The 115,343-nt window shown below is 63.8% G+C and carries 95 protein-coding genes and 1 riboswitch (2 of these 96 running past the window's edge); of the genes, 42 read left to right on the top strand and 53 right to left on the bottom strand.

The features are described from left to right. The 9 genes from HU752_RS03530 to HU752_RS03490 all read right to left on the bottom strand — a co-directional run. Positions 1 to 622, bottom strand: the 5' portion of a protein-coding gene (locus tag HU752_RS03530) for a PqiC family protein (protein WP_186683340.1). It extends 89 nt beyond the left edge of the window; the window shows 622 of its 711 coding nt (coding positions 1–622); its start codon is at positions 620 to 622; the stop codon falls past the left edge of the window. 176 nt (positions 623 to 798) lie between these two features. Beyond that, a complete protein-coding gene (gene parC / locus HU752_RS03525; protein ID WP_186683339.1) occupies positions 799 to 3,057 on the bottom strand; it encodes a DNA topoisomerase IV subunit A in 2,259 nt (752 codons plus the stop codon). Positions 3,058 to 3,067: 10 nt separating this feature from the next. Further along, on the bottom strand, positions 3,068 to 3,589 hold the full coding sequence (locus HU752_RS03520; protein ID WP_186683336.1) for a retropepsin-like aspartic protease family protein: 522 nt from the start codon (positions 3,587 to 3,589) through the stop codon (positions 3,068 to 3,070). Continuing rightward, positions 3,586 to 4,569 carry an esterase-like activity of phytase family protein gene (locus HU752_RS03515; protein WP_186683334.1) on the bottom strand — a complete coding sequence of 328 codons (984 nt, stop codon included), beginning with the start codon at positions 4,567 to 4,569 and terminating at the stop codon, positions 3,586 to 3,588. Before HU752_RS03515 ends, HU752_RS03520 begins: the two co-directional genes overlap by 4 nt. Beyond that, a complete protein-coding gene (gene parE / locus HU752_RS03510) occupies positions 4,569 to 6,473 on the bottom strand; it encodes a DNA topoisomerase IV subunit B (RefSeq protein ID WP_186683332.1) in 1,905 nt (634 codons plus the stop codon). The genes HU752_RS03515 and parE overlap by 1 nt, the downstream gene beginning before the upstream one ends. 39 nt (positions 6,474 to 6,512) lie before the next feature. Then, entirely contained in the window at positions 6,513 to 7,121 is a 609-nt protein-coding gene (locus HU752_RS03505; protein ID WP_186683331.1) for a YqiA/YcfP family alpha/beta fold hydrolase, read from the bottom strand. Positions 7,122 to 7,229: 108 nt separating this feature from the next. Further along, positions 7,230 to 8,048: a 3',5'-cyclic-AMP phosphodiesterase gene (gene cpdA, locus HU752_RS03500; RefSeq protein WP_186683330.1), complete on the bottom strand. Its 819-nt coding sequence runs from the start codon at positions 8,046 to 8,048 to the stop codon at positions 7,230 to 7,232. 141 nt (positions 8,049 to 8,189) lie between these two features. Beyond that, positions 8,190 to 8,642, bottom strand: coding sequence for a DUF1249 domain-containing protein (locus HU752_RS03495; protein WP_186683329.1), 453 nt, complete (start codon positions 8,640 to 8,642; stop codon positions 8,190 to 8,192). Beyond that, positions 8,633 to 9,250 carry an NUDIX domain-containing protein gene (locus HU752_RS03490; RefSeq protein WP_186683328.1) on the bottom strand — a complete coding sequence of 206 codons (618 nt, stop codon included), beginning with the start codon at positions 9,248 to 9,250 and terminating at the stop codon, positions 8,633 to 8,635. Before HU752_RS03490 ends, HU752_RS03495 begins: the two co-directional genes overlap by 10 nt. Positions 9,251 to 9,459: 209 nt before the next feature. On the opposite strand from HU752_RS03490, the gene HU752_RS03485 reads away from it, so the two are divergent. Then, positions 9,460 to 10,191 (top strand): RsiV family protein, encoded by a 732-nt coding sequence (locus tag HU752_RS03485; protein WP_186683327.1) that lies wholly within the window; start codon positions 9,460 to 9,462, stop codon positions 10,189 to 10,191. Here HU752_RS03485 and cytX read toward each other — a convergent pair. Together cytX and thiC are read right to left on the bottom strand one after the other, a co-directional pair. Continuing rightward, complete coding sequence (gene cytX / locus HU752_RS03480) at positions 10,160 to 11,458, bottom strand: putative hydroxymethylpyrimidine transporter CytX (RefSeq protein ID WP_186683326.1); 1,299 nt, start codon at positions 11,456 to 11,458, stop codon at positions 10,160 to 10,162. The two genes, HU752_RS03485 and cytX, sit on opposite strands and share 32 nt — an antisense overlap. A gap of 191 nt (positions 11,459 to 11,649) precedes the next feature. Then, positions 11,650 to 13,539, bottom strand: a complete 1,890-nt coding sequence (gene thiC / locus HU752_RS03475) for a phosphomethylpyrimidine synthase ThiC (RefSeq protein ID WP_186683324.1) — start codon at positions 13,537 to 13,539, stop codon at positions 11,650 to 11,652. Between the two features lie 150 nt (positions 13,540 to 13,689). Further along, a riboswitch (TPP riboswitch) is annotated at positions 13,690 to 13,795 on the bottom strand. Positions 13,796 to 13,983: 188 nt separating this feature from the next. Between thiC and HU752_RS03470 the strand changes: the two genes are divergently transcribed. Next, on the top strand, positions 13,984 to 15,423 hold the full coding sequence (locus tag HU752_RS03470; protein ID WP_186683323.1) for a TolC family outer membrane protein: 1,440 nt from the start codon (positions 13,984 to 13,986) through the stop codon (positions 15,421 to 15,423). Between the two features lie 124 nt (positions 15,424 to 15,547). On the opposite strand, the gene waaA is transcribed toward HU752_RS03470, so the two are convergent. Together waaA and HU752_RS03460 are read right to left on the bottom strand one after the other, a co-directional pair. Beyond that, entirely contained in the window at positions 15,548 to 16,825 is a 1,278-nt protein-coding gene (gene waaA, locus HU752_RS03465) for a lipid IV(A) 3-deoxy-D-manno-octulosonic acid transferase (protein WP_186683321.1), read from the bottom strand. Between the two features lie 22 nt (positions 16,826 to 16,847). After that, positions 16,848 to 17,732, bottom strand: coding sequence for a LysR family transcriptional regulator (locus tag HU752_RS03460; RefSeq protein ID WP_186683320.1), 885 nt, complete (start codon positions 17,730 to 17,732; stop codon positions 16,848 to 16,850). Positions 17,733 to 17,841: 109 nt separating this feature from the next. On the opposite strand from HU752_RS03460, the gene HU752_RS03455 reads away from it, so the two are divergent. From HU752_RS03455 to HU752_RS03440, 4 genes are all read left to right on the top strand, one after another. Next, the gene (locus HU752_RS03455; protein ID WP_186683318.1) at positions 17,842 to 18,174 is read left to right on the top strand and encodes a DMT family transporter; all 333 of its coding nucleotides are present in this window, start codon (positions 17,842 to 17,844) and stop codon (positions 18,172 to 18,174) included. A 68-nt stretch (positions 18,175 to 18,242) separates the two neighbouring features. Continuing rightward, positions 18,243 to 19,418, top strand: a complete 1,176-nt coding sequence (locus HU752_RS03450) for an NAD(P)/FAD-dependent oxidoreductase (protein ID WP_186683316.1) — start codon at positions 18,243 to 18,245, stop codon at positions 19,416 to 19,418. After that, positions 19,415 to 20,227: an aldo/keto reductase gene (locus tag HU752_RS03445; RefSeq protein ID WP_186683314.1), complete on the top strand. Its 813-nt coding sequence runs from the start codon at positions 19,415 to 19,417 to the stop codon at positions 20,225 to 20,227. Before HU752_RS03450 ends, HU752_RS03445 begins: the two co-directional genes overlap by 4 nt. A 41-nt stretch (positions 20,228 to 20,268) precedes the next feature. Then, on the top strand, positions 20,269 to 21,237 hold the full coding sequence (locus HU752_RS03440) for a metal ABC transporter ATPase (RefSeq protein ID WP_186683312.1): 969 nt from the start codon (positions 20,269 to 20,271) through the stop codon (positions 21,235 to 21,237). A gap of 6 nt (positions 21,238 to 21,243) precedes the next feature. Here HU752_RS03440 and hldE read toward each other — a convergent pair whose 3' ends face one another. From hldE to HU752_RS03415, 5 genes are all read right to left on the bottom strand, one after another. Further along, positions 21,244 to 22,665: a bifunctional D-glycero-beta-D-manno-heptose-7-phosphate kinase/D-glycero-beta-D-manno-heptose 1-phosphate adenylyltransferase HldE gene (gene hldE / locus HU752_RS03435; protein ID WP_186683310.1), complete on the bottom strand. Its 1,422-nt coding sequence runs from the start codon at positions 22,663 to 22,665 to the stop codon at positions 21,244 to 21,246. A 63-nt stretch (positions 22,666 to 22,728) separates the two neighbouring features. Continuing rightward, the gene (gene cysC, locus HU752_RS03430) at positions 22,729 to 23,379 is read right to left on the bottom strand and encodes an adenylyl-sulfate kinase (protein ID WP_186683308.1); all 651 of its coding nucleotides are present in this window, start codon (positions 23,377 to 23,379) and stop codon (positions 22,729 to 22,731) included. Beyond that, a complete protein-coding gene (locus HU752_RS03425) occupies positions 23,372 to 24,079 on the bottom strand; it encodes a sulfotransferase family 2 domain-containing protein (RefSeq protein ID WP_186683305.1) in 708 nt (235 codons plus the stop codon). Before HU752_RS03425 ends, cysC begins: the two co-directional genes overlap by 8 nt. Positions 24,080 to 24,265: 186 nt before the next feature. Continuing rightward, on the bottom strand, positions 24,266 to 26,074 hold the full coding sequence (gene msbA / locus HU752_RS03420; protein WP_186683303.1) for a lipid A export permease/ATP-binding protein MsbA: 1,809 nt from the start codon (positions 26,072 to 26,074) through the stop codon (positions 24,266 to 24,268). A 15-nt stretch (positions 26,075 to 26,089) separates the two neighbouring features. Beyond that, positions 26,090 to 27,262, bottom strand: a complete 1,173-nt coding sequence (locus tag HU752_RS03415) for an O-antigen ligase family protein (RefSeq protein ID WP_186683301.1) — start codon at positions 27,260 to 27,262, stop codon at positions 26,090 to 26,092. A gap of 104 nt (positions 27,263 to 27,366) precedes the next feature. Here HU752_RS03415 and HU752_RS03410 point away from each other — a divergent pair, with 104 nt between their 5' ends. Further along, positions 27,367 to 27,972 carry a serine/threonine-protein kinase gene (locus HU752_RS03410; protein WP_186683299.1) on the top strand — a complete coding sequence of 202 codons (606 nt, stop codon included), beginning with the start codon at positions 27,367 to 27,369 and terminating at the stop codon, positions 27,970 to 27,972. Here the strand turns inward: HU752_RS03410 and HU752_RS03405 are convergent. The 14 genes from HU752_RS03405 to glnE all read right to left on the bottom strand — a co-directional run bounded on the left by HU752_RS03405 (position 27,958) and on the right by glnE (position 45,559). Then, positions 27,958 to 29,061 (bottom strand): glycosyltransferase, encoded by a 1,104-nt coding sequence (locus HU752_RS03405; RefSeq protein WP_225920096.1) that lies wholly within the window; start codon positions 29,059 to 29,061, stop codon positions 27,958 to 27,960. The genes HU752_RS03410 and HU752_RS03405 overlap by 15 nt on opposite strands. A 171-nt stretch (positions 29,062 to 29,232) precedes the next feature. Then, the gene (locus HU752_RS03400) at positions 29,233 to 30,189 is read right to left on the bottom strand and encodes a glycosyltransferase family protein (RefSeq protein ID WP_186683297.1); all 957 of its coding nucleotides are present in this window, start codon (positions 30,187 to 30,189) and stop codon (positions 29,233 to 29,235) included. Positions 30,190 to 30,206: 17 nt separating this feature from the next. Further along, complete coding sequence (locus HU752_RS03395; protein WP_186683296.1) at positions 30,207 to 31,610, bottom strand: PIG-L deacetylase family protein; 1,404 nt, start codon at positions 31,608 to 31,610, stop codon at positions 30,207 to 30,209. Next, entirely contained in the window at positions 31,607 to 32,503 is an 897-nt protein-coding gene (locus HU752_RS03390) for an antimicrobial resistance protein Mig-14 (RefSeq protein WP_186683294.1), read from the bottom strand. Before HU752_RS03390 ends, HU752_RS03395 begins: the two co-directional genes overlap by 4 nt. Then, the gene (locus HU752_RS03385) at positions 32,503 to 33,633 is read right to left on the bottom strand and encodes a glycosyltransferase (protein ID WP_186683292.1); all 1,131 of its coding nucleotides are present in this window, start codon (positions 33,631 to 33,633) and stop codon (positions 32,503 to 32,505) included. The genes HU752_RS03390 and HU752_RS03385 overlap by 1 nt, the downstream gene beginning before the upstream one ends. Beyond that, positions 33,617 to 35,374: a carbamoyltransferase family protein gene (locus HU752_RS03380; RefSeq protein ID WP_186683290.1), complete on the bottom strand. Its 1,758-nt coding sequence runs from the start codon at positions 35,372 to 35,374 to the stop codon at positions 33,617 to 33,619. Before HU752_RS03380 ends, HU752_RS03385 begins: the two co-directional genes overlap by 17 nt. Before the next feature lie 181 nt (positions 35,375 to 35,555). Beyond that, positions 35,556 to 37,007, bottom strand: a complete 1,452-nt coding sequence (locus HU752_RS03375) for a lipopolysaccharide kinase InaA family protein (RefSeq protein ID WP_186683288.1) — start codon at positions 37,005 to 37,007, stop codon at positions 35,556 to 35,558. Continuing rightward, entirely contained in the window at positions 37,007 to 37,759 is a 753-nt protein-coding gene (locus HU752_RS03370; RefSeq protein WP_186683286.1) for a lipopolysaccharide kinase InaA family protein, read from the bottom strand. The genes HU752_RS03375 and HU752_RS03370 overlap by 1 nt, the downstream gene beginning before the upstream one ends. Beyond that, positions 37,756 to 38,490 carry a lipopolysaccharide kinase InaA family protein gene (locus tag HU752_RS03365; protein ID WP_186683284.1) on the bottom strand — a complete coding sequence of 245 codons (735 nt, stop codon included), beginning with the start codon at positions 38,488 to 38,490 and terminating at the stop codon, positions 37,756 to 37,758. The genes HU752_RS03370 and HU752_RS03365 overlap by 4 nt, the downstream gene beginning before the upstream one ends. Then, positions 38,490 to 39,296, bottom strand: a complete 807-nt coding sequence (gene rfaP, locus HU752_RS03360; RefSeq protein ID WP_186683282.1) for a lipopolysaccharide core heptose(I) kinase RfaP — start codon at positions 39,294 to 39,296, stop codon at positions 38,490 to 38,492. The genes HU752_RS03365 and rfaP overlap by 1 nt, the downstream gene beginning before the upstream one ends. After that, positions 39,293 to 40,417: a glycosyltransferase family 4 protein gene (locus tag HU752_RS03355; protein ID WP_186683280.1), complete on the bottom strand. Its 1,125-nt coding sequence runs from the start codon at positions 40,415 to 40,417 to the stop codon at positions 39,293 to 39,295. Before HU752_RS03355 ends, rfaP begins: the two co-directional genes overlap by 4 nt. Continuing rightward, positions 40,417 to 41,478, bottom strand: coding sequence for a lipopolysaccharide heptosyltransferase I (gene waaC, locus HU752_RS03350; RefSeq protein ID WP_186683278.1), 1,062 nt, complete (start codon positions 41,476 to 41,478; stop codon positions 40,417 to 40,419). The genes HU752_RS03355 and waaC overlap by 1 nt, the downstream gene beginning before the upstream one ends. Before the next feature lies 1 nt (position 41,479). After that, positions 41,480 to 42,514 carry a lipopolysaccharide heptosyltransferase II gene (gene waaF, locus HU752_RS03345; RefSeq protein WP_186683276.1) on the bottom strand — a complete coding sequence of 345 codons (1,035 nt, stop codon included), beginning with the start codon at positions 42,512 to 42,514 and terminating at the stop codon, positions 41,480 to 41,482. A gap of 105 nt (positions 42,515 to 42,619) precedes the next feature. Further along, complete coding sequence (gene glnE, locus HU752_RS03340) at positions 42,620 to 45,559, bottom strand: bifunctional [glutamate--ammonia ligase]-adenylyl-L-tyrosine phosphorylase/[glutamate--ammonia-ligase] adenylyltransferase (RefSeq protein WP_186683274.1); 2,940 nt, start codon at positions 45,557 to 45,559, stop codon at positions 42,620 to 42,622. 383 nt (positions 45,560 to 45,942) lie between these two features. On the opposite strand from glnE, the gene aceE reads away from it, so the two are divergent. The 4 genes from aceE (at position 45,943) to msrA (ending at position 54,287) form a co-directional block, all read left to right on the top strand. After that, the gene (aceE, locus tag HU752_RS03335) at positions 45,943 to 48,588 is read left to right on the top strand and encodes a pyruvate dehydrogenase (acetyl-transferring), homodimeric type (RefSeq protein WP_186683272.1); all 2,646 of its coding nucleotides are present in this window, start codon (positions 45,943 to 45,945) and stop codon (positions 48,586 to 48,588) included. A gap of 11 nt (positions 48,589 to 48,599) precedes the next feature. Further along, positions 48,600 to 50,546, top strand: coding sequence for a dihydrolipoyllysine-residue acetyltransferase (gene aceF / locus HU752_RS03330; RefSeq protein WP_186683270.1), 1,947 nt, complete (start codon positions 48,600 to 48,602; stop codon positions 50,544 to 50,546). Positions 50,547 to 50,865: 319 nt separating this feature from the next. Further along, entirely contained in the window at positions 50,866 to 53,559 is a 2,694-nt protein-coding gene (locus HU752_RS03325; RefSeq protein WP_186683268.1) for a putative bifunctional diguanylate cyclase/phosphodiesterase, read from the top strand. 80 nt (positions 53,560 to 53,639) lie between these two features. Then, entirely contained in the window at positions 53,640 to 54,287 is a 648-nt protein-coding gene (msrA, locus tag HU752_RS03320) for a peptide-methionine (S)-S-oxide reductase MsrA (RefSeq protein ID WP_186683266.1), read from the top strand. A 179-nt stretch (positions 54,288 to 54,466) separates the two neighbouring features. On the opposite strand, the gene HU752_RS03315 is transcribed toward msrA, so the two are convergent. Continuing rightward, positions 54,467 to 55,303 carry a 23S rRNA (adenine(2030)-N(6))-methyltransferase RlmJ gene (locus HU752_RS03315; protein WP_186683264.1) on the bottom strand — a complete coding sequence of 279 codons (837 nt, stop codon included), beginning with the start codon at positions 55,301 to 55,303 and terminating at the stop codon, positions 54,467 to 54,469. 145 nt (positions 55,304 to 55,448) lie between these two features. On the opposite strand from HU752_RS03315, the gene HU752_RS03310 reads away from it, so the two are divergent. Next, the gene (locus HU752_RS03310; RefSeq protein ID WP_186683262.1) at positions 55,449 to 55,943 is read left to right on the top strand and encodes a DUF2165 family protein; all 495 of its coding nucleotides are present in this window, start codon (positions 55,449 to 55,451) and stop codon (positions 55,941 to 55,943) included. A gap of 171 nt (positions 55,944 to 56,114) precedes the next feature. Then, positions 56,115 to 57,383, top strand: a complete 1,269-nt coding sequence (locus HU752_RS03305; RefSeq protein ID WP_186683260.1) for an O-acetylhomoserine aminocarboxypropyltransferase/cysteine synthase family protein — start codon at positions 56,115 to 56,117, stop codon at positions 57,381 to 57,383. Between the two features lie 70 nt (positions 57,384 to 57,453). On the opposite strand, the gene putP is transcribed toward HU752_RS03305, so the two are convergent. Further along, positions 57,454 to 58,938, bottom strand: coding sequence for a sodium/proline symporter PutP (gene putP, locus HU752_RS03300; RefSeq protein ID WP_186683258.1), 1,485 nt, complete (start codon positions 58,936 to 58,938; stop codon positions 57,454 to 57,456). Between the two features lie 459 nt (positions 58,939 to 59,397). Between putP and putA the strand changes: the two genes are divergently transcribed. From putA to selO, 5 genes are all read left to right on the top strand, one after another. Next, complete coding sequence (putA, locus tag HU752_RS03295) at positions 59,398 to 63,351, top strand: trifunctional transcriptional regulator/proline dehydrogenase/L-glutamate gamma-semialdehyde dehydrogenase (protein WP_186683256.1); 3,954 nt, start codon at positions 59,398 to 59,400, stop codon at positions 63,349 to 63,351. 145 nt (positions 63,352 to 63,496) lie between these two features. Then, positions 63,497 to 65,299, top strand: a complete 1,803-nt coding sequence (locus HU752_RS03290; RefSeq protein ID WP_186683255.1) for an acyl-CoA dehydrogenase — start codon at positions 63,497 to 63,499, stop codon at positions 65,297 to 65,299. 103 nt (positions 65,300 to 65,402) lie between these two features. Beyond that, positions 65,403 to 67,145, top strand: coding sequence for a potassium/proton antiporter (locus HU752_RS03285; protein ID WP_186683253.1), 1,743 nt, complete (start codon positions 65,403 to 65,405; stop codon positions 67,143 to 67,145). Positions 67,146 to 67,184: 39 nt separating this feature from the next. Then, a complete protein-coding gene (mscK, locus tag HU752_RS03280) occupies positions 67,185 to 70,538 on the top strand; it encodes a mechanosensitive channel MscK (RefSeq protein ID WP_186683251.1) in 3,354 nt (1,117 codons plus the stop codon). A 53-nt stretch (positions 70,539 to 70,591) separates the two neighbouring features. Continuing rightward, entirely contained in the window at positions 70,592 to 72,055 is a 1,464-nt protein-coding gene (selO, locus tag HU752_RS03275) for a protein adenylyltransferase SelO (protein ID WP_186683249.1), read from the top strand. 4 nt (positions 72,056 to 72,059) lie between these two features. On the opposite strand, the gene mazF is transcribed toward selO, so the two are convergent. Both mazF and mazE read right to left on the bottom strand, forming a co-directional pair. Then, positions 72,060 to 72,422: a type II toxin-antitoxin system toxin MazF gene (gene mazF / locus HU752_RS03270; RefSeq protein ID WP_186683247.1), complete on the bottom strand. Its 363-nt coding sequence runs from the start codon at positions 72,420 to 72,422 to the stop codon at positions 72,060 to 72,062. Continuing rightward, positions 72,422 to 72,691 carry a type II toxin-antitoxin system antitoxin MazE gene (gene mazE, locus HU752_RS03265; RefSeq protein ID WP_186683245.1) on the bottom strand — a complete coding sequence of 90 codons (270 nt, stop codon included), beginning with the start codon at positions 72,689 to 72,691 and terminating at the stop codon, positions 72,422 to 72,424. The genes mazF and mazE overlap by 1 nt, the downstream gene beginning before the upstream one ends. Before the next feature lie 553 nt (positions 72,692 to 73,244). On the opposite strand from mazE, the gene trxC reads away from it, so the two are divergent. Next, positions 73,245 to 73,685 carry a thioredoxin TrxC gene (trxC, locus tag HU752_RS03260; RefSeq protein WP_186683244.1) on the top strand — a complete coding sequence of 147 codons (441 nt, stop codon included), beginning with the start codon at positions 73,245 to 73,247 and terminating at the stop codon, positions 73,683 to 73,685. On the opposite strand, the gene HU752_RS03255 is transcribed toward trxC, so the two are convergent. Then, entirely contained in the window at positions 73,682 to 74,455 is a 774-nt protein-coding gene (locus tag HU752_RS03255) for a ParA family protein (protein WP_186683242.1), read from the bottom strand. The genes trxC and HU752_RS03255 overlap by 4 nt on opposite strands. 363 nt (positions 74,456 to 74,818) lie before the next feature. Here HU752_RS03255 and HU752_RS03250 point away from each other — a divergent pair, with 363 nt between their 5' ends. The 22 genes from HU752_RS03250 to HU752_RS03145 are packed head-to-tail and all read left to right on the top strand — an operon-like array spanning position 74,819 to position 93,826. Beyond that, positions 74,819 to 75,538, top strand: coding sequence for a beta-ketoacyl synthase chain length factor (locus tag HU752_RS03250; RefSeq protein WP_186683240.1), 720 nt, complete (start codon positions 74,819 to 74,821; stop codon positions 75,536 to 75,538). After that, complete coding sequence (locus HU752_RS03245; RefSeq protein WP_186683237.1) at positions 75,514 to 76,332, top strand: lysophospholipid acyltransferase family protein; 819 nt, start codon at positions 75,514 to 75,516, stop codon at positions 76,330 to 76,332. The genes HU752_RS03250 and HU752_RS03245 overlap by 25 nt, the downstream gene beginning before the upstream one ends. Continuing rightward, complete coding sequence (locus HU752_RS03240) at positions 76,301 to 76,573, top strand: phosphopantetheine-binding protein (RefSeq protein ID WP_186683235.1); 273 nt, start codon at positions 76,301 to 76,303, stop codon at positions 76,571 to 76,573. The genes HU752_RS03245 and HU752_RS03240 overlap by 32 nt, the downstream gene beginning before the upstream one ends. 9 nt (positions 76,574 to 76,582) lie before the next feature. Further along, positions 76,583 to 76,837 (top strand): acyl carrier protein, encoded by a 255-nt coding sequence (locus HU752_RS03235; RefSeq protein ID WP_054060673.1) that lies wholly within the window; start codon positions 76,583 to 76,585, stop codon positions 76,835 to 76,837. Beyond that, the gene (locus HU752_RS03230) at positions 76,834 to 77,379 is read left to right on the top strand and encodes a COG4648 family protein (protein WP_186683234.1); all 546 of its coding nucleotides are present in this window, start codon (positions 76,834 to 76,836) and stop codon (positions 77,377 to 77,379) included. Before HU752_RS03235 ends, HU752_RS03230 begins: the two co-directional genes overlap by 4 nt. Beyond that, positions 77,376 to 79,046 (top strand): ApeI family dehydratase, encoded by a 1,671-nt coding sequence (locus HU752_RS03225; protein WP_186683231.1) that lies wholly within the window; start codon positions 77,376 to 77,378, stop codon positions 79,044 to 79,046. Before HU752_RS03230 ends, HU752_RS03225 begins: the two co-directional genes overlap by 4 nt. Further along, positions 79,039 to 79,773, top strand: a complete 735-nt coding sequence (locus HU752_RS03220) for a glycosyltransferase family 2 protein (RefSeq protein ID WP_186683229.1) — start codon at positions 79,039 to 79,041, stop codon at positions 79,771 to 79,773. The genes HU752_RS03225 and HU752_RS03220 overlap by 8 nt, the downstream gene beginning before the upstream one ends. Beyond that, positions 79,770 to 80,708 carry a lysophospholipid acyltransferase family protein gene (locus HU752_RS03215; RefSeq protein ID WP_186683227.1) on the top strand — a complete coding sequence of 313 codons (939 nt, stop codon included), beginning with the start codon at positions 79,770 to 79,772 and terminating at the stop codon, positions 80,706 to 80,708. Before HU752_RS03220 ends, HU752_RS03215 begins: the two co-directional genes overlap by 4 nt. Further along, positions 80,689 to 82,233 carry an HAL/PAL/TAL family ammonia-lyase gene (locus HU752_RS03210; protein ID WP_186683225.1) on the top strand — a complete coding sequence of 515 codons (1,545 nt, stop codon included), beginning with the start codon at positions 80,689 to 80,691 and terminating at the stop codon, positions 82,231 to 82,233. Before HU752_RS03215 ends, HU752_RS03210 begins: the two co-directional genes overlap by 20 nt. Further along, the gene (locus HU752_RS03205) at positions 82,226 to 82,651 is read left to right on the top strand and encodes an acyl-CoA thioesterase (protein ID WP_186683223.1); all 426 of its coding nucleotides are present in this window, start codon (positions 82,226 to 82,228) and stop codon (positions 82,649 to 82,651) included. The genes HU752_RS03210 and HU752_RS03205 overlap by 8 nt, the downstream gene beginning before the upstream one ends. Next, positions 82,648 to 83,352 carry an outer membrane lipoprotein carrier protein LolA gene (locus HU752_RS03200; protein ID WP_186683220.1) on the top strand — a complete coding sequence of 235 codons (705 nt, stop codon included), beginning with the start codon at positions 82,648 to 82,650 and terminating at the stop codon, positions 83,350 to 83,352. Before HU752_RS03205 ends, HU752_RS03200 begins: the two co-directional genes overlap by 4 nt. Then, complete coding sequence (locus tag HU752_RS03195) at positions 83,336 to 85,675, top strand: MMPL family transporter (protein ID WP_186683218.1); 2,340 nt, start codon at positions 83,336 to 83,338, stop codon at positions 85,673 to 85,675. The genes HU752_RS03200 and HU752_RS03195 overlap by 17 nt, the downstream gene beginning before the upstream one ends. Further along, entirely contained in the window at positions 85,672 to 86,829 is a 1,158-nt protein-coding gene (locus tag HU752_RS03190; RefSeq protein WP_186683216.1) for a sodium:proton antiporter, read from the top strand. The genes HU752_RS03195 and HU752_RS03190 overlap by 4 nt, the downstream gene beginning before the upstream one ends. Next, positions 86,820 to 88,067 (top strand): NAD(P)/FAD-dependent oxidoreductase, encoded by a 1,248-nt coding sequence (locus HU752_RS03185; protein ID WP_186683214.1) that lies wholly within the window; start codon positions 86,820 to 86,822, stop codon positions 88,065 to 88,067. Before HU752_RS03190 ends, HU752_RS03185 begins: the two co-directional genes overlap by 10 nt. After that, positions 88,064 to 88,798 (top strand): class I SAM-dependent methyltransferase, encoded by a 735-nt coding sequence (locus tag HU752_RS03180; RefSeq protein ID WP_186683212.1) that lies wholly within the window; start codon positions 88,064 to 88,066, stop codon positions 88,796 to 88,798. Before HU752_RS03185 ends, HU752_RS03180 begins: the two co-directional genes overlap by 4 nt. Continuing rightward, on the top strand, positions 88,795 to 89,277 hold the full coding sequence (locus tag HU752_RS03175) for a DUF3261 domain-containing protein (protein ID WP_186683210.1): 483 nt from the start codon (positions 88,795 to 88,797) through the stop codon (positions 89,275 to 89,277). The genes HU752_RS03180 and HU752_RS03175 overlap by 4 nt, the downstream gene beginning before the upstream one ends. After that, positions 89,274 to 90,470 carry a beta-ketoacyl-[acyl-carrier-protein] synthase family protein gene (locus tag HU752_RS03170; RefSeq protein ID WP_186683208.1) on the top strand — a complete coding sequence of 399 codons (1,197 nt, stop codon included), beginning with the start codon at positions 89,274 to 89,276 and terminating at the stop codon, positions 90,468 to 90,470. Before HU752_RS03175 ends, HU752_RS03170 begins: the two co-directional genes overlap by 4 nt. Then, positions 90,467 to 90,931: a hotdog family protein gene (locus HU752_RS03165; protein WP_186683206.1), complete on the top strand. Its 465-nt coding sequence runs from the start codon at positions 90,467 to 90,469 to the stop codon at positions 90,929 to 90,931. The genes HU752_RS03170 and HU752_RS03165 overlap by 4 nt, the downstream gene beginning before the upstream one ends. Beyond that, positions 90,924 to 91,652: a 3-ketoacyl-ACP reductase FabG2 gene (locus HU752_RS03160; RefSeq protein WP_186683204.1), complete on the top strand. Its 729-nt coding sequence runs from the start codon at positions 90,924 to 90,926 to the stop codon at positions 91,650 to 91,652. The genes HU752_RS03165 and HU752_RS03160 overlap by 8 nt, the downstream gene beginning before the upstream one ends. Further along, entirely contained in the window at positions 91,652 to 92,878 is a 1,227-nt protein-coding gene (locus HU752_RS03155) for a beta-ketoacyl-ACP synthase (protein WP_186683202.1), read from the top strand. The genes HU752_RS03160 and HU752_RS03155 overlap by 1 nt, the downstream gene beginning before the upstream one ends. A gap of 21 nt (positions 92,879 to 92,899) precedes the next feature. Beyond that, a complete protein-coding gene (locus HU752_RS03150) occupies positions 92,900 to 93,340 on the top strand; it encodes a hypothetical protein (RefSeq protein WP_186683200.1) in 441 nt (146 codons plus the stop codon). A gap of 39 nt (positions 93,341 to 93,379) precedes the next feature. Further along, positions 93,380 to 93,826 (top strand): excinuclease, encoded by a 447-nt coding sequence (locus HU752_RS03145; RefSeq protein ID WP_186683198.1) that lies wholly within the window; start codon positions 93,380 to 93,382, stop codon positions 93,824 to 93,826. A 588-nt stretch (positions 93,827 to 94,414) separates the two neighbouring features. On the opposite strand, the gene HU752_RS03140 is transcribed toward HU752_RS03145, so the two are convergent. After that, entirely contained in the window at positions 94,415 to 95,302 is an 888-nt protein-coding gene (locus tag HU752_RS03140; RefSeq protein WP_186688917.1) for a LysR family transcriptional regulator, read from the bottom strand. A gap of 151 nt (positions 95,303 to 95,453) precedes the next feature. On the opposite strand from HU752_RS03140, the gene HU752_RS03135 reads away from it, so the two are divergent. Further along, a complete protein-coding gene (locus HU752_RS03135) occupies positions 95,454 to 96,698 on the top strand; it encodes an MFS transporter (RefSeq protein ID WP_437182351.1) in 1,245 nt (414 codons plus the stop codon). Between the two features lies 1 nt (position 96,699). On the opposite strand, the gene HU752_RS03130 is transcribed toward HU752_RS03135, so the two are convergent. The 15 genes from HU752_RS03130 to gltB form a co-directional block, all read right to left on the bottom strand. Next, the gene (locus tag HU752_RS03130) at positions 96,700 to 97,164 is read right to left on the bottom strand and encodes a type II secretion system protein M (RefSeq protein WP_186688911.1); all 465 of its coding nucleotides are present in this window, start codon (positions 97,162 to 97,164) and stop codon (positions 96,700 to 96,702) included. After that, positions 97,161 to 98,258, bottom strand: coding sequence for a type II secretion system protein GspL (gspL, locus tag HU752_RS03125; protein WP_186688895.1), 1,098 nt, complete (start codon positions 98,256 to 98,258; stop codon positions 97,161 to 97,163). The genes HU752_RS03130 and gspL overlap by 4 nt, the downstream gene beginning before the upstream one ends. Further along, positions 98,255 to 99,112: a type II secretion system minor pseudopilin gene (locus tag HU752_RS03120; RefSeq protein ID WP_186688892.1), complete on the bottom strand. Its 858-nt coding sequence runs from the start codon at positions 99,110 to 99,112 to the stop codon at positions 98,255 to 98,257. Before HU752_RS03120 ends, gspL begins: the two co-directional genes overlap by 4 nt. Beyond that, positions 99,109 to 99,654 (bottom strand): type II secretion system minor pseudopilin GspJ, encoded by a 546-nt coding sequence (gspJ, locus tag HU752_RS03115; protein ID WP_186688889.1) that lies wholly within the window; start codon positions 99,652 to 99,654, stop codon positions 99,109 to 99,111. Before gspJ ends, HU752_RS03120 begins: the two co-directional genes overlap by 4 nt. Next, entirely contained in the window at positions 99,651 to 100,028 is a 378-nt protein-coding gene (gene gspI / locus HU752_RS03110) for a type II secretion system minor pseudopilin GspI (protein ID WP_186688886.1), read from the bottom strand. The genes gspJ and gspI overlap by 4 nt, the downstream gene beginning before the upstream one ends. After that, positions 100,018 to 100,488: a type II secretion system minor pseudopilin GspH gene (gene gspH / locus HU752_RS03105; protein WP_186688883.1), complete on the bottom strand. Its 471-nt coding sequence runs from the start codon at positions 100,486 to 100,488 to the stop codon at positions 100,018 to 100,020. Before gspH ends, gspI begins: the two co-directional genes overlap by 11 nt. A 3-nt stretch (positions 100,489 to 100,491) precedes the next feature. Next, complete coding sequence (gene gspG, locus HU752_RS03100; protein WP_186688880.1) at positions 100,492 to 100,932, bottom strand: type II secretion system major pseudopilin GspG; 441 nt, start codon at positions 100,930 to 100,932, stop codon at positions 100,492 to 100,494. Between the two features lie 3 nt (positions 100,933 to 100,935). Next, positions 100,936 to 102,135, bottom strand: a complete 1,200-nt coding sequence (gene gspF / locus HU752_RS03095) for a type II secretion system inner membrane protein GspF (protein ID WP_186688877.1) — start codon at positions 102,133 to 102,135, stop codon at positions 100,936 to 100,938. A gap of 2 nt (positions 102,136 to 102,137) precedes the next feature. Beyond that, positions 102,138 to 103,601: a type II secretion system ATPase GspE gene (gspE, locus tag HU752_RS03090; protein ID WP_186688875.1), complete on the bottom strand. Its 1,464-nt coding sequence runs from the start codon at positions 103,599 to 103,601 to the stop codon at positions 102,138 to 102,140. Continuing rightward, positions 103,598 to 105,493, bottom strand: coding sequence for a type II secretion system secretin GspD (gene gspD / locus HU752_RS03085; protein WP_437182327.1), 1,896 nt, complete (start codon positions 105,491 to 105,493; stop codon positions 103,598 to 103,600). Before gspD ends, gspE begins: the two co-directional genes overlap by 4 nt. Continuing rightward, entirely contained in the window at positions 105,490 to 105,990 is a 501-nt protein-coding gene (locus tag HU752_RS03080) for a type II secretion system protein N (RefSeq protein ID WP_186688873.1), read from the bottom strand. Before HU752_RS03080 ends, gspD begins: the two co-directional genes overlap by 4 nt. Positions 105,991 to 106,302: 312 nt before the next feature. Continuing rightward, the gene (locus HU752_RS03075) at positions 106,303 to 107,748 is read right to left on the bottom strand and encodes a lytic polysaccharide monooxygenase (protein ID WP_225920163.1); all 1,446 of its coding nucleotides are present in this window, start codon (positions 107,746 to 107,748) and stop codon (positions 106,303 to 106,305) included. A 440-nt stretch (positions 107,749 to 108,188) separates the two neighbouring features. Then, positions 108,189 to 109,256 (bottom strand): uroporphyrinogen decarboxylase, encoded by a 1,068-nt coding sequence (hemE, locus tag HU752_RS03070; RefSeq protein WP_186688871.1) that lies wholly within the window; start codon positions 109,254 to 109,256, stop codon positions 108,189 to 108,191. A gap of 330 nt (positions 109,257 to 109,586) precedes the next feature. Then, positions 109,587 to 111,005: an FAD-dependent oxidoreductase gene (locus HU752_RS03065; protein WP_186688869.1), complete on the bottom strand. Its 1,419-nt coding sequence runs from the start codon at positions 111,003 to 111,005 to the stop codon at positions 109,587 to 109,589. A 31-nt stretch (positions 111,006 to 111,036) separates the two neighbouring features. Then, positions 111,037 to 115,343, bottom strand: the 3' portion of a protein-coding gene (gene gltB / locus HU752_RS03060) for a glutamate synthase large subunit (RefSeq protein WP_186688868.1). 142 nt of this gene lie beyond the right edge of the window; 4,307 of the gene's 4,449 nt are visible here — the last part of the coding sequence; its start codon lies off the right edge, out of view; the stop codon is at positions 111,037 to 111,039.

Raw genomic sequence — 115,343 nt, 5'->3', positions numbered from 1 at the left:
GCGCGGCAGGTTTGCTGCGCACCTCCGCAACCGGTGGCTGGTTGGCCAGCGGCTTGAGCGCCACGCTCAACTGTTCGGCCAGGCGCTGCAACAATTCGCCCTGGGCCTGGACCTGCGCGGCCGAAGTACCGGCATGCTGCTGCTCCAGGTGCACGATGCGGTTGTCCCGCACTTGGCCACGACGGTCCAGCAGGCGCCACTGCGCATCGAGGATCGCCGGTTGCTTGGTCCCGGAGTCCAGGCGGGTAATCGACAGCAGCACCTGCACGTCCGGCGTCGCACCCGCCGTCGCCGGCGACAGCACGACCCGCTGGCTGTCCAGGCGCCAGGCCAGTTGCCGTACCAGCAGCTGATTGACGTCCGAGGACAGGCTACCCGCCCAGCGACCATCGGTCGCTGCAGTCAGGCTGCCGTCTGGCTGGCGTTGCAGCAGGGTTTCGCGTTGCAGGTAATCGGCCAGGGTCACAGGACCCAGTACCACGAACATGCCCGTGCTTTGTTGAGGTTGGCCCGGCGTGCCACTGTCCAACTGATATAAAGAAACCGGCTTGTTAACGCTGCAGCCGGCCAAACCGAGCACGCCGGTAAGCAGCAACATTAAAGGAAGGCGCAGAACAGTCATCATCCCATCCAGGTGGCCACCGTGAGGCGTGCCACAGTCTGATCCAGAAAATTCGTCTGGGCGCTCCGCCATGCGGTCGCCCAAGAGGCGCATATCATCCGTGAATATGCGCCGTTACTCCAGTGTCAGGGCGTCGATCCTGCGCGAAAAAACCAGGACAGACACCCTGGACCGACCTAATTGCCAGTCTCTACCAACAATGCATCGACACGCTGGAAGCCGCGCGGCAACTTGTTGCCCCGACGACCACGCTCGCCCTTGTAATGCTCCAGGTCATCAGCCTTGAGCGACAAGGTCCGTTTGCCGGCCTGCAGCACCAGCGTTGCGCCTTCCGGCAGCACCGCCAGGTCGCTGACGTACTCTTCACGGCTGGCAACCCGCTCGCCGGGAACCCCGATGATCTTGTTGCCCTTGCCCTTGCCCAATTGTGGCAGATCGCTGATCTTGAAGATCAGCAGGCGACCTTCGGTGGTCACCGCCGCCAGCCAGTTCTGCTCGCGATCGGTCACCGGCCGCGGTGCCATCACCTTCGAACCATTGGGCAGGCTCAACAATGTCTTGCCCGCCTTGTTCTTGGCCTGCAGGTCTTCGCCCTTGACCACGAAGCCATAACCCGCGTCGGAAGCGATCACATACAGCGCTTCGTCCTCCGGCAACAGCACACACTCGAAGCTCGCGCCCGGTGGCGGCGTCAGACGACCGGTCAACGGTTCGCCCTGGCCACGCGCCGATGGCAGCGTGTGGGCCGCCACCGAATAGCTGCGACCGGTGGAGTCGATGAACACCGCAAACTGGTTGGAACGCCCGGCCGCCGCGGTCTTGAAGCCATCACCGGCCTTATAGGACAAGCCGGTGGCGTCAATATCATGACCTTTTGCACAGCGAACCCAACCTTTTTCCGACAGAACGACCGTTACCGGCTCAGTGGGCATCAGTTCGTTTTCCGACAAAGCCTTGGCTTCGGCACGGGCAACGATCGGCGAACGGCGGTCATCACCATAGGTTTGCGCATCGGCGAGCAGCTCGCTGCGTACCAGTTTCTTCAGCTTGGCTTCGCTGGCCAGCAGCGCCTGCAACTTGGCCTGTTCCTTGAGCAGTTCGTCCTGCTCACCGCGCAACTTCATCTCTTCCAGCCGCGCCAACTGCCGCAGGCGGGTATCGAGGATGTAGTCGGCCTGAATATCGCTGAGGGCGAAACGCTCGATGAGCTTGGCGCGAGGGTGATCCTCGGTGCGGATGATATGAATCACTTCATCCAGGTTCAGATAGGCGATCAGCAAACCATCCAACAGGTGCAGGCGCTTCTCGACCTTGTCCAGGCGGAACTTGAGGCGACGCCGGACGGTGTTGATCCGGAACTCCAACCACTCGACCAGCAGCGAACGCAGATTCTTCAACTGCGGCTTGCCGTTCAGGCCGATGATATTGACGTTGACCCGGTAGCTGGACTCCAGGTCGGTCGTGGCGAACAGGTGCTGCATCAGCTCTTCGGGGTCGACCCGGTTCGAGCGTGGGATGATCACGATCCGGCACGGATGCTCATGGTCGGATTCGTCGCGCAGGTCGGCGACCATCGGCAGCTTCTTGGCCTGCATCTGCGCGGCAATCTGCTCCAGCACCTTGGCCCCGGAGACCTGGTGCGGCAAGGCATGCACCACGATGTCGCCGTCCTCGACGCGGTAGACCGCGCGCATGCGGACCGAACCGCGTCCGGTTTCGTAGATTTTCAGCAGGTCGGCCTGCGGCGTGATGATCTCCGCCTCGGTCGGATAATCCGGGCCCGGGACGAACTTGCACAGCTCCTCGACGGTGGCCTTCGGGTCATCGAGCAGGTGCACGCAGGCGTTGGCGACTTCCCGCAGGTTGTGCGGCGGTACGTCGGTGGCCATGCCCACGGCAATACCGGTGGTGCCGTTGAGGAGGATATTCGGCAAACGTGCCGGCAACACTGCAGGTTCTTCAAGAGTACCGTCGAAGTTCGGCACCCAGTCCGCAGTGCCCTGCCCCAGTTCGCTGAGCAACACTTCGGAGTAACGTGATAGCCGCGACTCGGTATAACGCATGGCCGCGAAGGACTTCGGATCATCCGGCGCCCCCCAGTTACCCTGGCCGTCCACCAGCGTGTAGCGGTAGCTGAACGGCTGTGCCATCAGCACCATGGCTTCGTAGCAGGCCGAGTCGCCGTGGGGATGGAATTTACCAAGCACGTCACCCACGGTCCTGGCGGACTTCTTGTGCTTGGCGTCTGCATCCAGCCCCAGCTCACTCATGGCGTAGACGATCCGCCGTTGCACCGGCTTGAGGCCGTCGCCGATATGCGGCAGTGCACGGTCCATGATCACGTACATGGAGTAGTCGAGGTAGGCCTTTTCGGTGAATTCAGCCAATGACCGGCGTTCCACGCCGTCCAGGCTGAGATCAAGGGATTCGCTCATGCGGGCCTCATCAGTTCGTAGTCTGGCGCAGCAGCAAGGTGCCGCTACGCTGGGTGAATTCAAGTTTTTTCAAAGCGCTCATGCCCAACAATACCTGCTCGCCATCCAGGCCCGGCGCCACCAGGGCGCGCACATCCCGCAGGATGATATCGCCCAGTTGCACGCGGTCGAGCCGGGTACGGTAGCCCTCGGCACGCCCATTGGCCGTGCTGACAGTCACCGATGGGCCCCGCTCCAGGGCCAGCCGCTCGGCCACTTCGAGCGGAATCGCCACATCGGTGGCACCGGTATCGAGCATGAACTGCACCGGCGCGCCGTTGATCCGGCCACTGGCGACAAAATGCCCCTGGCTGTTGCCAGCCAGCTGGACTTCTATGTAACCCTCGCCCTGTTGCGAGGTGACGACACTGTTGGGGTTTTCCTGGCGTTCTTCCCACTGCCCGAAAAAGCGCGTGGCAAGAAACAGCCCGGCGCACCAGGCCATGATCATCAGCACGCGACCGGCGCGCTGGCCGGGCGGCGGCTGGCTCACGGCCGGGCGCTCCAACCGCCTTGCGGCGCGGCAAAGCGCCAGACAATCGGCCGGGCCTCGCCGTCGGCCCGGGCCCCGTCGTTATTGTCCAGGCCGATCCAGACCCCGTCGGCATCCACCACCAGCGCCTCGGCGAGGCCGTAGTTCTGCGGATAACGCCGCGGCTCGGTCAGCGCTTCGGCGGCGAACGACCAGCAACGTTCGACCTGGCCACTTTGCGCATCACGGCGACAGACGCGATAGGCGTTGCGCTCCAGGGTGAACAGCTTGCCCTCGAACAACGCCAGGTCGGCGAAGTCACGCGTCACCGTCTTGGCATTCGGGAACTGCGGCGGCTGCTGCTCGCTGCCATCCTCGCTCATCAGCACGCAGTTTCCCTCGCAATCCCATTGCGCCGATTGCCGCTTGAGCAGCAGCAGGCCACGTCGCTCGCGCTCGGCCGCCAGCCACAGGCGGTCGCCCACGGGGCTGACCGCCAGGCCCTCGAACACGGCATTGAAGTGCAGGAGCATGCCGTTGTCCCTGGCCTCGCTCACCAGTTTCGGAGTGATCGCCAGCCACTCTGGCGCGCCGCTTGGCGGCACCTTCAGCACCGCCGCGTGGGCTTCGCTGACGATATAGCGGTTGCCCGCGTCATCACAGCTCACCCCTTCGAAGTCCAGCTCGCCACCGCGAATGAACGAAGCGGCCCATACCTTCAGGCGCAGCCCCCAGGACAGGCCACTGTCGGGGACCGAAGGCACCTCAAGGTGCATGCCTTCGGCCTTCCAGACCCGGTTCGAGGTATCCAGCCGATAGAGCAGGTCGTCATCACGATCCGAGATCGTCCACAACTCGCTGCCGCACAGCGCCAGCCCGGACAGGTTGCCACCGCGCATGCCCTCGACCGGATGCTCGGACACCAGCTTGAGCTCCGGTACCGAATCGGCGAATGCCGGCCAGGCGGCCAGCAACCACAACGCCGCGAGGGCCTTGCGCATCAGACCAGCACCTCGGCCAGGTCGCCCTTGGACTCCAGCCAGGTCTTGCGGTCGCCGGCACGCTTCTTCGCCAGCAGCATGTCCATGATTTCCGCGGTCGCGGCAAAATCGTCCAGGGTCAATTGCACCAGGCGCCGGGTATTGGGGTCCATGGTGGTTTCGCGCAGTTGCGGCGGGTTCATCTCGCCAAGGCCCTTGAATCGGGTGACCTGCGGCTTGCCGCGCTTCTTCTCGGCCACCAGGCGGTCGAGAATGCCGTCGCGCTCGGCTTCATCCAGCGCGTAGAAGATCTCCTTGCCGAGGTCGATCCGGTACAGCGGCGGCATCGCCACGTAGACGTGACCGGCATCCACCAACGGGCGGAAATGCTGGACGAACAGCGCGCAGAGCAGGGTCGCGATGTGCAGGCCGTCGGAGTCGGCGTCGGCGAGGATGCAGATCTTGCCGTAGCGCAGCTGGCTCATGTCCGCCGCGCCCGGGTCGACGCCGATGGCCACGGCGATGTTGTGCACTTCCTGGCTGGCGAGTACTTCGCCGCCATCGACTTCCCAAGTGTTGAGGATCTTCCCGCGCAGCGGCAGGATCGCCTGGAACTCCTTGTCCCGCGCCTGCTTGGCCGAACCGCCGGCGGAGTCACCCTCGACCAGGAACAGCTCGGAACGCATCGGGTCCTGTCCGACGCAGTCGGCCAGCTTGCCCGGCAGTGCCGGCCCCTGGGTGATGCGCTTGCGCTCGACTTTCTTGCTCGCCTTCAGGCGCCGTCCGGCGTTGCTGATCGCCAGCTCGGCCAGCTGCATGCCCAGCTCGGGGTTGGCGTTGAGCCACAGGCTGAAGGCATCCTTGACCACCCCGGAAACGAACGCGGCGGCCTCGCGGGACGACAGGCGCTCCTTGGTCTGCCCGGAAAACTGCGGCTCCTGCATCTTCATCGACAGGACGAAGGCGATCCGCTCCCAGACGTCTTCCGGCGCCAGCTTCACGCCGCGTGGCAGCAGGCTGCGGAACTCGCAGAACTCGCGCATGGCATCGAGCAGGCCCTGGCGCAGGCCGTTGACATGGGTACCGCCCTGGGCGGTCGGGATCAGGTTGACGTAGCTCTCCTGGATGCTGTCGCCGCCCTCGGGCAACCACAGCAGGGCCCAGTCGACCGCCTCCTTGTTGCCGGCCAGGCTGCCGCAGAACGGCTCGTTCGGCAGGCGCTCGAATTCACTGACCGAGTCCACCAGGTAGGAGCGCAGGCCATCTTCGTAATGCCACTCGACCTTCTCGCCGGTGCCCTTGTCCTCGAAGCTGACCAGCAGCCCCGGGCACAGTACCGCCTTGGCCTTGAGCACGTGCTTGAGGCGGCTGACGGAGAACTTCGGCGAGTCGAAATACTTGGGGTCCGGCGAGAAGAATACGCTGGTACCGGTGTTGCGCTTGCCGACGCTACCGACCACTTCCAGTTCGGTGGCCTTGAAGCCGTCGGCGAAGGTCATCTGGTATTCGTTGCCATCGCGCTTGACCTTGACCCGGACCTCGGTCGACAAGGCGTTGACCACGGAGATCCCCACGCCGTGCAGGCCACCGGAGAACTGGTAGTTCTTGTTGGAGAACTTGCCGCCGGCATGCAGCTTGGTGAGGATCAGCTCGACGCCGGATACGCCCTCTTCCGGGTGGATATCCACCGGCATGCCGCGACCGTCGTCGCAGACTTCCAGGGAGTGGTCGGCATGCAGGATGACCTGCACCGACTTCGCATGCCCGGCCAGGGCTTCGTCGACACTGTTGTCGATGACTTCCTGGGCGAGGTGGTTCGGCCGACTGGTGTCGGTGTACATGCCCGGACGCTTACGCACCGGGTCGAGGCCCGAGAGGACTTCGATGGCGTCTGCGTTATAGGAGCTAGCGCTGGGAGTGGCCATGGGGTCTCTTCATCAGTCGTCTATGAATGGGGGTCATTCTCAAAGTGCAGAGAAATCGATCGATTGGTACTTATCGGCCGCGATACCGGCAAAACTGAGCAACGCCGGCAATTGTCGGGCAAAACCCTGGAAACCATGATCGCCGCCCGCCTGGATGCGCAAGGCGCATGCCCGGTAATACTGCTGCGCGGCGCGATAATCAAGGGTTTCATCGGCCGTTTGCAACCACACCTGAAAACGTTGCGGATCCTGGGGCGGCGGTACTTCCAGGGCGGCCAGGGCCGTCACATGGTCCAGGGTCAGCTCCCAGGTTTCGCCGCTGTAGAGGTTCTGCTGCGGGCCGAGAAAGCCGTCGAACATCCGGTGCGGGCTGACCGCCGGGTTGACCAGCAGGGCTTTCAGGCCATGGCGCTCGGCCAGGTGAGTCGCATAGTAGCCGCCGAGCGAGCTGCCGACCAGCAGCGGGCGACCGAGCTCGGCGATCGCGGCCTCCAACTGGGCCATTGCCTGGCGTGGATGATGGTGCAGGGCCGGCACCCGCAGTTGGTCGCCCAGCCCCAGATTCGCCATCACCGAAACCAGCTGGGTGGCCTTCTTCGACTCGGGCGAGCTGTTGAAACCGTGGATATACAGGATCGAACCGGACATGTCATCGCTCTCCAGGCGCCAGGCACCGCGCGGGCAAAGACGCGCAGTTTAGCCTGAGTCCGAGGCCATGACTCGTCCTGAGATATTTCCTACCGATATTGGGGAAGTTCAGTAACCCGTGCCGCCGAGATCGACGGTGGACTCGAAACCCTGGACCCGCGACACGCCCGTCTCCAGCCGACCATCCGGGTGCAGGCGCAACCAGCGATAGCCAGGGGCCTTGTCATCGAGCTTGAAGTCTTCGCTGCCCGGAGCGAACTGGATGCAGGTCGAAGGCGACGCCAGCAGGCGCAGCCCCTCGTGCTGCCGGTCGAACTCCTGGTGGATATGCCCCCAGAGCAGGGCCCGTGCCTGGGGAAAACGCTCCAGCACGGCGAACAGCGCCTGCGGGTTGCGCAGGCCGATCGGCTCCATCCAGGCGCACTGGATCGACACCGGATGATGGTGGAAGCAGACCAGGTGATGTCGCTCCGGCGCCTCGCCGAGGGCGCGTTCGAGCAATTGCAACTGCTCATCCTGCAGGAACCCCGGCACCGAGCCCGGCACGGCGGAGTCCAGCAGTATCACCCGCCAATTGCCGATATCCACCACCGGCTCCAGCAGGTCGCTGCCGGCGGCCGCCTCGGCCATTTCGCGCAATTCGTCATGGTTGCCGGGAAACCAGCGCGCTGGCGCCGAGATGCGCCCGCTCATCTGGCGAAAGCACTGGTAGGACTCCAGCGTACCGTCCTGGGACAGGTCGCCGCTGGCCAGCACCAGGTCGATCCGTGGCTGCTCGGCCAGGACACAGTCGATCACCCGTTGCAGGCTGTCACGGGTATTCATGCCCAGCAGGGTACCGTCCGTCTCGGCAAACAGGTGGCTGTCGGACAGTTGGACCAACAGCACCGAATCCGTGGTGGTCGATTGAGTGGCTACGCTCGACAAGGCGCTCTCCCGGAAATTGCTGGCTGGACAGTTTTTGACCGATTCGTTCAAAACCGTGTTGCGCGCAATTATGGTCAGGGAACTTGCAAAGAGGAAATGGCGGAAACGGGCACAGTTCACATTTAGCCGGATACAACTTGCTTAACGGACCGCCTCGAACTCATGGCCGCAGGCCAGGCAATGGCTCAACCATTCGCCAAGGAAGACATTGAGCTGGGCTTTCTCGTCCGGCTGGTGCATCGCCGCGTTCGGGTACGGGTAGATGCTGCGAAAGCGCCGCGCATGCTCGGCGCTGATCACCTCGGCCATGCGCGCATCGTGGTAGACCTGCACCTGCAACTCCGGCACCGGCAACCACGGCAGGCTGTGCTCCTGGCGGACCAGCAGGGTGGTGGTGTAGGGGCAGTCCTGCAACACCTCCAGGGCCAGCACCCCGAGCATCTGGTCGCCCTGGGTCACGGCAATCCGGCGCGAGCGCTGCTGGTTGCGCATCTCGGGCAACAAGCGCATGAGCCGGGCATAGTTCGCCTCGCAGGCTGCCTGCAGCCCGGCCAGGTCGACCCGATAACGCTCGCGCAACAGACTCACGACCATAAACCCCTCACTTCGGCACGATTCAATGCCAGCCACTGCAAGGCAATGATCGAGGCCGCATTGATGATCCGCCCGTCGCGCACCGCCTGCAGGGCATCATCGAAGGCCCAGACCGTCGCGCGGATGTCCTCGCTTTCCTCCACCAGCCCGTACAGGCCACCGGCGCCCTGGGTGTCGCAGCGTCCCAGGTACAGATGAACGAGTTCGTTGCTGCCGCCAGGCGACGGGAAGTAGCGGGTGATCGGCCAGAGCGCCTGCAGATCCAGGTCAGCCTCCTCCTGCGCCTCGCGCCGGGCAACCTCCTCCGGCTGCTCGGCCTTGTCGATCAGGCCGGCCACCAGTTCGACCATCCACGGATTGTCGGTCTTGTCCATGGCTCCGACCCGGAACTGCTCCAGCAGCACCACTTCGTCGCGCCGGGCATCGTAGGGCAGGACGCATACCGCGTCATGGCGCACGAACACCTCGCGATTGATTTCCTTGCCCATGCCACCGGCGAACAGCTCGTGGCGCAGGTGCAGGCGATCGAGCCGGTAGAACCCCTTGAAACAGTTCTCCCGCCGGATGATCTCGACCCGGGTCGGACTGGATTTGCTGATGTCGGTCATGCTGGTCCTCTTGGCTGTAGCGGCGAGGCTCCTCCTCGACTTCGCGCCATCCTAACGCGCCGACACCCGCTGATGCAGCCACTTTCCCATCGCCGGGATGGACGGCTGCCACCGAAACCTACTCTAATTAGCGTAGTGGCGAACCGAGTCCGCCGCTGACAGTCAAAGCACGATCTCCCTGGCCTATCTTTCGCTGACGAAGGACGTACATGTCGTTTTCAAAAATCGCCTCGCTGACCTGCATCGCCCTGACCCTGGGCGCCTGCCAGAGCCTGTTCCAACCCGCCACGCAGAAGCCGCTGGAGCTCAAGCGCGATGCCTGGGAACAGGTCAAGCCGGGCTGCAACGATCCGGATTGCCCGCTGGTGAACATCGATACGGTGCACTTCCCGGACGAACCGCAACTGGACAGCCTGATCGAACGCCGCCTGCTGCAGATGACCCACGTCACGCCATTGCCGACCTCGCTCAAGGCCTACCAGGACCAGTTCCTCGCCACTTCCGCCAGCCGCCAGGGCAGTTACCTGCAAGCCAAGGTACTCGAGCAGCATGACGGCTTGGTGATCATCGAGCTGGTCAGCTACCTGGACAATGGCACCCCCCAGGGCACGCCGGAGCGTGGCTTCATCAACTGGTCACGCACCGAGCACAAGGCCCTGACCCTGCAGGACATGCTGCTGCCGGGCCAGGAGGAGGCCTTCTGGAAGCTGGTCAAGGTCGCCCACAACAGCTGGCAGATCGGCAACCGCGCCGACCAGGACTTCGTTCGCACCTGGCCCTTCCAGACCACCCCGAACGTCGCCCTGACCAGCGACGGTGTGCTGCTCAAGTACAACGTGACGACCATCGCCCCCTACGCCATGGGCCTGATCGACCTGAAGGTCGACTACTCGCGCCTCAACGGCATCCTCAAGCCCGAGCGGTTTCCCGTCCGCAAGTGAAGATCTTGCCCAGCAGCAGTTGCAGCAACCCTGCCAGCAGCAGCGACGGCAGGGTCGCACCGAGCTCCGGATGGAAACTGGCCAGCAGGTGATAGGTGGCAACGCCGCCCAGCCAGGCCAGCAGTGCCGACCAGCGCAGGGCTGACTGCCCGCTCCGGGTACCGCGCCGGCTCAGGATGAAGTGATCGGCCAGCACCACGCCGAACAGTGGCGCGAACACCGAACCGATCAGCAGCAGGAAGTTCTGGTACTGCGCCAAGGGTGCGAAGCAGGCGATCAGGGTGCAGATCACGCCGATGCCCAGGGCCAGTTGCTCGACTTTCAGCGGCAACAGGATGCCACTGGAAACCGCTGCCGAATGGATGTCGGCGAAAGCATTCTCCGACTCGTCGAGCAGGATCAGCAGCAACGGGATACCCAGCCCCGCACCCGCCAGGGCCAGCAGCAGCGCATTGACCTCGCCACTCGGCGCGAAGGCCAGGGTGTAGGCCACGCCAAGGCTCATCAGCCATAGGTTGCCGATGAAGAAGCCCAGTGCGGTACCACCGAACACCCCCTGCGCGCGCTTGCCGAAGCGGGAGTAGTCGGCGATCAGCGGCAGCCAGGACAGCGGCATGGCGATCGCGATGTCGAAGCCCACGGCGAACGTCATCGAACCATCCCCCGCCTGGGCCCACAGCGCAGCCAGGTCAGCCTTGGCGAACAGGTTCCAGGTCAGCCACAGGCATGCCGCCAGCAGCAGCCAGATGCCCCACTTGCGCAGGATCCTGCGCACGAAGGTCAACGGGCCGCTGACCGCCAGCAGAGTCGCCAACGCCCCGAACAGCAGGGTCCAGAGCAGCGGATTGGCCAATGCACTGCCCTCGCCGAACGCCCGGCCGCCGAGCAGGCTGGCGGCATCACGCATGACGATGATTTCGAAGGCGCCCCAGCCCACCAGTTGCAGCAGGTTGAGGACCGCTGGAAGGCTCGCCCCATAGCGGCCGAGACTCAACTTCAGCGCGGCCATGGCGGCCAGGCCGGTGTCGCTGCCAATGACGCCGGCAGCGGCCAGCAGCAGCACGCCAACCGCCGTGCCAAGCAGGATCGCCAGCAGCGAGCCGGACAGCCCCAGGCCCGGAGCCAACAGGGCGCCGGTCTGCAGCACCATCAGGCCGACACCGAGGGAGAACCACAGGGAAAACAGATCGCGCGCGCCGAACACGCGCTTGTCGAGCGGCACGGCGAGGTCGGGAGAATAAGTGCTGGGAGTCTTCAAGGGTGTCATCTCAAGAGAAGCGCAAATGTAAACGGACCTGTGGCGAGCGGGCTTGCCCGCGCTGGGGCGTGAAACGCCCCTGAAACCAGGCAACCCGGCGCATCAGATACGCCGGGTTGTCCGTTTCACGACTGCTTCGCAGTCGAGAGCGGCGGTGCGGCGTCCCGACAAGCCCGCTCGCCACAGGCGTCAGGCTCAGGTCAGACCTTCTGGTACAACTGGCTGCCCTCGCGCTTGAAGCGCTCGGCCTGTTCCGCCATGCCCTGCACCGCCTCCGCGTCGACCGCCTCGATCCGCTGGTTGGCCGCGTAGTCGCGAACTTCCTGGGTGATCTTCATCGAGCAGAACTTCGGCCCGCACATGGAGCAGAAATGCGCGACCTTGGCCGAGTCCTTGGGCAGGGTCTCGTCGTGGAAGGCCCGCGCGGTATCCGGATCCAGGCCGAGGTTGAACTGGTCTTCCCAGCGGAACTCGAAGCGCGCCTTGCTCAGCGCGTTGTCGCGGATCTGCGCACCCGGGTGGCCCTTGGCGAGGTCGGCGGCGTGGGCGGCGATCTTGTAGGTGATGATCCCGGTCTTCACGTCATCCTTGTTCGGCAGGCCCAGGTGCTCCTTGGGCGTGACGTAGCAGAGCATGGCGCAACCGAACCAGCCGATCATCGCCGCACCGATACCGGAAGTGATGTGGTCGTAGCCCGGCGCAATGTCGGTGGTCAGCGGGCCGAGGGTGTAGAACGGCGCCTCGTCGCAGCACTCCAGCTGCTTGTCCATGTTCTCCTTGATCAACTGCATCGGCACGTGGCCCGGACCTTCGATCATGCACTGCACGTCATGCTTCCAGGCGATCTTGGTCAGCTCGCCCAGGGTCTCCAGCTCACCGAACTGCGCTTCGTCGTTGGCGTCGGCGATCGAGCCCGGACGCAGGCCATCGCCCAGCGAGAAGCTGACGTCGTAGGCCTTCATGATTTCGCAGATTTCCTCGAAGTGGGTATAGAGGAAGTTTTCCTTGTGGTGCGCCAGGCACCACTTGGCCATGATCGAGCCGCCGCGGGAGACGATCCCGGTGACCCGCTTGGCGGTCAGCGGCACATAGCGCAGCAGCACGCCGGCGTGGATGGTGAAGTAGTCGACGCCTTGCTCGGCCTGTTCGATCAGGGTGTCGCGGAACAGCTCCCAGGTCAGGTCCTCGGCCACGCCGTTGACCTTTTCCAGGGCCTGGTAGATCGGTACGGTACCGATCGGCACCGGCGAGTTGCGGATGATCCACTCGCGGGTTTCATGGATGTGCTTGCCGGTGGACAGGTCCATGACCGTATCCGAACCCCAGCGGATGCCCCAGGTCAGCTTGGCGACTTCTTCCTCGATGGAAGAACCCAGGGCACTGTTGCCGATGTTGCCGTTGATCTTCACCAGGAAGTTGCGGCCGATGATCATCGGCTCCAGTTCCACGTGGTTGATGTTCGCCGGGATGATCGCGCGGCCGCGGGCGATTTCCTCGCGGACGAACTCGGGGGTGATTTCCTTCGGAATGCTCGCGCCGAAGCTGTGCCCGGCGTGCTGTTGGTCAAGCAGGCCGGCGGCGCGGGCTTCCTGCAGCTTGAGGTTCTCGCGGATGGCGACGTATTCCATCTCGGCGGTGATGATGCCCTGGCGGGCATAGTGCATCTGGCTGACGTTGGCCCCGGCCTTGGCCCGGCGCGGATTGTTGACGTGGGCGAAGCGCAGCTTGGTCAGTTCCGGGTCGGCCAGGCGCTGCTGGCCGAAGTTCGAGCTCAGGCCGGCCAGGCGCTCGGTGTCGCCGCGGCTGTCGATCCACGACGAACGGACATCGGCCAGCCCCTTGCGCACGTCGATGGTCACGCTCGGATCGGTGTACGGGCCGGAAGTATCGTAGACCAGCACTGGCGCGTTGATCTCGCCGCCGAAGTCGGTCGGGGTCACGTCGAGGCTGATTTCGCGCATCGGCACGCGGATATCCGGGCGCGAGCCCTGGACGTAGATTTTTTGCGAGCGGGGGAAAGGCTGCACCGACTGCTCGTCGACCTTGGCCGAATCGCTGAGGTTCGCGGCGTCTTTTAATCTTGTACTCATCACGGGCTCTCCAGACTGCATCCAGGTGGATTGTCGGGATGAACCTGAATTGCACGGACGCACCAAGGCTGCTGATGCTGTGCCCTGCCCGGACGAACGTTGTTCGATTGTCGAACAACACCCCGGACGAAGCACAAGAGGACTCGCCGGGAGACGAGCAATCTTGTTCCCTACGCAGGCGCTAACCTGATCAGGTTCAACGGGATCCGGAATTATCCGATCTCAGCCTCATAGCAAGGCACCCCGACAAGAACACGCCGAGTGTAGACCAAGACTGCGACATAACGCCACCACCCTCGCATTCGTCTGGATAAATGGCCGATATGCAGGATTGTTGCGAATCCCGTCGACAACTACACTCGCCTACGGCTTGACGCTGAGCACCTGGCAAATTAGGCTCGGCGACCAAATTACCATCATCATATTTACTCCAAGGATTGCCTCATGCTGCGCAAATTATCACTGGCCCTGGCCGTGTCTTGTGCGACCAACGGACTGGTCTGGGCAGCTGAAGCCCCTCTGTCGACCAGGACCGACCTGGTCAGCGTCTACCAGGAAGCCCTGGACAACAACGCCGACCTGGCCGCCGCTCGCGCCGACTACGACGCACGCAAGGAAGTGGTGCCCCAGGCCCGTGCCGGGCTGCTACCGAACCTGTCGGCCGGTGCCAGCAGCAACAACGTGCGCACGTCGATCGACCGCCCCTCGGTCACCACCAACCGTAGCGCCAACGTCTACCAGGCCACCCTGAGCCAACCGATCTTCCGCGCCGACCGCTGGTTCCAGTTCCAGGCGGCCAAGGACGTCAACGAGCAGGCGGCACTGCAACTCTCGGCCACCGAGCAGAACCTGATTCTGCAGAGCGCCGAACGCTACTTCGCGGTACTGCGCGCCCAGGACACCCTGGCCTCGACCAAGGCCGAGGAAGCGGCCTTCAAGCGCCAGCTGGACCAGTCCAACGAACGCTTCGATGTCGGCCTGTCGGACAAGACCGACGTCCTGCAATCCCAGGCCAGCTACGACACCGCGCGGGCCAACCGCATCGCCGCGCAACGCCAGGTCGAGGATGCGTTCGAAGCGCTGATCACCCTGACCAATCGCCAGTACAACTCGATTCAGGGCATCGTCCATAGCCTGCCAGTGCTGGCCCCGACGCCGAATGACGCCAAGGCCTGGGTCGATACCGCCGCCAAACAGAACCTGAATCTGCTGGCGAGCAACTACGCGGTCAGCGCCGCCGAGGAAACTCTCAAGCAGCGCAAGGCCGGCCATGCTCCGACCCTCGATGCCGTGGCCCAGTACCAGGCCGGCGACAACGACGGTTTCGGCCTGACCAACCCCAACACCCTGGGCCAGAACTATGGCGGCCCGGTGAAGCAGACCACCGTCGGCCTGCAACTGAACATCCCGCTGTACAGCGGCGGCCTGACCAGCTCGCAGGTGCGTGAGTCCTATTCACGCCTGAGCCAGACCGAACAGCAGCGAGAAGGCCTGCGTCGCCAGGTGGTGGAAAACACCCGCAACCTGCACCGCGCGGTGAACACCGATGTGGAACAGGTACAGGCGCGCAAGCAGTCGATCATCTCCAACCAGAGTGCGCTGGAGGCGACCGAGATCGGCTATCAGGTGGGAACGCGCAATATCGTCGACGTGCTCGATGCCCAGCGCCAGCTGTACACCTCGGTGCGCGACTACAACAACACCCGCTACGACTACATCCTCGACAACCTGCGCCTGAAGCAGGCGGCGGGCACCTTGAGCCCGGACGACCTGAGCGCCCTGGCGCGCTACCTGAAGGCCGACTACAACCCGGACAAGGACTTCCTGCCGCCGGACCTGGCGAAAGCCGCGTCGGCCAACCTCAAGACGCCGTCGGAGCGCTAGCCCCCGATCGTTCCCACGGTCCCCGTGGGAATGCCTCCCAAGACGCTCCGCGTCAGCCCCTTTGACGCCGAGCGTCACCGGCTGCATTCCCACGCGGAGCGTGGGAACGATCAAGCGACAGGGCTCAGCGTGCCAGCAGACGCCCCAGCCCATCCAGCAGGCGCTGCAAGGCGCCCTGGTTGGCCTGCATCACCTTCAGCCCAGCCTCGCCCATCCGGCGAGCATCCTGGGGCAGTTCGAACAGGCTGCGCACCGCCACCGCCAGACCCTCGGCATCATCGACTTCCTGCAACGCACCCGCCTCACGCATCAATGCGGCGATCTCGAGGAAGTTGAACAGGTGCGGCCCGCTCAGGACCGGCTTGCACAGGGCCGCCGGCTCCAGCAGGTTGTGCCCGCCATTGGGCACCAGGCTGCCGCCGACGAAGGCACTGTCGGCCAGGGCGTAGAGAAACAGTAATTCACCCATGGTGTCGCCGAGCAAAACCGAATCCGTCGCACCGACCGGCTGCCCGGTCGAACGCCGGACCGTCGGGAAACCCTGCTGGCGGCAGAGCTCGAAAACACCGTTGAAACGCTCCGGATGACGCGGCACCAGAATCAGCAGGGCATCCGGGTAGTTGCCCAGCAGTTGCCGATGCGCCGCCAGAACCACTTCGTCCTCGCCCTCGTGGGTACTCGCGGCAATCCACACCGGACGCTGCCGGGCCTGCCACTGCTCACGCAACTCGGTCGCACGTACCTGTAGTTGCGGGTCGATGGTCAGGTCGAACTTGATCGAACCGGTGACCTGGACCGACTCGGCCCGTGCGCCCAACTGCCGGAAACGCTCGGCCTCGACCTCGGTCTGCACCGCGATCAGGCTCATTTCCTCGAGCATTGGCCGGGTCAGCCGGGCAAACCGCGCATAGCCCCTGGCCGAGCGGGCCGACAGCCGCGCATTGGCCAGCGCCACCGGAATCCCACGCAGGGCACACTGGTGGATATGGTTGGGCCACAGTTCGGTTTCCATGATCACCGCCAGCCGCGGGCGCACCGTGTCGAGGAAACGCGCGGCCGCCCAGGGCAGGTCGTAGGGCAGGTAGCAGTGCTGGATCCGCGGCTCGTTGGCGAACATGGCCTGGATCCGCTCCGAGCCGGTCGGGGTCATGCAGGTCAAAGTGATCGGCAAGCCGGGGTGCTGCGCCAGCAACGCCCGGATCATCGGCGCGGCGGCAATGCTCTCGCCCACCGAAACCGCATGCACCCAGATGCCGTCCGGGCGCATCGGCGGCAGGCCACGGGCAAACCGTTCGGCGACCCGTCGGGCATAGGCCGGCGCCTTGCGCGCCCGCAGCCATAGACGCACCGCCACCAGTGGCAGCCCCAGATGAAACAGCAAGGTGTAGAGAGTTCTATTCATGGCGGCGGAGTTTACTGTGTTTTCAACCGATCGCCTGCAAGTGTTCGGCAAAACGCTCCGCCAACCAGCGGGCAGCCGGCCCCAGGGGATCGTCACGGCGCCAGACCAGCTCGACCACCAACGCCGGCGGGGTCCACTCGCTGACCAGCTCGACCATCTGTCCCTGATAGGTCGGGTACTGCACCACATGACGCGGCAGCCAGGCCCAGCCCAGCCCACGGATCAGCCATTCGGCCATGACGTAGAAGCTATCGGCCCGCCAGACCAGGGGACTGGCCGCCTCGCTGCCAGGATAGACACTCGACTGCGTCGACATCAGCAGTTGCCGATGCTGCGCCAGTTGCTGGCAATTCACCCGAGCCAGATTCGCCATCGGATGGCCAACGCCACATACCGTGACCATCTCGATGCTGCCCAGCACGCGACGCTCCAAGGCCTCGGGAATCTGGTCGTGATAGAACAGCAAGCCCAGGTCGGCCCGTCGCTCCACCAGCTTGCGCGCCACATCCCCCTGGGCCGCGCTGGTCAGTTGTACTTCAAGATTGGGGAAGCGGTTGGCCAGGGCCTCCAGGCTGTCGACCACCGACTGGTAGGGCATCGCCTCATCCTGCGCCAGGCGCAGGCAGGCCTCCTGGCCACGCATCAGCGACAACGCCCGGCCGTTGAGACGCTCGCACTGGCGCAGCACCTCGCGCGCTTCCTCCAACAGGGACTCCCCCGCCTCCGTCAACCGCGGCTGGCGTCCGCTGCTGCGCTCGAAGAGCATTACGCCAAGATCTTCCTCGAGCAGGGCGATCGCCGAACTGACCGCCGATTGCGCCTTGCGCTGGTGACGGGCCACCGCGGAAAACGAACGCTGCTCGGCGACATCGACGAACAACCGCATCTGCTCCAGATTCCATTGCATGGGCGATCCAACCTATCTTCTACACAGATAGGTAATGACTTTACCCCATCTGGCCGACGGCTAAAATGCCGACCTCATCAGAAGGCCAAAAGACAGGGGAGATCACTTCATGAATGCCTACTACTACCTCGCCATCGCCATTTGCGCCGAAGTCATCGCCACCGTTTCCATGAAAGCGGTCAAGGGCTTGAGCACCCCGCTGCCCCTGGCCCTGATCATCGCTGGTTACGCCACGGCCTTCTGGATGCTCACGCTGGTGGTCCGCACGGTGCCGGTCGGCGTGGCCTACGCGGTCTGGGCCGGCATGGGCATCGTGATGGTCAGCGTCGCCGCGCTGTTCCTCTACGGGCAGAAGCTGGACGTACCGGCCATGCTCGGCATGGCCTTGATCGTCCTCGGGGTGGTGGTGATCCAGCTGTTCTCGAAAACCGCCGGACATTGACGGCAAGCCATCGACACTTCCCCGAACCTGTATACTGCGGCCTCAGTCTGAAGAACCGAGGTCGCTGCATGCCATCCGCTATTTCCACCGATGTCCTGATTGTCGGCGCCGGCGTCGCCGGCCTCTGGCTGAATGCGCGCCTGCGCCGCCAGGGCTTTTCGACGGTGTTGGTGGAAAGTGCCAGCCTCGGCGGCGGCCAGAGCGTAAAGTCCCAGGGCATCATCCATGGTGGCGCCAAATATGCGCTGCACGGCGCCCTGACCGGCGCCTCGGAAGCCATCGCCGACATGCCGCGGCGCTGGCGTGAGGCCCTGGCCGGCACTGGCGAACTCGACCTGTCCGGTGTACGCCTGCTGTCGGACGCCCATTACCTCTGGTCCCCAGGCACCCTGGCCGGCAACCTCACCAGCTTCTTCGCCAGCAAGGCCGTGCGCGGCCGGGTCGACCAGGTCAAGGGCGACCAACTGCCACCAGCCCTGCAGAACCCGCGCTTCAAGGGCAAGGTCTATCGCCTGGCCGAACTGGTGGTCGATGTTCCCAGCCTGATCGAGCGCCTGGCCGAACTGGCCGGCGACGGCCTGCTGGCCGGACAGAAGATCGAGCCGCTGCGGGAGCACGATCAACTGGTCGGCCTGCGTGTCGACGAGCGCGAGATCCGCGCCCAGCGCATCGTGCTCAGCGCCGGTGCCGGCAACGCCGAACTGCTGCAAGCCCTGGGCCTGAGCCAGCCGGCAATGCAGAAGCGCCCGCTGCACATGGTGCTGGTCAAGGGGCCGAGCCTCAAGCCGCTCTACGCCCACTGCCTGGGCGGCGGCCCGAAGCCACGGATCACCGTGACCACCCACCCTGCAGCTGATGGCCAGTGGGTCTGGTACCTCGGCGGCGACATCGCCGAGGCCGAGGGCGTCGCGCGCGACAGCGCCGAGCAGATTGCCGCCGCACGCAAGGAACTGGAGAACCTGCTGCCCTGGATCGACCAGAGCCAGAGCCGCTGGGCCACCCTGCGGGTCGATCGCGCCGAGCCCCAGCAAACGGGCCTGACCCGTCCGGACAATGCCTTTCTCGCCGACGACGGGCGCCTGCTGGTCGGCTGGCCGACCAAGCTGGCGCTGGCGCCAGACTTCGCCGACCGGGTCATCGCCAGCCTGCAGCGCGATGGCATCCAGCCCGGCCATGCGCCGGCATTGCCCGAGCTGCCTCGCCCCGCCATGACACAAACCGCCTGGGAACAACTGCTGCCATGAGCCTGCCAACCCTGCACGAACTGCACCGCCCCCTGGGCAGCACCGGCCTGAACGTCTCGCCGCTGGGCCTGGGCACCGTCAAGCTGGGCCGCGACCAGGGCGTCAAATACCCCAGCGGCTTCCAGATTCCCGACGACGACGAGGCCCGCCAGTTGCTCAAGCTGACCCGCGACCTGGGGATCAACCTGATCGACACCGCACCGGCCTATGGCCGCAGCGAAGAGCGCCTCGGCCCGCTGCTGCGCGGGCAGCGTCATGAATGGGTGATCGTCAGCAAGGTCGGCGAGGAATTCGAGGCCGGCCAGTCGCGCCACGACTTCAGCGCCGGGCACACCCGTCTTTCCGTGGAACGCAGCCTGCAGCGCCTGGAGACCGACTTCATCGACCTGGTGCTGGTGCACTCCGACGGCAACGACCTGGCGATCCTCGAAGGGAGCGATGTCTACCAGACCCTCGCCGAGCTCAAGCGCGAAGGCAAGATCCGCGCGTTCGGCTTTTCCGGAAAGACCGTCGACGGTGGCCTCAGAGCTCTGGAGCAGGGTGACTGCGCCATGATCACCTACAATCTGAACGAACAGGCCGAACGACCGGTCATTGACTATGCCGCTGCCCATGGCAAGGCGATTCTGGTAAAAAAGGCCCTGGCCAGTGGTCACGCCTGCCTGGGGCCGGGCGTCGACCCGGTACGGGCCAGCTTTGAGTTGCTGTTCGAGCACCCCGGCGTTGCCAGTGCTATCGTCGGTACCATCAATCCGCTGCACCTGGCCCACAATGTGGCAACCGTAGCCCGGGTCATTCGCCAGAACTGATGCCGCCCATGCGGCCGACCCCGACGCAAGAAGGAGCCGACATGCCGCGAACACTGATCCGCAAGAACCCCAGCAACTTCAAGACCCTGCCCCTGTTCGTCGAAGCGACTCCCGAAGGCCTGAGCTACCAGAGCGTCGGGATGCCGCTGAACTTTGCGCAGATCCTGCAAAAGCGCAAGCCGGTGAACGTCGCCGACGCCGGGCGCTTTGCGCTGGAGCTGGCCAACCTCGGGGTGTCGGTACGACTCACCCTGCATTGGCAGAATCGTGACTATTGGGTGCTGGTCCGCCAACGCCGGCAGGACCGCGGCGACGTGGTGCTCAAGCTGATTTCCGGCTACGTCCCGGCCCAGGAACTGAACCTGCCGCTGCACACGGCCATCCAGGAGATCGCCGAAGAGTGCCTGCTGGAAACCCCTGAGGGCTGGTTGACCGGCCGGTTCAACGACACCTGGCTGCCAGCCCCCTACTCCGCCGCCCTGCACTATCGCGAGGCACTGCCTTTTCGCCTGACACCGCTGTCCGGCTCGGCATTGCCGGTACGCTGCGGCGCCCAACAGCTGATGGAGCGGCCGCGAGCCTATGTGCACCTGCCGACCGCATCGCTGCAGTTGATCTACGACCTGCGCCTGGACGTGCCACGGGAAGCCAAGTCCCTGAGCCTGTTTCATGTCGACGAGCGACTGGAGAACGATGAACTGGTGGCGCGCCTGAACCGCTCACGCCCCGACCTCTACCTGATGCCGTTGAAAGACGGCCAGCCCTGTGCCGAGCTGTACACCCTGAAGAAGGACCAGTTGATTGCAGCCAGCACGCGCGGCCTGTACCTGGCGGAAAGCTTTGCCCGCCAGGACGGCTGGCTGGTGCGCGACGAGCGGGTACGCTGGAAGGACTGGCTCCGCCAGCAAGGGCTGGCGGAACCGGAGAAGGACTCCAAGCTCAGGCGCCTGACCGGCAAGGCCAGGCAGATCCTGCGCAAGATCGTGCCGGCCAAGGCCGGACAGCGATAGACGGGGTCAGTTGCTGCGGATCTTCTCGACAATGGCCGTGGTCGAGCTGTTTTCCACCAGCCCCAGCACCTTTACCGTACCACCGTAGGCCTTGACGATGTCGGCGCCGACCACCTGGTCGATACCATAGTCGCCGCCCTTGACCAGCACATCGGGTTTGACCTGGGCCAGCAGGTTTTCCGGAGTGCCTTCCGGGAAGCTGATCACCCAGTCCACCGCGCCGAGACCGGCCAGGACCGCCATGCGCCGATCAACACTGTTGATCGGTCGGCCTGGCCCTTTCAGGCGGCTGACCGAGGCATCGTCGTTGATCGCGACGATCAGTCGGTCGCCCTGGGCGCGAGCCTGCTCCAGGTAGGTCACATGACCGGCATGGAGGATGTCGAAGCAGCCATTGGTGAATACGATCTTCTCGTTGTGTGCCCGCGCGTCATCCACCGCCAGCAGCAATTGCTCCAACCCCAGGACACCGCGCTCGGACCCTTCCTCACGCTGGATCGCCCGGCGCAGTTCCGGCGCACTGATGGCCGCAGTGCCCAGCTTGCCGACCACGATACCCGCCGCCAGGTTGGCCAGGGCTACCGCATGGGGCAGTTCCTCGCCGGCGGCAATCGCCGCGGCCAGGGTGGAAATCACGGTGTCGCCGGCACCGGTCACATCGAACACTTCACGAGCCCGGGCCGGCAGGTGCAAGGCCGGGTGATCGGGACGCAGCAGGGTCATGCCATGCTCGCCACGGGTAACCAGCAGGGCCCCGAGGTCGAGATCCTGCATGAGCTGCGCGCCCTTGGAGACCAGCTCGTGCTCGTCGGCGCAACCGCCGACGATGGCTTCGAACTCACTGAGGTTCGGCGTGATCAGGCTGGCCCCGCGATAGATCGAGAAGTCCTTGCCCTTGGGGTCGGCCAGCACCGGGATTCCCCGCGTACGTGCTGCCTGGATCAGCGCCTGATGGTTCTTCAGCGCCCCCTTGCCGTAGTCGGACAGCACCAGCACCTTGATGCCTTCAAGCAGGCCATCCACCTCGGCACCCAGTGCCAGGGCGTCGGTGGAGAACGGTTCTTCGAAGTCGATACGCAGCAGTTGCTGGTGACGACTCATGACCCGCAACTTGACGATGGTCGGCTGGTGCGCAATGCGCTGGAACAGGGCCCGCACGCCCGCGCCCTTGAGGCTGTTGGCCAGGCTGTCGGCGGCCTCGTCGTCACCGGTGACACCCACCAGGGACGCCGGCGCGCCCAGCGCGGCAATGTTCAGGGCAACGTTGGCCGCCCCGCCCGGACGGTCCTCGATCTGCTCGACCTTGACGACCGGTACCGGCGCCTCAGGGGAAATCCGTGAGGTACCACCATGCCAGTAACGGTCGAGCATGACATCGCCGACCACCAAGACAGGGGCTTGATCGAATCGCGGCATGGACAACTTCATGGAGCAACCCACATACAAAATGAACAGGGGCGCGATATTAACACAGGGTTGCCGCCGGCTAGCCTATGGCTTCAATTGAGTGGTTTCACCGTTGGAAATTGAACGTTTATTGATCAGGAACTCCAGCAGGCTCTGGGTCGAAGCCTCCAATGTCATGGATGTCGTGTCGATTTCACAATCGGCATCCAAAGGTACCTCGTAGGGGCTGTCGAGCCCGGTGAAGTCCTTGATCTGTCCGGCCAGGGCGGCCTTGTACAACCCCTTTGGATCGCGCTGGGAACAGACATCGAAAGGCGTGCTGACATAGACGCAGGAAAACTCCTGCGGCGTGAAGAGCGAGCGTGCCTGATCACGGTCGGCACGAAACGGCGAGATCGCCGAGACGATCACGATCAAGCCGGCATCGACCATTAGCCGCGCCACCTCGGACACTCGCCGGATGTTTTCCTTGCGGGCCTTCGCAGACATGCCCAGGTCGCTGCACAGGCCATTGCGCACGTTGTCGCCATCGAGCAGGAAGGTATGCAGGCCGCGCTGGTTGAGCTGCAACTCAAGGGCATTGGCCAGGGTCGACTTGCCGGCTCCCGACAACCCGGTCAACCAGATACAGCAGGGTCGCTGATGCTTGATCGCAGCCCGCTCTGCCGTGGAGAGCGCCAGGGTGTAGGGTCGGATCTGCGGTTTTTCCAAGGGAATCGTTGCCAGTCTATTCATAGCCCAGTAGCTCATAGTCTCGTTGGTAGACACGACGAACCAGTCGACGAGTTCTTGCTGTGCAGAAATCCTTGGCCGGGGCGGGATTGCGCAGGGCCGAATGATTCAGATGCGGCAGCTGCTGATCGACCCCGATCTTTTCGCACACCGTCCGGAAATCACTCTCGATGCGCTCCTGGTAACCGATGAAATCCAGTGCCAGATGCCCCAGCGAAGAGGTAATGAAATCTGACTGTGGCGCGAAATGAAGTTGCCTGCGAACGTTATCCGGATCCAGCCAACGGTAAATCAGGTCATCGAAATCCCGATACGAGTCCATCAGTGCCTTGGCCGGCAGATCCCTTCGATAGGCGTCACCGCTGGCTTTAAGGTAGGTATAGGCCGAATAGGCCCTCTCCAATGGATCACGAACGAAGGCGAACTTGAAACTGCTGGCAAACTGTTCAGGAAACTGCTGCTCATACCAGTACAGAGGCAGATGCCCAGGTGTCCAGCCGTTGAACAGTGCAGAACTGATACTGCTCCCTGCACATTTAGGAACATGGATGAAGAGGCACGAATGAGCCTTGAACGGATCGGGAAATCTTACATTTGCCGACATCGCCTTGTTCACCACCTGTCGATCGACCACCGAAAGACGGTCCAACAGGAATGAACGCTGGGACTTGGGCAACAACTTCCACAAATAGCGTTGAAACATTCCCCAAACCTACGCGAAGAGGATGGCCTCTTCGAAGTTGTCATTGATTTATTTCATAACAATAACAAGGCTAGCAGCCGGGAATATTTAGGCTTGGTCAAGAATGTAAGCAGCCTGATACAAAACTGAAGCATCAGGCTAAGGAAAATGGCCAAGGCAAGTCTGAAAGCCTTGGCCTACGAGGCTTCAGGCCGTACCGAGGGAGCTTGGCTCTTCAAGACCGATAGAGTGTAGGCGCGCGTAGTAACCGTTCTTTTCCAATAATTGGGAATGAGTACCACGTTCAACAATACGCCCCTGATCCATGACTAGAATCAGGTCAGCCTTTTCAATAGTCGAAAGGCGATGGGCGATAACCAATGTAGTGCGCCCTTCCATGACATGGTCCAGGGCTCCCTGAATATGTCGTTCAGACTCGGTATCCAGGGCAGAAGTGGCCTCATCGAGAATCAGCAACGGCGCATTCTTCAGCAATGCACGAGCAATCGCCAGGCGCTGGCGCTGGCCACCTGAAAGCAGCACACCGTTTTCGCCCACCTGGGTATCCAGACCCTTTGGTAATTGATCGATGAAGTCCTTGGCATAAGCATCTGCGGCCGCCTTCTCGATATCCTCGCGCGGCGCCCCAGCCAGGTCACCATAGGCGATGTTGTTGGCTACCGTGTCACTGAACAACGTGACGTTCTGGGTCACCTGGGCAATATGGCGGCGCAGGTTCAACAGACGGTAGTCCTCGATATCTACGCCATCGAGCAGTATCTCGCCGACTTCATGGTGATAGAACCTTGGGATCAGATTGGCCAAGGTGGACTTACCGCTGCCGGAGCGCCCAACCAGGGCAACCATTTGTCCGGGTGCAGCCGAAAAAGATATATCGTCCAACACCAGGCGATCGGTTCCCGGATAGGTAAAGCTCAGTCCTCTCACCTCCAGATGCCCGGTAACGGTGTCTCTCTCGACAGTACCGTGATCGACTTCCGGCTCGACATCCAGCTGTTCGAAAATGCTCTCGGCCCCGGCCACGCCTTTCTGGATAGTCGAACTGACCTCTGAAAGCTGGCGGATGGGTTTGGGCAACAACCCTGCCGCCGTGATATAGGCCACCAGATCACCTGCTGTGGCATCACCGCGCAAGAACAGGACCAGGAACATCAGAACCGCCATGGCAACGTAGATCACCAACTGCAGCATTGGCGTATAGATGGCCCCGGTCTTGGTCATGTGCATCTGCTTGTCAGTGTTGCTCTGACTGGCCTTTACGAAGCGTTGCTTCTCGTAGCCCTCGCCACCGAAGCTGCGCACCACGCGATACCCCTGGATGGTCTCGGATGCCACATGCGTCACATCCCCCATGGCTACCTGGATCTTCTTGCTCTGCTTGCGGAACTTCTTGCTGGTGCTACCCACCATGACTGCAATCAACGGCAGGATGGCCAGCATTACCAGGGTCAACTTCCAGTTCATCCACAACAGGTAGACGAACAGAAACACAACTGTCAGCCCTTCACGAATCACCACCTTGATCGCATCGGTGGCAGCGCCGGTGACCATGGTCACGTTGAAGGTGATCCTTGAAATCAGGTGCCCGGAATTATGAGTATCGAAATAGCGATTGGGCAGGACCAACAGCTTGTTGAACAACTCGACACGCAGGTCATGAACCAGCCCCAGGGAAACCTTGGCCAGATAGTAGTTGCCCAGATAGGAGCCCAACCCCTGCCAGGCGGCAATGGCCACGATCAGCAGGGGTACCGCCTGCAGCAGTTGCAGATCGCGCAGGTAGGGGGTATGTGGAAACAGCACCGCTTCCGGGTTGGTCAGTCCATCGACGAAGTATTTGAGAATGCCCGCCAACATAGGCTGGGTCGAGGCAAATATCACAAAGCCAACAATGCTCAGCACAAAGATGCCGATATAGGGCGTCACATAACTCAGCAACCTGAAATAGATTTTCAGGCTTGAAGTCTGTCCCGTTTCGGACGGTGCATTACTCATCGTGAAGCTCACTGATCAGGTAGAACGAGGAATTTTATCACACACACCGCTGGAGCCTCTTGCGCATGCCGAAACCAGCGCCAGACCAACTGGCAGCCAAGTAATGAACCATTCGGCCCGCGGCGTTCCGGTCAGGCTGGCCGCATCGAATTGCATGGCTACAGTTGAGAAGACCCATATTCCCAGAAGGCCCTGTCCAAAAAGGGTGTGGCGGGAGCGCCAAGCCTCGCTCAGGGTTGCAAGCCAAACCGCCATCCAGAGCAGCAGCCCAGGAATACCAAGTTCGATAGCAACGTGTGTCAAAAGGTTGTGTGAGTGATCGAAATACAGATCGGAAGCAAAGACTCTGTAGCTGCTTTCCAAACCAAGCCCGGTCCAAGGACGCTCGGCGATCATCTGAAGGCTGGCCATAAAGATCTGCGGCCTGTAAGACACACCACGCTCCAACACAAGCGGCGCAAGCAACCAGAAAACCACGATGGCGAACAGCAGCGAGGCAAGGGCCAGCAAGAGTGTTTGCCGGTCACGACGCCAAAGAGGTGCAGTCAGGATCGTTGCCAACAAAGCCACCGCCACACCTCGACTTTGGCATAGCACCACAAATGCACAGAGCACTCCCAGCGCCAGGCACCAGACAACACGCATCAAGCGTGATGGAGGCACCCAGGAGAGCATCCAGACCATCGCCAGCCCCAGGGCATATCCGCCTAGAATAGGGTGAGCGAGTTCGCCCAAGCCACTCAGGCGCCCAAACCAAGGATTACCTTCAAGCCAGTAGAAACGAATGATCGCCAAAAGGGCCACCAGGGCCAACCCCAGCCCTCCCCATTGCATCAGGCGAATCACCCGCTCAGGACGGCCGCCAGCAAGAATCGGGAAAAACAGCAGAAAGACCAGAATATAGAGCAACCGCTTGGGGCCGCGAGTCAGGTCAGGCTCCTGACTCCAGAGCATCGAAAGCAGCGCCCAGCCGCACAATGCCAAGACCGCCAGGCATAGCATACGTTGCGTGCGCCAGACTTCAGCAAGCCTGCTGCGGGCAGGCCAAACCAGGCACAAGGTTGGCACCCAGAGAAAAAGCGCCATACCTTGCTGGTAGACTTTATTAGTCGGGGCAAAAGCGATTGCCAGTAAAAACCATAAGAGGGCAAAGCCCATCCAACCCTGCGTCCAACGACTTGCGTACATCCAACTCTCCTGGCCCACCCGGCGTCAAAACTGCCATGGTGAAAACGACAACTTTTGGGCATTATTGCCCGCCACACGGCAAGCAACCCCAAAAGGTTTCAACGATGCAATGCTCCCGACTTTCGAACGCCGCTTTGAATTCACTGATCGACGGCGCGAAAATTCTTGAGGCCGACAGCTTCGGTGCGAAAGTCTACCTGTTGCAAGACGAAAAAATACTTAAACTGTTCCGACGCAAACGCTTTTTTTCGTCCGCATTGCTGCGCCCGTACTCCAAGCGCTTCATCGACAATGCACAGCGCCTTTCCGGGCTGGGAATCCCTACGCTGTCGGTTATGGAGTTCTACTCACTGGAAGCGCCCGGCATGACCGCCGTGCTGTATCAACCGCTCCCCGGACAAACACTGCGACAGATCGCACAGGAGCCAGGCTTCAGCTGGCCACAGATGCTACCAGCACTGATAGACCTGATCCGCAACCTGCATGAATCGGGCATCTACTTTCGCTCTCTGCACCTGGGCAATGTCGTCAGGACCCCCGAGGGAAAACTGGGGCTCATCGATGTCGCCGACATGCGATTTTTCAAGACGCCGCTACCCCAGCGCCTGATCAAACGCAACCTGCAACACTTTGCTCGTTATCTCGGGCGCGAACAGCTCAATGACGACTTCCCGCTCCAGAGCCTCGAGCAGGCGCTACTTTCCCGTTGACAGCAAGGCACGTACACCCTGGCGAAATTGCCGCCAGGAACCTTGTGGGTCAAGCACAACACTCTGCTCGTTGGCGACCTGAAGACCAGATTGCCCGATTGCCTTCGACATGGCCTCTGCCCAGGCGCTCGGATCATCGACGGACACATAGCGGGCGGCATCGCCCAACTGCTCGCGAAAAACCTCCAGGTCACTGAGCAACACCGGAACCCTGGCCAGCACCGCCTCCTGCACAATCAAACCCAGCCCTTCGGCGCGTGATGGAACCACCAGCCAGTCGAAAGCCTTGAAAAGACGGGCGGCATCGTCGATATGGCCAGGCAAGCATACCCTGTCACCCAGACCAAACTGTGCTATTCGGGCTTCAAGCGAGGTGCGCTCCGCTCCTTCACCAATGATCCACAACCTTGCCTCAGGGTATCTGACACTCAAGCGGGAAAAGGCTTCCAACAGACAACCAAAGCCCTTGTCGGCCACCAATCGACCGACCGCACCAAATACCGGCCCGACATCGGAGGGAACTCCCAATATCTCTCGCGCCTGCTCACGAGTGACCGCTGCGGCAAGAAAGGCTTCAGGCTCCAGTGCGGTACGCAACGTCATCGCCGGAGCCTGCAGATTCGTTTGCAGACTGACAGCCAGCGTTCGAGAGACAGCCGCCAGCTGCAATTGAGAAGCAGGAAACCGAGCGAACAGCGCATGATCCGCACGCCTGAAGCGAGTCTGCCCATGAAACAGCACAACCGCTCGAATCTCGGGCAACTTTCTAATGACAGGCAACAAGAAGCGTGCAGCACCGATACCATCGAGCAGAACTACATGCGCATTGCTCTTCTGGAGGGCACGGAGGAAACGACCCTGAAGCCAAGGTCTCATCAAACGTGCCAGACCCCGCCCCTTCAGCGCAGCTGACGACAGTTGCCATTCACGGCATGGTCCAAATACGCTCGAATCCGGAATGCCTTCACCCTGCAACAACCAGGTCTCGACAGGGCTGCCAGGATCGAGCTGGGAGAGTACCTGTTGATGCACTTTATGTACGGAAACATAGGCTGCACCACCAGACCACATCACATTGATAATGCTCAACGGACCGCCCCGCTGCTCTCGAACACGAACATCATGCCATCAGGTCCTGATTCAATGACAACAAAAGAGTCCCGATAGCCACCTTATCCGCTTGCAACGGTACCAAGGTACCTCGCGATGGCGCTCAAGAGAGTTACTCGAAAGCTTGACATGAACGACATCAAATCGCCATCAAATACCTATCCGCAAACGAAGACGTTCAAGCCAGCTCAACGGAGGGTGACTGCGTAACGCTGGCTGCATGACCTCGACAACACGTTGACCAATCCGGGAAAAGCCATAATGGGCAACCGCCAGGTCGCGCCCATTGCGCGCAATGCGAGCAACCAGGCCAGGATCAGCGCGCAACAGGGCCAGCTTTTCCTGCAACTGGGGGATCGTCTGGTAGAAAACCACGTTGTGCATATCCACCAACCCAAGGGCACGGTTCTCCGCCTCACCCTGGTCATAGGCCAGCAGCACGCACCCACAGGCAAGAGCCTCGAAGTTCTTGATCATGTATTCGCCCATGCCGACATCAGCACTAACGAAAAATCGAATACGATTAAGCGTGTCGCGATACTCGTCACCCGATTTGGTTCGCGTGACCAACAACGGTTCGACCTGCGCCAACTCATCCAGCAGGGCCTTGCGCCCGCTGTAGGCAACGCTGTTGGTACTCCCAACGAACGCCAACTCGATATCCCGTTCACACCCCTGGTCGGCCAGCAGGCCCTGATCGTATCCCTTGGGCACAAATACCGCATCAAAACCTTCTTCACGCAGGCGCTCACTGACCATGAACCCGGAACTGATGACTCGCGCCCATGGTAGTTGCCGATAGTGCCTGCTGAACTTCCCCGTGTACTTGCAGGGGATGTAATTCTGGTAGGCATCGTGTTCCAGGATCACCAGGTTGGGAATGGTACGAATGAAGCCGACCTGCCGGATCTCCTGCTTGAAACGCAGGAAAAACACAATGCGATCATAACGTGACACATCGACGTGTCGACGGAAGTAGCCCCGCAGGTTACGCTGCTCCCCACTGGTGAGCCAACGCAGATCACATTCGCAGCTGGCCGCGATTCCCTCGTAGAACCGGTCCAGAATGGCCCGTTGCTCTTTCTGAACCAGAAACAGAACTTTCATGTCCTTCCTTGCCACCATCACAGGCGCCAGAACAGCTCGTGCCTGCGCACGGCCTTGCGGAAAAATTCATTCTCGCCATAGGGCGATGGATTGCGCAGCGCCAATAGGCGCTGCAGTAAACGTCGAACTCGACGCTTGAACGGCGCACGCGGCTGGAGATCATGCATCATGCCCAGCGCCATGGCCTTGTCACGCTGCTGCTCCAGCGACAACGGCAGGCAGTAGGGCTGCATCACCTGTGCAGTATCGAAGACCGGCGGCAAGGCGACTCCGGCACCGGAATCACCCATGGGCCAACGATCATTGTCATGCAGGTGGTTGGCATACCCCAGCAGCGTTGTCGGCTGCCACTCCAACCCCTGCAAGGCTTCCATCACCGCCGCCTGGGCGCAGATATGGTCCGGATGCGGATCGAGAGAGGGGTGCGGCAGGACAATAACTTGTGGCCGGGCACGGTTCAGCAGTTCGCGCAGATCAGCCAGCAGGTTGTTCCAACTGGGCGCACCATCCTGATCACCAGGCAGGGCAAATGAATTGAACTGGCGGAACAGGCGAATATCGTCCAGCCCGGCCTCACGGGACGCCACCGGTTGGTCCGGCGCGGCCTGCATGGCCGGCAATTGCAGACAGAAATAGCCAAGCTGGACGCAGCGCTCCTGCGGCACACCGGCCCAGCGTGGCACCGCAATACTGTCCCAGGCGCGCAGGCGCCCCTTGAGACGCGCCGCTTCAGCACGGGGCAATCCCATTGCCTGGTAATGCTCGGCCTCGATTTCGCCGGCGGTCAGGGTAACGATCCAGGCTTCGTCGGCCTGACTGTACAAACCATAGGCCGCCAACTCGGCATCGTCGGCATGGGGAGCGATCACCATCACACGCTGTCGGCGCAGATCCGGCTGACGGAAGACCCACAGCACGGGCTCACCGAGCAAACGGCAAAAACGCCCGCGTAAACACAGTGAACCCGCGGACAGCGCCGGAGCAAAGCCGCCCAGATTGAGATAGCGCAAGCCGCTGACACCACGCTCGAAGGTCTGGCGATCGGAGGCATCGGCACCTCGGATCTCGACTGCCGGATCAACGAAGCGGCCCAGCCAACGACTCTTGAGCCTGATTGCCAGAATCAGGGTCTCGTCGCCGACCAGCGCAGGAGCGGCATCCAGCTTCAATAACCCACCGTCCAGGCGGCCAGCCAGCTGCTCACTCCCCTCGGGGAAGGCATATTGATAGTCGTCACCCGGAGAGTAGAACAGGTGATCGGCAAACCAAGCCTCATGAGCAACCCAAGCCGCCACCGCGAGGATCAGGGGTAACCACCAGGCCACCAGCACGCCGACCGCGACCAGCAGCACCAGGCCAATTAGCAGCACCAATCGCTTGTTACGGCGATGACGCTTGAGCAACTGCTGCTTGCGGCTCATACCTTGAACACCGGCACGGGGTTGCACCAACGATCCTTGTACTCACGGTCGGCACGCCCGAACGAAAAACGCAACGACTTGCCCCGCGCCCGGGCGTCTTCCCAGGCGCTCTGGGTGTTGAGGAAACTCAGTACACTACCAGGGCTGAAGGCCCGGGTCTCGGGATCGACACCGCCATTGACGTACTCGACGCTGATCCACTCGGGAGACTCGACCCGGTAGATCAACTGCACGGCGATCGGCGCATCATTGAGAAAGATCACCGAACCGATCAACAGGTCGCGCAGCAGCTCGACGACCTCGGCCATGCGCTCCGCCCCCGTCGCAGTGAAGCCCCAGCGCCGCTGGAACAGGTCGCAGTAGATAGCTGCCAATTCGACACTGGAGAACTCGTTGACCGGACGCACCACACCGCCCGCCTCTTCAAGCAGGCGCAACTCGCGGCGCTGGTTGTAGCGAAACTTCTTCGACAGATCTTCCGGTGTACGCGCCATCGCCAGTTGCTCGACCTGCGCCTGCAGGCCGCTGAAGCGGTCGGCGTTCAACTCGGACAAGTAACGACCACGGTGACGAAGAGGCGCCTTAGCCCCCGCCGCTGCCGGCAGGATCAGCTCGGCGTTGCCTAGATCGAACAGCCCCTTCTTGCCCTGGCGCTTGAGCACGTCCTTGGACAGCGCCAGATCACGCCCCCAGGTCGGAATTGCTGCCTGCAGTTCGCCACCCTGCTCGAAAGCCAGATAGCGCACCGGAATCCCGGCCAGGCCGGCCAGGCGATCGACTACCAATGGGTGCGTCGCGACGCTGCCACCAAAACGCTGCCAGGCCTCGCTGTAGGTTGCGGCATCCACCACCGACCAGCCTCGCTCGCGCCAACCCTGGAATAGGTTGAGCATCAGGCCTCCGCTGTCAGGTCGGTGACTTGTGGCAAGTGCCAGAAAGCCTCACGGACCGCCTGGTCAGAGAACCGTTCGTGCACTCGCGCCAGCATCCGTTCGGCACAAGCCTGGCGCTGTTCGTCATCCAGTGCAGCCAGGTGCTGCAGCCCTTGGGCCAAGTGCTGGGCATCGCCGAAGGGGAAAAGAACACCAACCCCTTCGACCACTTCCCGGGCACCGCCACAGGCGGTAGCCAGCAACGGTACACCGGCCACCATGGCCTCCAGCAGGACCATGCCGAACGGCTCGTGATCGGAGCTCAGCGCAAATACGTCGAAAGCCCGGAAATAGCGGCGCGCCTCCGGTACCTGACCAAGGAACAGCACGCGCTCGGCAATCCCGAGCTCGCCGGCCAGCGCCTTGAGTTCCTGTTCCAGGCGTCCGGTACCGAGTATCACCAGCCGGCTCTTGGCCGGTAGGCGCTCCAAGGCCTGGGCGAACCCGCGGATCAATGTCGCCTGGTCCTTGTCCGGGTGCAACCGGCCGACATTGCCGACGATCCAGCTATCCGCCGGCAAGCCGAGGGCTTCGCGTGCCTGCGCAGCCGGAAGCTGCGAGGCTTGCAACGCCTCGACATCGATACGGTTGTAGAGCGTGCGAACCCGCTCGGCCGGCCATTTCGGCAGGCACTGGCGCATATCATCGCGTACGGCATCGGAGACACCGAGCAGGCTCAGACGCTTGCGAAACAGATGGGCAAACAGTTTGCGACTGCTCCGCGCATAGTCACCGAACGCATGGTGCACCCCGATGACCGGCAACGCGGTGGCGAGCAAGGCGATATAGATCGGCTTGAAACGATGGGCGATACAGAAGCTGAAGTTGCGCGAGGCGGCGATCTTGCGCAGATCGCCGATAGCACCGAGTTTGAGGCCACGGATAGCCTTCGAGCTGTACTCCATGAACAGCACTTCGTCCGAAGCACAGCCCGCCGCAACCTCGGCATCAGCGGCCCCGGTGAGAAACACCGTGGTCACCCGATAGCCGGTACCGCTAAACAGGCTGGCGTACTGGCGGGCACAATCGAGGAAAGGCCCGTCATACCCGTGGCAGAATTGCAGCACATGGCGCTCAACCGAGCGTGTCATAAGCATCCGCGCCGTCTTTGACCACCAGGATGTCTTCCATGATCAGGTACTGCAGGTCGGAACCGAAGAACATGTTCAGGGCATCGGTCGGCGAGCAGATCATCGGCTCGCCACGACGGTTCAGCGAAGTATTCAGCGACACACCGTTGCCGGTCAGGACTTCCAAAGCCTTCATCATGTCGTAGTAGCGCGGGTTGTACTCGCGCTTGAGCACCTGGGCACGGGAGGTACCGTCTTCGTGGACGACTTCCGGCACGCGGGTCTTCCACTCCTCGGCCACTTCGAAGGTGAAGGTCATGAACGGTGCCGGATGATCGATCTTGATCATCTGCGGCGCGACGGTGTCGAGCATCGACGGGCAGAAAGGCCTCCAGCGCTCGCGGAACTTGATCTGGTGGTTGATCCGATCCGCCACGCCGGCGACGCTCGGGCAGCCGATGATCGAGCGACCGCCCAAGGCACGTGGACCGAACTCCATGCGTCCCTGGAACCAGGCCACCGGGTTGCCGTCGACCATAATCTTGGCGATCTGCTCCGGCATGTTGTCCAGCTTGCGCCATTTCGGCGCATTCGGATGACGGGCACAGGCCGCGATCACGTCCTCGTTGCTGTAGGACGGGCCGAGGTAGACGTGCTCCATCTTCTCCACCGGCACGCCACGGGCGTGGGAGACATAGGCCGCCGCACCGACCGCGGTACCGGCGTCGCCGGAAGCGGGCTGGACGAACAGTTCCTTGAGGTCATCGCGGGCGATGATCTTCTGGTTCAGCTTGACGTTCAGCGCACAGCCGCCCGCGAAGGCCAGCTTGCCGGTTTCCTTGAGGATGTCGCCCAGGTAGTGGTCGATCATCTGCAGGGCCAGTTTCTCGAACAGCGCCTGCATGCTGGCGGCGTAATGGATGTACGGCTCGTCGGCGATGTCGCCTTCGCGCTTGGGACCCAGCCACTCGATCAGCTTCGGCGAAAAGTAGAAGCCCTTGCCCTTTTCCTTGTAGCGACGCAGGCCGATGACGTTGGCGTACTCGGTGTTGATCACCAGTTCGCCATTCTCGAAAGAAGCCAGGCGCGAAAAATCGTACTTGCTGGCATCGCCGTAGGGAGCCATGCCCATGACCTTGAACTCGCCATCGAGCATTTCGAAGCCGAGGAACTCGGTGATCGCGCCATACAGGCCACCCAGGGAATCCGGATCGAAGAACTCCTTGATCTTGTGGATCTTGCCGTTTTCACCGTAGCCGAAGAAGGTGGTGGCGTACTCACCCTTGCCGTCGATCCCGAGGATCGCGGTCTTCTCCTTGAAACCGGAGCAATGATAGGCACTGGAGGCGTGGGCCAGGTGGTGCTCGACCGGCTCGATCTTGATCTTCTTCGGATCGAAGCCCAACTGCTCCAGGCACCAGACGATCTTCTTGCGATAGCGCTTGTAGCGACGGTTGCCCATCAGGATCGCATCGAGCGCACGGTCCGGGGCATACCAGTAACGCTTGGCGTAGTGCCAGCGAGCCTTGCCGAACAGGCTGATCGGCGCGAACGGAATCGCCACCACATCGACGTCGGACGGCTTGATGCCAGCCTGTTCCAGGCAGAATTTCGCCGATTCGTAGGGCATGCGGTTCTTTGCATGTTTATCGCGTACGAAGCGCTCTTCCTCGGCGGCCGCAATCAGCTTGCCGTCGATGTACAAGGCTGCGGAAGGATCATGGCTAAGGGCGCCGGACAGGCCAAGAATCGTCAATGCCACAGGGGTCTAGCCTCTATTAAGTCTGCATGCAGGCGGCGATGCGCCTTGAAAAAATGTGTCCTCGCAGAGGGCGAGAAACAGCTAAAGGGCGGGATTATAGCGTAAAAGCGGCTACAAGCCTCTAGCGGCAAGTCGTGAGCGACCGATCGCCGCGGCACGAGGGCCTGCGGCGATCACCGGATCAATCGACCGACTCGATTGCCTTGGGCAACCGCCCATCGATGACCCGGTACAAGGCGCTGCTGTCGGACCAGTTACGCATGAACCGTGCTCGATCGCGAGCGTAGGCCGGGGCAAAGCTGCTGTTCGAATGATGCTGGCGCACCGCATCCAGATCGATCAGCGTCCAGCGCCCCTCATGCCAGAACAGGTTGTGCCCCTTGAAGTCACCGTGACTGATGCGCTCGCGAATCAGATCGGCAAACAGCTGATCCAAGGCCTGCAACTCGACCTCGGGTACGGCACCGCTTTCGACATGGGGTGCAAAACGCTCGATGATATCCGGCCCCGGCAGATATTCGGTGACCAGATAGGCCTGGCGACGCAGCCAGAGGAAGCGTTTCTCCAGCACGGCCAGCGGCCTGGGCGTGGCAATGCCAAGAAACGCCAGGCGATTGCCCTCGCGCCACGAATGCCAGGCGCGGCTCGGGCGCCAGAAACGCTTGAGCCAGTGGGCGAAGCCCTTGATGTTGTAGCGCTTGAGCAACAACGGTCGACCACTCACCTCGACTCGGCCGACGCTGGCAGCACCACCGGTCTTGTACAGATGCCCCTGGTCGAGCAGGACGTCAGCCCGGGACAACACCGGCAACATGGTTGCCTCTTCCTCGCGACGAATGGCGCGCAAGGCGAACGGCCCACGCTGAACGCTGAACAGGGTGCACTCACGACCGATCTTGCTGATGAAGTCCTTCAGGCGCCAGCCACGAATCCTCTCCACCTGCTTGAGCAATGCCTCCAGCGGCAAGGCATGCTCGGCATTGCTCAACAGGTAATGCACCAGCAACTCCTCGATGAACGGCTCGAAGTGCCGGGGCAACTGGGCGAAGAACACCCCGAGATTTTCCAGCACCTTCTGCCGGGACAGCGGCTTGCCCGCCTCCTCGACACGGATCCCGGCGCCGTCGATCAGATGCAGCCTGCCGCCATGACGCAACAGGTTGTCCAGATGCAGATCCTCCTGCCACAACCCCTTGCCATGCATCTGCGCAATCGCGCCCAGGGCTTCGCCCAACACCGCCTGCTGTTCGTCCGCCAGGACTGGAAGCATCTCTACCCGCTCCCAGGCATCGGCCAGGCTCTCGGCGCCTTCCAGGAACTCGAACAGCAGCCAGCCACCCTCGCCTTCCTGCAGACCATCAGCCAGCAACAACGGCGTAACCAATCCCTGCTCGGCGAGCAGGCGCACACCCTGCAACTCACGCTGGAAATGCCGGGCCGCCTTGCCACCGACCAGCAACTTGGCCAACACCGTGCGACCACGCCAGACCCCGGCACCGACATAACGCTGCCCGGGCAGAACCCGCAGCAAGCTGAGCAATTGCAACTGCCCGGGACCGGCAGCATCCGCCAGCTCGATGCTCAAGGGCAGAACCGGCGTCCGCCCGGCAGACTTCAACTCGGACAAGCGCATCAACGGCCCCCCTTCTTGCTGCTGCGCGCGCCCAGGCGCTGGAGCCAGGCATCCACCAGCGAACTATCCTGCGACTGGTCAAGATAGGCCGCCAACAGCACGCGGACATCATCCTCGCTCCAGACCGGCGCCCGACGCAGCAACGGCTCGAGATCCTTGACCCGATCACGCTGACCGAACAGCAACGGCCGAGTCTTTTCCAGGTCGATCAGTTGCGCCTGATAGGTACCCGCCACTGCCTGCAGAAAGATATGCTTGGGATAGAAGCAGCCATGGACCTGCCGCAACCCGTGCAGCCGCCGAGCCAGCAGGCCACAGCAGCGCAGGATTGCCTGGCGTTGCGCCTGAGCCAGTTGCGGCCATTGCTCCAGCAACGAATCCAGGTCGTTCCAGCCATCCAGCGCCCGGGTCAACAGGACGGCCCGGCGCTCGCCCTTCACCACGCGCTCACCAAAGAATACAGCTTGCAGGGCCGGAATACCCAGGCGCTGGTAACGGCTGATATTGCGGAACTCGCGAGCGAAGGTCGGCTCCCCCAACGGACTGTGCAGGGTGCGTGTCAGGTAGTTGCTCTGGCGCTTGAGGTAATAGCCCTGGCCCTCCAGCTCCAAGCGATACACGCTGCTCCAACCACCACCACTGGTGTTGGGCTCGTCCACCGCCTCCAGCTCCTTGTTCCATAGCGCATCGAAATTGCCGAGCCCGTTACGCTCCAGCAATGGGCGGTCGACAGCCGCCAGGAAGTCGCTCATTCCCGTCCCTCGAAGAATCTCAACACATGCCGAATGCGCTTCTTGTCTGCCGCATTCAGCCGACTACGTTGGCAGTACTGCAGGTAAAACCGCAGCCGCTGGGTGAACGACAAGTGATACTTGGCCACCTTGTCCAGGCAGGCCAGGTCCTTGGTGATCCGGTAGCGCAGCCAGAAACCGCGCCAGAACTCGCCATTGGGGCAATCGATCAGGAACAGCCTGGCCTGGTCATCGACCAGCAGATTGCGCCACTTCAGGTCGTTATGGGTAAAGCGCTGGTCATGCATGATCCGCGTGTAGCGGGCCAACTGCCGGCTGATGCCATCAACCCAGGCGCGGTCACGCAACAATGGATCATTGCGGCTGGCCAGGGCCGAAAGGTCCTCGGTGCGGGGCAGTTCACGGGTGATCATCGCCCCACGGTGATAGGCCGCGCCACGGCGCTCCAGCCCCCAGGCGACAACCTCGGCGGTCGGGATGCCCCACTTGGCGAAACGCTTGAGATTCTGCCATTCGGAACGGACCCGGGGCCGGCCAAAGTACTGCCGCAACCCCTTGCCCGCACCGGAGTAGCGCTTGACGTAATAATTCACGCCATCACGGTTGACCCGAATGACCTCGGACAGCGGATCGCGGGTCAGATGCTCGCCGTCAAGGGCGAATACCGCCTCCAGACTGCCGAAGTCATCCGCCAGCGCTGCGTATTCGGGCTCCAGTTTCCAACCCGACATCAGAGCGCATCCCCGTAGCGCTGCTTGCGCTCGTAGAGCTTGCCCGACTTGCGCTCCAGCCAGGCCAGCAACGACGCTTCGTCACGCAGGATCTGGCGCAGCGGCTGGCGGAAATAGTCCCGCAGGAAACGCAGCTTGTCGCGTTGCGTCAGGCCGATATCCAGCACCGAGAAATACAACCCGGCCAGGTCCTTGTTACGCCAGCGTCTCGGAACGCTCGGGCGAACCTGCGCACGATGCAGGTCAATGACCGAAAGCTTGAGGTCATCGGCAGTCACCGGCTTGTCGGTGTGCAGCAGGAAATGGGCGATATAGCAGTCACGATGATTGAGCCCGGCGCGGTGCATGCCACCGGTCATGCGCGCGACCTCGGCGATCAGCGCACGCTTGAGCCGCGGCTCTGGCGGCTGCTCGGGCCATTGCAGGGTAAAATCCTCGAGGCTGATGGTGGGCGCCAGCTCCTCGGTCACGATGAACGAATCCTGGCCAGCCGGATTGCCGCCGCGCTCGCCATAGGCAACAGCGGTCATCGTCGGGACCCCGGCCTTGTGCAGGCACTGGATCGCCTGCCATTCCTGCCCCGCACCCAGCACGGGCCTCTTCGCGGTCAGGAGGTTCTTGAAGATCTCGCGCCAACCGATGCCATGGTGGATTTTCACGAAATAACCACGCCCGGCGACTTCCGTACGCAACGTCCGACGAGCCTCCAGCTCACGGTAAACCTTGCCCTGCAAGCGCTCGACCTCGGCGAACGCATCGCGTCCAGCCCAGAGGCTCTTGAAGGGCTCGGCAAGGATCAACTTCATCGGTGCTGCTCCGCCAGAATCACATCCGCAGCGTGCTGCGGCATGCTATAGAGGTCGGCCGTCTCGGCGAAGGCCAGACCGTTGCGGCTCCATGCCATGCGTGCCGCCCCATCGGACAGCATCCGGTTCAGGTATTGATTGAGCTGGTTCTGCTCGAAAGGCTCGTCCAGCACCAGGCCACCATCGGCCTCGGCAATATAGTGGGCATAACCGCAGACCGCGCTGACCAGCACCGGCAACCCGGACACCAGCGCTTCGAGCAGCACGGTACCGGTGTTCTCGTTGTAGGCCGGATGAATCAGCAGGTCTGCCCCCAGCAGGAAACGCGGGATGTCGCTGCGCCCCTTGAGAAACTGCACATGCTCGCCCAGGCCCAGCGCCGCACTCTGCACCTGGAATACCTTGGGGTCGTCCTGGCCGATGACAAATAGCCGGGTGCGTTTTTTCAGCTCCGCCGGCAATGCCGCCAGGGCCTTCAGACTGCGATCGACGCCCTTGGTCTTGAACCCGGAACCGATCTGCACGAGCAGATAGTCGTCGTCCGCCAGCTTGAATTCACGCCGGAACTCGGCACGGATCTGCGCAGCGTTGGCGGGTGCCCGCCGATCCTGGGCGATCCCCGGCGGCAGCAGGTGGAAGCGCTCCAGCGGCGTGTCGTAGTGCTTGATGAACAGCGGCTGCTGGACTTCGGAAATCATCAGGATCTCGGTGTTCGCCTCCCGGGCGAACACCGCTCGCTCGTACTCGGCGAAGTGCTTGTAGCGGCCCCAGAAACGGTACAGCGAGTGACGCAGGTTCTGCGCCTTGTCCTCGAAGCAGCCGTCAGCGGCATAGTAAACGTCAAGGCCGGGCATCTTGTTGAAGCCGATCAGCCGATCGACCGGGCGCTTGGCCAGGTCGGCCTCCATCCAGGCGCTGAGCTTCTCGTTGCGCCGATGGTTGGAGAATGCCTTGATCGGCACCACCAGCACTTCGAAGCCTGGCGGGATATCGCCTTCCCAGATCAACGTGTAGACGCGAATCTGGTGACCACGCTTCTGGCACTCCAGCGCGATACGCATGAAGTCGCGCTGCAGCCCACCAAAAGGAAAATATTTGTACAGGACAAAAGCCAGTTGCATCAGTGCCGCTCCTCGGCCAGTAACAACGCGGTCAGCCGGCTGGCAACACGTTCGGGGTTGAGCCGCGTGAAGCACAACGGCAACTCGCGCTTGAGATCGAAGCGCTTCTGGTCTTCGGCGGTCGGCACATAGGTGCACTTCTTTTGCAGGCAAGGCGCGCAGGGGAAGTTGCTCGCCAGGTGAATCTGCGACTTGCCATAGGCGCCGGTCAGCCCGGGATTGGTCGGGCCGAACAGCGACAGCGTCGGCACATCCAGGGCCGCGGCCAGGTGCCCGAGGCCGGTATCCACGGCGACACAGGCACTGGCACCGGCGAGCACCTTGGCCACTCCGGCCAGGTTGAGCTTGGGCAACACCACGGCATTTCTCAGGCCACGGGCGATACGCTCGGCGCGAGCCTTCTCGTCCGGATTGCCCCAGGGCAGGCGCACCTCGATTCCCAGGTGCCCCATGCGCTCGGCCAGTTCCCGCCAATAGGCTTCCGGCCAGTGCTTGGTATCCCAGGTGGTGCCATGCAGAAACAGCACGAACGGATTGCGACGTGGCAACTCCACCAGCCGATCGACATCCAGCCCGTAATCGCCCAGCCCGCTGGGCAGGTCGTAGCCAAGGGCCACCGCAAACAGCTGGCGCACCCGCTCGACCGCATGCTGGCCACGGGCAACCGCCAGGCGCCGGGAATAGAAACGGCTCGCCAACGGCTCACGGGCCGACTGCTTGTCCAGCCCGGCAACCGGGGCCTTGACATAACGGGTCAGGAACGCGCTTTTCACCAGTCCCTGGGCATCGATCACCAGGTCGTATTTCGCCGCCCGCACACTCTGCTTGAAGCGCTTCCATTCGCCGCTCCTGAAGGTCTGCCAAAGGTTCTTGCGCCAGCGACGGATCGCCACCGGAATCACCTTGTCGACCGCCGGATGCCAGCTCGGAATTTCGGCGAAGCCTTCCTCGACCACCCAGTCGAAGCGGATACCGGGAATCGCCCGGGCTGCATCGGTCAGCGCCGGCAGGGCATGAATCACATCCCCCAGGGAGGACGTCTTGACCAGCAATACTCGCAAGTTACTGAACCTCGACCGGAACACCCTGCAAACGCTGCAGGGCTTCATTCACCGGCGCAGGCAACAACTGGCGCAGGCAGTTGTAGTGACCGAAACGACAGGTACGCTCGAAGCACGGGCTGCATTCCAGCCCCAGGCGGACGATTTCCACCTGGTCCGCCAACGGCGGCGTGAAGCCTGGCGAAGTCGAGCCGTAGACCGCCACCAGTGGACGATTCAACGCGGCGGCCACGTGCATCAGGCCGGAGTCATTGGACACCACCGAGTCGGCACAGGACAGCAGGTCGATCGCCTCGGCCAGCGAGGTCTCGCCACTGAGATTCACCGCTTCTTCGCGCAACCCGGGAATCAGTCGCTGACGAATGTCTTCGCCAACCGCGTGGTCATTTTTCGAACCGAACAGCCAGACCTGCCAGCCTTCGCGGATCTTCGCCTCGGCGACTTTCGCGTAATGCTCCGACGGCCAGCGCTTGGATTCACCGAATTCGGCGCCAGGGCACAGGGCCAGCACGGGTCGGTCGAGCGTCAGTTCGAACTTGCCCAGGGCTGCCTCGCGGCTGGCCGGGTCGATCTGCAGGCGCGGGCGCGGATAAGGCTGCGGCAATTCGGCACCCGGCTCGTAGGCCAGGGCCATGAACCGCTCGATCATCAGCGGATAGCGTGGCTTGTCCAGCTTGCGCACGTCATTGAGCAGGCCGTAGCGGAATTCGCCGCGCCAGCCGGTACGTTTCGCGATCCCGGCAAAAAACGGCACCAGCGCCGACTTCAACGAGTTGGGCAGGAGAATGGCCTGGTCGTACTGACCTACCAGGGACTTGCCGATCTTGCGCCGGGTGGCCAGGTCCAGCACGCCGTGGCCGAGCGGAAAGCTCAAGGCCGCACGAACTTCAGGCATGCGCTCGAGGATCGGGCGGCTCCATTCGGGAGCCAGCACATCGATCTCGCACTGCGGGTGGCGTTGCTTCAGGCACTGGAACAGTGTCTGAGCCATCACCATGTCACCGACCCAGCTGGGCCCAACGATGAGAATTTTCATAAATATTCCGGAAACGATCAGGGAGGCCTGTAGCCTCCCCGGTCTTTGCCCATGGCCGTCCCGGGCCCTGTACGAAACCGCCTGTTCGATTGTGTCCGACAGGCCCTAGCTTAGTCCCAGTTCAGCCCAGATCCGCATTACATCGCGCCGCTCGACCGTGAACTGGTCACCGCCGATGACGCCGGCCTCCTTCTGCAGGGCCTGGCGATGGGCGGCGGAACGGTAGGCCTTGTAGGCCTCGCGCAGCAGGCCGGCATCGGCCGCGGGGATCAACCCGGCCTGCTCCAGCCCCTCTAGAATGCGGATGTTATCCGTGTAACGCAGTAATGCCGGGTGCTCTTTCGACCAGGCCAAAGTCGCGTATTGCACCATAAATTCGATATCGACGATACCTCCGGCATCCTGCTTGAGGTCGAACGGCGCCGTCGCGTCGAAAGCGTTGGCCGCCGTGCCGGCCGCGGTCGCCTTGCTGCCGAGGTTGTCGCGCATCTTGGCGCGCATCTCGCTGACCTCCTGGCGCAGGGTCGACAGGTCCCGCTCGCGCCCCAACACCGCAGCGCGGACTTTCTCGAACGCCGCCCCGACATCCTGGCAGCCCACCAGCACCCGGGCGCGAATCAGGGCCTGGTGTTCCCAGGTCCAGGCCTCGTTCTGCTGATAACGTTCGAACGCGCCAAGGGAACTGACCAGCAGGCCGGAAGCGCCGGACGGACGCAGGCGCATGTCGACCTCATAAAGCTGCCCGGAGTTGGTCTGGGTGGTCAGCAGGTGAATGATCCGCTGCCCCAGGCGCGTGAAGAACTGCGCGGTATCGATCGGCTTGGCGCCATCGGTCTCTGCGTTCGGGTCGCCATCGTGGATGAACACCAGGTCCAGGTCCGACCCATGCCCCAGCTCGATCCCGCCGACCTTGCCATAGCCGACAATGATGAAGCCTGGATCGCACAGGGTGCCATCGGCCCGCTGCGGCGAACCGTATTTGCTCACGGTCTGGCGCCAGGCCAGGGCCAGCACCTGCTCCAGAATCGCCTCCGCCAGCCAGGTCAGGTAGTCGCTGACCTTCATCAGCGGCAGGCTACCGGAGATTTCCGAAGCGGCGACCCGCAGCCGGTGCGCCAACTTGAAGTGACGCAGGGCCTCCATCTGCTGCTCCAGGTCATCCTCGGGAATCCGTGTCAGGCGCTCACGCAGCTCAGCCGCCAGCTCCGGCGCCAGCGGCGGCTTGAACAGCCGGCCTTCGTTGAGCAGCTCGTCGAGCAGCATCGGGAAGCGGGTGATCTGCTCGGCAATCCAGGGGCTGGCAGCACATAGCGTCAGCAGCTGGCGCAGCGCTCCCGGGTTTTCCGTGAGCAGTACCAGGTAGGCGGAGCGCCGGGCGACCGCCTCGACCAGTGGCAACACCCGCTCCAGCACCAGGTCCGGATTGGCGTGTTCGACCGCCTGGGCCAACAACCGCGGAATAAAGGCATCGAGGCGTTCGCGACCCAGGCGCTGCATGGCCCGCAACTGCGGGCTGGCACGCAGCGACGCGAGCTGCTTCAGCGCCTTGGGCGCATCGCGGAAACCGGCATCCGCCAACTGGCGGCTGGCGGCCTCCTCGTCCTGGGCCTCCTCCCACAAGGGCAGCCATTCACCCCCTACGGAGACCTGGCAGGCTTCGTCCTCGTCCTCGTCCGGATCGGCGATGACCTGGCGGAAGTGCCAGTCGATCCGCCCGCGCCAGTGCATCAGTTGTTCATGGAACGCGGCCCAGCTGTCGAAACCGAGCATGAAGGCGATGCGCGCCTGGTCCTTCTCGTCATCGGGCAGCATCTGGGTCTGGCGATCGGCAATCGCCTGGATCGCATGCTCGGTATAACGCAGGAATTCATAGCCGGTGCGCAATTCGGCGACCACCGCCGACGGCAGGTAGCCCTGCCCCTCGAGGGTACCCAGGACTTTCAGCAGCGGCCGCTGCTGCAGGCTCAGGTCACGTCCGCCATGAATCAGCTGGAACGCCTGGGCAATGAACTCGACCTCGCGAATGCCACCGGAGCCCAGCTTGATGTTATCGGCCATGCCCTTGCGCCGGACTTCCTGCTGGATCAGCTGCTTCATGGTGCGCAGCGCTTCGATCGCGGAAAAGTCCAGGTAGCGCCGGTAGACGAACGGACGGAGCATATCCAGCAGGTGCGCACCGGCCGCCTGGTCACCGGCCACCACGCGTGCCTTGATCATCGCGTAGCGCTCCCAGTCCCGACCCTGGTCCTGGTAGTACTGCTCAAGGGCGTTGAAGCTCAGCACCAGTGCCCCGGCCGAACCATAGGGGCGCAGTCGCATGTCGACCCGGAAGACGAAACCGTCGACAGTGATCGGGTCCAGCGCCTTGATCAATCGCTGCCCCAGGCGAATGAAGAACTCCTGGTTGTCCAGCGGACGCTTCACCCCGACGGTCTCGCCGCCTTCCGGGTAGGCGAAGATCAGGTCGATGTCGGAAGACAGGTTCAGTTCCACGGCACCGAGCTTGCCCATGCCGAGGATGACCATCTGTTGTGGCTCGCCACTGCGCCGACCGGTCGGCGTGCCGAACTGCTGGCAATGGCGCAGGTACAACCATTGATAGGCCTGGTCGATACAGGCATCGGCCATGTCCGAAAGGTCACGACAGGTCTGTACCAGGTCGGCCTGGCGCGTCAGGTCGCGCCAGATGATCCGCACCTGCTGGCGATTGCGCTGGCGGCGCAGTACCCGCGCCAGTTCGTCCTCGCTGTCGGCCTGCTGCACCGCCGCGGCGATCTGCCCGCACAGCTCACCCGGTGCGAAGACCCGGTCCAGGTCGCCGAACTGCACCAGTTCCAGCAACATCAAAGGGTCACGTACCGCCTGTTCAATAAAGAAGTCACTGGCGGCGCTGACCCGGGCAAAATCCGCCCAGCGTTCGGCCGACCACGAGGCCAGGCCGTGATCATCATCCAGCGCGGCGACGGCGGCGCGCAAAGACTGCTCGGCCCGGCTGACAAAAGGCTGGAGAATGGCCGGCAAAACGGCCAGTGCAGGTAGGCTCATGGTCTATCCTTGATCGGCGAACAAGCAGCCGCGAACAGTGAGGGCGAGAAACCTGTCGCGCAAAGGAGTGTCGAACAAAAGTTGGAAATAGCTGATAATCGGTTTTTTTTGGCAGCCAACATCAAGCGATCACCTGGCAAGGTTTATTTTCAACCAACAATATCGATTATTCTCACAATGCAACAGGAAGTTTTCGCACGTTGATCTGTAGTTTTACTACTCGTCTATACATTCGAAAGGCTGAAATGGCCGACGATTTGTAGTAAAACTACAGGACCCCGGAACAACCTCCGGATCATCCAAGAATTTATGTCGTCTGCCCACAAGGCCAGTCGCAAACTCAGGCAACCGATTCTGGAAGCCTTTCCGCCCTGGAGCAAGCCATGCAAGACCTCGATCCCGTCGAAACCCAGGAATGGCTGGACGCCCTGGAATCGGTTCTCGACAAAGAAGGCGAAGACCGTGCTCACTACCTGATGACCCGTATGGGCGAACTCGCGACCCGCAGCGGCTCGCAACTGCCCTACGCCATCACCACGCCGTACCGCAACACGATTCCCGTCACCCACGAAGCACGCATGCCTGGCGACCTGTTCATGGAACGCCGCATTCGCTCGCTGGTACGTTGGAACGCGTTGGCCATGGTCATGCGCACGAACCTGAAAGATTCTGACCTGGGCGGTCACATCTCCAGCTTCGCCTCCAGTGCAACCCTGTACGACATCGGCTTCAACTACTTCTTCCAGGCCCCGACCGACGAACACGGCGGCGACCTGATCTACTTCCAGGGCCACGCCTCGCCAGGCGTCTACGCTCGTGCCTTCATGGAAGGCCGCATCAGCGAAGACCAGATGAACAACTTCCGCCAGGAAGTCGATGGCAACGGCCTGTCGTCCTACCCGCACCCATGGCTGATGCCTGACTTCTGGCAGTTCCCGACCGTATCCATGGGTCTGGGCCCGATCCAGGCGATCTACCAGGCACGCTTCATGAAGTACCTGGAGGCCCGCGGCTTCATCCAGCCAGGCAAGCAGAAAGTCTGGTGCTTCATGGGCGACGGCGAGTGCGACGAGCCGGAATCCCTGGGCGCAATCGCCCTGGCCGGCCGCGAGAAGCTGGACAACCTGATCTTCGTCATCAACTGCAACCTGCAGCGCCTCGACGGCCCGGTTCGCGGCAACGGCAAGATCATCCAGGAACTCGAAGGCGTGTTCCGTGGCGCCCAGTGGAACGTCAACAAGGTCATCTGGGGCCGCTTCTGGGACCCACTGCTGGCCAAGGACACCGACGGTATCCTGCAGCGACGCATGGACGAAGTCATCGACGGCGAATACCAGAACTACAAGGCCAAGGACGGCGCGTTCGTCCGCGAGCACTTCTTCAACTCGCCTGAACTCAAGGCGATGGTTGCCGACCTGTCCGACGACGAGATCTGGAAACTCAACCGTGGTGGCCACGACCCCTACAAGGTCTATGCAGCCTACCACCAGGCGGTCAACCACAAGGAACAGCCTACCGTCATCCTGGCCAAGACCATCAAGGGTTACGGCACCGGTGCGGGCGAAGCGAAAAACACCGCCCACAACACCAAGAAGGTCGACGTCGACAGCCTGCGTTCGTTCCGCGATCGTTTCGACATCCCGGTCAAGGACGAGGAGCTGGAACACCTGCCATTCTTCAAGCCGGAAGAAGGCAGCGCCGAAGCCCGCTACCTGAGCGAGCGTCGTGCCGCCCTGGGTGGTTTCGTGCCACAGCGTCGCGCCAAGAGCTTCAGCGTTCCGACTCCGCCACTGGATACCCTCAAGGCCATCCTGGACGGCTCGGGCGACCGTGAAATCTCCACCACCATGGCCTTCGTGCGGATCCTCGCGCAACTGGTCAAGGACAAGGAAATCGGTTCGCGCATCGTGCCGATCATCCCGGACGAAGCCCGTACCTTCGGTATGGAAGGCATGTTCCGCCAACTGGGCATCTACTCGTCCGTCGGCCAGCTCTACGAGCCAGTCGACAAGGACCAGGTGATGTTCTATCGCGAGGACAAGAAGGGCCAGATCCTCGAGGAAGGCATCAACGAAGCGGGCGCCATGAGCTCCTTCATCGCCGCCGGTACTTCGTACTCCAGCCACAACCAGCCGATGCTGCCGTTCTACATCTTCTACTCGATGTTCGGCTTCCAGCGTATCGGCGACCTGGCCTGGGCGGCCGGCGACAGCCGTACCCGTGGTTTCCTGATCGGCGGTACCGCCGGCCGGACCACCCTGAACGGCGAAGGCCTGCAGCACGAAGACGGTCACAGCCACATGCTGGCCGGCACCATCCCGAACTGCCGCACCTATGATCCGACCTACGGCTACGAGCTGGCGGTGATCATCCAGGACGGCATGAAGAAGATGACCGAAGAGCAGCAGGACGTCTTCTACTACATCACCGTGATGAACGAGTCCTACCAGCAGCCAGCCATTCCGGCCGGTGTCGAGGAAGGCATCATCAAGGGCATGTACCTGCTCGAGGAAGACACCAAGGAAGCCGCTCACCACGTGCAACTGATGGGCTCCGGCACCATCCTGCGCGAAGTGCGTGAAGCGGCGAAGATCCTGCGCGAGCAGTTCAACATCGGCGCCGACGTCTGGAGCGTGACCAGCTTCAACGAACTGCGTCGCGACGGCCTGGCCGTGGAGCGCAGCAACCGCCTGCACCCAGGCCAGAAGCCGAAGCAGAGCTACGTCGAGGAGTGCCTGGCCGGTCGCAAGGGCCCGGTGATCGCCTCCACCGACTACATGAAGCTGTTTGCTGAACAGATCCGCCAGTGGGTCCCATCCAAGGAGTTCAAGGTCCTGGGTACCGACGGTTTCGGCCGCAGTGACAGCCGCAAGAAGCTGCGTCACTTCTTCGAAGTCGACCGTCATTTCGTGGTGTTGGCAGCCCTGGAAGCCTTGGCTGACCGTGGCGACATCGAACCTAAGGTGGTGGCCGAGGCCATCGCCAAGTTCGGTATCGATCCGGAAAAACGCAACCCACTGGACTGCTGAGGAGACCCCCTGTGAGCGAACTCATTCGCGTACCTGACATCGGCAGCGGTGAAGGTGAAGTAATCGAACTGTTTGTGAAGGTCGGCGACCGTATCGAAGCCGACCAGAGCATCCTGACCCTGGAATCGGACAAGGCGAGCATGGAAGTGCCCGCGCCGAAGACCGGCGTCATCAAGAGCCTGAAAGTGAAGCTGGGCGATCGCCTGAAAGAAGGCGACGAGCTGCTGGAACTGGAAGTCGAGGGCGCCGCCGCTGCGGCCCCTGCGGCGGCCCCGGCTCCTGCCGCCGCCGCACCGGCTCCAGCCCCGGCACCGGCGGCCGCTCCAAGCGCCGCCCCGGCTGCCGCCTCGGCGCAGCAGGTGCATGTGCCGGACATCGGTTCGTCGGGCAAGGCCCAGATCATCGAGATCTCGGTCAAGGTCGGCGACACCATCGAGGCTGATCAGTCGCTGATCACTCTCGAGTCCGACAAGGCCAGCATGGAAATCCCTTCGCCGGCTGCCGGCGTGGTGGAAAGCATCAACGTCAAGCTGAACGACGAAGTCGGTACCGGCGACCTGATCCTGGTCCTGAAAGTCGCTGGCGCTGCGCCGGCTGCCGCCCCAGCTCCAGCCCAGGCCGCCGCTCCGGCTGCTGCTCCAGCACCGGCAGCGGCCCCGGCCGCTCCGGTCGCCGACAGCGTGCAGGACATCCACGTGCCGGACATCGGCTCGTCGGGCAAGGCCAAGATCATCGAAGTCTCGGTCAAGGCCGGTGACACCGTCGAAGTCGACCAGTCGCTGATCACCCTGGAATCCGACAAGGCCAGCATGGAGATTCCATCGCCAGCCGCCGGCGTGGTGGAAAGCGTTTCCATCAAGCTGGACGACGAAGTCGGTACCGGTGACCTGATCCTGAAACTCAAGGTCAAGGGTGCTGCACCTGCCGCCGCTCCAGCCCCGGCTGCCGCACCTGCCGCCCCGGCCCAGGCTGCTGCTCCTGCCGCTGCCGCTCCGGCACCTGTCGCGGCACCGGCTGCTGCACCTGCAGCGGCTGGCGCCAAGGTCCACGCTGGCCCGGCCGTACGCCAACTGGCCCGTGAATTCGGTGTCGACCTGGGCGCGGTCAGCCCAAGCGGCCCGCACGGTCGTATCCTCAAGGAAGACGTGCAGGTCTACGTCAAGGCCATGATGCAGAAGGCCAAGGAAGCGCCGGCTGCCGCCGCCGGTGCAACCGGTGGTGCGGGCATCCCGCCAATCCCGGCCGTGGACTTCAGCCGCTTCGGCGAAATCGAAGAAGTGCCGATGACCCGCCTGATGCAGGCGGGCGCCGCCAACCTGCACCGCAGCTGGCTGAACGTGCCGCACGTCACCCAATTCGACTCGGCGGATATCACCGAGCTGGAAGCGTTCCGTGTCGCCCAGAAGGCCGTGGCCGAGAAGGCTGGCGTCAAGCTGACCATCCTGCCGCTGCTGCTCAAGAGCTGCGCGCACCTGCTCAAGGAACTGCCGGACTTCAACAGTTCGCTGGCCCCGAGCGGCAAGGCTGTCATCCGCAAGAAGTACGTGCACATCGGCTTCGCCGTCGACACCCCGGATGGCCTGCTGGTCCCGGTGATCAAGAACGTCGACCAGAAGAGCCTGCTGCAACTCGCCGCCGAAGCGGCTTCCCTGGCTGAAAAGGCCCGGACCAAGAAGCTCTCCGCCGACGACATGCAGGGCGCCTGCTTCACCATCTCCAGCCTCGGCCACATTGGCGGCACCGGCTTCACGCCGATCGTCAACGCGCCGGAAGTGGCGATCCTCGGTGTTTCCAAGGCAACCATCCAGCCAGTCTGGGATGGCAAGGCCTTCCAGCCGAAGCTGATGCTGCCTCTGTCGCTGTCCTACGATCACCGCGTGATCAACGGTGCCGCGGCAGCGCGTTTCACCAAGCGCCTGAGCGACCTGCTGGCGGATATCCGCACCATCCTGCTGTAACCGGCCTCCCGGCCTCCCGTGTCGGGGAGGCCGGATCTGCCGTAGCGTTTTCCGAGCGCCACGCTCGTACCTCAACCCCGCCCGATGGCGGGGCTTTTTTTTGCGCGCTGCCAGGCACGCGCAGAAGCGCGTTCTAGAGCGGTAATTGCGCCCTGCCTCGCCTTCACGATTGAAGATTTCCCAGCCTCGGCCGATACATTGAAGGCACAGAGCCACTGTTCTGCTTGTCAGCCCGATCCGCTTAATGCAACCTTGCCCAATTCGCCAGGAAAAAGGCCTCTTCCCTGTGCGTGATCAGTACTCTTGAAGCGAGCTCTCAATGAAAAGCCAACCCGATGCCGCCAATAGATTGGCGGCCGAGGTAGTGACTCAGTTACCGGTGCCGTCACGGCTCGGTATGCTGCGTTTCGAGCGGCTGAATGAGGCAAGCTGGGCCCTGCTGTTCCTCGATCCCAATTGCGAACGCCAGTTCGGCCTGCCGGCCATCGAACTGTGCGCCCTGGTCGGCTCGCCCTACGCCAGCCTGATGGAACCCGAGGCGCGCTACCGGCTGCATGACGCGATCCAGCTGCAATTGGCGGAGAACCCGCACTACCTGGTGCGCTACACCCTGCATACCGCCCAGGGCCCACTGACCCTGCTGGAGATGGGCGAAGCCTACAAGCAGCACAACCGCCACCTGCTGCGCGGCTACTTGCTGGTGGTCGAAGGCCTGTTCGGCCTGGAGCCACAGCCCCCGCTCACCGAGCTCGCCACCCAGAACAGCCGCCTGCAGATCGCCTTGGAGCTCAACCAGCGCGCCCAGCAGGAACAGTTGCAGCACCTGGACCGGGTACGCTCCCAGCAGGACCTGATCCTGCGCCTGGCGCGCCAGCGCTACAGCGCCAACAACTCGCTGCAGGAAGCCGCCGAACTGATCACCCGCTGCGCCTGCGACATCTACGAGATCGACTGCGCCAGCATCTGGAACCTCGATGGCCAGCGCCTGATACCGATCTCCGCCTACCACCGCGCCAGCCAGGAATATGTCCTGCCGGACGAGATCGACGCGAGCCGCTTCCCCGACTACCTGGAAGCCCTGCACACCAGCCGCGCCATCGATGCCCACAACGCGACCCGCGATCCGCGCACCCGCGACATGGCCGAGACCCTGCGCCCCCGTGACGTCAATGCCATGCTCGATGCCAGCATCCGCATCGATGGCCAGGTCGTGGGCGTGCTTTGCCTGGAGCAGACCGGCCACACCCGCGCCTGGCAATCGGATGAGATCGCCTTCGCCGGTGAACTGGCGGACCAGTTCGCCCAGGTCATCAACAACCACAACCGGCGCACCGCCACCAGCGCCCTGCACCTGTTCCAACGAGCGGTCGAGCAGAGTGCCAACGCCTTCCTGCTGGTCAACTGCGACGGCGTGGTGGAGTACGTCAACCCGAGCTTCACCGCCATCACCCAGTACAGCACCGAGGAAGTCCACGGCCAGAAGCTCTCCGAGCTGCCAGCCCTGGAGAACCTCAGCGAGCTGCTGTTCGATGCACAGTCGAGCCTGGCCCAGAGCAACAGCTGGCAGGGTGAGTTCAAGAGCCGCCGCAAGAACCTGGAGCCCTATTGGGGGCAGTTGTCGATTTCCAAGGTCTACGGCGACAACCGCGAACTGACCCACTACATCGGCATCTACGAGGACATCACCCAGACCAAGCTCGCGCAACAGCGCATCGAGCGCCTGGCCTACACCGACAACCTGACCAACCTGGGCAACCGCCCGGCGTTCATCCGCAACCTCGACGAGCGCTTCGCCCGTGACAGCGACTCGCCCATCAGCCTGCTGCTGGTGGACATCGACAACTTCAAGCGGATCAACGACAGCCTCGGCCACCAGACCGGTGACAAGCTACTGATCAGCCTGGCCCGGCGCCTGCGCAACAGCCTGAGCCCGAGCGGCAGCCTGGCGCGCTTTGCCAGTAACGAATTCGCGGTGTTGCTCGATGACACCGACCTCGAAGCCGGCCAACAGATCGCCACCCAGTTGCTGACGACCCTCGACAAACCGATGTTCGTCGACAACCAGCTGATCAGCGTCACCGGCTCGGTCGGCCTGGCCAGCGCACCGCTGCATGGGCGCGACCCGCAGACCCTGATGCGCAACGCCGGTCTGGCCCTGCACAAGGCCAAGGCCAACGGCAAGCACCAGGTCCAGGTCTTCACCGAGGCACTGAACGCCGAGGCCAGCTACAAGCTGTTCGTCGAGAACAACCTGCGTCGCGCCCTGACCCAGAACGAGCTGGACGTGTTCTACCAACCCAAGCTGTGCCTGCGCAGCGGCCGCCTGCTGGGGATGGAGGCGCTGCTGCGCTGGAACCACCCGGAAAAGGGCATGATCCGCCCGGACCAGTTCATCAGCGTCGCCGAGGAAACCGGCCTGATCATCCCGATCGGCAAGTGGATCGCCCGCCAGGCCTGCCGCATGAGCAAGGCCCTGACCGCCTGTGGCCTGGGTAATCTGCAAGTGGCGATCAACCTGTCACCCAAGCAGTTCTCCGACCCGGACCTGGTCGCCTCGCTGGCCAGCATCCTCAAGGAAGAACAGTTGCCGCCGTCACTGCTGGAGCTCGAACTGACCGAAGGCCTGCTGCTGGAAGCCACCGAAGACACTCGCCAGCAGCTCGACCAGTTGAAGAAAATCGGCCTGACCCTGGCCATGGACGACTTCGGCACGGGTTATTCGTCCCTGAGCTACCTGAAAAAATTCCCGATCGACATCATCAAGATCGATCGCAGCTTCATCCATGAAATCCCGGACAACCAGGACGACATGGAAATCACCTCCGCAGTCATCGCCATGGCCCACAACCTGAAACTCAAGGTGGTGGCCGAAGGCATCGAAACCACTGAACAACTGGCCTTCCTGCGTCGCCATCGCTGCGATGTCGGCCAAGGCTACCTGTTCGACCGCCCGATCCCCGGCGCCGAGCTGATCCAGCAGCTCAAGCGTTATCCGCGCGGCCCTTTGGCCTGACAGCGCGGCAACACTCGGGCACACTGTCGGTCTACCTCAATAGCTACAGCTTATTTCAACCTGACTGAGAGGACTGCGACATGGTCTTGCGCTCGGAAATACTGGTGAACAAAAACGTGCTACCTACCAAAGAACAAGCTCTGCCTGGCCGCGAAACCCCGATGACCGTCCCGGACAAACACTTCGTCAACGGCCACCCGCTGCTGGGCCCGTTCCCCGGCAACGTCGAATTCGCCATCTTCGGCCTGGGCTGCTTCTGGGGCGCGGAGCGGCGCTTCTGGCAGCGCGAGGGCGTGTACAGCACGTCGGTGGGCTATGCTGGCGGTTTCACCCCGAATCCGACCTACGAGGAAGTCTGCTCGGGACTGACCGGCCACAGCGAAGTGGTCCTGGTGGTCTATGAACCGGAAATCGTCAGCTACGAGCAACTGTTGGCGCAATTCTGGGAACTGCACGATCCAACTCAGGGCATGCGCCAGGGCAACGACATCGGCACCCAGTACCGCTCGGTGATCTACGCCACCAAGCCGGAACAACTGGAAGCCGCACAGAAGAGCGCCCAGGTGTTCCAGGCCGAATTGACCAAGGCCGGACTGGGCACGATCACCACGGAGATTGCCGAGGCGCCGACCTTCTACTACGCCGAAGCCTACCACCAGCAGTACCTGGCGAAGAACCCGGAAGGCTACTGCGGTATCCGCGGCACCGGCGTCAGCTGCCCGATCTGAGGCGCCGGCAGGCCCACTCCCGTGGCGAGGGGGCTTGCCCCCGCTGGGGTGCGAAGCACCCCTGAAGCCAGGCACCGCATTACACCAGAATGAACAGGGCTGCTGATTTTACGGTTGCTGCGCAACCGAACGGGGGCAAGCCCCCTCGCCACAGAGAAACTCTGCCAGACAGAGACAGACTACTCGGCAATCAGCCAATCCATCCGCCAGTCACCCTGGGTTTGCGCCAGCTTCTGCGCCAACCACGGCAACAGCTCACGCAACTCCTCCTCAAGCCCCCACGGCGGATTGGCAATCGCCAGCCCCGATCCGTTCAGGCTCGCCGGCGTGTCCAGCGGATGCACCAGCAATTCCACGCGCAACAGTTTCGGCGCGCCGGTGCCGGCCAGGTCCTGGTAGAAACGCTTCAGCGCGCGCTGGTCCTTGATCGGATACCAGATCGCCGCCACCGTCTGGCGCATGCGGCCGATCGCTTCCTTGAGCGAGGCGGCACAGCGCTGCATCTCGTCCAACTGCTCGAACGGCGGGTCGATCAGCATCACCGCACGCTTTTCCGCCACCGGCAGCAGGGCCCGCGCCAGGTGCCAGCCCTCGCCCAGGTGCACGGCCACGCGACGGTCGCTCTTCATGTTGTCCTTGAGCAGCTTGCCGTCTTCCGGATGCTTCTCGTTGATCAGCACGCGGTCCTGCGCACGGGTCAGGCGCCGCGCCAGTTCCGGCGACCCCGGGTAGTAGCGCAACTCGCCATCGGGGTTCATCTCGTGCAGCACCCGCAGGTAATCGGCGGTCACCGCGGGCAGGTCCTGCTCCGCCCACAGGCGGGCGATCCCCTCCAGGTACTCGCCGGTACGACTGGCCTGGTCGCCCTTGAGGTCGTACAGGCCGATACCGGCGTGGCTGTCGAGATAGGCGAACGGCTGCTCCTTGCGCGCCATCAGGGCGATCAGGCGGGTCAGGACCAGGTGTTTCAGGACGTCGGCGTGGTTGCCGGCGTGGAAGGCGTGACGGTAATTCATGGCAACTCCTGCGAAGGAGGCGAAGTTTACCCTGTGCACCACCCGCCGTCAGGTCGCAACGTACAGGCGGCAGGTCCGTTGCCGACAGACTCGCCGGGAGCGCCCATGATAACGTCGCGTCCTCCCACTCGAAGGATTCGAAACGATGACCACCCGCTACGCCAAAATCATCATGAGCCTGGCGCTCGCCGCCTTCGCCTTCATGGTCACCTTCAACAACATCAGCGACTACGCCTCCAACTTCGCCTTCGTCAGCCACGTGCTGAGCATGGACACCACCTTCCCGGACAACGCCGCGATGTACCGGGCAATCAGCACCCCAGCCCTATGGCACGCCGCCTACTGGCTGATCATCCTCGGAGAAGGGCTCACCTGCGTGCTGCTGGCCCTTGGCGCAGGGGCGCTGTGGCGGGCCCGGCGGGCCGATGCCACCCGCTTCGCCCGGGCGAAGAAAGGCGTTATCGCCGGAGCGACCCTGGGCTTCCTGGTGTGGTTCTTCGGCTTCATGGTGGTCGGGGGCGAATGGTTCCTGATGTGGCAATCGAAGATCTGGAATGGCCAGGAGGCGGCCTTCAGGTTCTACATGGCCCTGCTTGGCGTGCTGATCTTCGTCAATCAGGCGGACAACGAGCCGGCTTGAGCTGGATCACTTGCCGATGTTGCGCCAGTAGCGGACACTGGCGCACCGGTATGCGGTCCGATCTCGGGCACCACACCCGAGGTCACTGGCGACTCAGGCACACGAGACCATTAGGCGACCGCAGCTGCCCGGCACTGCTCAATTAATGGAATTTCACTGAGTCGAGACTTTATGAAAGACGCAACGATTGCGCTCCATCACGGTTTCAAGTCGGACCCGACCACCAAGGCCGTGGCCGTGCCCATCTACCAGAACGTCGCCTTCGAGTTCGACAACGCCCAGCACGGCGCCGACCTGTTCAACCTCGATGTCCCGGGCAACATCTACACCCGGATCATGAACCCCACCAACGACGTGCTCGAACAGCGCCTGGCAGCGCTGGAAGGCGGCATCGCCGCCCTGGCCGTATCCGCCGGCAGCGCGGCGATCCACTACGCGATCCAGACCCTGACCCGCGCCGGCGACAATATCGTCTCCACGCCGCAACTCTACGGCGGCACCTACACCCTGTTCGCCCATCTGCTGCCCAGCTTCGGCGTCGAGGTACGGTTTGCGCGCGACGACTCGCCCGAGGCCGTCGCCGAACTGATCGACGAGAACACTCGACTGGTCTATTGCGAAAGTATCGGCAATCCGGCGGGCAACATCGTCGATCTCGAAAGTTTCGCCCAGGTCGCCCACGCCCATGGCGTACCGCTGATGGTCGACAACACGGTGGCGACGCCGATCCTGTGCAAGCCGATCCTGTTCGGTGCCGACATCGTCGTACATTCGGTTACCAAGTATGTCGGCGGCCACGGCAACGCCCTGGGCGGGGTGATCGTCGACGCGGGCACCTTCCCCTGGGCCGACCATCCGCAGAAATTTCCCGGCCTGAATACCCCGGAGGCGGCCTACCACGGCGTGGTCTACACCGAGAAGTTCGGCCCGGCGGCGTTCATCGCCCGCGCGCGCACCGTACCATTGCGCAATACCGGCGCGGCGCTGGCGCCAATGAATGCCTTCCTGCTGCTGCAGGGCCTGGAAACCCTGGCCCTGCGCATGGAGCGCCACACCGAGAATGCGCTCAGGGTGGCGAAGTTCCTCAAGGCCCACGAACAGGTCGCCTGGGTCAGCTACGCCGGCCTGCCGGACCACCCACACCATGAGCTGGCGCACAAGTACATGAAGGGCAAGCCGTCGGCGATCCTCTCGTTCGGCCTTAAGGGCGGCTACGAGGCCGGCGTGCGCTTCTACGACGCCCTTCAGATCTTCAAGCGCCTGGTGAACATCGGCGACGCCAAGTCACTGGCCTGCCATCCGGCCTCCACCACCCACCGGCAGATGACCGAACAAGAGCAGGCCAAGGCCGGCGTGAAGCCGGAAATGATTCGCCTGTCGGTCGGCATCGAGGCCATCGAGGACCTGCTCGAAGACCTGGAGCAGGCACTGCGGGCCTGAAACGCGGCGGCCCGCCTCCAGGGAGACGGGCCGCCTTGCAGCTAGAGGGCTTGCCGCCCTATCCCACGGATCAATGTTCCTCGCGGAACTGCTTCTCCGCTGCCGCGAAACGCTGGAGCATCTGCGCCGAAGGCTTGCCCATCTTGCTGACCACGTAGATCGCGATGCTGGCGAAGATGAAGCCCGGAATGATTTCGTACAGCCCCAGCAGGTTGAGCTGCTTCCAGACGATCACGGTGATCGCGCCGACCAGAATGCCGGCCAACGCGCCATTGCGGGTCATGTCCTTCCAGATCACCGAAATCAGCACCACCGGGCCGAAGGCTGCACCGAAGCCTGCCCAGGCATAACTCACCAGACCCAGCACGCGGTTCTCGGGGTTGGCGGCCAGGGCGATGGCAATCACCGCGACCAGCAACACCATGGCCCGACCGACCCACACCAGCTCAAGCTGCGAAGCGGACTTGCGCAGGAACGCCTTGTAGAAGTCCTCGGTCAGCGCACTGGAACACACCAGCAGCTGGCAGCTGAGGGTACTCATCACCGCCGCCAGGATCGCCGACAGCAGCACACCGGCTATCCAGGGATTGAACAGGAGCTTCGCCAGCTCGATGAACACCCGCTCATGGTTTTCGCTGACCGGCCCGGCGACCTCGGGGTGCGCCGAAAAGTAGGCGATACCGAAGAAACCGACCGCTACGGTGCCACCCAGGCACAGGATCATCCAGGTCATGGAAATGCGCCGGGCATTGGCGATCGACTTGACCGAGTCCGCCGCCATGAAGCGCGCCAGGATGTGCGGCTGGCCGAAGTAGCCCAGGCCCCAGCCCATCAGCGAGATGATGCCGATGAAGGTGGTATTGCGCAGCATGTCGAAATGGCCGGGATCCTGGGCCTCGATCGCCAGGAAGGTGGTGTCGACACCCCCCGTGGCCAGCAACACGATGATCGGCGTGAGGATCAGCGCGAAGATCATCAGCGTGGCCTGCACGGTGTCGGTCCAGCTGACCGCCAGGAAACCACCGATGAAGGTGTAGGCGATGGTCGCTGCCGCACCGGCCCACAAGGCAGTGCTGTAGGACATGCCAAAGGTGCTTTCGAACAGGCGGGCGCCGGCGACGATGCCGGAGGCGCAGTAGATGGTGAAGAACACTAGGATCACGATGGCCGCGATTACCCGCAGCAGCCCGCTGTGGTCTTCGAAGCGGCTGGAGAAGTAGTCCGGCAGAGTCAACGCGTCACCGTTGTGCTCGGTCTGGACCCGCAGGCGCCCGGCAACGAACAGCCAGTTCAGGTAGGCCCCGACGATCAGGCCGATGGCGATCCAGCTCTCGGACAGGCCCGACATGTAGATCGCACCCGGCAGCCCCATCAGCAGCCAGCCGCTCATGTCGGAGGCACCAGCCGAAAGCGCGGTCACGACACTGCCAAGACTGCGGCCACCGAGAATGTAGTCGGAAAGATTGTTGGTGGAGCGATAGGCCATCAGTCCGATCAGGACCATCGCTGCGATGTAGATCACGAAGGTGATCAGGGTTGGGTTACTTACGCTCATTCAAAAAGCCCTGGCATTGTTTTTATTCAGCGGCGATCCGCGACCGACAAAACGACAAGGCTTGTCAGACGGTTAAACGGACCGGGCATTCATGACCGATGTTTTCCCAGGAAAATCACCAGCCGGTGCTTTCCTTCGTAGGAGGTTGCACCTCGACCGAGCATGCTATTCAACAATACGAACGAGGCGCAACCTGTTTTACCCCGACAAGTTGCACCTTAGGGGCTTTCCAATTTTTCCCACAAGCCTTTACGCCTCCCCGCCTCGTAAGTCCCTGACGGCCTGGGAAAAACTGGAAACAACCTGCCATGCACCAAAACCCAGGAAACCGGTCCCTGCCAAACCGCACAGGGTTTCGACAAAAAAATGGGTTGCGCCAGGTTGCACCTATTGCAACCCAGAGCTAATCTTTCGGCCAACTGACGCCACACGGTCGTGGCAACCACGAGGATAAGAAAAATGGCTACCACCACCCTGGGGGTCAAGCTCGACGACCCGACCCGCGAGCGCCTGAAGGCCGCCGCCCATTCGATAGACCGCACCCCGCACTGGCTGATAAAGCAGGCCATCTTCAACTACCTGGAGAAGCTCGAGAGCGGTGCAACCCTGAGCGAACTCAGTGGCCTGCCACGCGGCGAAGCCGACGACGCCGGTGAAATCCAGGCTGACCACAGCCACCAGTGTTTCCTCGAGTTCGCCGAGAGCATCCTGCCACAATCGGTACTGCGTGCCGCCATCACCGCCGCCTACCGTCGCCCCGAGCCCGAAGTGGTACCGATGCTGCTGGAGCAGGCCCGCCTGCCGGCGGCCACCGCCGAAGCCACCAACAAGCTGGCCGCGAGCATCGCCGAGAAACTGCGCAATCAGAAAAGCGCGGGCGGCCGGGCCGGCATCGTCCAGGGGCTGCTGCAGGAGTTCTCCCTATCGTCCCAGGAAGGCGTGGCCCTGATGTGCCTGGCCGAAGCCCTGCTGCGGATTCCCGACAAGGGCACCCGCGACGCACTGATCCGCGACAAGATCAGCACCGGCAACTGGCAGCCACACCTGGGCAACAGCCCGTCGCTGTTCGTCAACGCCGCCACCTGGGGCCTGCTGCTGACCGGCAAGCTGGTCTCGACCCACAACGAGGCAGGCCTGACCTCGTCCCTGAGCCGCATCATCGGCAAGAGCGGCGAACCGATGATCCGCAAGGGCGTCGACATGGCCATGCGCCTGATGGGCGAGCAGTTCGTCACCGGCGAAACCATCGCCGAAGCCCTGGCCAATGCCAGCAAGTTCGAAAGCAAAGGGTTCCGCTACTCTTACGACATGCTCGGCGAAGCGGCGCTGACCGAGCACGACGCACAGAAGTACCTGGCATCCTACGAACAGGCCATCCATGCCATCGGCAAGGCCTCCCACGGTCGCGGCATCTATGAAGGCCCGGGCATCTCCATCAAGCTCTCGGCCCTGCACCCACGCTACAGCCGCGCCCAGTACGAGCGGGTCATGGAAGAGCTGTACCCGCGCCTGCTGTCGCTGACCCTGCTGGCCAAGCAGTACGACATCGGCCTGAACATCGACGCCGAGGAAGCCGATCGCCTGGAACTGTCCCTGGATCTGCTCGAGCGCCTGTGCTTCGAGCCGCAGCTCAGTGGCTGGAACGGCATCGGCTTCGTCATCCAGGCCTACCAGAAGCGTTGCCCGTACGTGATCGACTACGTGATCGACCTGGCTCGCCGCAGCCGTCATCGCCTGATGATCCGCCTGGTGAAAGGCGCCTACTGGGACAGCGAGATCAAGCGCGCCCAGGTCGAAGGCCTGGAGGGCTACCCGGTGTACACCCGCAAGGTGTACACCGACGTGTCCTACATTGCCTGCGCACGCAAACTGCTCTCGGTGCCGGAAGTCATCTACCCGCAGTTCGCGACACACAACGCCCACACCCTGTCGGCGATCTACCATATCGCCGGACAGAACTATTACCCCGGCCAGTACGAGTTCCAGTGCCTGCACGGCATGGGCGAGCCGCTCTACGAGCAGGTGGTGGGCAAGGTTGCCGAAGGCAAGCTGAACCGCCCGTGCCGCGTCTATGCACCGGTCGGCACCCACGAAACCCTGCTGGCCTACCTGGTGCGCCGCCTGCTGGAAAACGGTGCCAACACCTCGTTCGTCAACCGCATCGCCGATCAGTCCGTGTCCATCCAGGAACTGGTGGCCGATCCGGTGGCCAGCATCGAGCAGATGGCCCTGCAGGAAGGCGGTTTCGGCCTGCCACACCCACGCATCGCCCTGCCGCGCGAGCTGTACGGCGCCGAGCGCGCCAACTCGGCCGGCATCGACATGGCCAACGAACACCGCCTGGCGTCGCTGTCCTGCGCCTTGCTGGCCACCGCCAACAACCCCTGGAAGGCCGCGCCGATGCTCGGCTGCGTGTCCAGCAACGAAAACCCGGCACCGGTGCTGAACCCCTCGGATCATCGCGACGTGGTCGGTCACGTCCAGGAGGCCAATGTCGAAGACGTCGACAACGCCATCCAGTGCGCGCTCAATGCCGCGCCGATCTGGCAGGCCACCCCGCCAGCCGAACGCGCGGCGATCCTGGAGCGCGCCGCCGACCTGATGGAAGGCGAGATCCAGCCACTGATGGGCCTGCTGGTCCGCGAAGCCGGCAAGACCTACGCCAACGCCATCGCCGAAGTCCGCGAGGCGGTGGATTTCCTGCGCTACTACGCAGTGCAGGCGCGCAACGACTTCAGCAACGATGCTCACCGCCCGCTGGGGCCGGTGGTCTGCATCAGCCCGTGGAACTTCCCGCTGGCGATCTTCAGCGGCCAGGTCGCTGCCGCCCTGGCTGCCGGCAACCCGGTATTGGCCAAGCCGGCCGAGCAGACCCCACTGATCGCCGCCCAGGCCGTACGCCTGATGCTTGAAGCCGGTATTCCGGAAGGGGTATTGCAACTGCTGCCGGGCCGCGGTGAAACCGTTGGCGCGCGCCTGGTCGGCGATGAGCGGGTCAAGGGGGTGATGTTCACCGGTTCCACCGAAGTCGCCCGCCTGCTGCAACGCAACGTCGCCGGACGCCTGGACAACCAGGGTCGCCCCATCCCGCTGATCGCCGAAACCGGCGGACAGAACGCGATGATCGTCGACTCTTCGGCACTGACCGAGCAGGTGGTGATCGACGTGGTCTCTTCGGCCTTCGACAGCGCCGGCCAGCGCTGCTCGGCCTTGCGCGTACTGTGCCTGCAGGAAGACTCCGCCGACCGCGTGATCGAAATGCTCAAGGGCGCCATGGCCGAATCCCGCCTCGGCAACCCGGAACGCCTGTCGGTGGATATCGGCCCGGTGATCGACGCCGAGGCCAAGGCCGGCATCGAGAAACACATCCAGGGCATGCGCGAAAAAGGTCGCAGCGTCTACCAGATGGCGATCGCCGACGGCGAGGAATGCAAGCGCGGCACCTTCGTGATGCCGACCCTGATCGAGCTGGAAAGCTTCGATGAACTCAAGCGCGAAATCTTCGGCCCAGTGCTGCACGTGGTCCGCTACAAGCGCAAGGACATCGACCAGCTGATCGACCAGATCAACGCCAGCGGCTACGGCCTGACGCTGGGCGTGCACACCCGGATCGACGAAACCATCGCCAAGGTGGTCGACAACGTCAATGCCGGTAACGTCTACGTCAACCGCAACATCGTCGGCGCCGTGGTCGGTGTTCAACCGTTCGGTGGCGAGGGCCTGTCGGGGACCGGCCCGAAAGCCGGCGGCCCGCTGTACCTGTACCGCCTGCTGTCGACCCGCCCGGCCGATGCCATCGAGCAGTCCTTTGCCCGCGTCGACGCGCAGACTGCACCGGACGTGCGCTTGCGCGCCGCCCTGGGCAAGCCGCTGAACGCACTGCAGGCCTGGGCCACCGCCAACCAGCAGCAGGAGCTGGCTGACCTGTGCGCACGCTTCGCCACCCAGTCGCAGAGCGGTATCACCCGCGCCCTGGTCGGCCCGACCGGCGAGCGCAACAGCTACGCCATCCTGCCACGCGAACACGTGCTGTGCCTGGCCGAGCTCGAAGCGGACCTGCTGACCCAGCTCGCTGCCGTACTGGCGGTGGGCAGCTCGGCCCTCTGGCCGGAGGGCGAGCCGGGCAAGACCCTGTACGCCCGCCTGCCGAAGGAAGTGCAGGCGCGCATCCAGCGCGTCGCCGACTGGCACAAGGACGAAGTGGTGTTCGATGCCGTACTGCATCACGGCCACTCCGACCAGTTGCGCGCCGTCTGCCAGCAGGTGGCGAAACGAGCCGGCGCGATCGTCGGCGTGCAAGGCCTGTCCCAGGGTGAAACCGCCATCGCGCTGGAACGCCTGGTCATCGAACGGGCCCTGAGCGTCAACACCGCGGCCGCTGGCGGCAACGCCAGCCTGATGACCATCGGCTGATCCACCTGGACAACCTGGCACCTGCAATGGGTGCCAGGCTTTCGCCCCGCTCGCTGCTTTGACCCTCCATCACCCAGATCAATCTTGCTAGGCACCATCCATTCAGCCACCTAGACTCGGCTCATCCCATCAAAGGTAGGCCGCCATGTCCGAGACGCTGCTCAGTTCCCGCAATCTGGCTTTCGAGCTGTACGAAGTCCTCGATGCCGAAGGCCTGACCCGCCGCGAGCGGTTCGCCGAACATTCACGGGAAACCTTCGATGCCGCCCTCGACACCGCCCGGACCATTGCCGAGAAGTTCTTCGCGCCACACAACCGCAAGAACGATGAAAACGAGCCACGTTATGAAAACGGCGAAGCGATCCTGATCCCGGAAGTGAAGCCGGCGGTGGACGCCTTTCTCGAAGCCGGCTTCCTTAATGCCGCGCGCAGCTTCGAGGCCGGCGGCATGCAGTTGCCGACCTTGCTGTCCCAGGCCTGCTTCGCGCACTTCCAGTCGGCCAACGCCGCCTCGACCTCCTACCCGTTCCTGACCATGGGCGCGGCCAACCTGATCGAGAGTTTCGGCAGCGACGAACAGAAACGGCGTTTCCTGCAGCCAATGATCGACGGGCGCTTCTTCGGCACCATGGCGTTGACCGAACCCCACGCCGGCTCCTCGCTGGCCGACATCCGCACCCGCGCCGAACCGACCGCCGACGGCACCTACCGGCTCAAGGGCAACAAGATCTTCATTTCCGGTGGCGACCACCCGCTGTCGGAGAACATCGTGCACATGGTCCTGGCCAAGCTGCCGGACGCTCCGCCCGGCGTGAAGGGCATCTCGCTGTTCATCGTGCCCAAGTTCCTCGTCAACGATGATGGCAGCCTCGGCCCGCGCAACGACGTGCTGCTGGCCGGGCTGTTCCACAAGATGGGCTGGCGCGGCACCACCTCCACCGCACTGAACTTCGGCGATAACGGGAACTGTGTCGGCTATCTGGTGGGCAAGCCCCACCACGGCCTCAGCTATATGTTCCAGATGATGAACGAGGCGCGCATCGGCGTCGGCATGGGCGCGGTGATGCTCGGCTACGCCGGCTACCTGTACTCGCTGGACTATGCACGCGAGCGCCCGCAGGGCCGCCTGCCGGACAGCAAGGACCCGAACACCGCCCCGGTGGCGATCATCCAGCACGCCGACGTCAAGCGCATGCTGTTGACCCAGAAGGCCTACGTCGAAGGCGCCTTCGACCTCGGCCTGTACGCCGCCCGCCTGTTCGACGACACCACCACCCTGGCGTCGGAAAGCGAGCGCAAACAGGCCCATGAACTGCTCGACCTGCTGACCCCGATCGTCAAGTCCTGGCCCTCGGAGTTCTGCCTGAAGGCCAACGAACTGGCGATCCAGATTCTCGGCGGCCACGGCTACACCCGCGAATACCCGGTGGAACAGTATTACCGCGACAACCGCCTGAACCCGATCCACGAAGGCACCCACGGCATCCAGTCGCTCGACCTGCTGGGCCGCAAGCTGGCGCAGAACGGTGGTGCCGGCCTCAAGCAACTGGTCCGGCTGATCGCCGACACCGGCCGGCGCGCCGCCGCGCACCCGTCGCTGGACGCCCTGCGCGAACCGCTGGAGCAACTGCTCGCCCGCCTCCAGGAGGTGACCATCGGTCTGCTCGGCGACCTGGCGCAGGGCAAGGTCAACAGTGGCCTGGCCAACTCGGCGCTGTACCTCAAGGCCTTCGGCCATACGGTGATCGGCTGGCGCTGGCTGGAGCAGGCAGTGCGGGCCGAGGAAGGCCTGGCCAGGGGCAACGCCGCCGACCTGGCGTTCTACAAGGGCAAATTGCAGGCGGCGCGCTACTTCCTCACCTGGGAAGTGCCTGGGTGCCATCATGAACTGGCGATTCTGCAAGCCCGGGACGATACCTGCCTGTCGATGCACGAGGAGTGGTTCTAAAGCTTTTGACAGCGGTACATTTCAACAGGTTAGAATCGCTGGCACGCAGACTGCATGGAGTCAGTCTGCGCACCCGCCTTTCCTGCTTTCTGGAGTACTGCCTTTGAATGCGACGACCATCAACAGCCTGTTCTTGATCGGCGCGTTGCTGGTAGGCGCAAGCATCCTGGTCAGCTCCCTGTCCTCACGGCTGGGCATCCCGATCCTGGTGATCATCCTTGCCGTGGGCATGACCGCCGGTGTCGACGGCGGCGGCATCATCTTCGACAACTACCCGACCGCCTACCTGGTGGGCAACCTCGCGCTCGCCGTGATCCTGCTCGACGGCGGCCTGCGCACGCGGGTGGCGAGCTTCCGGGTAGCACTCTGGCCAGCGTTGTCGCTGGCCACGGTCGGTGTGCTGATCACCACCGGACTGACCGGCATGGCCGCCGCCTGGCTGTTCGACCTGAACATCATCCAGGGCCTGCTGATCGGCGCCATCGTCGGCTCGACCGACGCCGCCGCGGTGTTCTCGCTGCTCGGCGGCAAGGGCCTCAACGAACGGGTGACCGCCAGCCTGGAAATCGAGTCGGGCAGTAACGACCCGATGGCGGTGTTTCTCACCGTGACCCTGATCGACATGCTCGCCAGCGGCCAGACCGGCCTGCACTGGAGCCTGCTCGGCCACCTGATTCGCGAATTCGGCATTGGCGGGGTCATAGGCCTCGGCGGCGGCTGGCTGATGCTGCAACTGGTCAACCGCATCAACCTGGCCAACGGTCTGTACCCGATCCTGGTGATCGCCGGCGGCCTGGTGGTCTTCGCCCTGACCAACGCCCTGCACGGCAGCGGGTTCCTGGCGGTCTACCTGTGCGGCCTGGTGATCGGCAACCGCCCGGTGCGTAGCCGCCATGGCATCCTGCACATGCTCGACGGCATGGCCTGGCTGGCACAGATCGGCATGTTCCTGGTGCTGGGCCTGCTGGTCACCCCCCATGACCTGCTGCCGATCGCCCTGCCGGCCCTGGGCCTGGCGCTGTGGATGATCCTGTTCGCCCGGCCCCTGTCGGTGGTGGTGGGCCTGCTGCCGTTCCGCGCCTTCCATGGCCGGGAAAAAGCCTTCATTTCCTGGGTTGGCCTGCGTGGCGCGGTGCCGATCATTCTCGCGGTGTTCCCGCTGATGGCCGGCCTGCCCCATGCGCAGCTGTACTTCAACCTGGCGTTCTTCATCGTGCTGGTCTCGCTGTTGGTGCAGGGCACCAGCCTGCCGTGGGTGGCCAAGCTGCTCAAGGTCACCGTACCGCCGGAGCCGGCGCCGATTTCCCGGGCCGCGCTGGAAGTGCACGTCACCAGCGAGTGGGAACTGTTCGTCTATCGCCTCGGTGCGGAAAAATGGTGCATCGGCGCCGCCCTGCGCGAGCTGAAGATGCCCGAGGGCACGCGGATCGCCGCGCTGTTCCGTGGCCAGCAACTGCTCCATCCGTCGGGTAGCACCACCCTGGAAGTAGGCGACCTGCTCTGTGTCATCGGCCACGAACACAACCTGCCGGCCCTCGGCAAGCTGTTCAGCCAGGCACCACAGCGTGGCCTGGACCTGCGCTTCTTCGGCGACTTCGTCCTCGAAGGCGACGCCCAGCTGGGCGCGGTCGCGGCCCTGTATGGCCTGAAACTCGAAGGCGACGACCCGAACACGCCGCTGGGCAGCTTCATCGCCCACAAGGTCGGTGGTGCACCGATCGTCGGCGACCAGGTCGAGTGGAACAACACCATCTGGACCGTGGCGGTCATGGACGGGAACAAGATCGGCAAAGTGGGCGTCAGATTCCCCGAAGGAAGTCGCCCAGGGCCGGGACTCTTCCTCTAAACTGCCCACTTTCCGACTTACCTTGCTCGACCGGTACCTATGTCCTTCTTGCGCTCTGTTTCCCTTGCGGCCCTGCTGGGCCTGAGTCTTTCCGTCGGCGTATTGCAGGCTGCCGAGCCGCCCACCAGCGAATCGGTCCAGCAGAGCCTGGACAAGATCGCCGATCGCAAGCTGCCGGATGCCGACCAGAAAGCCCTGCAGCAGGTGCTGCAGCAGACGCTGAACTGGTTGTCCAACGCCGATGACTACACCAAGCGCCTGGCCGCGACCAAGCAGCAGGTGGCCGAGGCCCCGCGCCAGACCAGCGAGAACCAGCGCGAGCTGACCCGCCTGAAGGCCACCAAGGTGATTCCGGTCGCCCAGCGCTATGCCAGCCAATCGGTACCGCAGCTGGAACAACTGCTGGCCGAACGCACCACCCAGCAGGGTGAACTGCAAAAGGCCCTGGCCGACGCCAACAGCCTGATCATTACCGCCCAGACCCGTCCCGAGCGGGCCCAGTCGGAAATCAGCAACAGCCAGACCCGCATCCAGCAGATCAACACCCTGCTCAAGCTGGGCAAGGACAACGGCAAGACCCTGAGCAGCGACCAGCGCAACCAGTTGAACGCCGAGCTGGCCTCGATCAACGCCCTGGTGTCGCTGCGCCGCCAGGAGCTGGCAGGCAACAGCCAGTTGCAGGACCTGGGCAACAGCCAGCACGACCTGCTGATGGAAAAGACCGCACGCCTGGAACAGGAAATCCAGGACATGCAGACGCTGATCAACCAGAAGCGCCTGGCGCAGTCCCAGCAGACCGTCACCCAGCAATCGATCGAGGCGCAGAAGGCCGGCGACAGCAGCCTGCTGGCGACCGAGAGCGCGACCAACCTCAAGCTCTCCGACTACCTGCTCAAGAGTACCGACCGCCTCAACGAGCTGACCCAGCAGAACCTGCAGACCAAGCAGCAGCTCGACAGCGTGACCCAGAGCGACCAGGCCCTGGACGAGCAGATCAACGTACTCAAGGGCAGCCTGCTGCTGTCGAAGATCCTCTACAAGCAGAAGCAGGCTCTGCCGCGCCTGAAGGTCGACAAGAACCTGGCGGACGAGATCGCCGACATCCGCCTGTACCAGTTCGAGGTCAACCAGCAACGCGAGCTGCTCAGCAGTCCGGCCAGCTACGTCGACAACCTGCTGGCGACCCAGCCGCCGGAACAGGTCACCCCGCAACTGCGCCGTACCCTGCTCGATCTCGCCGTGACCCGCAGCGACCTGCTGGAGCGCCTGAACCGCGAGCTGAGCGCACTGCTCAACGAGTCCATCACCCTGCAGTTGAACCAGAAACAGCTGCTCAGCACCGCCCAGAGCCTGCGCGCGACCCTCGACGAACAGATGTTCTGGATTCCGAGCAACAAGCCGCTGGACCTGGAATGGATGGAAGGCGTACCCAACCGCCTGCAGAAACAGGTCACCACGCTGCCCTGGCTGTCCAGCATCAGCGAACTGGCTGACGGCCTGCTGCAACGGCCGCTGCTGTTCCTGCCGCTGCTGCTGGTAATCGGCGGACTGCTGTGGAAACGCAACTACCTGTACGGGCGACTGAGCAAGGTCCACAAGGACATCGGCCACTTCAAGCGCGACAGCCAGTGGCATACGCCGCTGGCGATCCTGGTCAACGTGCTGCTGGCGATGCCGGTCACCCTGGCCCTGGCGCTGTGCGGCTACGCCCTGCAGATCGACGCCCGCGGCCAGAATGCCAACCTCGGCGCCGCGCTGCTGCAGATCTCCCAGGCCTGGCTGGTGTTCTACACCGCCTACCGGGTCCTGGCGCCAGGCGGTGTCGCCGAGCTGCATTTCCACTGGGAGAAGCCCCAGGTCGAATTCCTCCAGGGCTGGGTCCGGCGCCTGGGCTTCGTCGTGCTGGCCCTGGTGGCCGTGGTGGCCGTGGCCGAGCTGCAGCCGGCGTCGCTGGCCGACGACGTGCTCGGCATCGGCGTGGTCCTGACCTGTTATGGACTGATGGCCTGGCTGCTCAGCCGCCTGCTGCTGGGCAGCCCGAACCACGGCAAGGCCTCGCTGTTCCGCAAACTGATCGGCGTGCTGTTCACGGCCCTGCCCATCGCCTTGTTCGTGGCGGTCTGCTTTGGCTACTACTACACCGCGCTGAAGCTCAGCGACCGGCTGATCGACACGCTGTACCTACTGATGTTCTGGCTGGTGATCGAGGCCACCTTCGTGCGCGGACTGGCAGTCGCCGCCCGGCGCCTGGCCTACCAGCGCGCCCTGAGCAAGCGCCAGGCCGCCAAGGAAGCGGGCGACGGCGAAACGGTGGTCGAGGAACCGACCCTGGATATCGAGCAGGTCAACCAGCAGTCCCTGCGCCTGATCCGCCTGGCCCTGCTCGGCGGTTTCGTCGCGGCGCTGTACTGGGTCTGGTCGGACCTGATCACCGTGTTCTCCTACCTGGACAACATCACCCTCTACGAATACACCAGCGGCACCGGCGCAGCCATGAGCATGGTGCCGATCACCCTCGGCAACCTGATCGGCGCCCTGGCGATCATCGGTATCACCCTGGCCCTGGCACGCAACCTGCCGGGCCTGCTGGAAGTGCTGGTGCTGTCCAAGCTCGACCTGGCCCAGGGCAGTGCCTACGCCACCACCACCCTGCTGTCCTACATCATCCTCGGCATCGGCTTCGTCTCGACCCTGTCGACCCTCGGCGTGAGCTGGGACAAGCTGCAGTGGCTGGTGGCCGCGCTCTCCGTAGGCCTGGGTTTCGGCATGCAGGAAATCTTCGCCAACTTCATCTCCGGCATCATGATCCTGTTCGAGCGCCCGGTACGGATCGGCGACACCATCACCATCGGCACCCTGTCGGGCACGGTGAGCAAGATCCGCATCCGCGCCACCACCATCACCGACTTCGATCGCAAGGACATCATCGTCCCGAACAAGACCTTCATCACCGGGCAGTTGATCAACTGGTCGCTGACCGACACCGTCACCCGCGTGACCCTCAAGCTCGGCGTGGACTACGGCTCCGACCTGGATCGGGTCAAGGAACTGCTGCTCAAGGCCGCCCGCGATAACCCGCGGGTGCTCAAGGAGCCCGAACCGCATGTGTACTTCCTCAACTTCGGTGAAAGCACCCTCGATCATGAGCTGCGCATGCATGTTCGCGACCTGGGCGACCGCAACCCGGTGATCGACGAGGTCAACCGCTTCATCAACCGCGAATTCAAGAAAGAGCACATCAATATCTCGTTCCGGCAGATGGAGGTCTATCTCAAGAACCTGCACGGCAACGAGTACAAGCTGGTCGCGGTCGATGGCGAAGCGGACACCCTGGTGCCGGCCAACAAGTCCGGTACAGAGCCTCAGCAGCCTCTACAGAAGAAACCCGACTAGCATCAGCGCACTAATCCCAGCAGAATACTAGGACATTCTGCTGGAGATGGCCGTTGAAAGCCCTCGACGAACTGACCTTCGACAACCGCTTCGCCCGCCTGGGCGATGCCTTTTCCACCCATGTGCTCCCCGAGCCCATCGACAACCCACGCCTGGTCGCGGCCAGCCCGGCGGCCATGGCCCTGCTCGACCTGGACCCGGCGAGCGCTGAAGAAGAGGTCTTTGCCCAACTGTTCGGCGGCCACAAGCTGTGGGACGAAGCCGAACCCCGGGCGATGGTCTACTCGGGGCACCAGTTCGGCTCCTACAACCCGCGCCTGGGCGACGGCCGCGGGCTGCTGCTCGGTGAAGTCCGCAACGACGCCGGTGAACACTGGGACCTGCACCTGAAAGGCGCCGGCCAGACACCCTACTCGCGCATGGGTGACGGTCGCGCGGTATTGCGCTCCTCTATCCGCGAGTTCCTCGCCTCCGAGGCCCTGCACGCCCTGGGCATCCCCAGCAGCCGCGCGCTGTGCGTGATCGGCTCGGACACGCCGGTCTGGCGCGAACGACAGGAACGCGCGGCGATGGTCCTGCGCCTGGCCCCGAGCCACATCCGCTTCGGCCATTTCGAGTACTTCTACTACACCCAGCAGGCCGAACAGCAAAAGCAGCTCGGCGAACACGTGCTGGCGCAGCACTTCCCCGACTGCCTGGAACAGCCGGAGCCCTACCTGGCGATGTTCCGCGAAGTGGTCGAGCGCAACGCCGAACTGATCGCCAAATGGCAGGCCTATGGTTTCTGCCATGGCGTGATGAACACCGACAACATGTCGATTCTGGGCATCACCTTCGACTTCGGTCCTTTCGCCTTCCTCGATGATTTCGACGCCCACTTCATCTGCAACCACTCCGACGACCAGGGCCGCTACTCGTTCAGCAACCAGGTGCCGATCGGCCAGTGGAACCTCAGCGCCCTGGCGCAGGCACTGACACCGTTCATCAGCGTCGAGGCCCTGCGCGAAGCCCTCGGACTGTTCCTGCCGCTGTACCAGGCCCATTACCTCGACCTGATGCGCCGCCGCCTCGGCTTGACCACGGCCGAGGATGACGACCAGAAACTGGTGGAGGAGCTGCTGCAGCGGATGCAGGTCGGCGGGGTCGACTACACCCTGTTCTTCCGCCGCCTGGGTGACCAGCCGGCCCAGCTGGCGGTGGCGCGCCTGCGCGACGACTTCATCGATCTCAGCGGCTTCGATAGCTGGGCCGAGCGCTATGTCGCCCGTGTCGCCCGCGAGCCGGACCAGGATGAAGCCCGGCGCCAGGCGCGCATGCATGCGGTCAATCCGCTGTACATCCTGCGCAACTACCTGGCGCAGCGGGCCATTGAGACGGCGGAAAAAGGTGATTACACCGAAGTACGCCAGCTACACGCGGTGCTGAGCCAACCGTTCGAGGAACAGCCAGGGATGGAAGCCTACGCCGAACGGCCACCGGAATGGGGCAAGCACCTGGAGATCAGTTGTTCGTCCTGAGGGCTCACACTTCGGGGTCGATGACGCTGACCACCCGGCAGACGATATCCATCATCGTGATATCGTCCAACCGCTCGATGAATTTGGCAGAACCGTCTCGTACGCGCTGTTCGATATCGAAGCTGCGGACCTGATTGCATAAGGCGACGCCGTTGGTCTCATGGCCGGTAACGATAACCGCCAGACCGGAATTACGACTGAACGAGCCGCCAGTCGTGATGGGAACGGTCATGCTGACACCCAACGCGTTGATTTCTCGTGGAGTGATGACCACAAACCGGTGGCGATTCATCATTTCTCGACCAGCCACCGGATTAGGATCAATCCAATAGACATCACCACGCTGCGGGGCCTGCCTGCGTACCATCAACCTATCTCCCTTCCAACCGGGTCACCTTCACGAGCCCACGCGGTTTCAGCGTTCAACTCCACTATCGCCTCGGCCCCCTGAAGCAGCTCAGTCAGGGAGTACCGTTTGCGAGCAGGACGAATCATCGGTTTTGCAATCAACTCGCCATCGACCACCTTCAACTCAAGCTGCGCTCCTACGTCCAGGTGCAGGAGTTTCAGCAGGGTAGGAGGAATGGTCATGACGGCAGCGCCACCTTGACGACGAATTTTGGAAGTGACGGACATGTAACTCTCCTGTTCAAACAGAGTGAATCGGCTTGAAACCGAAAGTGCAACAAAAGTAGCACCCCAGTTCAGACAAGGCGAGTATCTGTACATGACATCCGACGAAGTGAAATAGAGTCCAACAAAACGCCGTATAAATCCCCTCCCATTTCGTAACAACCTTTGCAGTTGCCCCTTTGTCCTTCAATGCCGATTCTCGCCAAGTCACGACGTATTCGTGATCCGGTTTGACGGCCGGGTTTATTCATAGAGGGAACGCACCATTGCCCTGCTACGTTCACGCACGACGGTGCCCAAAATTCACGTTATGGCAGCTGTGCGTGGTGCACTTTCGGGTGCGCCGGGTTCCTCTATGACCGGGCCGTCCATCCGGGCACCTCAGCCAAGCACGCACTCGAACACACCTCACGGCTACTCAACGGTGCCTCATCTGCCGCGAAAGAAAACCGGGATGCAAAACCGCAGTTTGCCATCCCACACAACCCAAACGAACTTGATAAAGCCGCAGCCTGACTCCAGATAGGCAACATTGCCCCTTACAGCGAGCCCTCTCATGTCCGCCCCCCTGCTGATCCCCTGCCCCCACTGCAACGGCCTCAACCGCCTGCCTGCCGAACGCCTCGGCGACCAGCCGAAATGCGGGCGCTGCAAGGGCGAGGTGCTGCTGAACAAACCTTTCGAGTTGAACCAGGGTGACTACGCCAGCCAGATCAAGGGCGACCTGCCACTGTTGCTGGACGTCTGGGCGGATTGGTGCGGGCCGTGCAAGTCGTTTGCGCCGGTGTTCGAACAGGCCGCCGCGCAACTGGCCGGCAAATGCCGCCTGGCCAAGCTCGACAGCGAAGCCAACCAGCAGTTGTCAGCCCAATTGGGTATTCGCTCGATTCCCAGCCTGATCCTGTTCAGGAATGGCCGGGAAGTCGCGCGGCAGAGCGGAGCGTTTCCACTCCCTCAACTGCTGGCCTGGCTGCGCAGCCAGGGTATCGCCGTCTAGGCGTTCTCTTCGAGCAGGTTGTGCAGCTCGACGAACTGCTGGGTCAGCTTGTGGCGCGGATCGAAGTGGATCAGCGGTTTGCTGGCCTCGTGGGACTCGCGCATCTTCACCGAACTGCCCAGGTACACCGGCAGCACCGGTAGCCCGTCGGCAATCAGGCTGTCGAGCATCTGCTGCGGCAGGCTGGCGCGGGCCTGGAACTGGTTGACCACGATCCCCTCGACCTGCAGGTCTTCGTTGTGGTCTTCCTTCAGCTCTTCGATTTCCTGCAGCAGGCCGTACAGCGCCTGGCGCGAGAAGCTGTCGCAGTCGAAAGGAATCAGTACGCGATCAGCAGCGATCAACGCCGAAACCGCATAGAAATTCAGCGCTGGCGGGGTGTCCAGGTAGATCCGGTCGTAATTCTCGGCCAGCTCCTCCAGGAGTTTGCGCAGCTTGTTGATCTTGTGCTTGGCCTCGAGCTTGGGCTGCAGGTCGGCCAGCTCCGCAGTGGCGGTGATCACATGCAGGTTGTCGAACGGCGTCTCGTAGATGTCGACCTGGTTCTTCTTCGAGAAAGGCCCGGAGGACAGGGTCTGCTTGAAGAAGTCGGCGATCCCCATGGGAATGTCTTCACCGGTCAGGCCGGTCAGGTATTGCGTGGAGTTGGCCTGGGCATCGAGGTCCACCAACAGGGTCCGATAGCCTTCGCTGGCGCTGACCGCCGCCAGGTTGCAGGCAATGCTCGACTTGCCGACCCCACCTTTCTGATTGAACACCACACGCCGCATGACAAGACCTCCGTGTTTCAATGAATGAGCCAGTGTAGAGGGCTTGGCTGTCGCTTCGCCACCTCGAACAGACAAGAACTACGGCACAATCGCCCATAACTCGGCAAACCCCGGAAGATTCCATCCAACCCGAGGAAACAGCCGACAGATGTATCACCAAAAACACGAATAATGGCCATGTGACATTTACTCGAGTGTCCACCTGTAAATTTTATCGTGCAAAATGTAGCCAATTGTTTGCTACAAGCCCGCCACACCGGGATAATGCGCGCCACTCGGCCACAGCGCCACGCCAAGGTTGGTATCGCTCAAGGATACAGCCGTAGCGTTTCAAGGAAGCCCGCAGGGGCGGGAAGACACTCAGTGATCAATTTCAATATCGCTCAATGGCGCGCCTGGGCCCCGAGCCTCGAAAGCGTGTCCGACTGGCAGGCCTGGAGCCACCAGCCGACGGTTCCGACACCGAGCGAGGCAGCGCCCGATGTGTCGTTCCTGCCGGCCATGCAGCGCCGCCGCCTGAGCCGGCTGGCGCGCATGGCGTTCAGCGTCGGCTGGCCGCTGGCCGAAGGCCATGAAGCCCTGCCCCTGGTGTTCATTTCCCGCCACGGCGAAACCCCACGCACACTGGAGATCCTCAGCGACCTGGCCGCCGAGCAACCGTTGTCACCGACCCAGTTCAGCCTCTCGGTGCATAACGCCATCATCGGCCTGTGGTCGATCATGCGTGGTGAAACCAGCGAAATGACCGCGCTCGCCGCCAACGGCGACGGCCTCGAGCACGGCATGCTGGAGGCGGCGGCGCTGCTGGCCGAGGGCGCGCCGGCGGTCCTGCTGGTCATCACCGAGGAACGACCACCCGAGGCCTACAGTCGCTGGATCGACGACGTGCCCTTTCCCTATGCCGTCGGCCTGCTGCTAACGCCGGGTGACGACTGGCAACTGTCCCTCGGACGCTGCGAGAACCAGGATTCCCGTACGCAGTGGCCTCATGCGCTGAACCTGGTACGGACCCTGCTCGGGCCGCAAACCACCTGCCAACACACATGGAAGACCCGTGCATGGAACTGGCAACGCCGCGCATGAGCAAGCCACGCGACGCCTATTACTGGCGCCTGCTGGCCACCGCCATCAGCTTTGCCCTGTTCGGCCTGGGCGGCCTGTGCCTGCGCCTGTTGATCTTCCCGCTGCTCGCCTGCCTGCCCGGCGACGCGCAACACCAGCGCGAGCGCGCACGACGGACGATCAGCCGGCTGTTCTGGCTGTTCATCCGCTTCATGGCCCGCAGCGGCGTACTGACCTACGAGGTCGAAGGCGCGGACCGGCTCGGGCGCCCCGGCCAGATGATCATCGCCAACCACCCGTCGCTGATCGACGTGGTGTTCCTGATCGGCCTGGTGCGCAACGCCAACTGCGTGGTCAAGCAGAGCCTCTGGCAGAACCCGTTCACCCGCGGGCCAGTGCGGACCGCCGAATACATCAGCAACGATGGCAGCATGGACATGCTCGATGCCGCCGTCGGCGCGCTGAAGGGTGGCCAGACCCTGATCATCTTCCCCGAAGGCACCCGTACCGCGCCCGGCACGACGCCGTCCTTTCATCGCGGCGCCGCCGCAATCGCCTTGCGTGGTGCGAGAATCATTACCCCGGTGGTGATCGAGGTCAGCCCGACCACCCTGACCAAGGCCGAACCCTGGTATCGCATCCCCCTGCGTCGGGTGCATTTCAGTTTTCGCGTCGGGGCCGATATAGACCCACAGACCTTCGCCAGCCAGGGCCCCGCGCCCCAGGCTTCGCGCAAGCTCAACGATTTTCTGCACCATTACTTCATTAAGGAGCTCGCCACAGATGAGCGATCCAACAAGCGCCCTGCACCTTGAAATCAAGGAACTGATCATCGAGGCCCTCGGCCTCGAGGACATCAGCGTCCAGGACATCGGCAACGAGCAAACGCTGTTCGGCGAAGGCCTGGGCCTGGACTCGGTGGACGCCCTCGAACTCGGCCTGGCCATCCAGAAGCGCTACGGCATCAAGATCGATGCGGACGCCAAGGACACCCGTGACCATTTTTCCAGCGTGGCCAGCCTTGCGGCTTTCGTCACGGCAAAACAGGCAGCGTGAGACCCCACCATGCAAACCCGTGAAGACATCTTCAACACCCTGCGCGATGCCCTGGTCGAACTGTTCGAGCTCGAGCCCGAGCGCGTCACCCTGGACAGCAACCTGTACCAGGACCTGGAAATCGACAGCATCGATGCCGTGGACCTGATCGACCATATCAAGCGCCAGACCGGCAAGAAGATCGCCGCCGAGGAGTTCAAGGCGGTCCGTACCGTCAACGACGTGGTCGAGGCCGTGTTCCGGCTGGTCCAGCCGGCCGCATGAGTCGACTGATCGGCCTGGGCCTGCTGTTGGCGGGCCTGCTGTACCCCTTTGCGGTGTATTTCGGCATGGAGCATTTCGCCCCCTGGCAGTTCGGGCTGTTGCTCGGCAGCCTGTGGCTGGCCCGCGCGCTGACCGGCGAACGCAAGCCAGGAAGCCTGTGGATGGCCCTGTGCGCCATCGTCTTCTGCGGCTTGCTCGGGTTGCTGAACAGCCCGGCACTGCTGCGCTGGTACCCGGTGCTGATCAGCGGCTTCATGCTCGGTCTGTTCGGCCTGAGCCTGAAGTTCGGCCCGCCAATGGCCGAGCGGCTGGCACGGCTGAGCGAGCCGGAACTGCCGGACGTGGCGATTCGCTACACACGCCGGGTGACGCAGGTCTGGAGCCTGTTCTTTCTCTGTAACGGCCTGCTCGCCGCCGCCCTCACCCTCTGGGCACCGCTGAGCTGGTGGACGTTGTACAACGGCCTGATCGCCTACGGCTTGATGGGCCTGCTGTTTGCCATTGAATGGCTGATACGACAACGCGTAAGAGGCCGCGCATGAATTGGATAAACCTTGAGCAGTTGCTGCTCAAGATGCACGCCGGGCGTGCCGTGACAATCGATCCGCCGCTGGACCACGCCCAGTTGGGCCAGCGCGCCCTGGGCCTGGCCGCCGCCTTGCGCGAGCGCAACGTGCAACGCCTGGCGCTGCACCTGGAAGACGCCGGTGAACTGGCGATCGCCCTGCTCGGTGCCTGGCGGGCCGGCGTGGCCGTGCTGCTGTTGCCTGACCTGCAGGACCAGACCCGCCAACGCTGGGCAGCCCAGGTCGACTTGTGGCTGATCGATAGCACCGACCTCGCCTACCTGCAGGCCGAGCCACTGGAGCCGGCGGCGCTGGATCTCGACCTGTGCCGCCTGAGCCTGTGCACCTCAGGCTCCAGCGGCGAGCCCAAGCTCATCGACAAGAGCCTGCGCCAGCTGGCCAACGAAGTGCTTGCGCTGGAACAGCTGTGGGGTGCCGACCTCGGCCAGGCCTGCATCATCGGCAGCGTCGCGGCCCAGCATATCTATGGCCTGCTGTTTCGCGTGCTCTGGCCGCTGTGTGCCGGACGCCCCTTCGTGCGCAGGCAACTGGCGTTCCCCGAGGACCTGCAACGCAGCAGCCGCGAACACCCGCAGTTCGCCTGGGTCGCCAGCCCGGCGCTGCTCAAGCGCATGGGCGACAACCTCGACTGGCCGGCGCTGAGCGCGGTGCGCCGAGTGTTCTCCTCCGGCGGCGCACTGCCGGAAGAGGCCGCCGGCAGTCTGCAGCGACGCCTGGGACAATGGCCGACGGAAATTCTCGGCAGCTCGGAAACCGGCGGCATCGCCTGGCGCCAGGGCGACCGGCTGTGGCGCCCGTTCGCCGACGTCCGCCTGAGCCAGGATGCCGACGGCGCCCTGCAGGTCGCCTCGTCCTACCTGCCGCAGGGGCATGTCGAACAGACCGCCGACGCGGCGCGCTTCGAGGCCGATGGACGCTTCGAACTGCTCGGCCGACTCGACCGCATCGTCAAGCTGGAGGAGAAACGTATCTCTCTGCCGATGCTCGAACAGGCCCTGCTGGAGCATCCCTGGGTCGCCGAGGCGCGACTGGGCGTGGTGCAGGAAAACCGCGCCTATCTCGGCGCCTTGCTGGTGCTCTCCGCAAAGGGCCTGCACACCCTGCGCAACCAGGGCCGACGCGCCTTGACCGAAGCCCTGCGCCAGCATCTGCTCAAGCACTGCGAAGCCCTGGCGCTGCCACGGCGTTGGCGCCTGCTGCGGCAACTGCCGCTCAACGCCCAGGGCAAGCTGCCGCAGGCCGAGGTCCAGGCGCTGTTGCAGGCGCCACGTCCGAAAGCGCCGGAGGTGCTTGCGCAACACCAGACGGACGGCGAATGGCTGCTGCAACTGGCCGTTCCGCCGGATCTCGCCTACTTCAGCGGCCACTTCCCCGTCACCCCGGTACTGCCGGGCGTGGTCCAGGTGAACTGGGCCCTGGAGCTGGGTCGCGAGCGACTGGAGCTGCCGGCGCAATTCGCCGGCATGGAAGTGCTGAAGTTCCAGCAGCTGGTACGCCCTGGCGACCAGGTCGAGTTGAGCCTGCGCTTCGACCAGGAGCGCGGCAAACTCTACTTCGCCTTCCGCAACGGGGAAGCCGCCTGTTCCAGCGGGCGTATCGTACTGGAGGCAGCACATGCATAGGCCGTGTGCAGTGATTCCGGTGTACAACCACGAGACAGCCGTGCCCGCAGTGGTCGAAGCCCTGCTGGCTGCCGGCCTGCCCTGCGTGCTGGTCGACGATGCCAGCAGCGCGGCCTGCGCCGCGGTGCTGGAGCGCCTGGCCGAAGGCGAAAACACCTTCCTGGTCAAGCTGCCGGTCAACCAGGGCAAGGGCGGTGCGGTCATGGCCGGCCTGCGCGAAGCCTCGCGGCGCGGTTTCAGCCACGCCCTGCAGGTGGATGCCGACGGCCAGCACGACCTGCAGGATGTCGCGACCTTTCTTGACGCGTCCCGCAGCCACCCCGAAGCGCTGATCTGCGGCTACCCGCAGTATGACGAGAGCGTGCCCAAGGGCCGGCTCTATGCCCGCTACCTGACCCACGTCTGGGTATGGATCAACAGCCTGTCGCTGCAGATTCCCGACTCCATGTGCGGTTTTCGGGTCTACCCGCTGCCGCCGGTGCTGGCGCTGATCGACAGTGCCCGGATCGGCAAGCGCATGGACTTCGACCCGGAAATCCTCGTGCGCCTGTCCTGGCGCAACCAGCCCATGCGCTGGTTGCCGACCCGGGTCCACTATCCGCAGGACGGCCTGTCGCACTTTCGCCTATTCCACGACAACGCACTGATTTCCGGCATGCATACCCGGCTGTTCTTCGGCATGTTGCTACGCCTGCCGAGTATCCTCTGGCGACGGTGGCGGGCATGAGCGACACGCAGAAACACTGGGCCGACCACCAGGAGCGCGGCAGTTTCTGGCTGATGAAACTCACCGCCTTCGGCGTCCGGGTGCTCGGCCGACGGCTGCTCAGCCCGGTGTTGCACGGCATCGTCCTGTACTTCTTCCTGTTCGGCCGCAGTGCCCGGCAGAGCGCCTGGCAATACCAGCAGCGCCTGGCCGCGTGGAGCGGCCAGAGCGCGCTGCAGCCGACACGGCTGAAAGTCTTCCGCCAGTTCATGGCTTTTGCCGATGCGCTGCTGGACAAGCTCGACGTGTGGAACGGCAAGCTGGGCATCGAGCAGATCAACATCATCGACCCGGCCCTGCTGCGCGACCAACTGCGCGGCGAGCGCGGGCAGATGCTGGTCGGCGCCCACCTGGGCAACCTGGAGGTCTGCCGCGCGCTGGCCGAACTGGGTGAAAAGGTCACCATGAACGTGCTGGTCCACACCAAGCACGCCGAGCGTTTCAACCGCCTGCTGGGCGAAGCCGGCGCGACCAACCTGCGGCTGATCCAGGTCAGCGAGCTGGACCCGGCGATCATGTTGCAACTGAGCCAGCGCCTGGACCGCGGCGAATGGCTGGCGATCGCCGGCGACCGCGTGCCGCTGCATGGCGGGCGCAACGTGCGGGTGGACTTTCTCGGCCACCCGGCGGCGTTCCCGCAAGGCCCGTGGCTGCTGGCCGGGCTGCTCAAATGCCCGGTCAACCTGCTGTTCTGCCTGAAGCTCGAGGGGCGTTATCACGTCACCCTCGAACCCTTCGCCGAAGCCGTGCAGTGGAAGCGCGGCGATCGCGAGCAGGTCATCGCCCAGTGGACCGCCCGCTATGCCGAGCGCCTGGGCCAGTACTGCCTGCAAGCGCCCCAACAATGGTTCAATTTCTACCCTTTCTGGAAGACCGATGACAATGCATCCGCTTGAGCCGGTAACCTTCGGCGAACTCCCGCTGCGCATCGAGGACGTGCTGGCCCTGGCCAACCGTCAGGTGCCGACGCAACTGCAAGACGACCCGGCCTACCGCCAGCGCATCGCCAAGGGCGCACAGTTCCTGGATTCGCTACTGGACAAGGAAGGCGTGATCTATGGCGTCACCACCGGCTACGGCGACTCCTGCGTGGTCGCGGTACCGCTGCAGCACGTCGAGGCGCTGCCACGTCATCTCTACACCTTCCACGGCTGCGGCCTGGGCAAGCTGCTCGACCCGCAGGCCACCCGCGCCGTGCTCGCCGCCCGCTTGCAGTCGCTGTGCCACGGGGTTTCCGGAGTCCGCGTGGAACTGCTGGAGCGCCTGCAGGCGTTTCTCGACCTGGACATCCTGCCGCTGATTCCCGAAGAGGGCTCGGTCGGCGCCAGCGGCGACCTGACCCCGCTGTCCTACGTGGCGGCAACCCTGTCCGGCGAGCGTGAAGTGCTGTTCCGTGGCGAGCGCCGCCAAGCCAGCGACGTGCATCGCGAGCTGGGCTGGGACCCGCTGGTCCTGCGGCCCAAGGAAGCCCTGGCGCTGATGAACGGCACTGCGGTGATGACCGGCCTGGCCTGCCTGGCATTCGCACGTGCCGACTACCTGCTGCGCCTGGCGACCCGCATCACCGCGCTGAACGTCGTCGCGCTGCAGGGCAACCCGGAGCACTTCGACGAGCGCCTGTTCGCCGCCAAGCCACACCCGGGCCAGATGCAGGTGGCCGCCTGGCTGCGCCAGGACCTGGCCATCGACGCGCCGACCGCGCCGCTGCATCGCCTGCAGGATCGCTACTCGCTGCGTTGCGCCCCGCATGTGCTCGGCGTGCTGGCCGACAGCCTGGGCTGGCTGCGCGGCTTCATCGAGACCGAACTGAACAGCGCCAACGACAACCCGATCATCGACGCCGAGCAGGAACGCGTCCTGCACGGCGGGCACTTCTACGGCGGGCATATCGCCTTCGCCATGGACAGCCTGAAGAACCTGGTGGCCAACGTCGCCGATCTGCTCGACCGCCAGCTCGCCCTGCTGGTGGACGTGCGCTACAACCACGGCCTGCCGAGCAACCTGTCCGGTTCGAGCAGCGAACGCGCCATGCTCAACCATGGTTTCAAGGCCGTGCAGATCGGCGCCAGTGCCTGGACCGCCGAGGCGCTGAAAAACACCCTGCCGGCGAGCGTGTTTTCGCGTTCAACCGAGTGCCATAACCAGGATAAGGTCAGCATGGGCACCATCGCCGCCCGCGACGCCATTCGCGTGCTGGAGCTGACCGAACAGGTTGCCGCCGCCACGCTGCTGGCCGCCAACCAGGGTGTCTGGCTGCGCAGCCGGGAAGCCGACGCCCGCCCATTGCCGCCAGCACTGGCGGTGATGCAGGAAGAACTGGCCCGGGACTTCCCGCCGCTGATCGAGGACCGAGCCCTGGAAAACGAACTGCGCCTGTGCTTGCAACGCATCGGCGAACAACACTGGAGGCTGCATGCGTAGCCGAGGCGTACTGCACGTCGATACGGAGATCCTCGTGCCGTTCTTCGACGTCGATACCATGCACGTGGTCTGGCACGGCCACTACGTGAAGTACCTGGAAGTGGCCCGCTGCGCGCTGCTGGAGCACATCGGCCACGACTACGTGCAGATGCGCGAGTCCGGCTACGCCTGGCCGGTGATCGACCTGCAACTGCGCTACGTGCGCGGTGCGGTGTTCGGCCAGAAGATCAACGTTCGCGCCGACCTGGTGGAATGGGAAAACCGCCTGAAGGTGAACTACCTGATCACCGACCTCGCCAGCGGCGAGCGCCTGACCCGCGCCAGCACGGTGCAGGTCGCGGTGCACATCGAAAGCCGCGAGATGCAGCTGGCTTCACCGAAAGTGTTCGTCGACGCAGTTGAAAAGGTGCTCGCATGAACTTCATCACACCTCTGTCCTGTGGGAGCCGGCTTGCTGGCGATAGCACCCGCAGGATCGCTGCAAGACTCAAGGGCCTCATCGCCAGCAAGCCAGCTCCTACAGGGATCGTGCGTGGTCTGCTGCTGGTGTTGTGCCTGGGACTTGCCGGGAAGGCGGCGGCCTTCGACCTGCAACAGTTGAGCGAACAGTTGGCCAAGCCCTCGGTGATCCACGGCAGTTTCATCCAGGAAAAACACCTGCGCGCCCTGCCACAGCCGCTGACCAGCAAGGGCACCTTCGTCCTCGCCAGGGACCATGGCCTGCTGTGGCTGCTCAAGACGCCACTGCAACAGGACTACCGCATCACGGCCAAGGGCATCGCCCGACGCGATGGCAGCGGCTGGCAGATGGTCCCGAACAAGAGCGCCGGCGCGGAGCAGAACCGCCTGTTCATCGCCGTGCTGCAAGGCGACAGCAGTGGCCTGCAGCGCGACTTCGAGCTGCAACTGCAAGGCGAGGCGAACGACTGGAAGCTGACCCTGACGCCGCGCTCGGTGCTGCTCAAGCAGATCTTCACCCGCATCAACATCGACGGCGGCACCCTGGTGCAACGCATCGAGCTGCAGGAAACCCAGGGCGACAGCACCGTCCTGCGCATGCAGGACAGCACGGCCAGTCAACCCCTGAGCGAAGCGGAGCAGCATGACTTTGCCGAGTGAACGCCTGCTGCCGCGCCTGTTCCTGATCCTGCTGCTGGCGGTGCTCGCACTCGCCGGCTGGCAGTGGCGGCACGGCGCGCCGCTGTCGGCGAACCTGATGGAGCTGGTGCCGGGCTCTTCGCCCGATGCGCTGGACCTCAAGGCCGAACAGCGCATGCAGGAACCGCTGAACCGGGAAATCCTGGTACTGGTCGGCCAGGCTGATCGCCAGCAGGCCATCGCCATGGCGCGCCAGTTGGGCGAGCGCTGGCAGGCCAGCGGGCTGTTCGAGAAGGTCCAGTGGGACCTGCAGGCCGACCTGCCCGCGCTGCGCGAGCAACTGCTGCGGGGCCGCCTGGCCATGCTGTCGGCGAAAGACCGCCGACAATTGATCGACGACCCGGCGGCCTTCATCCAGCAACGGGTACAAACCCTGTTCGACCCGTTCGCCGGTTTCAGCCTGGTGCCGAGCCAGGACGACTGGCTCGGCCTGACCGGGCGCATCCAGAACAGCCAGCCACAACGTGGCGCGGTGCAGCTGGATATTGGTAGCGGCGCCCTGGTGGCCGACGCCGACGGCAAGAGCTGGGTGCTGCTGCGGGCCCGCACCACCGGCAATGCCTTCGACATGAAGCTGCCGCTGCAAGTGGCCGAACTGCTCAGGCAGAGCCGCGAGCAAGCGAGCCAAGCCGACGTGCAATTGCTGGCTGCCAGCGGACTGCTGTACGCCGCCAGCGGCCAGCAGCAGGCGACCCGGGAAATCACCTGGGTCGGTGGCGGCGCCACCCTGGGCATTCTCCTGCTGTTGCTGCTGGCGTTCCGTCGTTGGCGGGTGCTGCTGGCCTTCGTGCCGGTACTGGTGGGCATGCTGTTCGGCGCCGTGGCCTGTGTGGCGTTTTTCGGTCACATGCACGTGATGACGCTGGTGCTCGGCTCCAGCCTGATCGGCGTAGCGGTGGACTACCCGTTGCACTACCTGTCCAAGAGCTGGAGCCTCAAGCCCTGGCACAGCTGGCCGGCTCTGCGCGTGACCTTGTCCGGCCTGAGCCTGAGCCTGGCCACCAGTTGCATCGGCTACCTGGCCCTGGCCTGGACACCCTTCCCGGCACTGACCCAGATCGCAGTGTTCTCCGCCGCCGGCCTGCTTGGTGCCTACCTGACCGCAGTGTGCCTGCTCCCGGCGCTGCTCAAGGGGGCCGACCTGCGCCCGGCGCAGTGGCCGCTCAAGGCCTGCGAGGCCTTGCTGGCGCTGCGCGAGAAGCTGCTGCAGAAACTCGGCAGCCCAGTGCTGCTGGGCCTGTTGCTGCTGTTCTGCGCCGGGGGCCTGTGGCAACTGGGCACGAAAAACGATATCCGCCAGTGGGTCGGCGCACCGCCGCAATTGCAGGCCGAGGCCCAGGCCATTGCGCGAATCACCGGCTACCAGCCGACCAGCCAGTTCTTCCTGGTCCGCGCCGCCGACCAACAGCAACTGCTGGAACGCCAGGCCGCGCTGGGCAAGCGTCTCGGGCAACTGGTCAGCCTGGACAAGCTGCAAGGCTACCTGTCACTGAACCAACTGGTCAGCCTGCCCAGCGAGCAGCAGCGCCTGCGTGACTCGCTCCAGCAATTGCCGCAACACTGGCAACCGCTGCTCGACCTCGGCGTACCACCAGCGGCCCTGCAGCAGGAACTGGCCGAACTCCAGGCCCTGCCGATCGAGGATATCGACAGCGCCCTGGCCGGCCCCCTCGGCGAACCCTGGCGGGTGCTCTGGCTCGGCCCGTACGCCGATGGCGTGGCCGGCATGGTCAGTCTGCAGGGCCTGAACAACGCAGAGCTGCTGCGCATCCAGGCGGTGGACCTGCCGGGCGTGCAGTTGGTGGATCGTCTCGGTGACCTGAACAAGGTATTCGCCGCCACGCAGATCAGTGCGGCGGAACTGAAGCTCGCGTCCTGCGTGCTGATCGTGCTGTTGCTGATCCTGCCATTCGGCCTCGGCGGCGCCTTGCGCATTGTCTCCCTGCCCTTGCTGGCGGCGCTGTGCAGCCTGGCCAGCCTCGGCTGGCTGGGGCAACCGCTGACCCTGTTCAGCCTGTTCGGCCTGCTCCTGGTCACGGCCATCAGCGTCGACTACGCGATTCTCATGCGCGAGCGGATCGGCGGCGCGGCGGTCAGCCTGCTCGGCACCCTGCTGGCGGCGCTGACCACCTGGCTGTCGTTCGGCCTGCTGGCGATTTCCAGTACCCCGGCGGTGAGCAACTTCGGCCTGTCGGTCAGCCTCGGCCTGGCCTTCAGCTTCCTGCTCGCGCCCTGGGCCGGGCAGCAATCCCCTGCCCATGCGAAGAGGGAACTCGCATCATGATGATCCTGCTGTTCTGGGGCATGGCACTGGCCGCCTTCGCGGCAGTCACCCGTATCGGCCGGCACTTCGGCCTGGTACCGATCGTCAGCCAGTTGCTGCTGGCGACCTTCGGCCTGCCGCTGCTGATGCTGTTCTGGATCGAACCGCACTGGCAGTTGAGCGGTGCCGCGCTGGTCGCGCCGGCATGGCTGAAGACACTCTACGGTTTCGCCTTCGCCCTGGTACTGGGCAGCATCCTCGGCGACGTGATCGAACTGAAGCTGGACCGCGAAAGCCTGAAGATCGCCCTGCCGAGCTTCTGCGTGCCGTTCGCCTGCGGGCTGGCCTGCGCCGTCTGGCTGCTGCCGGAACAGCACTGGCTGAACGCCCTGGCGATCGGCCTGGTGTTCGCCATCACCGCGATCCCGGTGCTCTATCTCTATCTCAAACACATCGGCTACCCCCTCGCCGCCACCCGCCGCCTGGTGCAGACCGCGATCCTGATCGACCTGGCCTGCTGGACCCTGTTCGGCCTGGCCCAGGGCAGCCTGCACCTGGGCAGCCTGCTGTTGCCGCTGGGCGGGGCCCTGTTGCCGCTGGCCCTGCATGGCTGCCGGGTACGCCAGCCGTTGGTCTATGGCCTGGGCTTCTTCGGCCTGCTGGTGGTGGCCGAACACTACAAGCTCAACGCGCTGATCTTCGGCATCGGCTATTTGCTCTGCATGGCCTGGCTCAAGGTGCCGCTGGTACCGCCGCTCAAGCCCGAGTGGATGAGCCGCCTGCAGATCGGCGTGGCGGTTCCGCTGATCCTCACCTTCGGTATCGTGCAGATCAACGTGCACAGTGCCCTGAGCAGCCTGAGCCTGCTGCAGTTCGTCGCGCTGCTGCTGGCCCCGGTCGCCAGCAAGCTGCTGGGCAACTGGCTGGGCCTGGGCTGGGCCGGTCGGTCGTTTCCCGGCGCCAGCCGCTGGAAGGAAAGCCTGCTGCTCAACATTCGCGGCTTGAGTGAGATCGTCTTCCTCAACCTGCTCCTGCAACAACAGCTGATCAGTCCGGCGCTGTACTTCGCGCTGATGCTGATGGGCCTGCTCGCCACGCTGCTGCCAGCGCTGGCAGGCATGAATCGAATTCCCTTGAATAGCGCCGAGACCGGCAAGGAGCCCGTGTGCCAATGACTGAAATGGAACGCCGTGAAGTGCTGGTGATAGGCGCCGGTCCTTCCGGTGCGATTGCCGCCGCCCTGCTCAAGCGCCAGGGTCATGATGTACTGATCGTCGAGCGCCAGCATTTCCCGCGCTTTTCCATTGGCGAAAGCCTGCTGTCCCACTGCCTGGACTTCGTCGAGGAAGCCGGGATGCTCGACGCCGTCAACGCCGCCGGCTTCCAGTTGAAAAACGGCGCGGCCTTCGCCTGGGGCGACCGCTACAGCGCCTTCGACTTCGGCAAGACCTTCAGCAACGGCAAGCCAACCACCTTCCAGGTCCAGCGCGCCGATTTCGACAAACTGCTGGCGGACCAGGCCGCCTTGCAAGGGGTGGAAATCCGCTACGGCGAAGAGATCGTCGGCGCCGACTTCGAGCGTCCGCAACCCCAGGTGCAAGTCCGGCGCGAAGACGGTAGCGAGTATCGGCTCGAAGCCCGCTTCGTCCTCGATGCCAGCGGCTACGGCCGCGTGCTGCCGCGCCTGCTGGACCTGGAGGCACCGTCGGGTTTCCCGGTGCGCCAGGCCGTGTTCACCCACATCGAGGACCGTATCGACCACCCTGCGTTCGAGCGGGAGAAAATCCTCATCACCACCCACCCGGAAAAACGCGACATCTGGTTCTGGACCATCCCGTTCAGCAACGGTCGCTGCTCCCTCGGGGTGGTCGCCGACGCCAGCCACTTCGCCGGTCGCGGCGACGACCTCGATGCCTGCCTGAAGGGTTTCGTTGCCGAAACCCCGAGCCTGCAACGCGTGCTGGAAAACGCCGAGTGGGACACCCCGGCCCGGGCCATCGGCGGCTACTCGGCCAACGTCAAGAGCCTGCACGGCCCGGGCTACGCGCTACTGGGCAATGCGGCGGAATTCCTCGACCCGGTGTTCTCCTCCGGCGTGACCATCGCCATGCGCTCGGCCAGCATGGCCGCGGGCCTGCTGCACCGGCAGTTGCAGGGTGAAAGCGTCGATTGGCAGTGCGACTTCGCCGAACCGTTGAAACGGGGTGTCGACACCTTCCGCTGCTACGTCGAAGGCTGGTACGCCGGGACCTTCCAGGATGTGATCTACCATCCCGGCAGCTCGGAGGAAATCCGCGCCATGATCAGCTCGATCCTCGCCGGCTATGCCTGGGACGAGCGCAACCCCTTTGTCAGTGAGCCCAAGCGTCGCCTGCGGATGCTCTCGGAAATCTGTGCGAGCACCCCGGCATGAGCAATCAGTACCTGAGCGATACTTACGTCGAGGAAACCCGTTTCGGCTTCTGGTTCCTGCGCAGCCACACCTGGCAGCATCATGTGCTGCGCGTGGCGATCAACGACCTGCGACGGCTGTTCAGCGAAGAGCTGCCGGAAAACCCGGTGCTGCTCGATGCCGGCTGCGGCCAGGGCAAGTCCTTCCAGTACCTGCAGCAGGTATTCGCACCGCAGCGGCTGATCGGTCTCGATGCCGACCCGCACAGCCTGGAGCTGTCCGCCGAGGAGGCCCGACGGCGCAATCTCGACATCGAGCTGATCGGCAGCGACTGCGCGACCCTCGACGTGGCCTCCGAGAGCGTCGATATCCTGTTCTGCCACCAGACCTTCCACCACCTGGTCCAGCAGGACCGGGCCCTGGCCGAGTTCTATCGAGTGCTCAAGCCGGGCGGCTACCTGCTGTTCGCCGAATCCACCGAGGCCTACATCGACACCTGGGTGATCCGCTGGCTGTTCCGCCATCCGATGCACGTGCAGAAAAGCGCCGGGCAGTACCTGGAGATGATCCGTGACCAGGGCTTCGAGTTCACGGAAAAGAACGTCTCGTACCCCTACCTGTGGTGGAGCCGGGCCAAGGACTTCGGCCTGCTCGAGCGCCTGCGCCTGAAGAACCCGCCGCCCTTCGGCCAGCGCGAGGAAACCCTGGTCAACGTGGTCGCCCGCAAACCCCTGGCAGGTCATAGCAAATGATGCGTGCATTGTTGCTGGGCTGTTTCCTGCTGCTGGGCGCCTGCGCCAGCCGCCTGCCGCTGCCCCTGCACACCCCGACGCTGAGCCTGCCGCAGCAGTTGCTGGTCGAGCGCCAGCAGGATGGCATGCGCCAGGACTGGCTGCTGGTGATCCAGCGCGAAGCCGGTGGCCTGCGCTGGTCGTTGATGGACCCGCTGGGCATCCCGTTGGCGCGCCAGCTGCTGCAAGAGGGCGAGTGGCACGCCGACGGCCTGCTGCCGCCCAACCCGCAGGCCCGCGAGCTGTTTGCCGCCTTGCTGTTCGCCCTGACGCCACAGGCCGAGTTGGCGACCAACTATCCCACCGCCCACCAGCAGGCCGGGCAGCGGGAACTGGGTGGGCAATGGCGGGTCAGTTATCGCCAGCCGTTGTTTTTCAGCCTCGACCTGCCGCAAGGTCTGCACTACAGCATCAGCCCGTTGAACGAGAGCGCGCCATGACCGCCTACCTGAACGCCCTCGGCCTGATCTGCGCCCTGGGTCGCGACAAGCAGGAAGTCGCCCGTAACCTGTTCGCCGGCGACTGCTCCGGGGTTCGCGTCGAAACCGGCTGGGTCCCCGGACGCGCACTGCCGGTCGCCGCCGTGCGCGGCGAACTGGTGGCCTTGCCCTGCGAACTGAGTGACCAGCACAGCCGCAACAACCAGTTGCTGATGGAAGCAACCCTGCAGATCGCCGAGCCGATCCGGCAAGCGATAGCCACCTATGGCCGTGAGCGCATCGGCGTGGTCCTGGGCACCAGCACCTCGGGTATCGACGAGGCCAGCCGTGGTATCGCCAGCTACCTGCGCGACCAGGCGTTCCCCGCCGACTACGACTACCGGCAGCAGGAGCTCGGCGCCCCGGCCAGCTTTCTCGCCGACTGGTTGCAACTGGATGGCCCGGCCTACGTGATTTCCACCGCCTGCACCTCCAGTGCCCGCGCCCTGATGAGCGCCCAGCGCCTGCTCGACCTGGGGCTGTGCGATGCGGTGCTGTGCGGCGGGGTCGACAGCCTGTGCAAGCTGACCCTCAACGGTTTCAGCTCGCTGGAGGCAGTGTCGGAGCAGCGCTGCAACCCGTTCTCGGTGAACCGCAACGGCATCAACATCGGTGAAGCCGCCGTGCTGTTCCTGATGACCCGCCAGCCCGGCGAGGCGCATTCGATCGCCCTGCTCGGCTCCGGCGCCAGCTGCGACGCCTACCATATCTCCGCACCGGAACCAGCCGGCAAAGGCGCCACGCAAGCGATGACCAAGGCCTTGCGCCAGGCCGGCCTGCAGCCCGGGCAGATCGCCTACCTGAACCTGCACGGCACCGCGACCCAGCACAACGACGCGATGGAGAGCCTGGCCGTGGCCGGGCTGTTCCCGGGCGACCTGCCCTGTTCCTCGACCAAGCCCATGACCGGCCACACCCTCGGCGCTGCCGGTGCGCTGGAGGCGGCGTTCTGCTGGTTGAGCCTGAGTGCCGAGAATCCGCAGGGCGCCCTGCCACCGCATATCTGGGACGGCCAGCCCGACCCGGCGTTGCCGGCCCTGCACTGGGCCGGCCCGCAGGACCGGCTCGACCCCACGACCCCACGCCGCCTGATGAGCAACTCGTTTGCCTTCGGCGGCAACAATGTCAGCCTGATTATCGGAGACGCCCCATGATCGATTGGCCGCTCGCCGAATTGCTGCCTCACGCCGGTGACATGATCCTGATCGATCAGGTCCTGGCCTTCGATGAAGAGCAGATCCGGACCCGCCTCACCGTACGCCCCGGTGGCCTGTTCAACCGCGAGGACGGCAGCCTGCCAGCCTGGGTCGGTATCGAGCTGATGGCCCAGAGCGTGGCCGCCTATGCCGGCTGCCGCGCCCGCAGCGAGGGCCGGCCGGTGGAGCTGGGGTTCCTGCTCGGTACCCGCAAGTTCGAATGCAACGTCGAACATTTCCCGCAGGGCAGCGAGTTGACCATCCACGCCCAGCGTTCCCTGGAAGACGACAACGGCATGGGGGTATTCGAATGCCACCTCAGCGGTCCGTCCATCCAGGCCTCGGCGCGCCTGAACGTGTTCCGTCCGCCCCAGGCCGCCGACTATCTCAACGAATCACAGGAATCCAGCCATGACTGACTCCATTCTGGTAACCGGCTCCAGCCGTGGCATCGGCCGTGCTATCGCCCTGCGCCTGGCCCAGGCCGGCCATGACCTGGTACTGCACTGCCGCAGCGGCCGTGCCGAAGCCGACGCCGTACAGGCCGAGATCCAGGCACTGGGCCGCAACGCCCGGGTGCTGCAATTCGACGTGTCCGAACGGGAGACCTGCCGGGCCATTCTCGAAGCCGACGTCGAGGCCCACGGTGCCTACTACGGCGTGGTACTCAACGCCGGCCTGACCCGCGACGGCGCCTTCCCGGCGCTCTCGGACGACGACTGGGACCAGGTGCTGCGCACCAATCTCGACGGCTTCTACAACGTGCTGCACCCGTTGATGATGCCAATGATCCGCCGTCGCGCGCCGGGTCGGGTGGTCTGCATCACCTCGGTATCCGGCCTGATCGGCAACCGTGGCCAGGTCAACTACAGTGCCTCGAAGGCCGGCCTGATCGGCGCGGCGAAGGCCCTGGCCATCGAGCTGGGCAAACGAAAAATCACCGTCAACTGCGTGGCCCCGGGGCTGATCGACACCGCCATGCTCGATGAAAACGTCCCGGTGGAAGAACTGCTGAAAATGATCCCCGCGCAGCGCATGGGCACTGCGGAAGAAGTCGCCGGCGCGGTGAACTTCCTCATGTCCGCCGAAGCGGCCTATATCACCCGGCAGGTCCTGGCCGTCAACGGAGGCCTGTGCTGATGAAGCGCGTCGTCGTCACCGGCATGGCCGGCATCACCTCGCTGGGCAGCGACTGGGCCAGCATCGAAGCGAACTTCCGTGCGAGCCGCAGCGGCATCCGGCGCATGGACGAATGGAACCGCTTCAGTGAACTCAACACCCGCCTCGCCGGGCCGGTGGATGACTACGCGGTGCCGTCCCACTGGACCCGCAAGCAGCTGCGCAGCATGGGCCGGGTCTCACGCTTCGCCGTCGGCGCCGCCGAGATGGCCCTGGCCGATGCCGGCCTGCTCGGCAACGAGATCATCCGCGACGGGCGCATGGGTGTCGCCTGTGGCTCGTCCACCGGCAGCACCGACGAGATCAAGGCCTTCGGCATGATGCTGATCAACTCGGTGGCCGAGGGACTGAACGCCAACTCCTACGTCCGCATGATGCCCCACACCACCGCGGCCAACATCAGTATCTTCTTCGGCCTCACCGGCCGCCTGATCCCCACCTCCAGCGCCTGTACCAGCGGCAGCCAGGGCATCGGCTATGCCTACGAGGCGATCAAGTTCGGCCGCCTGCCGATGATGCTCGCCGGTGGTGCCGAGGAACTCTGCGCCACCGAGGCCATGGTGTTCGATGCGCTCTACGCCACCAGCCTGAAGAACGATGCCCCGCACACCAGTCCACGCCCCTACGACAGCGGTCGCGATGGCCTGGTGATCGGTGAGGGCGGCGGCATGCTGGTGCTCGAGGAACTGGAACATGCCCTGGCCCGCGGCGCGCATATCCATGCGGAAATCGTCGGGTTCGGCAGCAATGCCGATGGCCAGCACGCCACCCGTCCGGAGCAGGCCACCATGCGCCGGGCCATGGAGCTGGCACTGGAGGATGCCGGGCTCACTCCCGATGCCATCGGCTACGTGAACGGCCATGGCACCGCCACCGAACAGGGAGACATCGCCGAGACCCTGGCGACCCAGAGCCTGTTCGGCAGCCGCATGCCCATCAGTTCGCAGAAGAGCTTCCTCGGCCACACCCTAGGCGCCTGTGGTGCGCTGGAGTCCTGGTTCAGCATCGAGATGATGAACCGCGACAGTTACGTGCACACGCTCAACCTCGACCAGGTCGACCCGCAATGCGCCGAACTGGACTACCTGCGCGGCGAGTTCCGGCAGATGAGCAACGAGTACGTGATGAACAACAACTTTGCCTTCGGTGGCGTGAACACCTCGCTGGTGTTCCGTCGCTGGTCCTGATTTACCCACTGGAGAAATGGAATGTCCCTGTTTCGCGTTGTACTGATCGCCCTGGCCCTACTGACGACCGCCGGTTGCACCAGCAAGAAGATCTTCACCCCGACCCGCACCGTCACCCCCGAAATCCAGGCCAGCCAGGAGCAGATGAAGCAGGCGATCCTGACCACCCTGGTCAAGCGCAAGTGGAGCGTGCAGCGGGTCAACCCGTCGCAGATCCAGGCCGAGATCACCGTGCGGGAGAAATTCCACGTCGAGATCGACATCAACTACAGCACCAGCGGCTACACCATCGCCTATCGCGACAGCAGCGGCATGGACTACAAGGACGGCAAGATCCACAAGAACTACATCCGCTGGGTGCGCCTGCTGGACCGGGGCATCCTGCGTGAACTGCGCGATCACGATGCCGAGAGCACCGCGCGCGCCATCGGTGTCGGCGAGCCGCAGCCACTCAGCCAGTAACCCCGTTTCTTCCGTGCATCAAAAGACAAGGAGTTGACCATGAAGATGAAAACCTTGGCCGCAGTGGCCACGTTGGCGCTGTGCAGCCTGCCGGGCCTGAGCCAGGCACGCGATACCACCCTGAACCTGCCGTTCGACAAGGTGGTGGCCGAAGCGGTCAGCACCGGCAAGATCGATGGCAAGGTCAAGTTCTACCTGGCGGGCAATACGCCAAAGGGCAAGGTCACCGTGGTCAGCCCGGGCGCGGTCACCAACAAGAAGACCAACGCCTTCAACAAGAGCGACGAGGAAGCCTGCGCCTGGGCCCTGCAATCGGCGCTGATCACCCTGGATGAGGCGGCAAAAAAGGCCGGGGCGAACGCGGTGACCAACATCGTCAGCTACTACAAGCGTAACGAAACCAGGAGCCCGACCACCTACGAATGCCATGCCGGCGCATTCATCGGCGGCGTGGCGCTGAAGGGCGACCTGTCGAAAGTGCAGTAACCGTCCCTAGAGGTGGGCAACCTCTAATAAGTGGTGAGCGGGCTTGCCCGCGCTGGGCCGCGAAGCGGCCCCAAAAGCAGGTGACTCGTTAAACCTGACAAAACGAGCCGCCTGGTTTTACGACTGCTGCGCAGCCGAGCGTGGGCAAGCCCACTCGCCACGAGGTCGGTACTTCGCTCGCAAGCCCTTGTCAGTTGAAAGACCTCGCCCTTCACTCACGAGACATTTCCTGAATGGCACGATCAGTGAGGAGCAACACCCTATTGTGGTGAGCGGGCTTGCCCGCGCCGGGCCGCGAAGCGGACCCAAAAGCAGGTGACTCGTTAAACCTGACAAAACGAGCCGCCTGGTTTTACGACTGCTACGCAGCCGAGCGTGGGCAAGCCCACTCGCCACGAGGTCGGTACTTCGCTCGCAAGCCCTTGTCTCAGTTGGAAGACCTCGCCCTTCACTCACGAGACATTTCCTGAATGGCACGATCAGTGAGGAGCAACACCCTATTGTGGTGAGCGGGCTTGCCCGCGCCGGGCCGCGAAGCGGACCCAGAACCAGACAACCCGGTACATCTGAAATGACGAGCTACCCGGTCTACAACCGCTGCGTCAGCAACTCGACAAACGCCTTGGCCATCGGTGACTTCTGGTCCTTGCGCTGCACCAGCCATACCGACGAGATCGCGTCCGGGTCGAGCAGGCGCCGGTAGACCACGCCATCGATACGGATGCGCTGGTAGGAGGCCGGTAACACCGACACGCCAAGACCTGCCGCCACCAGGCCAATGATGGTCATGGCCTCGCCCGCTTCCTGGGCGAAGTGCGGGCTGAAGCCGGCCTGGCGCGCCAGCGTCATCAACTGCGCATACAGGCCGCTGCCGTAGCTGCGTGGAAAGAACACGAAAGGTTCCTGAGCCAGTTCCGAGAGGTACAGCCCCGCCTCGCTGCCACTGGCCAGCGGATGCTTGGCGCTAAGCACCGCCACCAGCGGTTCACGCATCAACTCGACGACATGCAGGGCATCGGGCAGCGGCAACGGACGCATCAGGCCGACCTCGATCGACTCGTCCATCAACGCGTCGGCGACCATCTTGCTGCTCATTTCCCGCAGGTTCAGGTGCACCGCCGGATAGGACTGGCGGAACGAGAAAATCACCTGGGGAATCGTCGAGTTGAACGGCGCCGACGAGGTGAAACCGATCTTCAGCTCGCCCAGCTCACCCAACTGGGCCCGCCGGGCCACATCCGCCGCCTTGTCGACCTGCGCCAGCACCAGCCGGGCTTCTTCGAGGAACAACCGACCGGCCTCGCTGAGCTCGACCCGACGATTGGTACGTTCGAACAGGCGCGCGCCCAGTTCCTGCTCCAGCGCCTGGATCTGCTGGCTCAGCGGTGGCTGGGAGATGCCCAGCAGCTCTGCGGCGCGGCCAAAATGCAACTCCTCGGCCACAGCGATGAAGTAGCGCAGGTGACGCAATTCCATGGAGACCTCATTGATTCGTTTAACATATCAAACAGGTCGAACAATATATTGGAAAGAATATTTAGCCAGCTATATGATTTTTTCACTGCCTGACCGAATGCACCTTCCGAGGTCCACCGTGAAAACTGCTGTTGCCCCGCTCGCCCACGAAATCCCCCCCGATGTATCGAACGATACGCCCCCCCGCCCCAGCGACACCTACATCGAGAAAGGCACCCCGGCGTTCATGCGCACCGTGCTGGCGCTGTTTTCCGGCGGTTTCGCGACCTTCGCCCTGCTCTACTGCGTGCAGCCGATGATGCCGGTGCTCTCGAAGGAATATGGGATCAACGCCGCCCGGAGCAGCCTGATCCTGTCGGTGGCCACGGCGATGCTGGCGATCGGCCTGCTGATCACCGGACCGATTTCCGACAGCCTCGGGCGCAAGCCGGTGATGGTGGTGGCGCTGTTCAGTGCCGCGCTGTTCACCCTTCTCGGCGCCTTCATGCCCAACTGGCAGGGCGTGCTGCTCATGCGGGCCCTGGTGGGCCTGTCGCTGAGCGGCCTGGCGGCAGTGGGCATGACCTACCTGAGCGAAGAGATCCATCCCCAGCACATCGGCTTCGCCATGGGCCTGTATATCGGCGGCAACGCCATCGGCGGGATGAGCGGACGGCTGATCATCGGCGTGCTGATCGACTTCGTCAGCTGGCACACCGCGCTGCTGGTCATCGGCGGCCTGGCGCTGATCGCCGCGACGGTGTTCTGGCGGATCCTGCCGGAATCGCGCAACTTCCGCCCGAGCAAGCTCAACACCCGCAACCTGATCAGCGGCTTCACCCTCCACTTCCGCGATGCCGGCCTGCCCTGGCTGTTCCTTGAGGCGTTCCTGCTGATGGGCGCCTTCGTGACCCTGTTCAACTACATCGGCTATCGCCTGCTGGCCGAGCCCTACGGCCTGAGCCAGGCGTTCGTCGGCCTGCTGTCGATCGTCTACCTGTCGGGCATCTACAGCTCGGCACAGATCGGCGCGCTGGCCGACAAGCTGGGCCGGCGCAAGGTACTGTGGTCGATGATCCTGATCATGCTGCTGGGCATCGCCCTGACGCTGGCGACGCCGCTGCCGGTGGTCATCGGCGGGGTGCTGCTGTTTACCTTCGGTTTCTTCGGCGCCCACTCGGTGGCCAGCAGCTGGATCGGCCGCCGCGCCCTCAAGGCCAAGGGACAAGCCTCGTCGCTGTACCTGTTCTGCTACTACGCCGGCTCCAGCGTCGCCGGTACCCTGGGCGGCGTGGCCTGGCACTACGGCGCCTGGAACGGTATCGGCCTGTTCATTGGCAGCCTGCTGCTGGTGGCCTTGCTGGTAGCCCTGAAACTGGCGCGGTTGCCGGTGCTGGCAAGCAACCAGGCAGCCTGAGTCAGGGGACCAGCCACACGACCCTGGCCTCCAGCTGTTGCCCGCGCGGCTCCAGGCTCAAGCTCTGCAACCGCCCTCCACCCTGCTCGATCCGGTCCAGCCAGCCGAGCAGGGCCAGGGCCTCCCCCGAAAGCGTCAGGCGTAGCGACTGGCCGTCCTGGTCCAACTGCTGCAACTCCAGTCCGGCCGCCCGGGCGGTCTCGCCCAGGTGGGTCGACAACGGCTGTGCCGATTCCGCTCGGGCCGCCGCCGGCCGCGCCTGCTGCACCTCGATGAGCAGGGCCAGGCGTTGCTGGTAAAGACGCTCGGCCTTGTCCAGGCGTTGCTGCGCCGGTTGCCAGAACCCCATGAACAGCAGCACCGCCAGCAGGAAGGCTCCCAGCCCGAGCAGCCACTGGCGCTCTCGCTGGGCCAGGCGCTGCCAGCGCTCGTTCAGCAGGCCCCTCTTCGGCAGGCGCTTGATCATCGGTTCTGCTCCGCCAGGGTCAGCAGCGCACGCACGCGGCTGCGCTCCTTGCTCGCGGTGCCGAGCCGGATGGGCAACTGCTGTTGCCGCCCGCGCTCGCGCAGCCGCTCCAGCTCGGTGAAATCACCGGTCGTCAGCGCCAGCGTCCAGCCCGTCCCGGCCCGATACTCGATACGCTGGACCTCGACGCCACTGCCCCCGATCACCTGCTCGACCAGTTGCACCAGCCGGGCCATCTGCCTGGTTTTTTCCGTCTCGTCGGCAGCGAGCGCCCTGAGCTGGGCCGCCAGGTCGACGACCCGGGTCTGCTGCGGATAGAGCGCCTGGAAATGCCGGACGCTCTGTGCGTAAAGCTGCGCGGCCCGGGTCTCCAGGTCATGGCTGCGAACCTGGGTGAATCCCCAGGACAGGACGAACAGTGCCAGCAAGGTCGCCAACAGCGGTCGCCACGGCTTGTGCAGGCCGGCGGGTCGAAAGGGGCCCTGAAGCAACTCCGTCCCCTGCCCCGCGCCCAGCAGCTCCCGGACCCGATCCGATTGCGCGTGATCCAGCCGGCACACGTCGGCCGGCAAGCGCGCAAGCAGTTGCTGGAAAGCGGGCTCAGGCAGTGCCAGACGCATCTCCAGCGCTCCGCCCAGCAGCCAGCGACCGCCCCACCAGACACCATGGGGCTGGCCTGGAGGCAACAGATCGGCATCCACCTGGACGCTCATCAGCCGCAGGCCCGACTGCCGCAACAGCTCGACGATGCCACCAAAGCGCACCTTGTCGACGACCCACAAGGGATAGCGGCGAGCCGAATCGGGCTCGCCCACCACCAGGTGCAGGTGATCCGGATCGTCCGTCAGTTGCTCTTCGAGTGCATAGGCCAACGCCTGGGCAGTCGGTCGCCGGCGCCCCGGCCACGGCTCGCTGCGCAGCCAGCTGCAGAGTTCCATCGGCAGCACCACTCGTGCGGCGTTCCCCGCCAGGAATGCGGCCGCTTCGGCCAGGGTCAGGTCATGCCTGTCATCAGGGCCTGGCCAACAGGAGACCGGCCAGTGTTCGTCAGGCGCATCGAGCCCTGCCGGGTAGAGGTAGAGCCACGCGTTCATGGAAGCGGTTCACCTTGGATTGGAGACAGAAAGCGGCGCTGCACGACACGCGCCTGCCGGGTTTTCGGATCGAGCTCCAGGTCGCTGACCAGTCGCAGGCGGCTGCTCCCGGCGGCCACTTCGGCCGTGATCCGGAACCAGCGGCTAGCCACGCCCAGGCCATGAGCGGAGATGCCACGCCCCTTGAGGCCGGAGACCAGGGCAAAGGTGCCAGCATCCGGATAGCCGTCGAGAGGCCGCCGCTCGATGAGCATCTGCGCCTCGCTTTCACTCATGTCCTCCAGGATCGACACCAGCAAAGCCCGGGAGGTGTTGACGTTGAGCGGGGCCTCAAGCGGCAGCAAGGCGACCCAGGGTTCCAGGCGCCGCAGACTTGATGCGTCCATATCGGGCAACAGCCGCAACTGGCTCAGGTCACGCACCTCGACACCCCGCAGCGGCGCAAGGTCGATAGCGGCGATGCCCAGCCGCGCCAGCAACCGGGCCCAGCGCGCCCAGGCGATTTCGTCGGCCTTTCCGGGAGCGAGCAGCGGCGTCAGGTTGAAGCGACCGGCCAGATCCTCGATCTGCAGGTGCAACTCGACACCCGGCAAGACCAGCGGTAACGGCCTCCGAGCCCACTCCTGGGACAGGTTGACGTTCCGGGAAGCGGGCCCAGGTTCCTGCAAAAGTTGCGCGGCCCAGCCCTCGGCGGCAATCGCCCACTGGCGCAACTGCACCTGGTGGAGAGACTGGGTGGTGCCTTGCAAGGCCAGACGGTGACTGCGCAGCAGGTTACCGGCCAGCAGCAGGGCCAGGGCCATGATCAGCAGCACGGTGATCAGCGCCACGCCTTGCTGACGAGAGGGGCTCATGCGCCCTCCGGCAGCAGGATGACCCGGCGGATCCGATCGAAACGCCCGGTGGACAACGTCACCTCGACCGCTCGCGGCGGCTTGGCGCCGGTTGGCCAGTCATCACGCCAGCCAGCCTTGGGATCGTGGAAGCGCCAGCGCAACCCACGTACATCGCCGAGCAGCCGCTGCTTGTGCGGGACGACCCGTTCGGGGCTACGGCTGTGACGCCAGAGGTCGTGCGCTTCAAGTCGATAGCTGACCTCCTGGCGCTCGCTGCGCGGCTGGTCCAGCGGGTTGCGCCAGTTGCCGCGCTGCAGGCTCAAGGCCCCCTCGCGCAGGCTTAGCGCCGGAGAATCCCGCGACACGCCCACCTGCATCAGATCACGCTCCAGCACAGCGAATGCCCGTTGCAGGCTGCGCAGCGCCTGTCCATGCCCCAACACCTGCGCCTGCACCCGCGACAGGCCTTCGTAGAGTCGCCAACTGCCGAGGCTCAGCAGGCTGAAGATCGCCAGGGCTATCACCAGCTCAAGCAAGGTGAAACCGCCCTGCCTGGTCATGGCTCAACCTCATGCCGTGCAACCGGCAACCAGCCCGTGAGGCGATGCAGCGGTTGCGGGTCACTGCCGAGCCGGACTTCCAGTTCAACCTGCATCAGGCGCTGGTCAACGACCGGGCTCAGCGTCTGGCTCAGGTGCCACTCACGACCATCGAAACGCTCCAGCCACTGTTGTCGTCCCGCCCCCGGTGCAGCTTGCAGGCGCAACTCGGTCAAGCGGTTGTCCGCCAGCCAGGCCGCGAACACGCGCTGCTGCAAGCTCCCCGTCTGGCGCAGCACATAGTCACTGGCCGACAGCACCGCAGCGGACAACAGGGCAAACACCGCCAGTGCCACCATGACCTCCAGCAGGGTGAAGCCACCCTCAGTCTTCATCGATGGCCGGGTCGCCAAGACCGTCTCCGGAAACCGTCAGCCAACGCCGCTGGGCGGTTTCGTAATGCAGGGTGAAGGCGCTCATTTCGTCGCTGCTCAACAACAGCAACTGCGGCTGGTTCGGCCGGTTGCCCAGTTTCAGCGGCTGCCCTTCGAGCTCCAGGCGAAAATACAGGCCGTCGGGCAGTCGATAGGCGGCACCGGCCGCACGCCACTCCGGACGCTCGTAAAGCACCACCTGATAGCCCTCGGCATCGATGCGCAGCCCGAATTCCTGGCCTTCGAGCACGGCCCGCTCGCGCAGGTGCTGCAACAGTTGCAACAGCGCCCCGGCCTCGCGGTGGGCCTGGCGCAACGGGCTGGGCTTCATCGAAAAACCGATCAACCCGGCCACCAGTCCCATGATCGCCATGGCCAGCAGCAACTCCAGCAAGGTGAAACCACGCGAGGGCCCGCGCATCGGTCAGTCGTCCCAGTTGCCGATGTCGGCGGCAAGGTCTTCGCCGCCGGCCATACCGTCGGCACCGAAGGAATAGAGATCGTACCCCCGGGCCCGGGCCCCCGGATTGAGGTACTGGTACGGAGTTCCCCAGGGGTCGACCGGCAGGCGCTTGAGATAACCCTGGGGACTCCAGTTCCTTGCCTCCGGCGCCCCCAGCGGCCGGTTCACCAGGGCCTCGAGCCCCTGCTGGGTCGAGGGATAGTGGAAGTTGTCGAGACGGTACATCTCCAGGGCCGTGCCGATGGCCTGGATATCGGTGCGCGCCGCAGTGACCTTGGCCTGGTCGGTGCGCCCCATGAACTGCGGCACCACCAGCGCGCCCAGCACGCCGATGATGACCACCACGACCATGATCTCGATCAGGGTGAAGCCACGTTGCCGAAGGGATGCGGAAGTTGTCATGGTTCAATTCACCGTTTGGTTGAGACTGAGGATCGGCAGCAGGATCGCCATGACGATCAGCAGCACGATGCCGCCCATCGCCACCAGCATCGCCGGTTCGAAGAGGCTGACGACCAGCGCGATGCGCGCCGCCAGGCTCTTCTCCTGCTGTTCGGCGGCACGCGCGAGCATGCTGTCCAGTTCACCGGCGCGTTCGCCGCTGGCGATCATGTGCAGCATCAGCGGCGGGATATCGCCGCCCTGTTCCAGGGCCCGGGTCAGGCTGCCGCCCTCGCGTACCGAACGCGCGACCTCGAGCATGCGCCCACGGATCGCCAGGTTGCCGATCACCGCGGCCGAGATTTCCAGGGCATCCACCAGGGGCACGGCACTCCTGCCGAGAATCGCCAGGGTGCTGGCGAAACGTGCCGCCTCCACGGCCCCGAGGACGCCACCCGCCAGCGGCACCCGGAGCAGCCAGGCATGCCAGCGCAAACGCAGGACCGGCTGCCGCCAGGCGCCGCGTAGCACGAGAAGCAGGCCAAGCAGCCCAGGTAACAGCAGCCAGAAGTAATCGCGCAGGCCATCGCTGAGAGCGATCAGGCCACGGGTCAACAACGGCAGTTCGCGGCCGCTGTCGGTGAAGATCCGCACCACGTCCGGCACCACGAAGCCCAGCAGAAAGCCGACGATGCCCAGTGACGCCAGCAACAGGACCAGCGGATAGACCAGCGCCAGCTGGATCTTCTGCCGGGCCTGCTGGCGTGCCTCGGTGTAATGCGCCAGTTGCTCCAGCACCTGGCCCAGGTGCCCGGAGCGTTCACCGGCGGCGATGCTGGCGCGGAACAGTTCGGGAAAGGCCCGGGGGAAACCGGCCAGCGCCGAGGACAGCGTGTACCCTTCCATGACCCGATCACGCACCGCCGCCAGCAGGTTCGCGGTGCGCCGCTTCCGACTCTGCGCCGCCAGCGCTCGCAGGGCCTCCTCAAGCGGCAGGCCGGCCTGGACCAGGGTCGACAGTTGCAGGGTCAGCAGGGCCAACTCAGCGGCTCCCAATCCGCCCGCCCCGGCTCGGCCAGAGCGCTCCCGAACCGGCCTCAACATGCTCGGCAGCAGGCCACGCTCGCGTAGCAACTGCCGGGCATGCCGTGCACTCTCGGCCTGCTGCTGGCCCCGGCAGAGTCGCCCCCGGGCATCCCGGGCCTGGTAGTCGAAGGTCGGCATCGTCAGTCTTCCTGCGTGACGCGCAGCAGTTCGTCGAGGCTGGTGAGGCCTTCCAGCACCAGGCGCCGTCCGTCCTGGAACAGGCTGGGACCGAGGTTCCGGGCCTGCCGGGCCAGCTCCGGTTCACTGGCACCGTTGTGGATCATCTGCGCCAGGGGCTGGGTGATGCCGATCAGTTCGTAGATGCCGGTGCGGCCACGGTAGCCCTGCTGGCAGCGCGGACAGCCCGCGGCCCTGAAAATCCTCGGCGCGACCGGAAGCTCAACGCCCAGGCGCTGGCAGGCAGCCGTATCGGCCTGCACCGGCACCTTGCACGCGGGACACAGGGTGCGCACCAGCCGCTGGGCCAGCACGCCGACCAGCGATGACGCGAGCAGGTAGGCATCCACGCCCATGTCCAGCAGGCGGGTCACGGCCCCCGCCGCGCTGTTGGTGTGCAGGGTCGACAGCACCAGGTGGCCGGTGAGCGAGGCCTGCACGGCAATCGCAGCGGTTTCCCGATCACGGATCTCGCCCACCATCACCACGTCCGGGTCCTGGCGCAGGATCGCCCGCAGGCCACGGGCAAAGGTCATCTCCACCTTGGGATTGACCGGTGTCTGGCCGATGCCGGGCAGGTGGTACTCGATCGGGTCCTCGACCGTGAGGATGTTGCGGGTACGATCGTTGAGGTGATTCAACGCCGCGTAGAGGCTGGTGGTCTTGCCCGACCCGGTTGGTCCGGTGACCAGGAAGATCCCGTGGGGTTTGCCGAGGATGCGCCGGAAACGCTCCAGTGTTTCGTCCGGCATGCCGAGCCGGGCCAGTTCGAGGCGCCCGGCCTGCTTGTCCAGCAGGCGCAGCACCACCCGCTCGCCATGGGCCGAAGGCAGGGTCGAGACGCGTACATCGACCTCGTGGCCGGCCAGTCGCAGGGCGATCCGGCCATCCTGCGGCACGCGCTTCTCGGCGATGTCCAGCCGGGCCATGACCTTGATCCGCGATACCAGCAAGGTCGCCAGTTCACGTCGTGGCTGCAGCACCTCGCGCAACTGGCCATCCACCCGCAGGCGCACCGAGACACTGTGTTCGAAGGTTTCCAGGTGCACGTCCGAGGCCTTTTCCCGCACCGCCTCGCCGAGCAGGGCATTGATCAGGCGGATGATCGGCGCATCCCCCTCCTGCTCCAGCAGGTCGGCGGTTGTCGGCAGGTGATCGGCCAGGCTCATCAGGTCGAGCTCGTCGTCCAGGCCCTGGGCGACCTGCTCGGCGGCACTCTGGCCGTCGCTGTAGCAGGCAGCCAGGCGCTCGGCGAAGTCGGCCTCGCCGAGTGGCTGCAGCGGCCAGTCCCGGCCCAGCTGACGCCGAGCCTCGGCCAGTGCGGTCAACGGTGTATCGGCGCGGATCAGCAGGGTCGCCGTCTCGCCCTGCGGCTCCAGCAGCACGCCGAAACGTCGGGCAAAACCGAAGGGCAATCGACGCATCATGGCGCCGCCTGCTGCCGACGCAGATCGACCGCCGACTCATCCTCGCGCCCCTCGAACAGGCGCTGCGGATCGCTGGGCAGCAACAGCGAATTGCCCTGGCGCACCGAGGGCCGGCTCAGCTCGCGCAGCCGGTTGTAGCCGGTCTCGCTGGCCTCGACCAGGCCCTCCCGGCCACGCACGATGGTCGGCCGCAGGAACACCATCAGGTTGGTTTTCTCCTGTTTCTCCCGGCTCCAGCGAAACAGCGCCCCCAGGTAGGGAATGCTGCGCAGCAGCGGCACGCCACTTTCCTCGTGGCGAACGCTGTCCTTGATCAGGCCGCCGATGACGATGATCTCGCCGTCATCGACCAGGATGGTGCTCTTGAGCGTGCGCTTGTTGGTGATCAGGTCATCGACCACCAGGGGACTGGGGACCGTTTCGGAGTTTTCCTGCTCGACCCGCAGGCGCAGGGTGGAACCTTCGTTGATATGAGGGCGGATCTTCAGCTTGATGCCGACGTCTTCACGGCCGATCGTGTTATAGGGTTTGTCGTTGTCGGAACCGATCTGGTAGGAGCCCGTCTTGAACGGCACGTTCTGCCCTACCAGGATTTCCGCCTCCTGGTTGTCCAGGGTCAGCAGGCTGGGCGTGGACAGCACGTTGTTGCGCACGTTGCTCGCCAGGGCGGAAACCAGCATGCCAAAACGGTCATTGCCAAGATGCAGCAAGGCTCCCCCATCGGGCAGCCTGGCGTCGGCGAAACCGGAGCCTGGCAGGACGACACCGGCACCGGGAAAGGTGATGCTGCCCTGGGCACTTCCGGCATTGCCGCCCCACTGCACCCCGAGCGCGTCGGTGATATCCCCGGAAACCTCGACGATCGCCGCGTGGATCAGCACCTGCGAGCGCGGATGGTCGAGCTGGCGCACGATGCTCTCCAGGGTGCGTACCTGGCTCGGCTCGGCAATCAGCACCAGGGCGTTCTGGTTCTCATCCGCCTTGACCACCGCCTTGCTCGCAGGATTGTCCCGGCTGGCGGCACCGGCGACATCCTGCGCCAGCCCCTGCCCCATGGCATCGAGCACCTCGGCCAACTGCTTGGCGTCGCTGTAGCGCAGGCGGATCACCCGGGCATTGTCCGCACCTGCCGGAATCGGTGTATCGAGCGAGCGGGCCAGTGCCAGGAGGCGCTTGCGCACCGCCTGCGGGCCGATCAGCAGCAGGCGATTGCCACGGGTATCGGCAATCACCTGGCTGCCCGAGTCGGCACCCTGCTTGCCCAGGGACTGCTCCAGCACCCGCGCCAGGTCTGCAGCCAGGCCGTGCTGCAAGGGCAACACATCATGGGCCTGCCTGTGGCCGGCATCCAGCTCGCGAACGATCCTGGCGATACGCCGGACATTACCGGCACCATCGGTGATCACCAGGGCATTGGCCGATGCCGAAGGGCCGACATAACCGTTGACTGAAACCAGTGGCCTGACCAGGGCCGCGATATCGTTGGCCAGGCTGTTGCTCAGTGCGACCACCTCGGTGACGAATTGCCCGGCCTGGGCAGTATGGCTGTCGGCATCGCTGGCGCGGGTCCTGGCCTCCGCCACTGGCGTGACGAGAATCCGGTCACCCTCATCGATCACCGTGAAATTGTGCGCATCGAGTACCGAGTAGAACAGCCGTCGTACCCCTTCACGATCCAGCGCCTGCTCGGAAAGTACCGTGATACGCCCCTGAACCCGAGGGTCGAGCACCACCGTGGTGTCGAGGATCGACGACATCTCGCGCACCACATCGCGCAGTTCGGCATCGTTCATCGCCAATTGCCAGCGCGGCTCCTCGGCCCGAGCCGCCGGCAGTGAAAGCGACAACAGCAGGACGAAGGCGAGCAGGCGCCACGAGGCAAAGACTTTCACGGGTTCACCCCAGTGTCTGGGAGCGCGGGTCGCAAATGCGAAGAAGGCGCCGCGCCAGCGGGCGTTGCACTGCCCAGTGGCGCCAATGACCTTCGCGCAGGGCGCTCCAACGCCAGCATTTCCTCACGGCCATTACGCCAGAGCACCACGCGCCCGGCTTCGACCCGGCGCAGCACACTGCCACCGGGCAGGCTGTCGCCGACCCGATACATACGCTGCTCCCGGGTTCCCGCCAGCAGGGCGCTGGAGGCTCCCGAACTGGCGACGAAGCTGGCCCGCAGTTGCAACGGTTCGGCGCTGCGGGCCAGCGCGTCACGGGCCTGCAGGCCAAGTACCGTGACCACCGCCGCATGGTTGAGCGGCTGCGCCACAGGTGATGCGGAGTTGATCGGAGCAACGGCGGGCGCGACCGGCAGGTCACGGCGAAATGCCCACTCGCCCCAGGCCAGCCAGGCACCATAGGCCAACGGCACGGCGCCCAGTAGCAACCGGACCAAGGGCTTCACCAACTGATACGCCGCAGGCAGATGGATAGAGCGAAAAAATGATTGAACAGGATTTCCGCTAAACCACTTGATAAACCAATACAGCCCCTGCAGGAGACAGAAAATTTAGACACCCCTGTATAAGACCTACTCAACAATACGCACAAGATAGTGACACTCAAGAACCAGAGTGGAGAAAACCGAAAACGGCAAGAAGACAAATTCTTACTACCCGAACGACAACTCATCTATTGATACCCTGAGTTAGCCAAGCGGGGCCCCGAGTAACTTCCAGTTCATGACCCGGAACCCCGACAGTAACTATTACTTGGCTATCCAGGCATCCTGCCAGTTTGTTCCATGGCCCGGCTTGTAGTGATGTTCACTCGGGTTCTTGCACCAGTCCCCATTTGGAAACGGCTTGCACTCGTAGACGTCATCGCCCACCAATACCGTGGTACCCGGCCGATAGTTGGCAAGTTCCTGCGGATACACCCAGTCGAAGTCCTTGCCGGCTTCACCACCCAGCTCGATGGACACCAGGTCCTGGCGAGTGCTGCGGCCATCCGGTGTCACGCCGACCAGCTTGACCTGATGCGGGCCCGGCGCGCTGCGCACATCCACGTTCAAGCGGCTGGAACCGGCGTCAACCTGCTGCGTAGTGGAACCCACCGCCTTGTTGCTGGCATCGAATACCGTCAGTTCGACATTCATCAGGCGGTTGCCGAGCAGCGGCACCGGCAGGGCAAGGCGTCCCTTGTCCAGCACGAAGTCATTGCCCAGGGTCGCGATACGCAGGTCGGCGGCAGCATCTTCCTGCAACTCCATCTGCAGTTCATAGCGCTTCACGCCACTCTCGGCCCTGGCAAAGATCTTGTTCGCCCCCTTGATCGGACTGATCTTGCCCTCCTCGTCACGCACACCGGCACGCACCAGCTCCTGGCTGCGGTTGATCTGCTCGGCGAGCTTGAACGACCAGTTCTCCGGACGTCCTTCCTCGGCCGTGGCGATGGCGATCTCGACACGCCGCTCGTTGACCTCACCCTCGCTGCCAAAGCCACGGGCCCTGACCTTGTCGCCCACCAGCAACGCCGTGGAGGTTGGAGTGATCGTGCCGACCGACTGCCAGCCATCCGGCGTGACCGCCTCGGGCAGGATATTCACATCCGCCACGTTGTAGAACGCGGCCGCGGTGTCGCCTACGGTCCAGATGCCGAGGATGACATGCTGGCCAGTCCTGTCCGACGGGATGGAGCAGGCATGCCTGGCGCCGGAGATCGGCTGCACGTTGCGCCCGTCCACTTCACAGAACGGCGCGCTGTCGAACGAGGCGCGGGTCAACGGCTGGTTTGGGTTCCATCCGGCCTGGGTGATGAAATACTCATGCCTGGTCGCCGGATGGGCCGCGGTGTACTCCCAGGTGAACTCGATATCGCGGTCCTTGATTTCGCTCAGGTGCCAACGCGTCGCACTCTGGGCATCCAGCGCGGAGAAACTGGCCGAACCGCCGCTGGCGATCCTGCCATCGATGGGCCCCTGCATAGGCCCGCCACCACTGCCCGCCGGGAACCCCTTGAAGGTCTCACCGACGCTTTGCGGCTCGTACTGCGCGTTCCCACAGTCCTTGTTCAACCCCTGCTGACAGGCATAGGCCCGTGACGGCGGGTTGCTCAGATAACCGTGGGCCGCAGCCTGTTGCGAAGCCACCAGGGCCGCGAGCATGGCCAGGGAAGACGCACCTGCTGCAACCGAACCCGAACGTTTTCTCATCATAGTTTCCAATCCCGGAATGAATGACTGAAGTACTCGTATCCATGTCATTCGAGTAGAGAAATACCCTTGATGCGGACAGCCCTATCCCTGGGAGAGCCCCATCAATCGATAGTCATTTGAATAGCAATAGGAACAACCGAACTTCATACTTCTGGAACTTAGGAAGTAAGAATTCGGATGTGAATTTTACGAACATTGATTTTTTTAGCTGTAAGACAATTCCGAGCAAAAAGAACGAATCATCAGCAATATTGATTTTTCCTGAAAGCACAAACTTTTAAAGACTGGGAGCACAATGAACTTCGAAAGAGCTTTCAGAAAACGACCAGGGCGGGTAGCAAAAACAGGACTGTTCTTACAAGACGGGGCGAAAACAAGGGAGTGCGAAGAGCAGGACCAACGGCCCCGTCAAAGGGGCCGTGGCTGAAGCCGGAAACTCAGCGGTGATACTGCGCGGAGAACTCGTGCACGGCGTTGATGAAGGCGCCAGCATGCTCCGGGTCGACTTCGGGGGTAATGCCGTGCCCCAGATTGAACACATGGCCCGAACCTTCACCGTAGCTGGCGAGGATGCGTGCCACTTCGGCACGAATGGCTTCAGGCTTGGCGTACAACACGGTCGGGTCCATGTTGCCCTGGAGCGCGACCTGGCTGCCGACCCGACGACGCGCATCGCCCAGGTCACAGGTCCAGTCCAGGCCCAGGGCATCGGCGCCGGCCTCGGCAATGCTCTCGAGCCACAGGCCGCCATTCTTGGTGAACAGGATGACCGGCACCTTGCGCCCTTCGTGCTCGCGGATCAGGCCGCTGACGATCTTGCGCATGTAGGCCAGGGAGAATTCCTGGTAGGCCGCTGCCGACAGGCTGCCACCCCAGGTATCGAAGATCTGTACCGCCTGGGCACCGGCCAGGATCTGGCCGTTGAGGTAGGAAGTGACCGACTGCGCCAGCTTGTCCAGCAGCAGATGCAGGGCCTGCGGGTTGTCGTAGAGCATCGCCTTGGTCTTGCGGAAGTCTTTCGACGAACCGCCTTCGACCATGTAGGTCGCCAGGGTCCAGGGGCTGCCCGAGAAGCCGATCAGTGGCACACGGCCGTTGAGTTCGCGGCGGATGGTACTGACCGCGTCCATGACGTAGCCCAGGTCCTTCTGTGGATCGGGAATCGGCAGCGCCTCGATGTCGGCCAGGCTGTTGATGACTTTCCTGAAGCGCGGACCTTCGCCGGTCTCGAAGTACAGGCCCTGGCCCATCGCATCGGGGATGGTCAGGATATCGGAGAACAGGATCGCGGCATCCAGGCCCGGGTAGCGATCCAGGGGCTGCAGGGTGACTTCGCAGGCGAACGACGGGTTCATGCACAAGCTCATGAAATCGCCGGCCTTGGCGCGACTGGCGCGGTACTCCGGCAGGTAGCGACCCGCCTGGCGCATCATCCACACAGGGGTGACATCAACGGGTTGCTTGAGCAGGGCACGCAGGAAACGGTCGTTCTTCAGGGCAGTCATGTCGGCATCCGGAGAAAAAGTGCGGGCATTTTCTCAGAGCGCAACGAAAAAGGCACGGCGAGTGCCGTGTCTTTTGTCTATCGGGTCAATTTGTCGCGGAGGGCGACAGAGGTCCTGGTCTCACCTTGTGGCGAGCGGGCCTGCCCGCGCCGGGGCGCACAGCGCCCCCGAACCCTGACAACCCGGTATATCAGGTCGACCGGGATGACCGGGTTTACGGCTGCTGCGCAGCCGAGCGTGGGCAAGCCCACTCGCCACAAGGTGAGACCAGAGCCCCCCCTTTACCAGAGCACTCTTGCCGCCATACGGCAGCAAGAGCCTGGCAGAGGCTCAGACGCCCAGGTAGTCCAGGATCCCTTCGGCGGCGTTGCGCCCCTCGAAGATCGCCGTGACCACCAGGTCGGAACCGCGCACCATGTCGCCACCGGCGAAGATTTTCGGGTTGCTGGTCTGGTGCTTGAACTGACCGTTTTCCGGTGCAACGACGCGGCCCTGGCTATCGGTCTGGATGCCGAACTGTTCGAACCATGGCGCCGGGCTCGGACGGAAACCGAAGGCAATGACCACGGCGTCGGCCGGGATGATTTCCTCGGAACCCGGGATCGGCTCGGGGCTGCGGCGGCCACGGGCATCCGGCTCGCCGAGACGGGTCTCGACCACCTTCACACCCTCGACCTTGTCTTCACCGACGATCGCGATCGGCTGGCGGTTGTAGAGGAATTTCACGCCTTCTTCCTTGGCGTTCTTCACCTCTTTGCGCGAGCCGGGCATGTTCGCCTCGTCACGACGGTAGGCACAGGTCACCGCCTTGGCGCCCTGGCGGATCGACGTACGGTTGCAGTCCATCGCGGTGTCGCCACCGCCGAGGACCACGACCTTCTTGCCCTTCATGTCGACGAAATCTTCCGCCGACTTCTCGAAGCCCAGGTTGCGGTTGACGTTGGCGATCAGGAAGTCCAGGGCGTCATGCACGCCTGGCAGGTCCTCGCCGGCGAAGCCGCCCTTCATGTAGGTGTAGGTGCCCATGCCCATGAATACCGCGTCGTACTCGGCGAGCAGTTGCTCCATGGTCACGTCCTTGCCCACCTCGGTGTTGAGGCGGAACTCGATGCCCATGCCGGTGAAGACTTCGCGACGATTGCTCAACACGGTCTTTTCCAGCTTGAACTCGGGGATACCAAAGGTCAGCAGGCCACCGATTTCCGGGTTCTTGTCGAACACCACCGGCGTCACCCCGCCGCGTACCAGCACGTCGGCACAACCCAGGCCCGCCGGGCCCGCGCCGATGATCGCGACACGCTTGCCGGTCGGCTTGACCTTGGACATGTCCGGGCGCCAGCCCATGGCGAAGGCGGTATCGGTGATGTACTTCTCCACCGAACCGATGGTCACCGCGCCAAAGCCGTCGTTGAGGGTACAGGCACCCTCGCACAGGCGATCCTGCGGGCACACCCGGCCGCAGACTTCCGGCAGGGTGTTGGTCTGGTGGGACAGCTCGGCGGCCGCGAGGATGTTGCCCTCGGCCACCAGCTTCAACCAGTTGGGGATGAAGTTGTGGACCGGGCATTTCCATTCGCAGTACGGGTTACCGCAACCCAGGCAGCGGTGGGCCTGGTCGGCCGACTGCTGGGGTTTGAAGGGTTCGTAGATCTCCACGAACTCTTTCTTGCGTTGACGCAACAGTTTCTTCTTCGGATCCTTGCGCCCGACATCGATGAACTGGAAGTCGTTACTCAGACGTTCAGCCATTACAAAAACCTCATCAAACTCTTCAGGCGCATCACTGCGGGTTGGCACGGGTGCTGGACAACAGCGACTTCAGGCTGGCTGCCTTCGGCTTGACCAGCCAGAAGCGCCGCAGGTAGTCATCCAGGTTCTCGGCGAGGTTACGACCCCATTCGCTGTCGGTCTCCTCGACGTACTCGTCCAGTACGTTCTGCAGGTGGCTGCGATAGGCTTCCATCGCTTCACCGCTGATCCGCTGGATTTCCACCAACTCGTGGTTCACCTTGTCGACGAAGGTATTGTCCTGGTCCAGCACGTAGGCGAAACCGCCGGTCATGCCCGAGCCGAAGTTGTAGCCGGTCTTGCCCAGTACGCAGACGAAACCGCCAGTCATGTACTCGCAGCAATGGTCACCGGTACCTTCGACCACGGCGTGGGCGCCGGAGTTACGTACCGCGAACCGCTCGCCCGCAGTGCCAGCGGCGAACAGCTTGCCACCGGTGGCGCCATACAGGCAGGTGTTACCGACGATGGCACTGTCCTGGGTGCGGTAGGCGCTGCCCTTGGGCGGCACGATCACCAGCTTGCCGCCAGTCATGCCCTTGCCCACGTAGTCGTTGGCATCGCCTTCGAGGTACAGGTTCAGGCCACCGGCGTTCCACACGCCGAAGCTCTGGCCGGCCGTGCCCTTGAAGCGGAAGGTGATCGGCGCCTTGGCCATGCCCTGGTTGCCGTGCACACGAGCGATTTCGCCGGAGATCCGCGCGCCGATGGAACGGTCGCAGTTGCAGATATCCAGGTCGAACTCGGCACCGCTCAGGTCGTTGATCGCAGGCTTGGCCATTTCCACCATCTTCTCGGCCAGCAGGCCCTGGTCGAATGGCGGGTTGCGGTCGACCTGGCAGAACTGCGGCTTGTCCGCCGGAATATGATCACTGCCCAGCAGCGGAGTCAGGTCCAGGTGGTGCTGCTTGGCGGTCTGGCCTTCGATGACGTCCAGCAGATCGGTACGCCCGATCAGTTCTTCGAGGCTGCGCACGCCCAGCTTCGCCAGCCACTCACGGGTTTCCTCGGCGACGTAGGTGAAGAAGTTCACCACCATGTCGACGGTACCGATGTAGTGGTCCTTGCGCAGCTTGTCGTTCTGGGTCGCCACGCCGGTGGCGCAGTTGTTCAGGTGACAGATACGCAGGTATTTGCAACCCAGGGCGATCATCGGTGCTGTACCGAAGCCGAAGCTCTCGGCGCCGAGGATGGCCGCCTTGATCACGTCGAGACCGGTTTTCAGGCCACCGTCGGTCTGCACCCGAACCTTGCCGCGCAGGTCGTTGCCGCGCAGGGTCTGGTGGGTTTCGGCCAGGCCGAGCTCCCACGGTGCACCGGCATACTTGATCGAGGTCAGTGGCGAGGCACCGGTACCGCCGTCATAGCCGGAGATGGTGATCAGGTCGGCATAGGCTTTCGCCACACCGGCGGCGATGGTGCCGACACCGGCTTCCGCCACCAGCTTCACCGAAACCAGCGCCTGCGGGTTGACCTGCTTGAGGTCGAAAATCAGCTGCGACAAGTCCTCGATCGAGTAGATGTCATGGTGCGGCGGCGGCGAGATCAGGGTCACGCCCGGTACCGCGTAGCGCAGCTTGGCGATCAGGCCGTTGACCTTGCCGCCTGGCAGCTGGCCGCCCTCGCCGGGCTTGGCGCCCTGGGCCACCTTGATCTGCAGCACCTCGGCGTTGACCAGGTATTCCGGAGTCACACCGAAACGGCCGGTCGCGACCTGCTTGATCTTCGAGCTCTTGATGGTGCCGTAGCGCGACGGATCTTCACCGCCCTCACCGGAGTTGGAACGCGCACCCAGGCGGTTCATCGCCTCGGCCAGGGCTTCGTGGGCCTCCGGCGACAGCGCGCCGAGCGAGATACCCGCCGAGTCGAAGCGCTTGAGGATCGCCTCCAGCGGCTCGATCTCGTCGAGGCTCAGCGGCTTGTCCAGGATCTTGACCTTGAGCAGGTCGCGGATCATCGACACCGGGCGATTGTCGACCAGCGCGGTGTATTCCTTGAACTTGGCGTAGTCGCCCTGCTGCACGGCGGCCTGCAGGGTGTTGACCACGTCCGGGTTGTAGGCGTGGTATTCGCCACCGTAGACGAACTTCAGCAGGCCGCCCTGCTGGATCGGCTTGCGCGCGCTCCAGGCTTCGGTCGCCAGCAGTTTCTGCTCGGCTTCGAGGTCGACGAAACGGGCGCCCTTGATCCGGCTCGGAACGCCACGGAAGCTCAGGTTGACCACTTCCTCGGACAGGCCGATGGCTTCGAACAACTGCGCGCCACGGTACGAGGCGATGGTCGAGATACCCATCTTCGAGAGGATCTTGAGCAGGCCCTTGGTGATGCCCTTGCGGTAGTTCTTGAAGACTTCGTACAGGTCGCCCAGCACTTCGCCGGTGCGGATCAGGTCGCCCAGCACTTCGTATGCCAGGAACGGATAGACCGCCGAAGCACCGAAACCGATCAGCACCGCGAAGTGATGCGGGTCGCGGGCGGTCGCGGTTTCGACCAGGATGTTGCTGTCGCAGCGCAGGCCCTTCTCGGTCAGGCGGTGGTGTACCGCACCGGTGGCCAGGGACGCATGCACCGGCAGCTTGCCCGGCGCGATATGGCGGTCGCTGAGGACGATCTGGGTACGCCCGGCACGCACGGCTTCCTCGGCCTGGTCGGCGATGTTGCGCACGGCCGCTTCGAGGCCGACGCTCTCGTCGTAGTTCAGGTCGATGATCTGGCGCTCGAAGCCCGGACGCTCCAGGTTCATCAGCGAGCGCCACTTGGCCGGCGAAATCACCGGCGAGCTGAGGATCACCCGCGAGGCGTGTTCCGGAGACTCTTCGAAGATGTTGCGCTCGGCACCGAGGCAGATCTCCAGCGACATGACGATCGCTTCACGCAGCGGGTCGATCGGCGGGTTGGTCACCTGGGCGAACTGCTGGCGGAAGTAGTCGTACGGCGTACGCACGCGCTGGGACAGCACGGCCATCGGCGTGTCGTCGCCCATCGAGCCGACTGCCTCGTAGCCCTGCTCACCCAGTGGGCGCAGCACCTGGTCACGCTCTTCGAAGGTGACCTGGTACATCTTCATGTACTGCTTGAGCTGCTCGACGTTGTAGAACGCCGAACCATGGTCGTTGTCTTCCATGGTCGCCTGGATACGCAGGGCGTGCTTGCGCAGCCACTGCTTGTACGGATGGCGCGACTTCAGGCGGTTGTCGATCGAATCGGTGTCGAGGATCTGCCCGGTCTCGGTGTCCACGGCGAAGATCTGGCCCGGGCCGACACGGCCCTTGGCGATGACGTCTTCCGGCTGGTAGTTCCAGACGCCGATTTCCGAGGCCAGGGTGATGTAGCCGTTCTTGGTGGTAACCCAGCGCGCCGGACGCAGGCCGTTGCGGTCGAGCAGGCAGACCGCGTGGCGACCTTCGGTCATCACGACGCCCGCCGGGCCGTCCCAGGGCTCCATGTGCATGGAGTTGAATTCATAGAACGCACGCAGGTCGGCGTCCATGGTCTCGACGTTCTGCCACGCTGGCGGAATCAGCATGCGCACGCCACGGAACAGGTCGATGCCACCGGTCACCATCAGCTCGAGCATGTTGTCCATGCTCGAGGAGTCGGAACCGACGCGGTTGACCAGCGGGCCCAACTCGTCAAGATCGGGGATCAGGTCGTTGGCGAACTTGGTGCGACGGGCCAGGGCCCAGTTGCGGTTGCCGGTGATGGTATTGATCTCGCCGTTGTGCGCGAGGAAGCGGAACGGCTGCGCCAGCGGCCATTTCGGCAGGGTGTTGGTCGAGAAACGCTGGTGGAACACGCAGATCGCGGTCTTGAGCGTCGGGTCACCAAGGTCCGGGTAGAAGGCGGCGAGGTCCGCCGGCATCATCAGGCCCTTGTAGATGATGGTCTTGTGCGAAAAGCTGCAGATGTAGTGGTCGGTATCGGCGGCATTGGCCACCGACGAACGACGACGGGCGCTGAACAGCTTGATGGCGAACGCCTGGTCGCTCAGGCCCTCGCCGCCGATGAATACCTGCTCGATCTGCGGCAGGCGCTCCAGGGCCAGGCGGCCGAGGACGCTGGTATCGATCGGTACCTTGCGCCAGCCCACCAGTTGCAGGCCGGCCGCGAGGATTTCGCGATTCATGTTTTCGCGGGCAGCTTCGGCTTTGACCGGGTCCTGGTTGAAGAACACCATGCCCACCGCATATTGCTTGGGCAGATCGCTACCAAATTGCGATTTTGCGACAGCACGCAGGAACTGGTCCGGCTTCTGGATCAGAAGACCGCAACCGTCACCGGTCTTGCCGTCGGCGTTGA

Source organism: Pseudomonas vanderleydeniana (assembly GCF_014268755.2).
Lineage (GTDB): Bacteria > Pseudomonadota > Gammaproteobacteria > Pseudomonadales > Pseudomonadaceae > Aquipseudomonas > Aquipseudomonas vanderleydeniana.
This window is presented reverse-complemented; position numbering and strand designations above follow the sequence as displayed.

Excerpts from the sequence above, each read along its gene's own strand:
- HU752_RS03230 (WP_186683234.1), top strand. The coding sequence starts at position 76,834 with ATGAGTCGACTGATCGGCCTGGGCCTGCTGTTGGCGGGCCTGCTGTAC.
- HU752_RS03065 (WP_186688869.1), bottom strand. The coding sequence starts at position 111,005 with ATGGCTGAACGTCTGAGTAACGACTTCCAGTTCATCGATGTCGGGCGC.
- HU752_RS03170 (WP_186683208.1), top strand. The coding sequence starts at position 89,274 with ATGACCGCCTACCTGAACGCCCTCGGCCTGATCTGCGCCCTGGGTCGC.
- HU752_RS03150 (WP_186683200.1), top strand. The coding sequence starts at position 92,900 with ATGTCCCTGTTTCGCGTTGTACTGATCGCCCTGGCCCTACTGACGACC.
- gspF (WP_186688877.1), bottom strand. The coding sequence starts at position 102,135 with ATGCCGACCTTCGACTACCAGGCCCGGGATGCCCGGGGGCGACTCTGC.
- HU752_RS03485 (WP_186683327.1), top strand. The coding sequence starts at position 9,460 with ATGTCGTTTTCAAAAATCGCCTCGCTGACCTGCATCGCCCTGACCCTG.
- thiC (WP_186683324.1), bottom strand. The coding sequence starts at position 13,539 with ATGAGTACAAGATTAAAAGACGCCGCGAACCTCAGCGATTCGGCCAAG.
- putA (WP_186683256.1), top strand. The coding sequence starts at position 59,398 with ATGGCTACCACCACCCTGGGGGTCAAGCTCGACGACCCGACCCGCGAG.
- cytX (WP_186683326.1), bottom strand. The coding sequence starts at position 11,458 with ATGACACCCTTGAAGACTCCCAGCACTTATTCTCCCGACCTCGCCGTG.
- HU752_RS03240 (WP_186683235.1), top strand. The coding sequence starts at position 76,301 with ATGAGCGATCCAACAAGCGCCCTGCACCTTGAAATCAAGGAACTGATC.
- HU752_RS03400 (WP_186683297.1), bottom strand. The coding sequence starts at position 30,189 with ATGAAAGTTCTGTTTCTGGTTCAGAAAGAGCAACGGGCCATTCTGGAC.
- mscK (WP_186683251.1), top strand. The coding sequence starts at position 67,185 with ATGTCCTTCTTGCGCTCTGTTTCCCTTGCGGCCCTGCTGGGCCTGAGT.
- msbA (WP_186683303.1), bottom strand. The coding sequence starts at position 26,074 with ATGAGTAATGCACCGTCCGAAACGGGACAGACTTCAAGCCTGAAAATC.
- HU752_RS03385 (WP_186683292.1), bottom strand. The coding sequence starts at position 33,633 with ATGACACGCTCGGTTGAGCGCCATGTGCTGCAATTCTGCCACGGGTAT.
- HU752_RS03305 (WP_186683260.1), top strand. The coding sequence starts at position 56,115 with ATGAAAGACGCAACGATTGCGCTCCATCACGGTTTCAAGTCGGACCCG.
- gspH (WP_186688883.1), bottom strand. The coding sequence starts at position 100,488 with ATGCGCGGGCCCTCGCGTGGTTTCACCTTGCTGGAGTTGCTGCTGGCC.
- gspI (WP_186688886.1), bottom strand. The coding sequence starts at position 100,028 with ATGAAGACTGAGGGTGGCTTCACCCTGCTGGAGGTCATGGTGGCACTG.
- HU752_RS03180 (WP_186683212.1), top strand. The coding sequence starts at position 88,064 with ATGAGCAATCAGTACCTGAGCGATACTTACGTCGAGGAAACCCGTTTC.
- HU752_RS03395 (WP_186683296.1), bottom strand. The coding sequence starts at position 31,610 with ATGAGCCGCAAGCAGCAGTTGCTCAAGCGTCATCGCCGTAACAAGCGA.
- HU752_RS03120 (WP_186688892.1), bottom strand. The coding sequence starts at position 99,112 with ATGAGCCCCTCTCGTCAGCAAGGCGTGGCGCTGATCACCGTGCTGCTG.
- hemE (WP_186688871.1), bottom strand. The coding sequence starts at position 109,256 with ATGACTGCCCTGAAGAACGACCGTTTCCTGCGTGCCCTGCTCAAGCAA.
- waaF (WP_186683276.1), bottom strand. The coding sequence starts at position 42,514 with ATGAAAATTCTCATCGTTGGGCCCAGCTGGGTCGGTGACATGGTGATG.
- hldE (WP_186683310.1), bottom strand. The coding sequence starts at position 22,665 with ATGAAGTTGTCCATGCCGCGATTCGATCAAGCCCCTGTCTTGGTGGTC.
- aceE (WP_186683272.1), top strand. The coding sequence starts at position 45,943 with ATGCAAGACCTCGATCCCGTCGAAACCCAGGAATGGCTGGACGCCCTG.
- HU752_RS03415 (WP_186683301.1), bottom strand. The coding sequence starts at position 27,262 with ATGTACGCAAGTCGTTGGACGCAGGGTTGGATGGGCTTTGCCCTCTTA.
- putP (WP_186683258.1), bottom strand. The coding sequence starts at position 58,938 with ATGAGCGTAAGTAACCCAACCCTGATCACCTTCGTGATCTACATCGCA.
- HU752_RS03455 (WP_186683318.1), top strand. The coding sequence starts at position 17,842 with ATGAATGCCTACTACTACCTCGCCATCGCCATTTGCGCCGAAGTCATC.
- HU752_RS03215 (WP_186683227.1), top strand. The coding sequence starts at position 79,770 with ATGAGCGACACGCAGAAACACTGGGCCGACCACCAGGAGCGCGGCAGT.
- gspG (WP_186688880.1), bottom strand. The coding sequence starts at position 100,932 with ATGACAACTTCCGCATCCCTTCGGCAACGTGGCTTCACCCTGATCGAG.
- HU752_RS03460 (WP_186683320.1), bottom strand. The coding sequence starts at position 17,732 with ATGCAATGGAATCTGGAGCAGATGCGGTTGTTCGTCGATGTCGCCGAG.
- mazF (WP_186683247.1), bottom strand. The coding sequence starts at position 72,422 with ATGGTACGCAGGCAGGCCCCGCAGCGTGGTGATGTCTATTGGATTGAT.
- HU752_RS03410 (WP_186683299.1), top strand. The coding sequence starts at position 27,367 with ATGCAATGCTCCCGACTTTCGAACGCCGCTTTGAATTCACTGATCGAC.
- HU752_RS03515 (WP_186683334.1), bottom strand. The coding sequence starts at position 4,569 with ATGCGCAAGGCCCTCGCGGCGTTGTGGTTGCTGGCCGCCTGGCCGGCA.
- HU752_RS03425 (WP_186683305.1), bottom strand. The coding sequence starts at position 24,079 with ATGTTTCAACGCTATTTGTGGAAGTTGTTGCCCAAGTCCCAGCGTTCA.
- HU752_RS03365 (WP_186683284.1), bottom strand. The coding sequence starts at position 38,490 with ATGTCGGGTTGGAAACTGGAGCCCGAATACGCAGCGCTGGCGGATGAC.
- waaA (WP_186683321.1), bottom strand. The coding sequence starts at position 16,825 with ATGAATAGAACTCTCTACACCTTGCTGTTTCATCTGGGGCTGCCACTG.
- msrA (WP_186683266.1), top strand. The coding sequence starts at position 53,640 with ATGGTCTTGCGCTCGGAAATACTGGTGAACAAAAACGTGCTACCTACC.
- HU752_RS03200 (WP_186683220.1), top strand. The coding sequence starts at position 82,648 with ATGAACTTCATCACACCTCTGTCCTGTGGGAGCCGGCTTGCTGGCGAT.
- parE (WP_186683332.1), bottom strand. The coding sequence starts at position 6,473 with ATGGCCACTCCCAGCGCTAGCTCCTATAACGCAGACGCCATCGAAGTC.
- gspL (WP_186688895.1), bottom strand. The coding sequence starts at position 98,258 with ATGAACGCGTGGCTCTACCTCTACCCGGCAGGGCTCGATGCGCCTGAC.
- HU752_RS03130 (WP_186688911.1), bottom strand. The coding sequence starts at position 97,164 with ATGATCAAGCGCCTGCCGAAGAGGGGCCTGCTGAACGAGCGCTGGCAG.
- HU752_RS03075 (WP_225920163.1), bottom strand. The coding sequence starts at position 107,748 with ATGAGAAAACGTTCGGGTTCGGTTGCAGCAGGTGCGTCTTCCCTGGCC.
- HU752_RS03165 (WP_186683206.1), top strand. The coding sequence starts at position 90,467 with ATGATCGATTGGCCGCTCGCCGAATTGCTGCCTCACGCCGGTGACATG.
- HU752_RS03145 (WP_186683198.1), top strand. The coding sequence starts at position 93,380 with ATGAAGATGAAAACCTTGGCCGCAGTGGCCACGTTGGCGCTGTGCAGC.
- HU752_RS03140 (WP_186688917.1), bottom strand. The coding sequence starts at position 95,302 with ATGGAATTGCGTCACCTGCGCTACTTCATCGCTGTGGCCGAGGAGTTG.
- HU752_RS03470 (WP_186683323.1), top strand. The coding sequence starts at position 13,984 with ATGCTGCGCAAATTATCACTGGCCCTGGCCGTGTCTTGTGCGACCAAC.
- trxC (WP_186683244.1), top strand. The coding sequence starts at position 73,245 with ATGTCCGCCCCCCTGCTGATCCCCTGCCCCCACTGCAACGGCCTCAAC.
- HU752_RS03315 (WP_186683264.1), bottom strand. The coding sequence starts at position 55,303 with ATGAATTACCGTCACGCCTTCCACGCCGGCAACCACGCCGACGTCCTG.
- HU752_RS03155 (WP_186683202.1), top strand. The coding sequence starts at position 91,652 with ATGAAGCGCGTCGTCGTCACCGGCATGGCCGGCATCACCTCGCTGGGC.
- HU752_RS03450 (WP_186683316.1), top strand. The coding sequence starts at position 18,243 with ATGCCATCCGCTATTTCCACCGATGTCCTGATTGTCGGCGCCGGCGTC.
- gspJ (WP_186688889.1), bottom strand. The coding sequence starts at position 99,654 with ATGACCAGGCAGGGCGGTTTCACCTTGCTTGAGCTGGTGATAGCCCTG.
- HU752_RS03505 (WP_186683331.1), bottom strand. The coding sequence starts at position 7,121 with ATGTCCGGTTCGATCCTGTATATCCACGGTTTCAACAGCTCGCCCGAG.
- HU752_RS03235 (WP_054060673.1), top strand. The coding sequence starts at position 76,583 with ATGCAAACCCGTGAAGACATCTTCAACACCCTGCGCGATGCCCTGGTC.
- HU752_RS03390 (WP_186683294.1), bottom strand. The coding sequence starts at position 32,503 with ATGCTCAACCTATTCCAGGGTTGGCGCGAGCGAGGCTGGTCGGTGGTG.
- HU752_RS03220 (WP_186683229.1), top strand. The coding sequence starts at position 79,039 with ATGCATAGGCCGTGTGCAGTGATTCCGGTGTACAACCACGAGACAGCC.
- HU752_RS03325 (WP_186683268.1), top strand. The coding sequence starts at position 50,866 with ATGAAAAGCCAACCCGATGCCGCCAATAGATTGGCGGCCGAGGTAGTG.
- glnE (WP_186683274.1), bottom strand. The coding sequence starts at position 45,559 with ATGAGCCTACCTGCACTGGCCGTTTTGCCGGCCATTCTCCAGCCTTTT.
- mazE (WP_186683245.1), bottom strand. The coding sequence starts at position 72,691 with ATGTCCGTCACTTCCAAAATTCGTCGTCAAGGTGGCGCTGCCGTCATG.
- HU752_RS03175 (WP_186683210.1), top strand. The coding sequence starts at position 88,795 with ATGATGCGTGCATTGTTGCTGGGCTGTTTCCTGCTGCTGGGCGCCTGC.
- HU752_RS03160 (WP_186683204.1), top strand. The coding sequence starts at position 90,924 with ATGACTGACTCCATTCTGGTAACCGGCTCCAGCCGTGGCATCGGCCGT.
- HU752_RS03355 (WP_186683280.1), bottom strand. The coding sequence starts at position 40,417 with ATGCAACTGGCTTTTGTCCTGTACAAATATTTTCCTTTTGGTGGGCTG.
- HU752_RS03205 (WP_186683223.1), top strand. The coding sequence starts at position 82,226 with ATGCGTAGCCGAGGCGTACTGCACGTCGATACGGAGATCCTCGTGCCG.
- HU752_RS03210 (WP_186683225.1), top strand. The coding sequence starts at position 80,689 with ATGACAATGCATCCGCTTGAGCCGGTAACCTTCGGCGAACTCCCGCTG.
- HU752_RS03440 (WP_186683312.1), top strand. The coding sequence starts at position 20,269 with ATGCCGCGAACACTGATCCGCAAGAACCCCAGCAACTTCAAGACCCTG.
- HU752_RS03375 (WP_186683288.1), bottom strand. The coding sequence starts at position 37,007 with ATGCGCTTGTCCGAGTTGAAGTCTGCCGGGCGGACGCCGGTTCTGCCC.
- cysC (WP_186683308.1), bottom strand. The coding sequence starts at position 23,379 with ATGAATAGACTGGCAACGATTCCCTTGGAAAAACCGCAGATCCGACCC.
- HU752_RS03195 (WP_186683218.1), top strand. The coding sequence starts at position 83,336 with ATGACTTTGCCGAGTGAACGCCTGCTGCCGCGCCTGTTCCTGATCCTG.
- HU752_RS03370 (WP_186683286.1), bottom strand. The coding sequence starts at position 37,759 with ATGAGCGACTTCCTGGCGGCTGTCGACCGCCCATTGCTGGAGCGTAAC.
- HU752_RS03310 (WP_186683262.1), top strand. The coding sequence starts at position 55,449 with ATGACCACCCGCTACGCCAAAATCATCATGAGCCTGGCGCTCGCCGCC.
- HU752_RS03255 (WP_186683242.1), bottom strand. The coding sequence starts at position 74,455 with ATGCGGCGTGTGGTGTTCAATCAGAAAGGTGGGGTCGGCAAGTCGAGC.
- HU752_RS03495 (WP_186683329.1), bottom strand. The coding sequence starts at position 8,642 with ATGGTCGTGAGTCTGTTGCGCGAGCGTTATCGGGTCGACCTGGCCGGG.
- HU752_RS03225 (WP_186683231.1), top strand. The coding sequence starts at position 77,376 with ATGAATTGGATAAACCTTGAGCAGTTGCTGCTCAAGATGCACGCCGGG.
- parC (WP_186683339.1), bottom strand. The coding sequence starts at position 3,057 with ATGAGCGAATCCCTTGATCTCAGCCTGGACGGCGTGGAACGCCGGTCA.
- HU752_RS03290 (WP_186683255.1), top strand. The coding sequence starts at position 63,497 with ATGTCCGAGACGCTGCTCAGTTCCCGCAATCTGGCTTTCGAGCTGTAC.
- rfaP (WP_186683282.1), bottom strand. The coding sequence starts at position 39,296 with ATGAAGTTGATCCTTGCCGAGCCCTTCAAGAGCCTCTGGGCTGGACGC.
- HU752_RS03490 (WP_186683328.1), bottom strand. The coding sequence starts at position 9,250 with ATGACCGACATCAGCAAATCCAGTCCGACCCGGGTCGAGATCATCCGG.
- HU752_RS03245 (WP_186683237.1), top strand. The coding sequence starts at position 75,514 with ATGGAACTGGCAACGCCGCGCATGAGCAAGCCACGCGACGCCTATTAC.
- HU752_RS03445 (WP_186683314.1), top strand. The coding sequence starts at position 19,415 with ATGAGCCTGCCAACCCTGCACGAACTGCACCGCCCCCTGGGCAGCACC.
- HU752_RS03190 (WP_186683216.1), top strand. The coding sequence starts at position 85,672 with ATGATGATCCTGCTGTTCTGGGGCATGGCACTGGCCGCCTTCGCGGCA.
- gspE (WP_186688875.1), bottom strand. The coding sequence starts at position 103,601 with ATGATGCGTCGATTGCCCTTCGGTTTTGCCCGACGTTTCGGCGTGCTG.